Origin of the sequence: Photorhabdus thracensis, assembly GCF_001010285.1 — a bacterium.
Classification (GTDB): domain Bacteria; phylum Pseudomonadota; class Gammaproteobacteria; order Enterobacterales; family Enterobacteriaceae; genus Photorhabdus; species Photorhabdus temperata.
In genome coordinates, this window is sequence record NZ_CP011104.1 from 3,283,009 (window position 1) to 3,398,351 (window position 115,343).

Below are 115,343 nucleotides of genomic sequence, written 5' to 3' on the forward strand. Positions count from 1 at the left end.
TGCCAAACCGGCAGAGGAAAGCGGCATACATAACCTCATTGTTATTAGAATGAAATATATTTGTTATAAAGCAATGTGTGTGCCAACCAAGTAAAAAATGGCTAATAAATTTAAAAATAAAGATAGAATTGAAATTAATATATTGTTTTTAAATAAAAAATAACATTAAGCACATTGGTTAATCTTGCAGGAAAGCATCATTGATACAAAAATGTTCTTGTTTCATAATGAATCAATTTTGTTTCAAAAAACATAATTGAAACATTTTTGAAACATAGAATTGTTCTGGTGGGGAAAACAAAAACAGCACACAATATTAGGAGAATAGAATGGCAGAAACATCATCAGCAGGGCGTGATAACAGAGACAAACCGATCATTTGGACGGTATCCATTTCCCGCCTTTTTGATCTATTCCGTGACATCACGCCGGAGTTCGATCATCAGGCGAATATCACGCCTATCCAACTTGGCTTTGAAAATGCGGTTCAGCATATTCGTAAACGGCTGACAATCGAGCGTTGTGATGCAGTGATCTGTGCCGGCTCTAATGGTGCCTATCTGAAAAGCCGTTTATCAGTGCCTGTTATCATTGCAGAGGCCAGTGGATTTGATTTTATGCAGGCATTGGCCCGTGCACGACAAATCAGTTCCCGCATTGGTGTTATCGCCTATCAGAATACATTGCCTGCACTGGAAGAATTTCAGCAACGGTTCAACTTACGTATTGAGCAGCGTAGCTACATCACGGAAGAAGATGCTCGGGCTCAGATCAATGCATTAAAAGCCATCGGTATTAAAGTCATTGTTGGTGCTGGGTTGATTACCGATCTCGCCTATGAGGCTGAACTTGTCGGCGTCTTTGTCTATTCTGCGGATTCTATTCGCCGGGCATTCCATGATGCACTGGATATCGCCAGAATGACCAAGCTCAACCAAATTTCAATTTCTGCCTATCCAATACAGGAAACCTTGCGCACCCGCCACACCCTCAATGATATCCGGGGAAATTCAGCCGTGATGGAGCACGTGCGCAACACCATCATGTTATATGCCCGCTCACCTGCCACGGTTCTGATACAGGGGGAAAGCGGTACAGGGAAAGAGCTGGTGGCACAAGCCATTCACCATGAATATGCTCTCCGGTATGGTCCGGTTGCAGGTAAACATCAGCGCCCGTTTGTCGCCGTTAACTGTGGTGCCATTGCTGAATCCCTGCTGGAAGCTGAATTGTTTGGTTATGAGGAAGGGGCTTTCACCGGCTCACAGCGTGGAGGACGGGCAGGTCTTTTTGAAGTTGCCCATCGGGGCACACTATTTCTGGATGAAATTGGTGAAATGCCACTGCCTCTTCAGACGCGGTTATTGAGAGTACTGGAAGAAAAATCTGTCGTCAGAGTGGGAGGACATCGCCCCATTGCCGTTGATGTTCGGATCATTTGCGCCACACATTGCGATTTGGATACCTGGGTTCAGGAAAGGCATTTTCGGACCGATCTGTTCTATCGCCTGAGTGTATTGCGGATCAATATTCCCGCTCTCAGAGAAAGGGGCAACGATATTGGTACATTGGCGCTGGAATATCTGCGACGGGCGTTTGCCGCATTGAATTTGCCGGTATCGCAGTCAAGAGTACAAGAGCTTTCTGCTTGTCAGGAGGCATTGCAAACTTATCATTGGCCCGGTAATGTCCGGGAACTGCGTAATCTCATGGAGCGAATCGCGTTATACCTCAGCGCCCATACTGAGCATATATTGACACCTGAATTGATATTGGCTCTTTCACCGGAGCGCCAACCTGCACTCAAGCTGATAGAAAAAAGTACAAGGCCCTCTCTGGCGCTGCAATCTTCATTTGTTACCCCACCTTCAGCTCATGAAACCCTGAAACGATTTTCCGGCAATCGCCATGCGGCTGCGGAACATCTGGGGATCAGCCGTACTACGTTGTGGCGACGATTGAAACAGGAAATGGCAGAGAATGAAGGAACGGATGTTGACGAAAAAGTGATTTAAAGCGTTGTTTTGAAGTGCTTACGGTAATCCTGTGGAGTACTGCCGAACGTCCGGAAGAAACTGCGGCATATTCTGTTTTAAGGACAGACAATTCAGAAGCACGTAGATTCAGACTCGTTTTTTAGCAAAAACCGCCGTAAACCCTTGCCCAGTGCGAGGGTGTCGCAAAAGGTCATGTTATCCATTAAAATCTGCGCTCTTCCTTTAGGCGCAGCTCTTTTATGACCTTATTCATTCGAAAACGGGAACCGTCTGCTTACACCAAACGTCAGTTTGTCAAAGCTCAGCACTTACCTGTATTGGATGGCTCCCTTTCCCTTTCTGATTATCTCAGGCAAATGGGGGAGCGTTGCGCATTTATTGTTGCTGACATTCTTGATGAGCAAGATTGGGGCCCCTTTGAACGCCATTATGCTTCGACAGGGAGAGCCCCTTATTCTCCACGCTCCATGATGGGGATCCTGCTTTATGGGATCATGAAAGGACACTGCTCGCTCAGAGAACTTGAACGACTTGCGCGTTTAGATTTAGGCTGTATTTTTGTCAGCCAGGGAATTACGCCCGATCATGCCAGTCTTGGGCGTTTTATTTATCAGCACCAATCCGTCCTGACGGGACCATTTTTTAAGGCACTGACCTTATCCATTTTGCACCGCAGTCGTTCGGACGGCTCGTGCCTGGCCGGTGACGGGACAGTGATAGAGGCGGCCTGTTCTCATTACCACCTTTTAACTCAGGAAGCGATTTCACGTGAAAAAAATACTCTCACGGCTACCCCTGCCACAGCGCAGACAGAAAAACGCATAAAGCAATTGGAACAGGGAGCCAACGTATTACGGCGCCGACAAGAAAATCGCGAAAAAAAAGGAAGGATGCCAGCCAACTGCGTATCAATCCAACAGAACCCGACGCCGTCGTCCAGAAACTCAAGCGGGGAAGGGGATTTTCAACTTCCTATAAACCGTCTGTTGTTGACTAAAACAGACGTATTATCGTCGCTCAAACGGTCGATCCCTCCAGTGAAACCCAAGTGATGGCCGCGTTATTGGCGCAGAATCTCACTATCTCGGGAGGTCACCCGGAAAAGCTGTTATTGGATGCCGGTTATTTCCATGACGATGTGATTGCTGAGGCGCAGAAACATCAGATCTTGCTGTTTTGTGCAGAAAATTCAGACCGACAGCGTGCACGAAAAATCTATCCCAAATCATTATTTACTTATGATGCTGAGCAAAATTGCTATATTTGTCCTGCCCATCATCAATTGTCCCTGCAAAGTACAGTGAAAGCCGCTGAAAAAACGCGGACCTATCGGGTTTATAGCGCTGACAATTGTGCCGGATGCCCGAAGAAAGCGGGCTGCACAAAGGCTAAAGGAGGAAGAAAAATAAAACGTTATCCGGAAGATGAAGGGCGGGAGACACTTCGTTTGCATATGGCCCGACCGGAGTCAAAACAGATATTGAGTCAACGGAAGAGCCTGGTAGAACCGGTATTTTCGGCATTACAAATAACAGGCTGCCCAAAGTCAGTGATTGAATTTAACTTGATGCTTGAAAAAGTGACCTCAACCCTTTTGCGACACCCTCTTTAGGAAGGGGAGGATGTCAAATAGATAACCAAAAGTAGCAAAATCGGTCACTATCCTGGCAAAACCTATCTGACTGTCACCTTCATACAATCTGTGCTCAATGGAACAACGCACCGTATCAATATCAATACCTCCTGCCCAACTGGAACGTGTCAGGAACTGGTGAATCGCAGTAATATCAAGTAACCGATTATCAGTAGAAATCCGATACGATTGTTTTTCCCAAATCAGTGGTTTCTGCATATTTTACTCCTCGAAGAAAATAAAACGTTAACTTGTTTGCGTTTGTTTCACAATGACATTCTGACAGGAAAAAGACTAAATAAATCCTACTTCAATTACAGCAATCATTAAATAAATCAGCTACAGCATGTCCAGTTTATTTGCCGTGGTATTCAGGGAATAGCCTGCTACTGAATTACCTATTATTGATGGAATTCGGTTAAGTCATTCAGCAATGAAATATTGTGAAAAACCTGATTTTTTTAAACTAAAAATCTGGTATATTTCTGCACTTATTAGTCGAATCCGCCCTTTGTGAATAACGATACATTTGGAATGATATTATGAAAAGATATTTAAGAGCATCCATTTGTTTAACAGATACTGAACAAAATGTTCTTTTTGTGTGCGAAAATGATGATGACTACTGGATCTTACCTGGTGGCGGAGTGGAAGATGGTGAGTCATATATTGAAGCTGCATCCAGGGAGTTAAAAGAAGAGCTTGGGCTTGATATGAAAACAGAACAGCTTGAATTTCATCAGGTAATAGAAAATTTTTATGAAAATAAAGGTGTCCCTATTCATGAAATAAACTTCATATTTAAAACTAATGTTGAAAAAGATATTTCATTTTATTTAGAGCACGGAATAAGAAGAAAATTAATTTGGATACCAATAACAGAACTTCATACGTTGAAAATAATGCCAAATATAGTTATTGACGCAATATTGGGAAAAACAACTACATTGTGTCTTTTAACTAACAATTGCTAAAGGAATACGAAATGATTTTATATTACGGCCTGACATTTCTAATAAACAGAATTAAAAAAATCAAGCCTGTCATTTGTATCGTCCCAACGACAATAGTATTTATTTCAACTTTCTAAATTATAAGAATAAATCATAGACTTCACTCTTTGTAAAAAATCACTGCTATACTTTTCTCGAATGTAGTTTAAGGCTATCGCCTTACTCAGTCTCTTAATCAAAAAATATGATTAAGAGACTGTACTGAGCGAAAGTTTATGGCAGATTTTATTAACAGATAAGTAGCTGATGTGCTAATAATATTAATTAACTATTTCTCTGAATATGATTTTACAGCAGATTTCAACGCCTCAATATCTGAAGAACAGAGATATGCTTTTAAAGCATTAAATTTCTCTTCTGACCAATCATATATTTTTAACCCAAGCAGCTCATTTATAATATGTGGTTCAAATCGATATTTAACTAATTTTGCAGGCGTTCCAGCCACAATACTGTATGGCGCAATATCTTTAGTGACGACGCTATTAGCAGCGATTATAGCACCTTCACCAATGGTGACACCTGGCATAATCATTGAACGCATGCCAAGCCACACACCATCATGAATATGTGTGTCACCTTTGCCTACATAGGCCTCTTCAATGAATTCCATAAATGGATATAAACAGAACCAATCTGCTCTGTGTGTATTGTTTCCACCCATAAGAATGATAGTTTCAGCGGCTATGCAAACATAATCGCCAATATACAATTTATCAATTGGCCACTTAGACTCCCATTGAAGACTGACCTTATCGCCATATAAATAGCGAACGACAGATTCTTCAAAACCACCACTCCAGCAATCACTATAGTAGCTATGGGTTCCTTTGATGAGGATATTTTGATTGGTGACAACTTCATGTAAAAATTGAGTTTTTGACCAATGTTTTTCTTTCATGGTAAACAGTCTCTATTGATTATTTCCTTAACCATCTTTACCTCCAAGTCGTGAACGATTAATTTTGTATTTTTGCATTGAAGTTAGCCTAAGGCACAGTAAAATAGAGAATAAACCGACTACACACTGAATGATAATGCTAATACTGAAAGCCTACAAGTTCAGACTAGAGCCAACTGAAGAACAGTCGCCGCGTTCGCGGCAGTTATGCGGGTATGCTCGTTTTGTCTGGGATCACGGACTTGAGGTAACAAAACACATTCTGGATTCTGGCGGAAAACTTCCCTCCGCGTTTGAACTAAACCGCATGCTCACGGGGTGGAAAAAAACACCGGAATACGCCTTATTACAGGAAGCTTACACCGATAACCTTCAACAAAAACTTAAAGACTTACATGGGGCATGGCGGCGTTGCTTCGATAAAACACTGGCAGCGAAAGCGCCTGTATGGAAACGAAAAAATGACGGCAGGGATTCAATCCGGTTCGTCAATTTTGAAAAATATTATCTCCTTGAAAATCGCAGAGTTAGGCTGCCTTCCGGGCTCGGATGGATAAAGTTCCGGCAATCGCAGGAGGTGAACGGCAAAATCAAAAATGCCACGCTCAGCCAGTCAGTAGGTAAGTGGTATGTGTCGTTTCAAGTCGAGATAGAAGCCTCTGAGCCCCACCACGAATCAACAACAATGGTGGGTCTGGATGCGGGGATATCGAAACTGGCGACGCTCTCAGACGGGACGATATACGAACCGGTCAACAGTTTTAAAACCCGCCAGCGCAAGCTGGCGAAGCGCCAGAGACAGTTAAGCCGCAAAGTGAAGTTCAGCGCCAACTGGCAGAAACAGAAGCGAAAAATTCAGCGTCTGCACGCGCATATTGCCAATATTCGCCGCGACTACCTTCATAAGACCACCACGAAAATAAGCAAAAACCACGCGATGATCGTGATTGAAAATTTGAAGGTCAGTAACCTGTCGAAGTCAGCGAAAGGCACGGCAGAACAGCCCGGAAGGAACGTTCGGGCTAAAACAGGCTTAAATCGCGCGATACTGGAGCAGGGCTGGTATGAAATGCGCCGTCAGCTAGAATATAAGCAGCTCTGGCGCGGCGGTCAGGTACTGGCAGTCCCGCCGGCATACACCAGCCAGCGGTGCGCATGTTGCGGTCATACAGCAAAAGAAAACCGCTTGTCGCAGAGTAAATTTGTGTGCCAGGTATGTGGATATACCGCGAACGCAGATGTAAACGGCGCTCGTAACATGTTAGCGGCAGGGCATGCCGTGCTTGCCTGTGGAGGAACGGAGCAGTCAGGCCGCCCGTTGAAGCAGGAACCAGACGCAGAACGATCAGCCGTCGCCCACTAACAACGGGAATCCCCCTCTTGAGTCACGAAGTGCGAAAGTGGGGGAGGATGTCAAAGAATGCTTTCTATGGTGATGTATCCGCATTCAAAAATATATCACTTCTAACTGATTCGAGGTTGATTTAATAATGGGATTTTTTTCATATTAGACAATATGTTAGTAATTAATTTAGAGCGATTATCATTCGCAAATTCTTTTAATCTTGTTCACATCAATAGATATATTTTCAATGCGAACTATTTGTGTGAATTTTTAGAAAACAGGAAAACTGGAGCGGGCGAAGGGAATCGAACCCTCGTATAGAGCTTGGGAAGCTCTCGTTCTGCCATTGAACTACGCCCGCATTTGGATGTAATACATTCTATTATAGCGACTCCATAGAGACCAGCAAGCAGTTATCTGTTTAAATTGCCTATATTTCAGGCAGTTGAAAATAAAAACTCCCTTGGCGGTTATGCCATAGGGAGTTGCAATTTGAAGCTGAATTCTGGCTGTTATTTCTGTGGCCGCATTGCCGGGAACAGAATAACGTCACGAATGGTATGGCTGTCAGTAAACAGCATTATCATACGGTCAATACCAATACCCAAACCTGCGGTTGGTGGCATGCCGTGTTCCAGAGCCGTGACATAATCTTCATCATAGAACATGGCTTCATCATCACCTTCGTCTTTCTGACGAACCTGTTCAGCAAAACGTTCTGCTTGATCTTCAGCGTCGTTCAATTCTGAGAAGCCGTTGCCAATTTCACGTCCGCCAATAAAGAATTCAAAACGGTCGGTGATAAACGGGTTTTCATCATTACGGCGAGCCAGCGGAGAAATTTCTGCCGGATATTCAGTGATGAATGTCGGTTGAATCAGGTGGCTTTCAGCAGTTTCTTCGAAGATTTCACACTGAACGCGACCAAGGCCCCAACCTTTTTCCACTTCAATACCAAGTGATTCAGCGATAGCCACCGCTTTATCCATATCATTCAGATCAGCCATATTGGTTTCAGGACGATATTTGCAAATAGCTTCTTTCATACTCATTTTGGCAAATGGTTTACCGAAATCAAATTCCTGCTCACCATATTTAACCAACGTATTGCCCAAAATATTTTGAGCCAAAGTACGGAACAGCTCTTCGATCAAAACAATCAGATCTTGGTAATCCGCGTAAGCCATATAGAGTTCCATCATGGTGAACTCAGGGTTATGACGCGGAGAGACGCCTTCGTTACGGAAGTTACGGTTAATTTCAAACACACGTTCAAAACCACCGACAACCAGACGTTTCAGGTAAAGTTCCGGCGCAATACGCAGATACATGTCAATATCCAGCGCATTGTGGTGAGTGATAAACGGACGGGCCGACGCACCACCCGGGATCACCTGCATCATTGGTGTTTCCACTTCCATAAAGCGTTTACTGACCATAAAGTTACGCAATTCAGATAAAACCTGAGAGCGAATCTGGAAGGTCTTGCGTGATTCTTCGTTAGCGATCAGATCCAAGTAGCGCTGGCGGTAACGGGTTTCCTGATCAGCCAGTCCGTGGAATTTATCCGGCAATGGGCGCAGTGCTTTTGTCAGCAGACGCAGTTCAGTACAGTGAATGGAAAGTTCACCAGTTTTGGTTTTAAATAGTTTGCCGCGAGCGCCCAGAATGTCTCCCAGGTCCCATTTTTTAAACTGTTCGTTATAAATACCTTCAGGCAGATCGTCACGGGCAACGTATAACTGAATACGACCGCCCATATCTTGTAGCGTTACGAAAGAAGCCTTCCCCATGATGCGACGGGTCATCATACGACCACCAACCGTCACTTCAATATTCAGTGCTTCCAGCTCTTCCTGAGTTTTGTCGTCGTATTGCGCGTGCAAATCTCCTGAAATGTTTTCACGACGAAAATCACTCGGGAAAGCAACACCCTTTTCCCGTAAAGCCGCCAGTTTTTCGCGACGGGTTTGCAGTTCATTATTTAAATCGGGAGCCTGTTCTGCGCCCTGTTGTTGTTGTGACATATTAGTTCCTCATAAGCCAGCTTTAAGGCTTGCTTCAATGAATTTGTCCAGATCGCCATCCAACACAGATTGTGTATTGCGGGTTTCAACGCCTGTGCGCAAGTCTTTGATCCGTGAGTCATCCAGAACATAAGAGCGGATTTGGCTGCCCCAGCCGATATCCGATTTATTCTCTTCCATAACCTGTTTATCAGCATTTTTCTTCTGCATTTCCAGCTCATACAACTTCGCTTTCAACTGCTTCATGGCCTGGTCTTTGTTTTTATGCTGAGAACGATCATTCTGACACTGAGTCACAATGTTGGTTGGAATATGGGTAATACGCACCGCAGATTCGGTTTTGTTAACGTGCTGACCACCCGCACCTGATGCGCGATACACGTCGATACGTAAGTCTGCCGGGTTGATTTCAATATCAATATCATCATCCACTTCGGGATAGATGAATGCAGAACTGAATGAAGTGTGGCGACGACCACCGGAATCAAATGGGCTTTTACGTACTAAGCGGTGAACACCGGTTTCAGTACGCAACCAACCATAAGCATAATCACCTATGATCTTGATGGTCGCTGATTTGAGGCCGGCAACTTCACCATCGGATTCTTCGATGATCTCAGTTTTAAAACCTTTAGATTCAGCCCAGCGCAGGTACATACGCATCAGCATACTTGCCCAGTCCTGCGCTTCGGTGCCACCAGAGCCTGCCTGTAAATCAAGGTAGCAGTTAGCACTGTCATACTCACCAGAGAACATACGGCGGAATTCTAACTGACCAAGTTTGCCTTCAAGCTGTTCCAGTTCTGCTATGGTTTCATTAAGCGTCTCTTCATCGTCAGCTTCTACCGCCAATTCCAACAAGCCTTGTACATCTTCCAGCCCCTGTTCAAGCTGATCGATAGTCTCAACAATCTCTTCCAGTGAGGAGCGTTCCTTACCTAAAGCCTGTGCCCGTTCCGGTTCATTCCAGACATCAGGCTGTTCCAGTTCGGCGTTAACTTCTTCTAAGCGTTCTTTCTTGGCATCATAGTCAAAGATACCCCCTCAGAACCGTTGTCCGTTCAGACAGGTCCTGAATATGGTTTTTTACCGGATTAATTTCAAACATATTTTAGTGTCTTACGTTGTGTAGTCGTAGATAAATGGGATATTTTTCGAACCGCGCATTGTAACGGATTTGGCAAAGGGTTTATAGCACTTCAATAGATTTGTCACCATGCTTTTCGCGGGAAGCCCCTTCCTTTCAGGTAGGCGAGGATGTCAAGTACTCTCATTTGAATACGTGACTATTTTTTAATAAGGCCAAAGATATTGGATCAAAAGTTGCACATTACGGTTGCCCCGGAACTCATTAATGTCCAGTTTATAGGCGAGTTCCACTTCACGGACGCTGTTATCCGGCCAGCGGGCAAGATCGATATTGAATGCGATACCATCCAGCATCGGCCCACCATTTAATGGTTCTATCATCACTTTTAAATGACGCTCTCCCACAATGCGTTGTTGCAGCAACCTGAATTTACCGTCAAAAACAGGCTCCGGGAAAGTTTGCCCCCAAGGGCCGCCATCACGCAGCATTTCAGCAACTTCCAATGACAGTTCATTAATAGCCAACTCGCCATCACTCCAGATAACACCTTCAAGTTGCGAAATATCCAGCCAGTCCGACATTAACGTGGAAAAATGATGCTGGAATTGTTCAAATTTATCCTGTTCAAGTGACAATCCGGCAGCCATTGCATGACCACCAAATTTAAGTATCAGCCCCGGATTTAAAGTATCAAGTCGTTCAAGGGCATCACGCATATGTAGCCCCTGAACCGAACGGCCAGAACCTTTTAAAATACCATCACCCGCCGGTGCAAAAGCGATAACAGGCCGGTGAAAACGCTCTTTAATTCGGGAAGCCAAAATTCCCACCACCCCTTGATGCCATTCTGGATGATAGAGCGCCAGACCATAAGGCAATTCAGTGCGGGTACGTTCAAGTTTGTCGCAGATTTGCAGCGCTTCCTGCTGCATTCCCTGTTCTATTTCACGACGAGTATGATTAAGGCTGTCCAGTTCGCAAGCTATCTGACGAGCCTTTGCCATATCGTCAGTGAGCAATAAAGCAACGCCAATGGACATGTCATCCAAACGACCGGCGGCATTCAGCCTTGGTCCAAGAAAGAAGCCCAAATCGCTGGCAGCCAGCTTATAAGCATCACGTTTAGAAACTTCCAATAATGCGCGGATCCCGGCACAGCAGCGCCCTGCGCGGATGCGGTTTAATCCCTGATAAACCAGAATCCGGTTATTGGTATCCAAAGGGACAACATCAGCAACAGTGCCCAACGCAACCAGATCCAGCATTTCTGCCAGATTTGGCAGTGCAATTCCCTGTTTTTCAAACCATTGTTCTTTTCTCAGCGCAGCCCTTAGCGCAGACATCAGATAAAATGTGACGCCAACCCCTGCCAATGATTTAGATGGGAATAAACAATCGGACAGATTGGGGTTAATAATGGCATCAGCGGCGGGTAGAATTTCTCCCGGCAAGTGATGGTCAGTCACAATCACTTTCATATGATGCTGATGTGCAACTACAACGCCTTCATGGGAAGAGATACCGTTATCCACAGTAATAATCAGGTCAGCGCCTTTTTTGACAACCTCTTCTACCACCTGTGGGCTTAAACCGTAACCATCTTCAAAACGATTTGGCACCAGATAATCAAGATTACGGTAGCCCATCGCCCGTAGCGAGCGGATCGCCAGTGCAGTACTGGTTGCACCGTCAGCGTCAAAGTCACCGACAATAACGATACGCCAGTGTTCATAAAGTGCGGTCAACAATAGCGTTACCGCCGGTTCCACACCACTTAAATGCTGGTAATTCAGTAATCCCTGAACACTGCGTTCCAATTCATTAGCTTGCTGGATGCCACGAATAGCATATAAACGGCGCAATAATGGATGAATCTGTTGAGGAAGATGACTATCATCCACCGCCGGGCGGCGGCGGAGTTGTGTTTCAATATTCACTAAACTTATTTACCACGCTGATCTAATGCATTTGCCAGCGCTTCCGGCGGCATATATCCACCTAACAAGCTGCCATCTTTAAGAATAATTGCCGGTGTTCCCTGTACACCAAACTGGACTCCCAATTTATAATGGTTAGCGATATCCACTTTACAATCCTTGATTGGCGAAACGCCCTCATTTTTGAACGCAGCATCCAGTGATTTTTGTGGTGTTGCACTGCACCAGATAGATTGCATATCTTTAGCGGACTGATGCTGCATCCCCTGACGCGGGAATGCCAAATAGCGAATAGTAATGCCAAGTTTATTGTACTCTTTCATCTCTTCATGCAATTTATGGCAGTAACCACATGTAATATCAGTGAAAACAGTAACAACATGCTTCTCTTTCGGCGCTTTGTAAACAATCATTTGGTCTTTCATTGCTTCCAGCTTTTTCATCAATAATTGATTACTGACATTTACCGGAGTACTGCCACTGACATCGTAAATTGGCCCTTGCAATAAATACTTGCCGTCATCAGACAGATAAATGATACCTTGCTCGGTCACTATCGTATTCAAGCCAACAATCGGTGATGGCTGGATATTTTCTGCCTTGATCCCCAGCTTTTGCATCGTTCCATGAACCGCGCCATTATCAGCAAGCGCATTTCCGCTAAATAAGGCCAGCAAAAGAGGAAAACATAACACGCTTTTTTTCATTTTCAGTTCCTTTAAATCCATGCTCACCCACGCGGATGATGTTGTTGATGTAACAATCTAAGCCGCTCAGTTGCGACATGAGTATATATTTGTGTTGTGGATAGATCGCTATGCCCCAGCAACATCTGCACAACCCGTAAATCAGCACCATGATTAAGCAAATGCGTTGCAAATGCATGGCGCAAAACATGAGGAGATAACCGTTCAGTATCAATACCAGCCAATACGGCATAATGTTTAATGCGATGCCAGAAAGTCTGTCGGGTCATTTGCCGCCCCCGGTTGCTGGGAAAAAGCACATCCAGCGTGGCACCATTCAGCAACCCGGCTCTCCCATACTCCAGGTAATTCTCCAGCCAGTAAACGGCCTCTTCTCCTAAAGGTACCAATCGTTCTTTATTCCCTTTACCAATGACTCTCACCACGCCTTGGCGCAAACTGACATCAGACAGTGTTAACCCCACCAGCTCAGATACCCGCAAGCCACAGGCATAAAGCACTTCAAGCATCGCCTTATCCCTTAGTTCTACAGGCTGATCTGTGCAAGGTGCATTAAGCAAATCTTCTACTTGCTTTTCACTTAAATCTTTCGGCAACCGCTTTGGTAATTTCGGTGCAGATAAAAGCGCTGTCGGATCATCTTCCCGCATTTTTTCCCGGTAAAAATAGAGAAATAACTGACGCATGGCGCTCAATAAACGCGCCGAGCTACTGGCTTTATACCCTCCATCCACCCGTTCTGCCAGAAAAGACTGCAAATCAATCGCCTGGACAGATAATAAATCATGACCATGATGTATCAACCAATTATCCAGCGCCTGTAAATCTAACCGGTAAGAAACAAGAGTATTTTCCGCAAGATCATGCTCCAGCCAAATAGCATCAAGAAATTGTTCTATCAGTGGATTTGTCAACTGAGTTTGTTGTTTTGACACGAAACTCTTTTCCTTAAATCTGCATATCTCTGCTGGCTATTATGCCTGAAAAAGCAATTATTCTGTTACAATGCCACTCCAGATATTCAAAAACTATAATGATTAATGATGAAGATTGGTCTTTTTTACGGCTCCAGCACTTGCTACACCGAAATGGTAGCAGAGAAAATCCGCGATATCCTCGGCGAAGATTTGGTTGATCTCCACGATATTAAAGAGACAACCCCTGAATTAATGGAAGAGTATTCGGTACTGATTCTTGGTATCCCAACATGGGATTTTGGCGAATTGCAGGAAGATTGGCTGGTTATCTGGGATCAACTTCCTTCCCTTAATTTACAGGGAAAAATCGTTGCCATGTACGGTATGGGTGATCAAATTGATTACGGTGAATGGTTCCTTGATGCTCTCGGTATGCTATATCACCATTTACTCCCTTCTGGTGTGCATTTCATTGGCTTCTGGCCGACAGAAGGTTATGAATTTACCAGCCCGAAGCCATTAACTGATAATGGTTCACAATTTGTCGGGCTGGCTTTGGATGACGTAAACCAATTTGAGCAAACTGATGATCGTTTATCACAATGGTGTATGCAAATCCTGCAAGAAATGGAACCTTTACTTTAATCAGGGCAATTTCAGCTCAATCAGGTATCAGGATATTGCAATAACAGTTGGTTGATATTCCTCCACTCATCCTGTGGCATACTATCAGATGCTATCCATAAACGGATTTTTTTCCGGTTATAAAAAGATTGCGCTGTGATCAGCACACCATAGCGGCACATCCACGGCTGGCGGATAATTTGCCACTCATGTTTTTTCCATTGCAACTTATTGTTATTGAGTAGAACCAAAGGCCCTTGTAATTTACGGATATTTTTCTGACTACGCCCCCAACTGGCAATAACCAACAGTACCAAAGGAAGCCAGAAAATAGAGTCATCCGCCGGCCACGGAGCCAACAATACGATAAACGCTATCGCACCATGAACGCAGGTGGAAATAAGCTGGGTATTCCAGGATACCCTGAGATCACATTTCCACAGGACCACGAGCTTTATTTCTATTCTGAATAAGTTTAATCATGCGGAATAGCGCCTCATCTTCCGGACGTCCATGATTCATCAACCAGTTGAACAGATCAGGATCAGCACATTCAAGTAAGCGAATAAAAAGTTGTTTATCATCATCACTCAGTGAGTCATATTCATGCTTAAAAAACGGCATAATTGAAATATCCAACTCACGCATTCCACGCCGACATGCCCAATGTATACGTGCTTTATTATTAATATCCATGTTCAAAAAATCCCCTTTTTAATTCTCATTGTTTATCTTAAAACCATCAGCCATTAAATCGCCCGGCAAACTCATGCATCATGCCAGCTAATAACAATAATAACTACTTGCATTGTGCTTCAGCTCTTTTACCATTATGCATCATTGGCTCAAATATCTGACTGGCAGGATGTGTCATGGCTTATAAAACTCCGTTTTCTTCACAATCTCCATTGTCTTCATCAACCCTTCCCCTGACTTTAATCTCTCTGGATGACTGGGGTCTGGTAACAGCAACCGGACCGGATGCAGAAAAATATTTGCAAGGTCAGGTGACAGCAGATATTGCTGTTCTTGCAGAGAATCAACATGTTCTCAGTGCGCATTGTGATGCAAAAGGCAAAATGTGGAGCAATCTGCGTCTCTTTCATCGTGGTGAAAGCCTTGCTTATATTGAACGCCGCAGTGTGCTGGAAAACCAGCTTAAGGAGCTGAAAAAATATGCAGTATTCTCTAAACTTATGCTAGTTCAGGATGAAAATACGGTACTGCTAGGTGTCGCAGGTAAAGGCTGCCGTGAAGCACTAAGCAATATCTTCCCTGTACTGCCGGATGCAGATAATGCTGTCGTTCAACATGAAGCCACTACTTTGCTCCATTTTGCCTTGCCGTCTGAGCGGTTCCTTCTGGTTACAGACACTGTCACTGTTGAACAGCTAACAGAAAAACTTCAAGCTCAACTTAATAACAGCGAACAGTGGTTGGCTCTGGATATTGAAGCAGGTTTCCCGGTTATTGATGCTGTAAACAGCGCGCAGTTTATTCCACAGGCAACTAACCTCCAGGCATTAGCCGGCGGTATCTGTTTTAAAAAAGGTTGTTATACCGGCCAGGAAATGGTGGCTCGTGCTAAATATCGCGGCGCAAATAAACGCGCAATGTACTGGCTGGCGGGTAGTGCTTCCAAAATGCCTGCTGCCGGTGATGATCTGGAATGGCAATTGGGAGATAAATGGCGGAGAACGGGTACCGTTTTAGCTGCCGTTAAATTGAATGACAATAGTATTTGGGTACAGGTTGTCATGAATAATGATATGGAAAGTCATAGCGTGTTCCGGATCCGTAACGATGAAGAACATTCACTGACCATTCAGCCTCTGCCTTATTCCCTTGTTGAAGAAAAATAATTTATGAGGTTTGTATGTCGTTAGCAGTATCCGTCGTTGATTTTGGCCCTTTTACGGATGTAATCGGTTTTTTGATGGAGCTGGATAAACTGAAAAAAGTTCAGCGGCGCACTAAGTTATTGGATAACCATCGTCAGGAAAATTCAGCAGAGCATAGCTGGCATTTTGCTATCGCTGCGATGAGTTTTGCGCCGTATGTAAAAGAAGTCGATATTCAGCGGGTTATTCAGATGGCATTAATTCACGATATCGTTGAAATCGATGCCGGTGATGTGATGGTTTATGATTTAGCTGCCCGTGAAGCCATTCATGATCAGGAAGTGAAAGCCGCTAACCGTCTTTTTGGCTTACTGCCTGAAACTCAAAAAAATCACTTTATGTCACTTTGGCAGGAATACGAAGCAGGGGAAAGCCAGGATGCCCGTTTTGCTATTACGCTAGATAGATTAATGCCGATTCTGATGAATCTGCATAATAAGGGACAAAGCTGGGTGGAAAACGGTATTCGTCTTGAGCAGGTAATGAGTCGCAATCAATTTATTGCCGATGTCTATCCCGAATTCTGGCAATATTTGCTGCCACAATTAGAATCTGCTCAAAAGAAAGGCTGGTTGAAGTAACTTTTCCCAACTATTTCATGCTACAAATTCAGTGCGCCATATAAAGAATATGGCGCACGCAATGAGACTTATCTCATTCCTGCAACACTCAGGATTCACTGTGGCTGGCCGTTGATAAATATCTGACCAGATAGACCTTCAGCTCCTGGTTCTCCATCAGAACCATCTTGACCAGATATTCCTTGTAGGCCATTGTTCTTGAATCCTCTATTACCTACTCCACCTTCTCCGCAGCTCCCACCTATTCCGCCACTACCGCCTTTCCCGCCATTACCCCCATCACCTCTATATGACAGAGCATTAATTATTGGCTGACCTTCAGAGAATTTAATATAGATGTTACCACTGTCTCCACCTTGACCCCCATTCCCCCCATCCCCGCCATTTCCGCCAGCTCCCCCGTTTCCTCCAGACCCAGGACCACACTTGCTTGTTGTGTTGCCAACATTCCCTCCATTTCCGCCATTCCCGCCATTCCCGCCATTTCCACCACGACCACCGCTACCACCACGACCACCCAGTGATAGCGTATTGACTAACCCTGTAACGGATTGAACCGTAACAGTTACGTCATTTGCATCCCCAGCTCGTCCGCCATTCCCCCCTGATGCTCCCGCAGAACCGCTGGTTGCATCTGTACCTGGTGTAGATTGAATTTTGCAGCTGTTTTTACCCTCTGTACCTGCATTACCATTGCTGCCATTAACCCCATTATTTCCTGGCGCGCCCTCTGAATTATTGATTCCATCAGTACCTCTATTGACAATACCCTGCTTTCTATCGGTTCCATGCCCGATAACACTGTTCGCTTCGATGCTACCGTTAGTGTGGTAAATAATTTGACCACCTTGTTCAAAGATTATCTGGTCATACACCAAAGCAACCGGCTCACCATAGCCATCGTTATCTTCGACAATCACTGGATTATCTGCGGTAATAGTAATACTTTCGCCACTGTATAGCGCAACCTTCATCGGGAAGCGTTTAGCATTAAGAATTTCTTCATAATCTTTGACCAAAGCAGAATCACTATAGATATAGGCCCTAAAAGCTTTGCACAAATCAATATGATTACCCGTGACATTTGCCAGTCGTTCAGCAGAAAACGGTTCAGGCAATGGATGGTGGGGTTCCATTCTGCCAGGGCCATACTCACTGTCAGGTATACCTCCGAGTTCCTTCAGCTCTTGTATGGTTTGTACCGTAAAAAATGCAGGGGGCACAGTCGCCGTCTTCGGATCATTAGAAAATACTACCTTGCCGTCAAAATCCGAGGTCTTCAGTTGCTTTGGCTGCCGTTCTACACCAACCAAATGATGATACTGATGTAATACTGCTAAAGTTTCTGCAACAGTTCTTATTTTATCCACGGGAATTCTCCTAAGTTTGAATATAAGTTTGTACGTTTAAGATAACGATGGGTGATCAGCGTAAAAGAAAACGCTGATCATACCTCAGACACTTTAATTTCTGTCTTAAACCAAGCTCAGGTTAAATATATTCTCAACCCGCCATTGACTTAATTTGCAGTCGATACGTAATCAACGAGGCAAGTTCTGACAGCGGCTTATCGCTTAACAACAACTCCAGCGGGATATCCAAACGCAATTGCTTGTTGATCTTTTGTACCACCATTAAACCATTCAAAGAGTCAATACCGTTGTCGGCCAGCGGTAGATCGGGATGGAAAACTTCGGCTTGCACTCCGATAACCTCACCACAGAAAGCCTGTAGCAGACTGACGACATCATCCGGATTATTTACCTCAAGCTCTGTGTCTGCGGGTAAAACCTGAACCAAACTTTCTTGCTGAATATCACGCAATAGTGCCAGATGGCGCATCGGCCCAGAGAGTAAACTCGACCAATCAGTCAAGAACGGCACCAGTTGTGGCTCAATGCGGGCAAACAAGCGATCTAGCGTGGCTAATCCCTCTTCTGGACTGAATGGCTGTAATCCGCTGTTTTCCAGCACCAGGAGCGTACGGCTATCCCGTAGAGCAATCCCCGCTTTCCACGGACCCCAGTTAAGGCTTAACGCAGGTAAACCTTGCTGACGCCGCAGATAGGCCAAGCTATCCAGCATGGCGTTAGCCGCTGCATAAGATGCCATACCAGGCAAAGCCAATAATGCACCCAACGAGGAAAACATAACGAAATGCTCTAAAGGTGCATCAGTCAATACCTGATGTAATGTCCAGGCGGCTGATGCTTTAGCTGCAAATACCCTATCGAATGCTTGGGTACTCAGTTCACGATACCCCTGATCTTCAACATGTGCGGCACAATGGATCACGCCACGCATCGGCTGGCTAGTCTGTTGCCGATACTGGCCAAGACAAATTTTAGTCATTTCCATATCACCGAGATCAATCGGCAGATAATCAGCCTCGACCCCTTGTTGGTGCAGCGTTTCCAGTAACATTCGCTCATTTGTTTCAAGCGTATAACGACGCCCAACCAACAGTAGATGACGAGCGCCATGTTGCACCATCCAGGGAATCAACTGACGGCCCATATCACCAAAGGCGCCAGTCAGCAGATAGCAACCATCCGGACGAAAACGCACTGGCGGCAACACGGGTATTTCCGGCAATGGCACAAGGCGCAGCACATAACGCTGATGATGGCGCAGAGCCAATTGATCTTCGCCATCATCTGTCAATAGCACATCCCACCACCGGATTGGTGCCGTGGTACTGTCGATATCCAATAACCCTCCCCACAGTGCAGGCGCTTCTTGTTGACCAATAACCCGCATCATTCCCCATAATGCCGCAGCAAATGGATCAGGCAGATCCTGTTCTGTTATTTGATGAGCACATTGAGTAATGATCCACAAACGTGGTTTCACTGATCGCTCTGCCAGTGCCGTACACAAATGGATCAAAGAATGATAAGCCATTCGTGGAGCCTGTAATGACCAAAGGATCAATATCCTTTCAGTTTCAGCGGGAAGAGTATTAACCAGCGCCTGAGTTTTCTGATAACTGTCAGGCAAGTCAGAGTGTAATGAGGCATACCCACCGCGTCGTTGCAATTCACCAGCTAATTCTTCCGCCAGCGCAGTTTCACCCCCCAGAATAGCCCATTGTGCTAAAGGCTCGGTTGATGGTTGAGAGGGGACTTTGCGCCACAGCGGTTGACCTGCCACCAGATTGTGAAGCCTGGGCTGTAAGCTACTTTTTTTGTTGCTGACAAGCTGAACACAAAATCCACTAACCTGGCAAATCAGTCTGCCGCTGTCAGTGTACACATCGATATCACCAAGCCACTGTTGTTGTGTTTGCTTAGTGATCCGAGCATGTGCACGAACCCGGCCCGACAATTTGCCATTAATGCGCAGATGCTGAATACTCACCGGGATACGGAAATCGCCGGCAGAGATCGGAGCCTTAATATCAGCAGACTGAATCACCAGCAGCGACTGGAAAATACCATCCAAAGCCGCAGGATGGAAACCCATTCCCTCTGGTGCAGATGGCAACTCAATCTCACAGATTGTCTCTCCTTCACCGATAAGTGCATGGCACAGAGGACGGAACACCCCACTGTAGCTGAAATGCAGATGCTGGAATGCCTGATATAATACCGCCTGGTTCTGCATGTCAGGATAACGGTCATTTGCAATCAACTGAGGAGGGGTACAGGCGGTGCCGCCTGGAACAACGATATTCACCTGTGCACTGGCGGCAAGTTGGTATTGTGCACCCTTGTCCAGATGACGGGTAATATATACCTGTACTTCCATCCGTTGACGATCCAACTGGGTTTTTAGCCTGAATTCCATGCCTGATTCCAGCAGTAAAGCCGACTGCAATACAACATTATCAAGAGCCAATCCAACATCAGGAAAACAGAGACGAGCCGCCGCCAGCATAACTTCGATATAACCCGCAGCCGGAAACATCGCATTCCCCATGACGACATGATCGAGTAACCAAGGCACTTGTTCCACAGCCAGTTCAGCCAACCAACTCTCGTTACCCGGCTGGGCTTCGCCTAATAGCACACCACTCAATGTACGCAACCGACGGCGACGGCTGATCTCTGGCTCATGCCAATAAGATTGCTGATGCCAAGGGTAGGTTGGCAGATCGATTGGACGAGCTGTTGGCATAAGAGCCCGCCAGTCAGGCTCAACACCGGCTTCAAATAATTGGCCCAGTAGCTGTGGCCAGCTCTGCCCCGAGCGACAGGCAAACACTTGTCCGCGATAAGGTTTACTCCAATCCTGCAATCCACCACTCAGCAGGGATTGAGGTGAAATTTCAAGAAAATGGTGGAAACCCGCTTTGAGCATATTTTCTACAGCATCGTCAAAACGGAATGGGCTGACCACATTGTCAGCCCAATGCTCAGGGCTCAACTTATCATTAATCAACTCACCGGTGACGGATGAAAACACCGGCAACAAGGGTTTTGCCGCAGGAACCGTTGCCGCATCCGCAGCCAACCCTGCCCTGATTGACTCCAAATAGGGGGAATGAGAAGCAATTCTATAATTGAGCCGACTACTAGCGATCCTCTGATGTTTTAAGCGTTCAGAAATAGCGGCTAATTCGCTTACAGGCCCAGACAACAAGCAACGATCGGGGCTATTACGTCCAGCTATCATCACCGTCGGTTTAGCATCCGGGGCAGACAAATGAGGAAGTATCTGCTCCACCGTAGCAGCTACGATCAATAATCCCCCACCTTTATTCAGCACACGTTGCAGATAATGGTAACGCTGGTGTAAAAGTGTCAGCGCCTGCGTCAGATCATAAATTCCCGCCAGATAACAAGCCGCCGTTTCACCGGAACTATGACCAAGTAATGCCGCTGGCCTAAACCCCCATTTCTGCAACTGCGCTGCCATTGATACCTGGACTGCAAACTGCATTGGCGGCTCTATCAACTCATCGGCAGAGATCAATGCAGCATATAAGGAAGGGGCAGAAAACCCCGTCCAAATTGCTTCACAACGCTTAAACTGCTCAGTAAACTCAGGAAATTGCTGGAACCAGGCTACAGAATCTTTCCAAACTTCACTGCCAATGCCAGCAAATATCCAAGCCAAACGATCCACTTTTTTACTGTTACGCTGCGACGGTACATTCAGATTAGTTAATTGTTGTTGCAATTGTTTTCGGTTACTGAATGCAACCCCCTTACGCAACGGAAAGCAGTGACGAGTCGTCGCTAAGCTATAACACAGATCATCAAGGGCAATATCTGGCTTTTGTTGCAGTAAATCGGCAATGTTTTGTGCCTGCTGCTTCAGGGAAAATTCAGACTGGGCAGACAATGGCAACATGAAAGCCTGCTCTTCCCTCGCCTGAAGTTGTCCGGAAGGCGCTGTATTATTGCTCAATACTACATGGACATTCGTCCCGCCAAAACCAAAGGAATTCACCCCTGCAATAACCCTGCCTTCAGGCAACGGCGTTAACTGCCGGGGGACTTGTAAGCCTAATTCGGCAAAATGGATATAGGGATTAGGTGGATCTGCATGTAGATTGGCCGGCACTTGTCCCCGTTGTAAACACAATACTGCTTTAATCAATCCAGCAATACCCGCGGCGGCTTCCGTATGACCAATCACGGATTTACAGGCGCCGATCAGCAATGGGCGATCTGTCGGTTCTGGACGGCATACCCGCCCCAGAGCTTCTGCTTCTATCGGATCACCTACCGCCGTTCCAGTACCATGAGCCTCAATATAATCAATCTTTTCTGGAGAAATCCCCGCCTGAATACAAGCTGCACGGATCACCTGTTGCTGTGCTGTACTGCTCGGTTGAGTGATGGTAGAAGTCCGGCCATCCTGATTTGCCGCTGAACCGTGGATCACGGCTAATATAGGATCACCATCCTGTAAAGCCACGCTCAAGGGTTTCAACAAAACAGCGCCAATCCCTTCACTACGCACATAACCATCAGCGTTAGCTGAAAAACTGTGGCAACGGTTGGTAAAAGATAAAAATCCGGTACGGCTTTCTACTACCGAAAAATCAGGCATCAGCATCAACTGGCTCCCACCCGCCAACGCCAGTTGTGATTCTCCACGACGCAAACTGTCGCAAGCCAGATGGACTGCCAACAAGGACGATGAACAGGCACTGTCGATGGTTAAGGACGGACCCTGAAAATCAAACGCATGGGAGATACGGTTTGACAGCATGGTTCCCATTGCACCCGTTGAAGTATAACCCGTTGCCTGGCGTAAATCGGTAAATTGCAAGTGCATATAATCATGAGTGAAAGCACCGATATACACACCAACCGCCTGACCTGCCAACGATTTTGGCGGTATCCTTGCACGTTCCAGTGTTTCCCATGTCACCTGCAACATCAAACGATGTTGTGGATCGATAAAAGGCGCTTCTGTATTACTGATATTAAACACTGCCGCATCAAAGCCGGCCACATCAGCGATAAATCCTCCCTCGCGTGCTACCATTCGTCCTGGCAAATTACGATCTCGAGAACTATAAGCTTGAGTTGACCAACGCTCAGGTGGCACTGGGGTAATGGCATCACTTGAACCGCACAACAGATGCCAAAATTCCTCTGGGGAGCTCACTTCCCCCGGAAAACGGCAACCCATGCCGATAATAGCAATCGGCATATTGTTACTTTTCATCATATTGATATCCATAGTGATATTTTTTACTCCGATGGATGATTTACCAGATTATTGTGTTTACCTATCAACACCAAGTTGTCGGATGGGGAATCCACTTCGGCGAATGAAGTGGTAATCCCGGTGTCATCAATGATTGATAACTGATACCCGTATTGAGTCATTAATAATGTAAGCCACTTGAACATAAGCAAAACGAAGGTCTGAACCCATTTCGCCTCATTTAGTCGTTCAGACCAGTCTGATTGCTACACCACCAGGAATTAGATTTCCGTTCATGACCATTGATATATATCTTGCCACAGATGCCGTCATCACCAAGTTCTCCGTTAACACCATCTACACCATAGTTTCCTTGTCGACCATTTTTACCATTGCGTCCTTGCTTATCTACACAATCTGCTAGTAGTCCACCAGGCTTTCCAGGAAACCCGCCCATTCTGCCAAACCCGCCTTTCCCGCCTTCCCCACCAAGACCACCAAATGACGCAACATCAAGTATTGGATTACCATCAGAGAAACTAATATATATGTTACCACTGTCCCCACCTTTACCCCCATTACCTCCATTACCTCCATTTCCTCCTTGCCCACCACTTCCTCCACACCCAGGAATACACCACTGATAATCCCCGGATGTTCTCACTGTCCCCCCATTACCTCCATGACCTCCACGGCCTCCCGCACCACCACGTCCACCGTTACCACCGTTACCACCTATTGCTGCTACCCGTACTAACCCAATAAGAGATTGAGCATTCATAGTCAGGTCATTTACATTTCCACCCGGTGAGCCATCCCCTCCTGATGCTCCGAGAGAACCACTGGTTCCATCAGTACCTGGTGTGCCGTCAAAGTAGCAGCCGTTTTTATGACCTACTCCCTCACTACCATCACTGCCATCAGCCCCATTATTTCCTGATGCTCCCTCAAGACCATCGACACCTTTATTGCCTTTATTGATAATGCTCTCCTTTCCATCGCTTCCATTCCCTATAACACTGTTTGCATTGATACTACTATTAGTGTGGCAAATAATCTGACCTCCCGGTTCAATGATTATCTGGTCATACACCAAGGCAACCGGCTCACCATAACCATCTTTATCTTCAACAATCAATGGATTATCTGCGGTAACAGTAATACTTTCGCCACTGTATAGTGCAACCTTCATCGGGAAGCGTTTAGCATTAAGAATTTCTTCATAATCTTTAACCAAAGCAGAATCACCATAGATATAGGCCCTAAAAGCTTTGCACAAATCAATATGATTACCCGTGACATTTGCCAGTCGTGCAGCAGAAAACGGTTCCGGTAACGGATGGTGGGGTTCCATTTTGCCAGGGCCATACTCACTGTCAGGCACACCGCCGAGCTTCTTCAGCTCTTGTATAGTTTGTACCGTAAAAAATGCAGGGGGCACAGTCGCTGTTTTCGGATCATTAGAAAAGATTACCTTGCCGTCAAAATCCAAGGTTTTCAGTTGCTTTGGCTGCCGTTCTATGCCAACCAGATGATGATACTGATGTAATATTGCTAAAGTTTCTGCAACAGTTCTTATTTTATCCACGGGAATTCTCCTGAGTCTAAGTTTATACATTTAAGATAACTTCATATATCAGTTGTCCATTTGGTCAAGTTCCAAAGTATCTACTGCTATCACTGCGATTGTGACACTAAATAACTCATAGCTAGAATCTTGCCCTTGGCTAATAACCAAATTAGCCATAGCGGAAGCATCGATTTTTTCTGGCAAAGAATTCTGATACTTCAACAGCAGGTATCCCAGAAAAATAATTCCTATGAGAATTAATTAGGTAATTATTTATTCACCTTACAGAAAGCGATTGGATACAACAATTAAATTACATAATTTGAAATATTAATGTAACTTACCACTTTTTTCATTAATTAAAGAGAATATCTCTGTGATACATCACTACCTTTTAATATGTGATAATTGGAAGCTTCAATTTTATATTTATCTCATTAGGTATTATTAGGAAATACAAATAAAAATAGTAAGTATGATTTTATTCTTCAAAAATAACGACAAGACAGAAACCTATAGATATTATTGAATAATGAAATTATGAATGTGATTTAAATTAATGCGGTTAATTCCCCCCTCTCGCGCCACCATTCGCCCTGGCAGATTGCGATCTCGATAACGATAAGCCTGAGTTGACCAGCGTTCAGGTGGCACTGGAGTATGATATCCATAGTGATATTCTTTACTCCAGTTAGCCGTTTACCAGATTATTGTGCTTACTCATTAACACCATTCGGTCGGGCTGGGAATGCATTTCGGCGGATGAGGCGGCAATCCTGGCGTCATCAATGACTGATAGCTGATACCACTATTCAGTAACTGATAACGCAAACCACTTGGACAAGTGGTGGCATCATTCATCGCCTGAGTGATATCGATCGTTACCCCAAAAGCGATATTGACCGGCTGTAATGTATTATCAGCCGCAGTACGGATAACACGTAATGGCGATCCACCGCAGATTTGCAGGTGGTTATTGCCGATTTCGCTTACCCGAATCACAATAAAGTTACAGTACCCCCGATAACTCAAATCGGTATCCGGCGGCTGATTGGATATGACCCAATACTGATCATTTTGTTTATCAATGATTTTGGCGCCAGACAGCAGATTATAGCCATTATCGGTAAATACTTGACGCAATTCCTTTGAGATCACGCCACTATCTAATGAGCTCGCCAGCTTAAGAGCGGCACTGAATAAGGGAACACCTGTCAACTTCTTGCCTGCTTCCTCAAATGATAAAGCCACCGCGCCATTAGTCAGATTAGCGCCGGTCAATTTGGCTTCAGTAAAGATAGTGCCTTGAATTGAGGCAAAGGCTAGAGATGCCGGTTTAAGACCTTGGGTTGGTTCCAACATCGCCTTGCTAAAGTTAGTTCCCACCAGATTGGCATAGGATAAATTCGCCCCATATAACCGCGCCTGAGTGAAATTCATGGTAGCTAAGTTCGCATTCGACAAGTTGACCTGTTCCAGATTGGCGTTGTCGGCTTTGGCGTTACTGCCGTACCAATGAGCGCCGGACATATCAACCGCATAGAGATTAGCGCCAGTCAGGATAGCATTGGGCATAAACGTGTTGGCAAGAATTGCCACATCGCCACCATTGTCTTGAGTAACGTCTAATTGCCCATTCTGATAGTGAATAAATAACGGTTTACCATCATGTTCAACTAACCAGTTCTGGCCTGGCTGACGAACCAACACCTCTGCCTGGCCGTTAATCAGCACGTTACCCTGATACAACAGATTGCGTAATTGTTCGGGCAGTTGCTGATTATCCAGCGACTGAGCATCGGCGTCATCCAAACATGCCACTGTGGATAAAGCACCAAACTGAGCGCCGGTCAAATTAACATTCTCCAGGCTAGCATTGGACAAATTCGCCCCTACTAAGGAGACATTACCCAAGATAGTGGCACCGGCCAGATTAGCGCCTACCAGAACGGCGCTATTGAGTGACGTATTATCCAGATTCACCTTCTTCATCGACGCCATCAGGAATATGACTTGATCCAACTTCTGCCCGCTCAGATTAACGCCATCCATCTGTGCCTGAGTAAAATCGGTTTTAGCAGTAATAGTAGCATCAACCAAATCCATCCCTGTCAGTACCGTAGCCAATAAGGTACTGTCGCTGAGGTTTAGTTGGCTATAACCCGTGGTTAACGATAGACGGGCATTGGTCAGATTAGCGCCACTGAAATTAACATTATTGATATTCGCCCCGGTAAAATCAGTACCGGCTAATGTGGCCTGACTAAAATTAGTCGCTTGCAAGGTGGTATTTTGCAAATTCACCAATGTCATGATTGCCTTGGTAAAGTTGCAGGAAGCCAGACTGGCGTCGCTTAGATCAACATTAACCAGATTCGCCTGAGATAAATCGGCATTTTCCATTATCACTGAAGATAATAACGCTCCAGAGAAATCCGCACCGGGTGCTTTTAGACGATTAAATATAGGCTGACCACCGCTGTTCTCACAGCCACGAAAAATGGCATTGGGTAGTTCAGCGTCAGGCATATTGGTATCACCACCCACGATACACTTTTCAAAAAGCGTATTTTTACCATGAATATTCGTTAGATCAGTTTTGCTTAAATCACAACCACTAAAATTGCAACCATCAGCTTTGACATTAGTTAAATCAGTGTCAAGCAATGTCGAACCACGCAGGTCAGCATTGGACAAATCGACGGCCATCATCACCATATTATTCAAATTTTCTTCGGCGAGATAAGCCAAGCGCAGATCTGAGCCCATCGCTCCCCAATCTTTTAGAAATTCCAAATCTTTTGTCACTATAGTACGAGTAAATTGGGCTGTCTGGGGCGGATTGTCACTGACCGCTTGCCAGACCAACCCAGATTGTTGCGCCACCAAATAGTTGTTGCCACTGCTACTGATACGGCACAGGCGAAATCCAGATCCCATCTTTTCCAACCGGATCTCGGCAACCGCGCCATTGCGCGATTGATTAGCTTGAGGAGTATTACCGCTCGCGGCCAAGTATTGACCATTGCCCGCCTGTAACCAAAAACTACTAATGCCATAAGCATTAATCATTTGATTTATCGCCCCTGATTGCTTGGCTGAAAGGCTGAGCGTACCATCCGTCTGAACAGTAATCAGTTGGCCGGAAGTCGCTGCAAATTGCCATTTACCGGCAAAAGATCTGGATTCACTCATGTCATTATCCTCTTGATTGAATTACAGAAACCTTTCCGGCTCTCCCGGCCTGACCACCACTGGCGCTAATACCGCCAATGCCATATCCCCCATCGAGTGCATGTGAACCATCACCATTTACACCCCCGCGCCCAGCAATCCCCCCAGCGCCACCCGGCTGTCCGACGCCGCCATCCCCGCCATCAGAAGTGGCAGCTACCGGTTTCGGTAAGCTAGTCTGGACATATCTGACCCAAACATTACCGCCATCGCTGCCATCGCCGCCATTGCCTCCATTTCCACCATTGCCGCCGTTACCGCCGGTACCACCCGACATCCCTGACGATGATGAACTACCACGGCCACCATTACCGCCATCACCACCATTGCCGCCATAACCCGCCGTACCACCATTACCGCCACTACCGCCACTATTGCTAATACGCACCACACTCTGTACGTCAAAACGATTACAACGCAGGGCAAACCACCAGCTAGAACCTGATTGACCATCCAAGCCATTCTGACCGGATTGACCATCGCCACCAGGGCCGCCGGCAGTGGGTGGCTTGCGGCGAGAACCATTCTGGCCATCAACTCCCCGTTGACCATCAGCGCCATTGGCTCCATCGGCACCATTCACGCCATTAGTACCCAAAATTTGAATATCTGCGTCCATAACTCCTCCTTGCCGTTATTGTTTTTTGCCGTTGACATAAACTGAGCCTACGGTACCTGCTTTTCCGGCAGTTCCTGTGCTCCCCGATGTACCATTTTTACCTGAGCTACCATTGGAATAACCACTACCGCCGCCGCCGCCGACACCACCAGAACCACCATTGCCACCATTACCACCATTGCCGGCAATTGCCCTGGCCTTAAAGGATGCGCTCCCCCCTTCGTCGTAAGTAAAATAGATGTTACCGCCGTTACCCGCGTTACCACCATTACCGCTGGCGCCGCCATTGCCGCCATTGCCGCCATTGCCGCCGTTTCCAGCCCTACATTCGCTGGTAGAGCCACCGCCATTGCCACCATTCCCGCCATTGCCACCATTCCCGCCACTACCGCCATTCCCACCATTACCGCCTTGTGTCAGCATATTCACAAAGCCTGTAATGGTACCGATTTTAAAATTGACATCCTCTGCATCCCCTCCTTTCTCGCCGTCACTTCCTCTGGCGCCATCAGTACCACCGCCACCCGCAGTACCTGACGTAGCCTGCGTTGCACAGGAGTTTTTATTATCTTTACCAGGGTTACCATTACTGCCGTCTTTTCCATTGGAGCCATTGTTTCCGTTCCCGCCATTGCCTCCGTTCCCCCCAATATTTTCAATGTTCGGGCCATCATTATCCGTACCTAAGGTACTAACGATGATCACTTCGTTCGCCTGAACCGTGCCATTGGTGAGATAAATCACTTTACCGCCAGGTTGAATCGTTATCTTATTAAAACTCAAGTTAACAGGTTCTCCGTGACTCTCTTTACTTCCAACAATCAATGGATTACTGGCAGTGACAACGATATCTTCACCACTGTATAACGCGACTTTCATCGGGAAACGTTTAGCGTTCAGAATATCTTCATAATCTTTGACCAAAGGAGAATAACCATAGATATAAGCGCGGAAAGCTTTACATATATCAGCATGATTACCGGTGACATTCGCCAACCGTTCAGCAGAATAGGGTTCAGGTAACGGATGGTGTGGTTCCATTCCGCCTAGTCCATACTCACTATCAGGTACTCCCCCAAGCTCCTTCATCTCTTGTATGGTTTGTACGATAAAAAACGCGGGTGGCACAGTGGCTATTTTCGGATCGTTAGAAAATATCACCGGCCCGTCAAAGTCCGAAGTGTTCAATTGCTTTGGCTGCCGCTCGGTACCGGTCAAATGATAATGTTCACGCAATTCAGCCAAAGTTTCGTTAACCGTTTTCATTTTATTCATGGGAATTCTCCTGAGTTTTGGTATAAGTTTGTACGTTTAGAATCACAGCGGCGTCACATATCAGTTGCCCACCTTGCTTAAGCGCCAAAGTGTCAACCACCACCACTATCGGTCTTGAAGTCGGATTGCTAATGTTCAGAACCCCATCATCAGCAATCTCCAGTTCAGCAATCGCAAAAACATCAACGGTTGCCGGAAAGGATATCGGCGCTTCAACAGGGGGGATGCCAGAAAGGGTCAACAGCTCCGATGCTGACGACACTTCTGCCGTATAAGAAGGAGCCAGCGACTGTGGGTCGTCGGGCCGTAAAGAGCCTTGCGACGAAGATGCAACAACGACTTTCTCCGTTACATCGCTCTCTGGGATACCTAATAATTGCAAGACCTCTTTAAATCCTGAGCTATAATTTTTTAATGGCATAGTTGTCTCCGAGAAACTGTAAACAGAAATAATCTGCTGATTATCGCCATCCACGGTGCAAATAACTGGGTAACGGGTACTAACATCAGTAATGATGAAATAACCATTTTCATTGATAGTTTCGATAGTTGCCTTGTTACTAAGAGGGTGTTTGTTGTCAGCAAAAACTGCCCGGATTTTATCCATATCGTGTTGCTGGAATATCGGTAATTGATCGATACTCAGATCGAATATCGGCGTGGTTGGCGTCCACTGGCTGATCTGTGGTTGGGTACGTTGATTTTCACCCAAGAACTTGCCGTAATTCATCGCCACCAGGGTACGGAATGAATCTATTGCCAGATGTGCAGCAACAATATGCTGGCGTTTAGTCGGATCAGGGACTAACGTCGAATCAGGAACAGTCACCAGGAAAGTACCGTCAGGATTATAGATATCAAGGATATAATCCGTTGGCTCCCGTCCTGCGTTACGGTATGACAAGACATAAATATATCCCTTAGACTCAACCGCAACATCCAGATAAGTCATTCCGGTTGGCTTATTTAGTGGCATATAGGACAGATAATCCGCTACCGTAATCTGAGCAGGATTCGTTGCATTAAGGGTTAACAGCCAGGATCGAGCGCTGCTAAGATCATCAATTTGCCATTTGACACCTTGACCGATAGCGATAACCCGTACATTACTCAAATCGTTATATACAGATACCGTTTGTCCCTTGGCTGTCAGCGTGTAAGTCGCGGGTTTTTGCGGATCATATACCGACCAGCTCTGCCCTTGCTGTATTACGTTAACAATGGTACTGCCGACTGGGTCAATGTTACCGTCCGCCGTCTGGTTATAACTCAGGTAGATCCCATCTTCCGCAAAGGCGGCAATAATCTGCTCGTCTAGTACTCCAGCATTCAGCGAACGTATAAAGTTTGGATCACTGTTACTGAACAGGAATGTCAACCCCTGCTCACGAAATGCTTGCTGTAATGCCGGGGAAAACTCCTGAGCATCCAGTGTTGCCCGATAATCAGCGGTAGCAAGTTGAAACAGTGCTGCACCAGCAAAACTCGGGAATGGGTTCCCTTTAGTATCAAACGCCTGAATACGGGTATTGATTGTCTCCAATAGTAGTATGCGGCCATCTGGCGTTACGGTCAGGGCAATTGGCCCATGGGTTAACCCTTGCCGAATCCCTTCTCCAGAGACAATCTGTGCCGCTGGAGCCTGATCATCCGGATAACCCTGATCACCCAACGCCAGAATCTGCATCTTGCTATATTGCCAACTGACAGCAATGACATAGCCGCTTGGATGAACCACCATCGCATCAAGATGCGGAATGGTGAAAGTCCCCCACGAAAGCGGATTATCCGTCAAACTAAAATTATGGCTGCCATCACGTAAGTCCAACCGACGTAAGTGATATTCACCAAACCGTGAATCAATAATAAAGTTATAAGGCGTGATGGTTTTTTCGTCCGGTCCAGCGCCGAAGCTGTTATAACTGATCAGGGGTTGTACTTTGAAACCCACCTCAGATAATTTCAGACGTTCATTCAATGTGTCGTTGCTCAGAGTGGAAATGTTTTGCAACACATACATCTGGCCGCTATTTGGTGGACTTAATGGATCTTCTAGTGGAATATCCTGACCGGAAGCTTGATAGCAATAACCAACCTGATAATCCGAATTCAATATTGTCATATTGACCAGCTTACAGATGTTCTTGCCCACATTGCTGCAATTGAGTGAAGACTGGGTTTCCAACGGCACGCTGCCTTCAATCCACTGGTATTCTTTTTTACCGCTATCGTAAGACAACTGTTCCCAATATTCGTATTGAGTCACCTGAGTCAGAGGTACCAACATCTCTTTTATATTGCCACTAACGCGCATGATGCCTTCATTAGGGTCGTCTGGCTGCGCATTCAGCAGATCACTGGTGTAGCTGCCCGCTAACCAGCCAGTGGCTGAATAGACATTAGCCTTGATTTTGAGTGTTCCACCCCAGCCAACCGAATTGAAATTAAAAGATAGCGGCGTACTGGAACCCGTCGCGGGTAATGGAATAGTCTGGGTATAGTAGGTACCGTTGGTATATTCAACCGTCACCTGGCACTGTACTGCCACCGGCGGCCAGATTGCGGTTTCCGGACGGCCCACTTCACCATGAGCAGGATCAGGATGCAGAGTAAAAGCAAGCGTCATCTGACGCTTGATATCCACTTCCAATGTGGCGGGCGAGGAAAGTAATTCACCTGTGGTTACAGTGATCTGTGCCACATCCAGCGCAATCGCAGCTAACCGGAACGCCCAACCAACCACCGGAACCGCCTGCGCGGCCGCACTGGCTGCTACCTGGGCTGTAACATAAGTCGCTAACGCTTCCATCCCTTTTTTAGCCAGAATACCAATGGCAATACTGGCTAAACTGGTTAGCACCTTTTTAGTATTGAATAACGCTGAACCAACAGCGGCGCCACCGCCAATCAATGGGAAAGCAATACCGGCCAGTATGGCAACGTTATCCTTATTAGAAATAAAATCTTTATACCACTGGCTGTTAGTTACCATGGCCCCAGCTAACATCATCAGAGCCGGAATACCGTATTGGAACATACCGGTCAAAATCACACCCGGCCAAACAATCGGGTTCTCCCAACGGGAGGTTCCCAGGCCGCCAAACAAGAATTTAGCTGCCTGGGCTTCAGCCGGCCAGGGCAAGCCAAATTTAGTGGGATCAGTGGGCATCGGGATCCCCATGATCGTATTGACATTAGCCAATACGCCCAGGGCCTTTTGTGATGGCGTTTCGAATAACGCGGCCAGCTCTTGAGGGAAATAAAATGGCCAATCACCGTCAACCTTTGGATTATCGATCGGCTGTTCCATCTTCGTGTCTTTAAAGAACTGAATATAGACACCTAGCTGACGTAAGTAGTTGTTTTTAAAGTCAATGGAAAAATGGCTTTGGCTGCTATCGTAACGGATGCTGTTGGCATACACATCCATACCGTGATTAGGAGTACGGTTGGTGGCAGTCCAGATTTGGCTGGTGTCCCGCTTAAGAGCCAATGCTGCTGCCTGATCTTTGAATTCGGCAACGTCCAGAGACGCACTTTGGCTGACACTCCAATTATGATTTTGCAAACGACCATCATCACGCGAAGTTCTCAACGCATTGGACGCGGGTGAACCTGACCCTCCCTCTGTTTCATCCGATAAATTATATTGCATCACCGGATCACCGGCGGGAAAAATCACCTGTCCATCTTGACCGACCCAATCAAACTCGTAGAACATTTCTCTGCCATCAGGGGCAACCAATTGCCCATAAGTGGCAAACCCCCCGGTTTCCGTCGCTGGCCCTTGACGCGATATCGATATAGCCAGTTCATAAACCCGGTTATATTGCAACGGGTCTATTGCCTCCGGTGGGGCAATATGTGCATTCATGACAATTGATGCCGAATAGGCCTGACTGTTAGCCAATTCCGGATGGGAAAACACAATAGAGCAGGCAACATCCCACGGCGTTTTCATTTCATTAGCTGCAACCAACAGATCACTGCAATGAATAGAATTTAGCGCCAAATGTTGACTATTAACACCAAAAGCACTGAGTTTGCCAGGTAAAGCCATACCCACATTATTTACTGCGAGTTTTTCTATATTACGTTTAGCATAACGACGTAAATGAGCATTAGGGACATGGTAAGAAATATGGTAAAGAACCGGCAATGAAGAACGATAAGGTCCAGATTTATCACCAACCACTTTAATCAGAGTAACGTGATGAGGTAAAAAATAGTGTTCAGGTACCTCAGCAAAATGGCTAATATTGTGTGATCCGTAACGCAAAACCATATCCAGAGCTGAATTCCCGGCAGCTGACTTGGCTAAACTTGATTCATCATGTTCTTGCAACGGTATATTATGTTCACCAACCCAAAGGCTTAACTGGCTGGATTGGCTACGCAAATGGCCTTGAGCTAAATCAAAATGTAGAATATGTGTTTTCATTTGGATTTTATCTCTCTAAATGATTATTTTCGTTATCACAATAAATACTCAATAACCGTATAAATAATTCGGCGGAAAACTTTGAACAAATAATTCTCATGAGAATTAATATATCCCCTTAAAAACTTAATTTTTAACCAAAAATACCTAGAGTTGAGTAGAAAAATATTTATCTACTTTACGGAAAGTAATTGGATATGGCATTTGAATTCCACAATTAATAATATTAATGTGATTTTCAGTTTTTTCCATTAACTAAAGAAGATATTTGTGTGACACATAGCTAATTTTTAATGTTAGCCAATTAGGATTTTTAATTTCAGAATTCTATTATTAGCAAATAAAAACAAAAGAACAGCAATAAGACATAATGATATTTTCCAATAATTACAATAAGATAAAAAACACAGGTGTTGTTTAATAATGAAATTATAAACATGAGTTAAATCAATATAGTAAAATAATTATACAAAATTATAAAAACTAAATTTCAACAATAAAACCCAACTCTTAAATAAATTAATCTCATAAATAAATTTTTAAATGACATACCAGAATATCATTCTATTACTAATCATAATCCACTCTGTTTACAATATTTTCTAATTGATCATTACCCGCCTGCAACCACAGGCGAGCAATACCCCTAACTCTTCTATAAAAGTATCTCGTGTTATTACTGCTTTTTATCGTTAATATAGACAGAACCCATGGCACCGGTTGCTCCGACAATTCCATCTTTACCCGATATCCCCATCAGACAATAATGTTCACGCAATTCAGCCAACGTTTCAGCAACAATATTTACTTTATTCATAAGAAATCTCCTGAGTATAAATGTGTAGTTTTAGAATCATCTTTCCGTTATATAACTTCCCACGATATTTTACTCTCACAAAATCCCTTTAAATCCAGAACATTAATCATTCAATGATATATTTATCTCCGTTTAGAGAAAAGGCGTATGGGAAAAGATAATTTATTGCCTATCGTTGTTCACAATGTGTATTTTCACTCTCATCTTATCTTCTTGCGTAATTATTTTATTAATTATTTCAATTTAAACTCTATACAATTAAATATTGCCAGCACATGAAAATAAGATAATCAATTATTTATAATAATATTTTTAATTAAATTATAACCAAATGAAAATATAATAAAACAAATAACAGTAAAGAATCTAAAGAAAGTTCCTAAATTTAGGTTTGTTATCAATTTATAATTATTAAAAATAGTATAGGGTGGGAGGTTATTTTCAGAATACTTTATATTTAATAATCTCGGACAGTCACTCCAGAAAGCAATACCAAATATAATCAGCATAACGCGGTGCAGCCATTACCAACGGCTGCACATAAAACTATCAATACTCAAGCACTTGTTGTTTCTGTGGCGCTTTCAGTAAACGCCAGGCGATCAATACCACGACGCCGGTCAATACCGCTGTCATCCAGCTCATCATATGAATAGCGTTGGTGAAGGATTCCGCTGCCGCAGTCATCAGTTGTTGCCCTTCCGCCTCAGCTAATGAGTTCGCTACAACGTAAGCACCAGCCAGAGTTTCTAATGCCAACCCTGTCTGTTCGTGAGAGATCCCATCCGGCAATTGCAGAGTGACACGATAAAAAGCGGTCACCAATCCACCGATAATGGTCGTGCCAAGTACAACACCCACTTCATAAGCAGTTTCGCTTATTGCCGATGCCGCCCCGGCTTTAGATGACGGCACTGACGAAAGCACCAGATCGTTAGACACCGACGCAATCGCACCTACACCAACATTTAATAATGCGAACGCAATCACTAGGGTGGTTAAATTGCTACCAAAACTGGCTACCAGGAGAAATGCAATGCCCGCAAAAGCAAGCAGCATCGGTACAAGGTAATAAGCCGGCACCCGTTGTGCAACAGGCACTATCGCCATGCCAATCACAATTGCCATTATTTGTCCGGGGACCAGCGCTAAACTGGCCGTAATTGGCTTCATACCCAGTACAATTTGCAAGACCTGAGTGGCAAAAAAGACAAAGCCAACCAGCAAGGCCAGACTCAATAAGTTGACCATAATCGAACCGGTGAACATACCATTACGGAACAGTGAAAGATCCATCAACGGTACAGACAGACGCCGCTGCCGGCGAACAAATAACACGCCGGCAACCAAACCAACAGACAGTTCCAGTATTACACTTATTTCAAACCCGTCACTGGCAAGATGTTTAATCGCGTAAACAATACCAACCATGGCGATGATCGATAACACAACGCTATACCCATCAATAATACCCGTCTGTTTTTTATCGGACTCCGGCAATAACATCGGTCCGAAGATCAACAATGGCACCAATACCGGTACTGCCAATAGGAAAATGGAATTCCAGTCAAAGAATTGCAACAGAACACCACCAATGACAGGCCCCAATGCCGAACCGACAGTTAATGTTGTCGCCCAGATAGCAACAGCTAACCGACGCTGTTCACGATCCTCAAAAAGAGTGCTGATTAAAGCCAAAGTTGAAGGCATCAGCATCGCACCAAAAAACCCAAGTACGGCTCGCCCTCCAATTAATTGTCCGGGTGAAGTTGACAGCGCGGTTAACACCGAAATAACGGTGAATCCCAAAGATCCAAATAACAGCAATGAACGATGGCCGACACGATCACCAATACTCCCCATTGATACCAGTAAACCCGCTAATACCAGTGAATAAGCATCAATTACCCATAATTGCTGACTGGCGCTGGGTCCCAGCGCTTCAGCAATTTTCGGTAACGCAAAGCTTAAGATCGTATTGTCCACAGTCACCAACAATACTGGCAACATCAATATCAGTAATCCCAGCCAATTTCGGAGTCCTGCCCGCCCGTTAGCCTCAGCAACTCTATTTAATGACATCCCCTCAACTCCTTTCCTATTATCATTCAAGCGTTGAAAAAATATGCTGGCAATCAGCAGCACTCATATTGAGCTGTTCCCCCAGTTGTTGTGCAATGTGTCTGAGGTTATTGCCAAATTCAGTTTGATCGCCAGCCTGCACTATTGAATCTAACTGTTGTATGGCATGCAGTAACTCCTGACGCGGTTCGGCAGCCATAGGGTTTTCATATTGAACGTCCCAGTACACTTCCATTGGATTGAGTAAAACCCTTGATAATAACGCCAGCATGGTACGCATTGGCGGTGGTGCAACAGTCGCCAGAGCACCAATATCCAACGGGCTTTTCGCCAGAACCAGGCCAAAAATCAATATCGCGGCATGGGGTAAAGCCTGACAAAACGCCATCACCCGATCATGTTCCTCCGGCGTCATTCTACTGATGCGCATACCCGCCTGCGTTAATACCCGCTCAATCCAATGTTCGTTAACATGACAGTTATCAAGAATGACTGCAACTGGCCTTTTTTGCTCCGACAAGGATGGCGAGAACATCGGGTTAACACCGATGAAAGGCTGCCCAGGGGCGGCAGCTCTTAAAGCGGAATGGAAAGGCGCCTGAACCGAACAGGTTGACACTATCTGTACATCATCACCAACCGCCGATAGCACCCAAGGCAGAGCCTGTATTGCAACCGCTTCCGGTAAGGCAAAGACGACCGCTTTCGCCTCAGTAAAAATCGCCTCAGAATCAGCCGCAGGATTTAAGATATCAAGCTGGCAGCAGAGAGAATGCTCTCCCTGCGCCCGTTGGTCAACACGGTATACTGTGCAACCACTTTGAGTAAAAAGGCGCGCCAATAAAGAACCAATAGCCCCTTGCCCACCAAGCATGACGACTTTATGGTTACTCACACTTCCTCCGCTATATGACTAAAACTGAAATAGGGCACACTGGCCTTGACCAATGTTTCTTCAAATTCACCATAAGGATCGGAGTGAGCGACAATGGCACCGCCAATGCCGAACTCGGCACATTCTTGATGTAAAACCGCCGTTCGGATAACAATGCTTAACTCTGCTTCACCACTGAAAGATAACCATCCAAGTGCACCAGAGTAGACACCGCGTGCCGATGACTCCAAAGAGTCAATGATCTCCATTGTGCGTTTCTTCGGCGCGCCAGTCATTGATCCTCCCGGGAAACAGGCCCGGATGGCTTCCATTGATGAAGTGCCTTCACGTAATTCCCCGCGTATTGTTGAAACCAATTGATGCACAGAAGAAAAGCTCTCAACTTTAAATAATTCAGGGACATGAACACTGCCGGGACGACACACCTGATTAAGATCGTGGCGCACTAAATCCACTATCATCAGGTTTTCAGCTCTATCCTTGGCTGACTGACTCAATTCCACCTGAAAATGCTGATCATCAGCTTCCGTTCTTCCTCGTGGCCGGGTTCCCTTAATCGGTCTGGATTCAATACCTCCGGCCTCATCAATGCGTAAAAACGTTTCCGGCGATGCACTGAGTACGGAAAAATCCCCACATGCCAGATATGCGCCATAAGGCACGGGGCTGGCATGACGCATTCGTCGGTAAGCGTCCAATGGCAGTCCTGAATAAGCCATCTTCGCTCTATTCGTCAGACAGATTTCATAAGACTCGCCATCTGTGATGTATTGAAGTGATTTATGGATCTCATCCATATACTTCTGAGCCCCATATTCCAGACGAATTTTACTCTGATCGACAGCGCCAGGAATAAAATCAGGTATCACCCCACCGGTATTTTTTGCAATGGCCACTACAGGTTCCGACGGCCAATTTTGTGGCTGATCTACTGGCGTGATAAGACACTCATAAAGCTTATTCTGCTGGTGATCGAAGACAAAAAAATGCAGGGTAAAGATTAAACTGGCATCAGGATGTTCTGAATAATATTTACTGCTGCCAATTGTCAATGCCTTTAATTCATATCCCAAGTAACCAACAAAGCCACCTTTAAAGACAAATGGCATCTGTTTTGGTGTGGAAATTTTCACTCGATCGAGCAGTTCAGACATCAATGAGAAAAAATCACCCTGAACAATCCTTTCACCATCAGGACCAGTCAAGCGCAAACTCTCTGTCTGTACACGGTATTCAAGCCTGACAGCACCCGGTTCATTACCACTTCCCATGATTGAAAAGCGGGCATTGGGCCTGTCCGACTTTTCGCTGTCCAGCCAGAAAGAGTGAGTATCATTGCCATAATATTGAATGAACAGAGATTCAGGATCGATAATGCCCTGACATTCACGATAATTCAGGTTGAGATGCTGCTTTCCGCCCACCGCCAGATAAGCTTCATGGGCAGAAATACACTTATTCTGAGCGGTAATTTCCTGCCCGTTATTCTCTTTATACGTCTTTGTTATACGAACAAAATTACTCAGTAATTCACGCCCATATTCAGAATCAATCGACTCAGGATGAAACTGAACACCCCAAATCGGTCTTTGGGTGTGCTCAATTGCCATAATTAAGCCATCATCAGTCCAGGCGGTGCATTTAAGATTGTCAGGCAACCGGGTACAGACCAGCGAGTGATACCTGACCACTTCAAATTGCTCAGGCAAACCGAGAAATAATCCCTCCCCGGTATTCCTGATGCGACTGCGATAACCATGTACCGGATTAGGTGCATGTTCTACAAAACCACCAAATGCCAGGCTAATACCCTGATGACCAAGGCAAATACCCAATAGTGGAATTTTGGCACGGGCAATGACTTCCGCACAGACGCCAAAATCGCTGTTTTCAGCCGGATGCCCTGGCCCTGGAGAAAGCACGACAGCATCATAATTGTCTATCGCCAGCGCTTCATAAGTCAGAGAATTGGTGACGACAGATGGCACACTCCCGGTAACTTCATACAGATATTGAGCAATGTTTTGCGTAAAAGAATCATAATTATCAATGAGCAGTATTTTCATTATTCTTTGCTTTCTCGTGTAGCAACTGATCAATCAGCTCTTCTTCTCGACGGCAGGTTTCTTCAATAACCAGTTGAAATATTGATTCAGTGTATTCAGGCCGTAACCCAAAATCCGTTGACTTATCCCGCAACATATCCAATAACGAGGTAATACGTTGTGGCTGCATCATCGGAATATCCTGTTCCGCCTTTATCTCAGCGATTTTCATACAGATCTTCATACGTTCAGAAAGAAGCGCCAATATCTGCATATTAATAACATCCAGAGATTCCCTGTGAGGTTGCAATATGTCCTGCTTATCTATTATTGATTGCGTCATATATTTGGTCTTCATCACTGGTTTATTTCAATCATTTTCATCAATAAATTTATGTCACTTATACCTGTGGAGCGATAGCTTGTGGCTCAGACCAATTCAGCCCTTTTTCCCGTATTTTGAGTAAGGTATTTGCTAAATGCCTGATTTCACTCTCCTTATGCTCACTGGAGAAGGCAAAACGCAACATGGCATTGCCATCCTGGACCAGTGGATAAAATACCGGAAACAATAAGATGCCGTTATCGCGCAGCAGACGTGCAGCTTCAAGCCCTTCAGCTTCATTTTCAAATAAAGCACCACGAACAGGAGATTGCACACTGGCATTCATCAGGCTATTACCCGTCAGGGAATCAAACAGATTGACGTTCTTCCATAGCTGTTCCTGCCGTATTTCTATTTCAAGGCTAAGATGAAGTTTTGCTGCGGCAACGTTAGCGGCCAACATCGGCACCATAATCGAATGACCAAAAACCAGAGGATTAGCCAAAGTACTAATCACTTCAACATCATCGGTACCCGCAACAACCACAAAACCGCCCGCACCACCAAATGCTTTGGATAGCGAACCTGCCAATATGAGGTTGGGTGGTAAAATATGGTCAAGTGCAGCAAAAGCATAACCTGCACCATGACGCCCTACAATGGAAATACCATGAGCATCATCGACATAGACATAGCCTCCGGCAGCAGCCAATTTTCGGGTTAATTCTGCAACCGGAATCAAACCATTCATTGAGCCAATACCATCAATCAGCAGAATAGGGGTACGCTGATTATCTCCACAGTTCTGCAAAGCTTGCTGCACCGACTGTCCATCAGTACTATCGACCCGCGATACTGGCCCGAACTGCTCGAGAATACCGCGTAATATCTGCATAGATGCATGAGCAGTTTTATCCACCAACCAATGTACTGGCCGGGTAAGTGGATAGTTAGGTAAAGAACCACTGCCTAATAACGGCAATACACCCAGGTGAACGTTACTGGTGGAAGTGAAAACAGCAACGGAGCCACCTTGATAAATTTCTTCCAGCAACTCTTCCAGTTGCCTCAAATATTGTGGGCGCATCGCACCACGGGACGATGACAAATGTATCCCTGTCCGGGCCATTGCCTGATTTGCTGCTTCAATTAATGCAGGATGATGTTCTAATCCCAAATAAGAGCAGGAAACAAATTCCGTAAAAACTTTGCCTTCTTCTGTCGTAATTTGCTTACCTTGACGTTCTACTACCGTGAAATTGGTCAGCCCTTCATCAATAGCTTGCGCTAAAGCGCCGGTGGTCCGTGACCTGCGAATCGTCATCCAGTCCTGCTTCTGTTTTACATCCATTATCTAGACTCCTACTGTCTGAGTTCAAATGAGCTGACAACCTACAGTGATTACCGAACTGCCTGTTGTGTCAGAAATATCTTTATCAATAATTGTCCGGACTAAAGAAAAACCAGCGTCTGAAAATAGTGTTCTGACGCTCTCCTCCTGACTTTCACCATGTTCGATAACCAACCAGCCATTTGATTGCAATAGCTGTTTAGCTTGTTTGATAATCAACCGTGTTAAATCGAGCCCATCATCCCCGGAATACACTGAAACATAAGGATGATGTTCCTCCCACTCCGGTAATATTGTCTGCTGCTCTGGAACGTAAGGCGGATTAGCGACAATTAACGCTACCGACCCGTTAAATTGAGAAAATGCCTGCCAATCCCATAAATCGGCTTTTAATGCCTCCGCTTTAACCGCCCAGCCAGCCAACCGGGAGATATTGCGTGTCAGGTATTGAAAAGCGATGTCGTCATATTCAACACAAGTGACCTTTAAATCCGGGCGACGTTTAGCAATGGCTAAACCGATAGCACCACTCCCCGAACATAAATCCAGAACCCCAGATCCCTGAGGGACTTCATGTTCATTCTCGAGCCATTTATGGATAATCTGACTATGAGGACGCGGAATAAATACCCCCGTACCGACCACCAAAGGCAGTTCATCAAAATCCGCAATGCCGACAATATGCCCAAGAGGGATCCGGTTACAGCGCTCATGAACCGCAAGCATAAATTCATTGCGGGCGCGATCCTTACAGCGCCTCTCCAGATAACGGTCAATCAGGCAATCAAGATCGGTTTCCACATCCCAAACGCCAGCTTCTGCCAATAATTCCCTGGCCTTATCAATAGCAGCTTGATCTTTCAGCGAAGCATTCATGACCATGCCTCGTAGTAACTACGTAACCGTTCACGCATAGATTCATAAATATAAGAGAAAGCAACCAGTTCTGGCGGTGGTGTGAACTGAGGATGAAGCGATTCAATCAAATCCTGATAATTGCGTGTCATGCCTTCATTCAGCAGTGGCAACCAATAAGGTTTGATATCCCAGCGATATTCGTAACCTGTGGCAAGCATTTGCTGGACGGTTTCTTTAGCCATCACTTCACGGGAGAAACCCACTAATGGAGGACGAACCGGGTTGAAGGAATCCAGGTTGATTTGCGTATTTTCTATTCCAGTCAACGCATTAGCAACATAATCTGCCAGTAACGGTGACTGATGTAAGCCATCACGGTAAGTCCCGGTAGCCAGCCAAAGGCCATTCACACCACATTCACCAATCAGTGGGAACCCATCAGCCGGGATTGGCCTGTTACCGACCTGGATTGAAAGGATCTCAGCATCATGTAAGTTAATATCCAACTGATCTAACGCACAATCCAGCAGGAACTGCACATCAGAAATCAGCGCCTGACTGCGTGGTTTTTCAGCCAGAATATTCGTCGCACCCAGATAGAGAACACCATCACCGCGGGGTACACAATGCAGCCCACAAGCAAATGCTCGATTAGGAGTACGAATGACCGATGTCGGCAATTCTCTGCCTTTTGGCATCTTGACCAGAATGGATACCCCATAGCCGGCAAATATCGGCGGGATCTGCCGAACAACAGAAGGGATATTTGATAACAGATCCAACGAGTGCGCACCGGCGGCGACCACCACCTTATCCGCCATTAAATGCTCACCACTCAGCAATTCGACACCAATGGCTAAACCGTCTTCAATCAGCACACTCTTGACATTCTCGTCTTTGAGAACGCCACCTTCAGCAACCAATGCCGCATCCAGCTTTTCCAGCAATAAATGCGAATCCAGGGCATGTTCATCAGGGATATATAAAGCCCGAAGCGGACGCACCAGATCATTAGGCTTTAACCATTCAATTTCACGCGGATCAACGGTTTCATAAGGGGCCGCATATTCGTTCAGGGTTTGTTCAATAGCGTCATAATTGATACTATCAATCTCTTCCATCCCGGCGGTATTCAGTATCACATGAGTCCCTTTAGCGGTGAACAGAGATCGCGTATCACCAGAAGAATCAGCTAATCGCTGCGCCCAGTCAGGCCAAAGCTCTTTGGAAATACAATCCATATTCAATTTCAACTTACCGTGTTCACTCGCTAATAAGCCACTGGTAATTTCGCCAAAACAACCATTCATCGCACCTGCTGCTTTGGAGGCGGCATTGGTTCGATCAGTACTGCCAACCCTACAAACTGAAAGATTTCTGCTTGCCAGCTCATAGGCGATTGAACCTGCAATTGCCCCTGAACCAACGACAATAAAGTCGTATTTCACTTATTTACTCCTTTATGGCCTATGGCCAATTTATTTTAAATATTTTGTCAACAACGACGGATAAATAATTATTACCCTCTTGCAGTGAGGATATTTTTACTGTTTTACAACAATTGTAAAGAAATAGCCTTGTGTTCATCAGTAATTAAAATGACGAATCACACTCAGATTTATGCTAAATCTAAAAACAAACATGCGATAACAAATCATCACATTAGAAATAGTTTCAAATCATTATCAGATAAATATAATCACCCATAAAAACCAATTTAACAAACGTTGCAATTTAAAAAATAAAGTAAAAACAATAAATTAAATTATTTATCAAAGATACTATTTCTATTTAAAATAAATAATAACAAATGATATTATTAGGTTTGAAATAACATTTACAAATCAGGAGAGAACAATAGTCATCAAATACAAAACTGTCAAATAAATTTAATCTTATATTATAAATAAAAAAATCATATAAATGCTTTCAGTGTAAAATAAAAACAATTTATATTTTAATTGTTACGGGGAACAATATTCTAAATGTCTTTTATTCTTCAATAAAAAAACAAAAATTCTCAAGAAAGGTGTTTTTTTAAATTTATATTCGACATTAATTTTCACCAAAATATATAAGATAGAGACAAATGTTATTATACCGAAATTGACTATTATGGGTAGTTATCGAATAGTTGAGATAATCGCCAATTTTTCAGATTATCCTGTGACTGGTTTTTCTTTTATTTTTCCACATTGAAGATATTGTTCTCTAGTCTCAAAGCCCTTTGGGCTTTTCGCCTGATATCCCCGCCCGCACTGAGGGTGTCGCAAAAGGTCATGTTATCCATTAAAATCTGCGCTCTTCCTTTAGGCGCAGCTCTTTTATGACCTTATTCATTCGAAAACGGGAACCGTCTGCTTACACCAAACGTCAGTTTGTCAAAGCTCAGCACTTACCTGTATTGGATGGCTCCCTTTCCCTTTCTGATTATCTCAGGCAAATGGGGGAGCGTTGCGCATTTATTGTTGCTGACATTCTTGATGAGCAAGATTGGGGCCCCTTTGAACGCCATTATGCTTCGACAGGGAGAGCCCCTTATTCTCCACGCTCCATGATGGGGATCCTGCTTTATGGGATCATGAAAGGACACTGCTCGCTCAGAGAACTTGAACGACTTGCGCGTTTAGATTTAGGCTGTATTTTTGTCAGCCAGGGAATTACGCCCGATCATGCCAGTCTTGGGCGTTTTATTTATCAGCACCAATCCGTCCTGACGGGACCATTTTTTAAGGCACTGACCTTATCCATTTTGCACCGCAGTCGTTCGGACGGCTCGTGCCTGGCCGGTGACGGGACAGTGATAGAGGCGGCCTGTTCTCATTACCACCTTTTAACTCAGGAAGCGATTTCACGTGAAAAAAATACTCTCACGGCTACCCCTGCCACAGCGCAGACAGAAAAACGCATAAAGCAATTGGAACAGGGAGCCAACGTATTACGGCGCCGACAAGAAAATCGCGAAAAAAAAGGAAGGATGCCAGCCAACTGCGTATCAATCCAACAGAACCCGACGCCGTCGTCCAGAAACTCAAGCGGGGAAGGGGATTTTCAACTTCCTATAAACCGTCTGTTTTAGTCAACAACAGACGAATTATCGTCGCTCAAACGGTCGACCCCTCCAGTGAAACCCAAGTGATGGCCGCGTTATTGGCGCAGAATCTCACTATCTCGGGAGGTCACCCGGAAAAGCTGTTATTGGATGCCGGTTATTTCCATGACGATGTGATTGCTGAGGCGAAGAAACATCAGATCTGGCTGTTTTGTGCAGAAAATTCAGAGCGACAGCGTACCCGAAAAATCTATCCTAAATCCTTATTTACTTATGATGCTGAGCAAGATTGCTATATTTGTCCTGCTCATCACCAATTGTCCCTGCAAAGTACAGTGAAAGCCACTGAAAAAACGCGGACCTATCGGGTTTATCGCGCTGACAATTGTGCCGGATGCCCGCAGAAAGCGGGCTGCACAAAGGCTAAAGGAGGAAGAAAAATAAAACGTTATCCGGAAGATGAAGGGCGGGAGACACTTCGTTTGCATATGGCCCGACCGGAGTCAAAACAGATATTGAGTCAACGGAAGAGCCTGGTAGAACCGGTATTTTCGGCATTACGGGGAATTCAGAGACTGGAACGCTTTCGGCGTAAGGGATTGTCAGCGGTAAAGCTGGAGTTTTCCCTGCATGCAATGGCCTATAACTTATCAAGAGCGGTGGCTCTGATATTAGGGATTATTTTTAGCCTGTTATCCATACAAATAACAGGCTGCCCAAAGTCAGTGATTGAATTTAACTTGATGCTTGAAAAAGTGACCTCAACCCTTTTGCGACACCCTCTTTACGGCGGGGAGCAGTCACAAGGGCGTACAAGTGGCTGATCTGTCCAATATCTTAATGAAATTTATTCTCCATATTATATTGAATCAGATCTAATGGTACATATAATAACGCAGGCTTTTCTTAGCCGAATTTTGACCAAAAAATAATTGTCACTGGTGGGTTTCTTCTCCGACCAGTGAAAAAAACATCGCAATTTAATCATCTTGCGTTACTATTTTTTGACCATCTAATAATAGTTATCATCAATCTTTGGTTTACTTCTCAGATATCATCTTTTAACTTATTAAAAACAACAGGGCATATATGATTTGGGGTTTACTTGCCACATCGCTGGCATTATTAGCTATACACCGCACGACTGCGCTTATCGTTCTACTGGCCGCCGTTGTTACCGGATTTATAACGCAAGTTATAATTTATCCAGCAATTGCCACTATCGCAATTATTTTCGTGTTAGGTGCACTACGTATCTATTTTCAGCAAAATAACATCATCAAAATAACAACTGAGCTGCTATTGCTCGCTTTTGGTATCGCGTTATTCCTGCATCTGATCCCAGGCTTTCATAACCTGAAATATCTCGATAAAGTTCAAGTTGGTCCTCATAGTGCGTCATTCTCAATGTATTTCAACTTCGATAAGGCAATTATCCCTTTCCTTCTGCTATGTTGCATGCCTGGATTATTTACCACAAAACCACTGGCAAAGGTTCGCCCTTATGCGTGGATAATCTTGACTGTTGCCATTCCTGCACTACTCGGTATAGCAACAGCCTTGGGAGGACTTGCGATTGAACTGCATATGCCACAATGGTTGCCGATGTTTATTTTGACAAATATTTTCTTTGTTTCTCTGGCAGAAGAAGCGCTATTTCGTGGCTATATCCAACAAAGGTTGAGTCAGTGGATTAATCCCTATTTTGCCCTGATCATCACTGCCTTGATTTTTGGTGGCGCACACTTCGCTGGAGGTCTATTACTGGTGATTTTCGCTACACTCGCAGGATTAATATATGGTCTGGCATGGATGTGGAGTGGCCGGCTGTGGGTCGCTGTCGGGTTCCATTTTGTCCTTAATTTGGTTCATTTGCTGTTCTTTACTTATCCCATTAAGTTAGTAACAGCACTATAACGTGTCAAACTTGCCCGGTATCTATTCAGTAATCTGCAAAAAATTAAGGTTTTCAGGCAAATAACGTTATGGAACCAGACTATTGATTGCCGTTCTGGTGTATAGGGCAATATAATGCGTGCAGTTATCATTACGTTTGGTTTTTTAAGGAGTTTAAGCTATGGCTGTAACTAAACTGGTTCTGGTAAGACATGGTGAAAGCGAGTGGAACAAAGAAAACCGTTTCACTGGCTGGACTGACGTCGCTCTCTCTGAAAAAGGTCGCGCCGAAGCTCAACAAGCAGGCCAGCTACTGAAAGAAGAAGGCTTTGTTTTTGATTTCGCATACACCTCTGTTCTGAAACGTGCTATTCACACGCTGTGGAACATTCTGGATCAGGTTGATCAACAATGGTTACCTGTTGAGAAAAGCTGGAAACTGAATGAACGCCATTATGGTGCTCTGCAAGGTCTGGACAAATCAGAAACCGCAGCTAAATACGGTGATGATCAAGTTAAACTGTGGCGTCGTGGATTTGCTATCACCCCACCAGATTTAACTCAAGATGATGAGCGTTTTCCAGGTCATGATCCACGTTACGCAAATCTGAAACCAGAAGAGCTACCAGTGACTGAAAGCTTGGCAACAACTATTGAGCGCGTGATCCCTTACTGGGAAGACGTTATCAAACCTCGTGTTGCCAAAGGGGAAAAAGTGATTATCGCTGCTCACGGTAACTCTTTACGCGCTCTGGTTAAATATCTGGACAACATGAGCGAAGAAGCCATCCTTGAACTGAATATTCCAACAGCAGTACCTTTGGTTTATGAATTCGACGAAAATATGAAACCAATTAAGCATTACTATCTGGGTAACGCTGATGAAATCGCAGCAAAAGCCGCCGCTGTAGCAAACCAAGGTAAAGCGAAATAATTCATTACCGATAAAATTGCTGATATTGTACTTTTTCAGCAAATATAAAAATCTATGGTCACCCCCGTTTTTGCAACACAAATTTTGATGTATGGTGGGCTTGCGTAAATCTATTCGGCGTCTGGTGAGCAGTCATGCCCGCGCCACGATGAGTTCCGTGCCTGCCGAACCTTAAAAACCGGTCGGCTTCAGAGAGCCATTTTTTATATCAGGTTCATCAGCAGGCCGATATGCCGTTCATGTCATCAATTATCTGTCGTCGCAAAACCAGATGGTAACTGCTTAACTTTCTGAGCTAACGCCGTTTTTCGTTGGCTCTTTTATTTAATGAACACCGTCTGATGTGCCGTAACGGCCCAGGCTATTCGTGCCAGTTTATTCGCCAGCGCGCACGCCACAACGTTCGAGTGATGGCGGGCAAGCTGCCTGTTCACCCACTCTGCCAGACGCCCTGGATTATGCTCCAGCCGCTGCATAAAGACCCTGGCACACTGTACCAGCAGCCGCCTCAGATTTTTATCACCCCGCTTGCTGATGCCCATCAGTGTCGTTTTTCCACCCGTGCTGTACTGGCGGGGAACCAGCCCTGTTGAAGCCGCAAAGTCACGGCTGCTGGCATAGTTTTTACCGTCCCCCAGCCGCATGGCTAACAGACTCGCCGTTACCGGCCCAACGCCAGGAATGGTCAGCAGGCGTTGCGCGGTTTCATCTTCCGCCAGATGCGTTTTCAGTTCCTTATCGACTTCCTCAATTTCTCCGCTGAGGTAAACATAATGACTGTGGAGTCTGCTCAGAACCCTTGCCAGATAAGGCGGAAAGTCATTTTCTTCCAGCACAGCGGCCAGACGTCGTATCACGGCAATACCGCGCGGCAGACTGACGCCGAACTCCAGCAAAAAAGCGTGCATCTGATTGGGGGTTTTAACGCGTTGCCGTATCAGTGAGTCTCTGACGCGATGGAGGGCGGCCATCGCCTGTTGGTCTTCTGTGCGGGGGGGCACAAAGCGCATGGAGGGCCGGGAAGCTGCCTCGCAGATAGCTTCAGCATCGACAAAATCGTTCTTGTTACTCTTAACAAAAGGACGGACGAACTGCGGAGAAATCAGCTTTGCCTCATGGCCTAAATCAGCGATCCGGCGAGCCATAAAGTGCGCCCCACCGCAGGACTCCATCACTACGGTTGCAGCCTTGCAGGAACCGAGAAAATTAATAAGCTGAGTGCGGGAAAACTTCTTACGCAGCAGGGCGTTACCCTGCCTGTCCTGACAGTGGACATGGAAGGAATGTTTACCGAGATCGATACCAATAAGCGTAACGTTTTGCATGATGGTTCCCTCTAAAATAAAATACCCTGCTAGCGTACCTCTCACAGGGTGGGGGTGACCATCTCATTAACCGGAATCATGAATTCCGGTTTTTTACATCCGAAAAATGTTATCAGCCACGACGTGCTTTCACCGCCAACGATAATTGACGTAACAAGATTTCAGTGTCAGCCCAACCAATGCAAGCATCGGTAATACTTTTACCATATACCAATGGTTGATCACTCTCCGGGTCCTGGTTCCCTTCTTCCAAATGACTTTCCACCATAACACCAATAATCACCTTCTCTCCGGCCGCAATTTGCCCACTGACATCTGAGCACACATCCATCTGTTTTTTAAATTGCTTGGAACTATTGGCATGACTGAAATCAATCATAATTCTTGCCGGCAAACTTGCTTTTTCCAAGCTTTGCTTCACGGCAATAACATGTTCAGAGCTATAGTTTGGTTCTCTACCACCACGCAGGATAATATGGCAATCAGAATTTCCACTGGTATTCACAATCGCGGAATGTCCCCACTTAGTAACAGAAAGGAAACTGTGCTGTGATCCTGCGGCATTAATAGCATCAATGGCAACTTTGATCCCACCATCAGTGCCATTTTTAAAGCCAACCGGACAAGAGAGGCCAGAAGCCAGCTCACGATGGACCTGCGATTCCGTGGTACGAGCGCCGATTGCTCCCCAACTCATCAAATCCGCCAAATACTGTGGAGAAATCATATCCAGATATTCACCCGCAGCTGGTAGCCCCATGTCATTAATATCCCGCAACAATTCACGCGCCAGACGTAAACCATCATTAATATCAAAGCTGTGATTCATATGAGGGTCATTAATTAGCCCTTTCCAACCAATAGTTGTACGCGGTTTTTCAAAATAAACCCGCATGACAATTTCCAAATCGTCTTTGAGTTCTTCACGCAACTTATTCAACCGTTCAGCATATTCCATTGCTGCTTTAGGATCGTGAATAGAACAGGGACCAATCACAACCAACAGGCGATCATCTTCACCAGTCAGAATCTGATGAATAGTTTTGCGAGCCTTACGTACTGTAAATGCAGCCTTTTCAGTTGCTGGAAATTTTTCAAGTAGTGCTACAGGAGGTAATAATTCTTTTATCTCTTTAATTCTTATATCGTCATTCTGATAATTCATAACCCTCTCTCATCCACATCTTTGTATATTTGTTTAAAACAATCTTGTGATTTTAATCTAACTGTTAGAAGACAAACTGTAAATATTCTTTGTAGATAATAAATAAATCAGTGTTTAACTAAAGACATAGAAAAATATAGTCAAACGTGATCTGAGCTGTTTTTTATAATTGAAATATCTTTAGAAATGAGAATTATCAGAGTAAATCCCTAAAAATATGCCAGAGATCGACAAATCAATTCTCTGGCATCATTAAAAAATTATTCGATGCGGGATAATGGCTGCGAATGATTTTTCTGAGCTACCTGAATCCACAAACGAGAACCATTAAGTGCAATGCCAAACAGAATCACATACTGCAATGACATCGCCAAAACGCCTTGATGGAAATAGATAACAACGCTTATCACATTGATAACCATCCATACCAGCCAGTTTTCAACATATTTGCGAGTCATCAGAATCATTGCCACAATAGATAGCACCGTCATTGTCGAATCCCAGAATGGGAATGCATCAGGCACCAATACCGGCATTTGAACATTAAAATCAAACTCTTGCATAATCGTAACGGCAATCTGAGTCAAAGAGCCAAAGATCCGATCGATATTAAAAGTCATAATAACAATCAATAGCACAGAAATCAGACTAATTATTAACGCCTTATTCAAACTTAACCAGCGTATTTTAAGTTCAATCTGCTGCTGATCATTAACCCTGCTCCAGGCATACCAGCCATAAATATTTGCAGCAAAAAAGAATAATTGCAGCAATAAACTGGCATAAAGTTGAATTTGGAAGAAAATCACAGCAAATAATGTGACATTAATCAGTCCAAACAAATAGTTAATTATTTTCTCCTGACTTGCAAACCAAATACATAGCAAACCAGCAATCGTACCTACTGCTTCAATCCACGATAAATCATAACCGCCTTTTCCCAGTGGGATATTTACTAATATATTGTTAATACTGAAAAAATCCATCTGTTATATCCTATTATTATCTACAACAAAGAATTACACCCATTATTTGTTTTCTCATTTTAACCGAGTTGCAAAATCAAGCATCCTGTTTAAAGGAATAAGCGCCTTTTCACGTAACTCTTCTTTAACAAATATTTCATGCTGAACCCCGCCCCGCTCCAATCCCTGAACGATAGCTTGTAAGCCATTCATTGCCATCCACGGACAGTGGGCACAACTACGGCAACTCGCACCTTCTCCAGCCGTAGGCGCTTCAAATAACTGCTTCCCTGGGCATACTTGCAGCATTTTATAAAAGATGCCTTTATCTGTTGCCACGATCAGCTTCTGATGCGACAAAGACTGCGCTGCTTTGATTAACTGACTGGTTGAGCCAACAGCATCAGCCAGATCAATAACTGCTTGTGGTGATTCAGGATGAACCAATACCGCAGCATCAGGATGCAGACCTTGCATTCTAACCAAAGCCTGAGTTTTAAATTCATCATGGACAATACAAGCACCTTGCCAACAAAGAATATCGGCTCCGGTCTGTTTACGGACATAATTTCCCAAATGGCGATCCGGCGCCCAAATTATCTTTTGCCCCTGGCTATCCAGATGATCGATCAGCTCAACAGCAATACTTGAAGTCACAACCCAATCAGCCCGAGCTTTAACCGCTGCTGATGTATTTGCATAAACCACTACTGTACGATCCGGATTATTATCACAAAACTCAGTAAATTCTTTTTCAGGGCAACCCAGATCCAGCGAACACTCAGCTTCCAACGTTGGCATTAAAACACGCTTTTCCGGATTGAGAATTTTGGCGGTTTCTCCCATAAATCGCACTCCGGCCACTAATAGAGTAGAAGCTGGATGATTGCTGCCAAAACGCGCCATTTCCAGTGAATCTGCCACACACCCTCCGGTCTCCTCAGCCAAAGCCTGGATCTCTGGATCGGTGTAATAATGTGCAACCATAACGGCATCCTGCTGTTTCAGGAGGCGCTTGATCTTTTCACGGCAATGTTTCTTTTCATCCTTACTGAGAAAAGCAGGTTTCGGTGGGAATGGGTAAATGGTTGAATTAAAATCAATATACTCGCTCATTACTCTGATTCTCTGTTTAGTATATAGTTTAAAAAAGCGATAAAACTGGCTGATTATCAAAAAATTCACGCAATTTTGTTTTATATACTAAACAAAATAACTAATTTATATCAATTTGTCGCGCAGTATTTTACCTGTTATAAGTTATTACATTACCTGCTAATTTATAAGATTAAGCTTATTCATCAATCATCACTAAAGTTAAATAGGAACTTCATATAATGGAAGACCCGGTAATCCTTCTGGAAAAAATTCTTACTTTTGCCCGTAACGATCCCCGCATTGATACCGTTATCCAAACAGGTTCCCGAGCCAGAAACACACGTGTAGATAAATTCTCAGATCTGGATATAGAGCTGATTGGTTCGGGAACAGATGAATTAATAGGCAACAATTTATGGCTTAACCCGTTGGGTGAAGTTATGGTTGCATTGCATCTGGCTAATGAAAAAGAGGGTGAACCAGATTGGCCAACTTGTTTGGTAGTTTTTAGCGGTGGTCGTAAGGTGGATTTCACACTGGCAAGTGTTGAACGCCTGAAAGATATGAAACAGAGAGGTTTGGATAAACTCTATCAACGGGGCTATAAGATCCTCCTTGATAAGGCGGGCCTTACAAACGGGCTTCCTGAAATCACTCACCAATTAACTAAATCGCATATTCCATCATCAGCAGAATTTAATGAAAACCTGCACGAGTTTTGGTTCGAGGCAACACAAGTGCCTGTTTATATCGCTCGTGGTGATTTATGGCCTGCAAGAATGAGGGATAATGAGATGAAAGAATCATTGCTGGCAATGATGGAGTGGTACGTCTCGATAAAAAGTGATGGAAAAACGGATGTCTGGTACAACGGCCATCATTTGCATGAGTGGTTACCTGAGAAGTTCAGCAAGCGTATTCAAGGGATTTTTGGCAGTTATGGCAAAGAAGAAGCGATACGAGCATTGCAGGAAACCACAGAGCTTTATACGGAGATTTCTGCTGAAGTGGCGGAAATGAAGGGGTTTGAGTTCGATAGTGAGCTACCCGGCAAAGTCAGGAAGCATATTATGCAAGTTATTGGGAGGTAAGCTTTAAGTTAGTAAAGAATATAAAACTACCGAACGCGTTGTTGTCTCGCTTTGCTCGGCTCGAACCTGCGACCAATTGATTAAAAGTCAACTGCTCTACCGACTGAGCTAACAATACATCTAGGGAATTTGTTTTTGAATGAAGCTCTAAGATGGTGGGTCGTGCAGGATTCGAACCTGCGACCAATTGATTAAAAGTCAACTGCTCTACCGACTGAGCTAACGACCCATCTAAGGAATTCGTTTTTGAGTGAAGCTTCAAGATGGTGGGTCGTGCAGGATTCGAACCTGCGACCAATTGATTAAAAGTCAACTGCTCTACCGACTGAGCTAACGACCCATCTTGTGACTTCTCTCGGCAACGGCGGCATATAATACTGATTTTTCCGCGCAGCGCAATGATTATTTTTCCAAATTACGTTTAAATGCTTATTAAACACTCAAAAAACCCCGAAAACATATTAATACTGCCTTCCGGGGCCGATAATTACAACGCAGAAAGCTTTTTCTCAGCCAATTTAGCCGCATTCGAACCAGGATACTGTTTCATAACCTGCTGGTAAACAGATTTAGCTTTATCCTTCTGGCCCTTGTCCTGCATGATCAAACCAACTTTATACAACGACTCACCACTCTTCTGAGACTTAGGATAATCTTTCACCACCGTAGCAAAGTAGTAAGCAGCTTCGTCCTTCTTACCCTTGTTGTAATGAAGTTGACCTAACCAGTAATTCGCATTAGGCATATAACTCGACTTTGGATAAGACTTCGCAAAGCTCTGAAAGGCAGTAATCGCTTTATCATATTCTTTGGTATTCACCGCCAAAGAAACGGCAGCATCATAATCACCCTTCTCGCTACCCGTCCTTGTCGCTGAAGACGCTTGATTACCACGATTACTTGCTGCTGAAGATGCTGTATTTGCAGCAGATTGACTATCCGCAGAACGGGTAGCGCCTTCCAGTTGCTGATAAATATCCTTCTGCCGCTCTATAACCTGATTAAGCTGATACTGATTCTCTTGAATCTGCCCACGGAGCATGTCGATATCACGTTGAGAATCGGCGAGTTGTTGCTGGAGCTGGGTTAACAGCTGACTGTGAGCGTTGGAAATACGCTCTAATTGGGTAAGACGCTCGTCGGGAGAACCCGAGCCGACATTACTGATTGGCGCTTGGGCAATAGCGGCCCAGGGAGCCGCTACGCCAACCAATAACGACAGACCCAAAAAATGACGTCTGAAGTTACTGTTCATGAATTACTCTTAGTATGCCAATACTGCGCGACGGTTTTTAGCATATGCTGCTTCGTCGTGGCCCAGTACAGCGGGTTTTTCTTTACCGTAAGAGACGATAGAGATCTGCTCACCGGAAACACCTTTACCTTGCAGGTACATTTTCACTGCGTTAGCACGGCGTTCACCTAATGCGATGTTGTACTCAGGAGTACCACGTTCGTCAGCATGACCTTCTACAACAACTTTATAAGATGGGTTGCTACGCAGGAATGCTGCATGAGCGTCTAACAGCTGAGAAAAATCTGAGCTGATATCGAATTTATCGAAACCAAAATATACGATGTTGTTGTTTTGCAGCTCTTGCATTTGCTGACGAGCTAATTCTTCCGCTGACAGACCCGCATTAGTTTCGTTAACAGTGCCTACACCAGACTGATCGTTATCAGCATTTTTATTAGAACTACACGCTGCTACAGCCATAACTGGTAAAGCTAACATCAGCCCTTTTAGCACTTTGTTCAGTTGCATCTCTTTGATCCTTTTAAAATTTGCCATACATATTATTATGCATCACAGATACGGCGACCAGGCAGGGAATTTTACCTGTCCATCGGTCGCCGGAAGACGCGCTTTGAAACGCCCATCAGTCGAAACTAGCTGCAATATAGTCCCCAACCCTTGAGTGGAGCTATAAATCACCATAGTGCCGTTAGGTGCGATACTTGGCGTTTCATCCAGGAACGTATCCGTCAAAGTTTGAACGGCTCCCGTTGCCAGATCTTGTTTAGCTATGTGCTGCTTACCACTCTCTGAGCTGACCATCACCACAAAATTACCATCTGCGCTAACATCAGCATCCTGGTTTTGTGTGCCTTCCCAAGTGAGGCGTTGCGGAGCACCGCCATTAATATTGATTTTGTATAACTGCGGACGACCACCCTGATCGGAGGTATAGACCAAAGTCTGGTTATCCGGCATCCAACTTGGCTCAGTATTGTTACTGCGGCCATCTGTAACCTGACGGATCTGAGCTGAACCCAAGTCCATCACGTAAAGATTCAAACTACCCGATTTGGACAGGGCAAACGCCAGCTTACTGCCATCAGGAGAAAATGCAGGTGCTCCGTTATGACGCGGAAAAGAAGCAACCTGACGTACTTCACCGCTGGCCAAGGTCTGAATAACCAAGGCAGAACGGCCACTCTCAAAAGTCACATAAGCCAGTTTAGCGCCATCAGGAGACCACGCCGGTGACATCAATGGTTCTGGCGAACGGTGAACAGTGAACTGGTTGTAACCATCGTAATCGGATACACGCAGCTCATATGGATATTTGCCACCATTCGTTTTTACAACATAAGCCAGGCGAGTGCGGAATGCGCCTTTAATGCCAGTCAGCTTTTCAAACGCTTCATCACTGACCGTATGCGCCGCATAACGCAACCACTGCTTAGTCACTTTAAGCTGATTCTGGGCAAGAACGGTTCCCGGAGCGCCAGCAGTATCAACCAACTGATAAGAAATCAGGAAACTACCATCCGCACTGGGTTGAATCTGCCCGACAATAACCGCATCAATCCCCAGCGCCGACCAAACAGCAGGCGTCACCTCAGATGCAGTCGTCGGTTGCTGCGGCATACGGCTAGCGTCAATAGGATTAAATTTACCGCTGTTGCGAAGATCCGCCCCAACGATCGCACCTATCTCTTCAGGAGCACCACCCGCCCCAGTCCATTTAAATGGCACAACACCAATAGGACGTGCAGAATCAACACCCTGTGTGATTTCAATACGAACTTCTGCGTGAGCAACAGCAGCCCACAACATCAAAATGCCTAGCACTACTTTAAAAGCCTGCTTCATCATCTCTCCCTTATCGCAGATGGAATGCCGCAATAATTCGCAGAATATTAACAAACGTCAACAAACAAAACCAGATAGCTTAATAACATTGAATGGTTTTGTTTGTTATTAATAATCTCTATAAATAACAATCTTATTGAGGTTTGAAATCAATCGGAGCATTCTTAAACACTTCGTAAACCTCTTTACTTGGTGGTTTAGGAATTTTCGCTTGTTTAGCTGCGGCTACCGCTGCCTGACACAGTGCCTGATCCCCCCCTTCTGGTTTTATATCTATTAGCAAACCATCAGGAGCAAGCTTAATCCGTAATGTACACATACGCCCACGATACATACTTGGATCATAAAACTTATTCTGTATTGCTATCTGAATCTGCCCAAGATAGTTATTAATATCAGAATTTGAAGCACCGCTTTTCTTACCGCCACCTTTACCCGCAGCAGAAGCCCCCCCCTGCTTTGGCGCATTAGAAGTTAAACCACCCAGTAAATCATCAACTTCACTTGCCTGTTTGGCGGCTTGTGCCGCCGCTTTTTTCTTGGCGTCAGCTTCAGCTTTTGCATCTGCCTCAGCTTTGACTTTAGCATCCGCTTCAGCCTTGGCTTTTGCTTTAGCCTCAGCTTCTGCTTTGGCTTTCGCTTCTTGCGCGGCTTTTTGTTTAACAGCAGCGGCTTCTGCTTTTTTCTGCGCCTCAGCCTGCTCTTTAATCAGTTTTTCTTTTTCAGCTTTAGCCTTTGCCGCAGCTTCTTCTGCCTGTTTTTGCTCTTCACGGGCTTTTGCTGCTGCTTCTACAGCTTGCTTTTTCTGTTCTTCCGCAACCTGTTGCGCTTTAATCCGTTCTTCTTCTACCGCTTTCAGGCGTTCCTGCTCCTCAGCCTGTTTTTCTCTCAATTCGGCTGCTTGCTGCTCCGCTTTCTTCTTACGTGACTGTTCTGCACGTTTAGCGTCAGCTTGCTGTTGCTGGTGTTGATTGTACTGTTGTACTACCGCATTCGGATCGACCATAACAGCGTCAATAACAGAACCATCCTGTCCGCCGCCACCCATTTCAGTTTTTTGCGTCAGGGAACCCCAAATAAGTACCCCTATTAAAATAATATGCAACACAACCGAAACGATAACGGCGCGATTTAGCTTATTGTTTTGCCCGTTTGTCTTTCCCACGCTCGATATCCAAAATCTTTAAATAACAGCAACTGCCGGCCAGACTCAGATAGGCTGAGTCATTAAACCAACGGATTTCACACCGGCCTGATGTAACATGTTCAGTGCTTTAATAATCTCATCATAAGGCACTTCTTTCGAACCACCGATCAAGAAAACGGTTTTCGGATTCTCTTTTATTCGGGCCTGCGCTTCAGCAATAATCTGCGGCTCAGGTAATAACTCCAGCCGTTCATGGTTAATTACCATGGTGTATTGACCAACACCAGAAACTTCTACGATTATCGGCGGGTTATCGGAACTGGAAACCGTTTTAGAATCTACTGCATCCGGCAAATCAACTTCTACACTCTGAGTGATAATCGGTGCTGTTGCCATAAAAATAAGCAACAAAACCAGCAACACGTCCAGTAAGGGAACGATATTGATTTCGGATTTCAGCTCACGCTTGTGACTACGAGTGCGTGCCATAGCCTCTCCCCTTACTATTTGTTTTCCGCTTTATTTTCAGCAGAGAAAGCCTGACGATGCAAAATAGCCAAAAACTCTTCCATAAAGTTATCGTAATTTTGCTCCAGCTTATTAACTCGCTGATTCAGGCGGTTGTATGCCATAACAGCCGGAATAGCAGCAAACAGACCAATCGCCGTTGCAATCAACGCTTCTGCAATACCCGGCGCTACCATCTGAAGAGTTGCCTGTTTTACCGCCCCTAATGCAATAAATGCATGCATGATCCCCCAAACTGTACCAAACAGGCCGATATACGGGCTGATTGAACCCACAGTACCCAAAAATGGAATATGGCTTTCCAGTGTTTCCAATTCACGGTTCATCGATATGCGCATTGCACGTGAAGCACCTGTTACTACCGCCTCAGGTGCATGGTTATTTGCATGGTGCAAACGGGCAAATTCTTTGAACCCAGAATAAAAAATTTGTTCCGTTCCACCCAAGGAATCACGGCGAGACTGACTTTCCTTATACAAGCGTGATAATTCAATACCTGACCAGAATTTGTCCTCAAACGCTTCCGCTTCACGGGTTGCCGCATTGAGAATTTTGGTCCTTTGAATAATGATTGCCCATGAAGCAATGGAAAAGCAGATCAAAATAAGCATGATCAGCTGCACCAAAAGGCCCGCCTTCAGGAATAAATCAAGAATGTTCATGTCAGTCACTGCTTAAACTCCGCGACAATAGACTTAGGAAGCGCAATCGGCTTCATTTGAAATGTATTCACGCAGGCGATTAGAACTTCTGCGCTGTTAAGAATTGTTCCGTTAACATCAACAATGCGTTGAATAAATGTCAAAGATGCTCCACGAATATCCGTAATTTCGCTCTCTATCTGCAACATATCATCAAGCCGGGCTGGGACTCGGTAATCAACCACAATACGCCGAACAACAAATGCAATTTGTTCGTCAAGTAAACGCTGCTGATGAATGCCATGCTGACGTAACATCTCTGTACGGGCTCTTTCATAAAAGGCGACATAACGGGCGTTATAAACTACCCCACCAGCATCTGTATCTTCGTAATAAACACGGACGGGCCAACGGAACAACGTATTACTCACTTTCAATCCTAAATAAGGCGAATTAACGCTGCCACTATACTCAAGACCATGCAGCTTTGGAATAATGTGCAAATAAAAAATTTATTGGTTAAAAATCCCGTAACATACAGAATTAATTAATGGAAGAAGTGGTACAAGCCCCAAATCAAAATTAAGAACGCAGGCAGAGGAAAGAAAAAGATCCGCCAGACGATATTTCTTGGGTGAAAACCCGTTCCGAAAGTCACACCTGTGCATACAGCCCATCTTTACCTCCAAAGGGTATTCCCGCCGACATCAGGCGGGAGGGGAATTTGGACGGGCTTGAAAAGCCCGTAGAATCATCAGCCACGCTGATGTTGAATGTATTGTTTCACCATTTCCAGCGGTGCTCCACCGCATGAACCCGCAAAGTAGGAGCGAGACCAGAGAACGGCCTTTCCGTATGCTTCGCGTAAGTCCAGAAACTCATTACGTAAGCGACGGGAGGTTACCGCTTTCAGCGAGTTAACCAATACCGATAGCTGAACGGTCGGGGGATACTCAATCAGTACATGAACATGATCTAAATCGCCGTGACTCTCTTTAAGTTCTGCGCCGAAGTCACGGCAGATTTCACCTGCATACTGATGAAAGGCTGAATAGTGTCGCTCGCCAAGAATCTTTCTACGGTATTTTGTCACAAACACAAGATGTACATGCAAAAGAAAGGCGGCATGTCGTGAACGATTAATTTTGTATTTTTGCATTGAAGTTAGCCGAAGGCACAGTAAAATAGAGAGTAAACCTACTACACACTGAATGATAATGCTAATACTGAAAGCCTACAAGTTCAGACTAGAGCCAACTGAAGAACAGTTGCCGCGTTTGCGGCAGTTATGCGGGTGTGCTCGTTTTGTCTGGGATCACGGACTTCAGGTAACAAAACACATTCTGGATTCCGGCGGAAAACTTCCCTCCGCGTTTGAACTCAACCGAATGCTCACGGGGTGGAAAAAAACACCGGAATACGCCTTCTTACAGGAAGCTTACACCGATAACCTTCAACAAAAACTTAAAGACTTACAGGGGGCATGGAGGCGTAGCTTCGATAAAACACTGGCAGCGAAAGCGCCTGTATGGAAACGAAAAAATGACGGCAGGGATTCAATCCGGTTCGTCAATTTTGAAAAATATTGTCTCCTTGAAAATCGCAGAGTCAGGCTGCCTTCTGGGCTCGGATGGATAAAGTTCCGGCAATCGCAGGAGGTGAACGGCAAAATCAAAAATGCCACGATCAGCCAGTCAGTGGGTAAATGGTATGTGTCGTTTCAAGTCGAGATAGAAGCCTCTGAGCCCCACCACGAATCAACAACAATGGTGGGTCTGGATGCCGGGATATCGAAACTGGCGACGCTCTCAGACGGGACGATATACGAACCGGTCAACAGTTTTAAAACCCGCCAGCGCAAGCTGGCGAAGCGCTAGAGACAGTTAAGCCGCAAAGTGAAGTTCAGCGCCAACTGGCAGAAACAGAAGCGAAAAATTCAGCGTCTGCACGCGCATATTGCCAATATTCGCCGCGACTACCTTTATAAGACCACCACGAAAATAAGCAAAAACCACGCGATGATCGTGATTGAAGATTTGAAGGTCAGTAACATGTCGAAGTCAGCGAAAGGCACGGCAGAACAGCCCGGAAGGAACGTTCGGGCTAAATCAGGCTTAAATCGCGCGATACTGGATCAGGGCTGGTATGAAATGCGCCGTCAGCTAGAATATAAGCAGCTCTGGCGCGGCGGTCAGGTACTGGCAGTCCCTCCGGCATACACCAGCCAGCGGTGCGCATGTTGCGGTCATACAGCGAAAGAAAACCGCATATCACAAAGTCAATTCGAGTGCCTTGAATGCGGATATACGGAAAATGCCGATATCAACGGAGCTCGTAACATTTTAGCGGCAGGACATGCCGTGCTTGCCTGTGGAGGGAGGGTGCAGTCAGGCCGCCCGTCGAAGCAGGAACCAGACGCAGAGCGATCAGCCGTCGCCCACTAACGGGAATCCCCTCTTGAGTCACGAAGTGCGAAAGTGGGGGAGGATGTCAAATGAGTAAAATGCCTTGCCATAGGTGCAATGCACTGGTGTTGGCCGCAAAACGGGCGGGATCCCAGAAGACACAAGAAGCAAGCACCAACGCCATAATAAGGATAAGGCCCTTACAGGACCTTTATCCATCAGCCGATAGCATTTATCTATCAACATTATTTCTCACTATTTTCAGCGGTTTTTTCCGCTTCATTATGCTCAAGTGCTAAAGCAGCGATGATAGCGAAACTACAAGCCAAAAGCGTTCCGAGAATCCAAGCAAAATACCACATGCTCTGTGCTCCTTAGTACAGTGAATGTTTGTTATTTTCAATAAAGCTTTTGTCCAAACGTCCAAACATTTTGTAGTAACACCAAATGGTGTACCCCAGAACAATTGGGACAAAAATCAATGCAACTACAAACATGACACGCAGTGTCAACAGACTTGAAGTCGCATCCCACATTGTCAGGCTGACATTTGGATTAGTGATTGATGGCATAACAAATGGGAACATCGTCACACCACAGGTCAAAATAATGCAAACAATGGTCAGTGAAGAGCACAGAAATGCCCATCCTGCTTTATTCATACGCGTCATCAATATCGTCAGCAGAGGAGAAACAACACCCAGTGCCGGTGACGCCCACAACCACGGATAGTGATTAAAGTTGGTCATCCAGGCGCCAGCCTGATGAGCTACTTCTTTATGTAATGGGTTAGACTGAGCCATAGTCTCCAAGCCGCCAGTCACAATATAACCATCAATACCATAAATCAGCCATACACCTGCCAGCAGGAAAGCAACCATTGTCACCAGCGCACAAATATAAGTTGCGGCACGGGAACGCAGACGCAATTCACCGGTAGTACGCATTTGCAGATAAGTTGCCCCCTGAGTCACAATCATCATCAGGCTGATCACCCCCGCAAGCAAACCGTATGGATTTAGCAATCCGAAGAACGAACCGCTATAGAACAGGCGTAGTTGGGAATCAACGTTGAACGGCACCCCTTGCAACAGATTACCGAATGCCACACCGATAACTAATGGCGGAACAAAACTACCGACAAATATCCCCCAATCCCACATGTTGCGCCACTTACGGCTTTCCAGCTTGGAACGGTAATCAAAACCAACCGGACGGAAAAACAGCGCGGATAACACCAGGATCATAGCGACATAGAAACCAGAGAATGCGGCGGCATAAACCATTGGCCATGCTGCAAACAATGCCCCACCAGCGGTGATCAGCCAAACCTGGTTACCATCCCAGTGTGGCGCCACTGAGTTAATCATGATGCGGCGTTCAGTATCGTTTTTACCAATGATGCGCAACAGGACACCCACGCCCATGTCAAAACCATCAGTTACCGCGAAACCGATTAGCAACACACCAATCAGCAGCCACCATATAAACCGTAGTACTTCATAATCAAACATAAGTGGACTCCCGTTTATTACTGAGCATCGTGCGCTGAAGTTGTTTTCTGTTCAAAGTGGTAGCGGCCAGTATTCAGACTGCTTGGACCACGACGGGCGAATTTGAACATCAAAAACATTTCTGCGATCAGGAACAAGGTGTAAAGACCGCAAATCAGCGCCATCGAGAACAGGATATCGCTGGCTGCCAAATTGGAACTCGCCACCGCCGTTGGCAAAACTTCACCAATCGCCCACGGCTGACGACCATATTCAGCGACAAACCAGCCTGATTCTATGGCAATCCACGGCAATGGGATGCTGTACAATGCTGCGCGCAGTAACCATTTTTGCTCACCAATACGGCCACGGATAACGCTCCAAAACGCCAGACCAATCAACAATAACATCAGGAAGCCGGCTGCAACCATGATACGGAATGCAAAATAGAGCGGAGCAACGCGAGGAATGGAATCTTTCGCGGCGGCTTTTATCTGCTCTTCGCTGGCATCAGTCACTTTGCTGGTATAACGTTTCAGCAACATGCCATAGCCAAGATCTTGCTTACTTTCATTGAATGCAGTACGAACCGTCGGATCCGTGTTACCTGCCCGCAACTCTTCCAACAGTTGATAAGCCTTCATACCATTACGGATACGCAGCTCATGCTGGTCCATCAGATCACGCAGACCAATAACCGGAGTATCGACAGAACGGGTTGCAATCAGGCCCATGAGATAAGGGATCTGAATGGCATATTTGTTTTCCATTTTATCCTGATCCGGGATACTTATCAGTGTAAAGGCTGCCGGAGGTGGCTGAGTTTCCCATTCAGCTTCAATTGCAGCCAGTTTAGTCTTCTGTACGTCACCCATTTCGTAACCGGATTCGTCACCCAGAACAATAACGGATAGCACAGCGGCGATACCAAAACTTGAAGCAATCGCAAATGAACGTTTAGCAAATGGAATATCACGGCCTTTAAGCAGGTAGTAAGAGCTGATGCCAAGAACGAAAATCGCCCCTGTCACATAACCCGCCGCAACGGTATGAACAAATTTCACCTGAGCAACCGGGTTCAGTACTAATTCAGCAAAACTCACCATTTCCATCCGCATGGTTTCAAAGTTGAAGTCAGACGCAATCGGGTTTTGCATCCAACCATTAGCAACCAGAATCCAAAGTGCGGAGAAGTTAGAACCTAACGCAACCAGCCAGGTTACCGCCAAGTGCTGTTTTTTACTGAGACGATCCCAACCGAAGAAGAACAAACCGACGAATGTAGACTCCAGGAAGAACGCCATCAGACCTTCGATCGCCAGAGGCGCGCCGAAAATGTCACCGACGTAGTGAGAGAAGTATGACCAGTTAGTCCCGAACTGGAACTCCATGGTCAACCCTGTTGCGACACCCAGAGCAAAGTTAATACCAAATAACTTGCCCCAGAATTTTGTCATATCTTTGTAAATTTGTTTACCGGAGAGCACATATACTGTTTCCATAATCGCCAGCAAAAACGCCATACCGAGCGTTAGCGGAACGAACAGGAAATGATACATTGCCGTTAAGGCAAACTGTAATCGTGACAGTTCGACAATATCAAACATCTTGACTCCTTGCTCCTAGCAGGAAAGCACCGGCTTGCGGCAACCTGACTTCGTATAAGAACCTATTCAGGGCACTAAAACGAAAACCTTATAACTACCAGCAATAAGTGCCTCTAAAATAACAACGCATTACCAAGTGAATTAAAAACCTAATTAGACTAATAGTATAGTACGCTTATATTCCCATACAATAAATACGTTTTACGTGATTTAGATTAGAATTCTGAATATAAGTCAATAATTGCAGTTATTGTTTAATGGAAACTCATTGATCAGGATCAATTTAAGCAAATTATAAAAATAATGCCATAGTAATAACTTGATTTTAATAATTTTTTTCTAGTTAGTGTTAACTATTCTGTCTATTATTTCATTTTGGTTGGCATATTGTTAATTATTTGTTTATTTAGATAATTATTGATTTCTATATTGCTGTGAAATGACTTTTAAAATTAACTTTTTATTTTCATCCTTAAGAAAATATTATTATTAATGTCGTCTTTATTAAATTTAATTTAAATAAAGAGCACTAATGAAATTCAGTTTAAATTAATTGGAGAATACCAAACTGAAAATAAAAATTTAATCGCAGACAATACTGCCCACACAAAATAGAAAGGCCACTTATCAGTGGCCTCATATATAAATATTTTTTATCAGAAGTTACTTACCAGCAAGTAACTCTTTCACTGCATCACCGATGTCTGCCAGACTGCGGACCGTCTTCACGCCAGCCGCTTCCAGAGCAGCAAATTTTTCGTCCGCTGTTCCTTTACCACCCGCGATAATGGCGCCGGCATGGCCCATACGCTTACCTTTTGGTGCAGTCACACCGGCGATGTAGCCAACAACAGGCTTAGTTACGTGCTGTTTAATATAAGCCGCCGCTTCTTCTTCCGCATTACCACCAATTTCACCAATCATTACGATGGCTTCTGTTTGCGGATCTTCCTGGAACAATTTCAGGATATCAATGAAGTTAGAACCTGGAATTGGGTCGCCACCGATCCCAACACAGGTAGATTGTCCTAAACCTGCATCAGTGGTCTGTTTTACTGCTTCATAAGTCAGCGTACCTGAACGGGAAACGATACCGACTTTACCTGACTGATGAATGTGACCCGGCATAATGCCAATCTTACATTCACCCGGCGTGATAACGCCTGGGCAGTTAGGGCCGATCATACGAACACCCGCTTCATCCAATTTCACTTTAACAGCCAGCATATCCAGAGTCGGGATACCTTCAGTAATCGTGATGATCAGTTTGATGCCAGCGTCGATAGCTTCCAGAATGGAATCTTTACAGAATGGAGCCGGAACATAGATAACGGAGGCCGTTGCCCCGGTTGCCTCTACCGCTTCACGAACAGTATTGAAAACAGGCAATCCCAGGTGCTCAGTACCGCCTTTACCTGGCGTAACACCACCCACTATTTGGGTGCCGTAGGCAATCGCTTGTTCTGAATGAAAAGTACCCTGACTACCGGTAAAACCCTGACAGATAACTTTAGTGTTTTTATCGATTAAAATAGACATTATTTGGCCTCCACTGCGGCTACTGCTTGCTTCGCTGCGTCTGTCAGGCTGGTTGCAGCAATGATATTCAAACCACTGTCAGCCAGTTTTTTCGCTCCCAACTCAGCATTGTTTCCTTCCAAACGAACAACAACCGGTACGTGAACACCCACTTCTTCCACCGCACCAATAATACCATCAGCAATCAGGTCACAACGGACAATACCACCAAAGATGTTAACCAATACTGCTTTCACATTTTCATCTGACAGGATGATTTTAAACGCTTCTGTAACACGTTCTTTGGTTGCACCACCACCCACATCAAGGAAGTTCGCTGGTGCGCCACCATGCAATTTAACGATATCCATCGTACCCATTGCCAAACCTGCGCCATTTACCATGCAACCAATGTTGCCATCCAGCGCGACATAGTTCAGTTCCCACTGTGCCGCCTGCGCCTCACGCGGATCTTCCTGAGATGGGTCATGCATTTCACGCAGTTCAGCCTGACGGAACAGTGCGTTACCATCAGCGCCCAGTTTGCCATCCAGACAAATCAGATCACCCTGAGTCGTGATAACCAGCGGATTAATTTCAACCAGAGCCAGATCGCGCTCCAGGAACAGATTTGCCAATCCTAAGAAAATTTTAGTGAACTGGCTGATTTGTTTACCGGTTAATCCCAGTTTAAATGCCAGTTCACGCCCCTGATAAGACATAGGGCCAACCAGTGGGTCGATAATCGCTTTATGAATCAGTTCCGGCGTTTCTTCCGCAACTTTTTCAATTTCAACACCCCCTTCAGTAGAGGCCATGAACACTACACGACGCGTACCACGATCAACCACAGCACCGAGATACAACTCCTTCGCAATATCAGTTGCCCCTTCGACCAAAATCTGGTGAACAGGCTGCCCGTGCGCATCTGTTTGGTAAGTGACCAGACGTTTGCCCAGCCATTGTTCAGCGAAAGCGCGAATTTCTTCTTTACTGTTAACCAATTTCACGCCACCCGCTTTACCGCGGCCGCCAGCGTGAACCTGGCACTTAACCACCCAAGGGCCAGCACCAATTTTAGATGCTGCTTCTTCTGCTTCACGCGGTGTAGTGCAGGCATAACCAGCCGGAGCGGGTAAACCATACCGTGCAAAAAGCTGTTTTGCCTGATACTCGTGTAAATTCATGATGTTCTATCCATAATCTAATCTGAGAAGAGCAATTGTCTTCTTATTTTTTTGTTGCTTTGGATATAGCCAGTCCAAAGACTGGCTGTGCATGTACATTTGTTTACTTCAGACCGGGCAGATATTAGCGCGTATCTGCCCTTAATTATGTTGCTATACGTCCAGCAGCAAACGTGCAGGATCTTCCAGCATTTCTTTGATGGTCACTAGGAAGCCTACAGACTCGCGTCCATCGATCAGACGGTGGTCATAAGACAGTGCCAGATACATCATCGGAAGGATCTCTACCTGACCATTAACCGCCATCGGACGATCTTTAATGGCATGCATACCAAGAATCGCACTCTGTGGCGGGTTAATAATTGGAGTAGACATTAAGGAGCCGAATATACCACCATTAGTAATCGTGAAATTACCGCCAGTCAGCTCTTCGACGGTCAATTTACCGTCCCGGCCTTTGATAGCCAGCTCTTTAATACGTTTTTCGAGTTCAGCCATGCTCAGTGCATCTGCATCACGCAGTACCGGCGTTACCAGACCACGCGGTGTAGATACCGCAATACTGATATCGAAATAGTTGTGGTAAACCACATCAGTACCATCAATAGAAGCATTCACTTCCGGATAGCGTTTCAGTGCTTCAACCACCGCTTTCACATAGAAAGACATAAAGCCCAGACGCACACCGTGGCGTTTTTCAAACGCTTCGCCGTACAGCTTACGCATTTCCTGAATCGGCTTCATGTTAACTTCGTTAAACGTTGTCAACATCGCAGTGTTGTTTTTCGCTTCCAGCAGACGTTCAGCCACGCGCTTACGCAGGCGAGTCATTGGAACACGTTTTTCGCTGCGGTGCGGCAACAAAGAATCCTGGGCAGAAGCAGAGATTTCTGCTGATTTATTACCCGCTTTTTCGTTATCAGCCATATGTTTTTCCACGTCTTCGCGGACAATACGCCCACCAACACCACTGCCTTTAATCGCTTTAGCATCAAGATCATGTTCTGCAATCAGACGGCGAACCGCCGGGCTGAGTGCGTCGTTGCTCTCTTCTTCCAAACCCGCAGTCTGGCGTTTAGCCAAAGTTGCTTCCGTTTTTTCTTTTACTTCTGTCGGCTTACCAGTGCTATCGCCCAAACGGATACGACCAAGAAGCTGACTGGACAGAACGGTTGCATCTTTCACTTCCAAAATAGCTTCTAAAACACCGGCTTCACTGGCAGGCACTTCCAGCACCACTTTATCCGTTTCGATTTCAACCAGCACTTCATCACGTTCAACACGGTCACCCTCTTTTTTGTGCCAGACTGCAACAGTGGCATCAGCAACAGACTCGGGCAAAACAGGAACCAGAATATCTACGCTACTCATTTTCTATCCTTATTTATTCAACGTTCAGTGCGTCATTAACCAGCTCTTGCTGCTGCTGCTGGTGAACTGACGTATATCCAACTGCCGGGGAAGCAGACGCAGGACGACCTGCATAACGTAAAGAAGCCCCGAACGGGATCACTTCACGGAAGTTATGCTGACTGCAATACCAGGCCCCTTGGTTTAACGGCTCTTCCTGGCACCAGACAAAATCGTGTACATGAGCATACTGCTCCAATGCTGATTGAACATCCTGATGAGGGAACGGATACAGTTGTTCAACACGCACGATAGCGACATCAGTTTGTTCGTTCTTACGGCGTTGCTCCAACAGGTCGTAGTAAACTTTACCTGAACAGAGTACAACCCGTTTAACACCTTTAGGATCCAGCGCATCAGCTTCACCGATAACTGTCTGGAATTTACCGTTAGCCAGTTCATCCAGGCTGGAAATCGCTAATGGATGACGCAACAGTGACTTCGGTGACATAACAATCAATGGACGGCGCATACCACGCAGAGCCTGACGGCGAAGCATGTGGTAAACCTGAGCCGGCGTTGACGGTACGCAAACCTGCATGTTCTGTTCTGCACACAGTTGCAGATAGCGTTCCAAGCGGGCTGAAGAGTGCTCAGGCCCCTGACCTTCATAACCATGCGGCAACAACATAACCAGACCGCACATACGGCCCCATTTCTGCTCACCGGAGCTGATGAACTGGTCAATAACAACCTGTGCCCCGTTAGCGAAATCACCAAACTGTGCTTCCCAGATGGTCAGAGCACGGGGTTCCGTTGTCGCATAGCCATACTCAAACGCCAGAACCGCTTCTTCAGACAGAACAGAATCCCATACATCGAATGCGCCCTGACCGTTATGAACGTTCGACAAAGGCACATAAACAGAACCATTAGCCTGATTATGAATAACAGCATGACGATGGAAGAAAGTACCACGGCCCGCGTCTTCACCAGATAAACGCACCGGAATACCTTCATCAACTAAAGTCGCGTAGGCTAAATTTTCTGCCCCACCCCAATCGAACAATTTATCGCCGTTCGCCATCTCTGCGCGGTCATTATAAATTTTCGCTACGCGGGAGTGCATTTCCACTTCTTCCGGGACAGAGCTGATACGTCGGCCCAGATCCTGCAAACGCTTAATATCGACTTTATGTGGATATTCTTCATCCCAATCGTGATTAAGATAAGGCTCCCATGTAAATGAGTGCAACCCCATTGAACGCCACTCTTCAACGACACAGTCACCACGGTCAAGGGCGTCACGATACAGGTTAACAATCTCAGTCACATCATCGACTGATATCAACTGCTCAGCAACCAGCTTATCAGCGTAGATTTTACGTGGCGTTGGGTGTTTCTTAATTTTCTGATACATCATTGGCTGAGTCGCGCTTGGTTCATCAGCTTCGTTATGACCATGACGGCGGTAACACACCAGATCGATCATCACGTCACGTTTAAAGGCATTACGGAAATCCAGAGCCAGACGGGTAACAAACGCTACTGCTTCCGGATCGTCTGCGTTAACGTGGAAAATCGGTGCCTGCACCATTTTGATGATATCGGTACAGTATTGTGTTGAACGGGCATCTTTCGGGTTCGACGTTGTGAAACCAATCTGGTTGTTGATAACAATACGAATCGTACCACCCACTTCATAACCACGGGCCTGAGACATGTTCAGGGTTTCCTGCACAACGCCCTGACCGGTAACGGCGGCATCACCGTGGATAGTGATTGGTAATACCATATTACTGCGGCCTTCATCCAGACGATCACGGCGAGCGCGTACTGAACCAATAACCACAGGGCTGACAATCTCAAGGTGAGATGGGTTAAATGCCAATGCCAAATGAACCTTAGCGCCCTCAGTGGCAAAATCAGACGAGAAACCCTGATGGTATTTCACATCGCCGGTACCAAGGTGCTCTTTATGCTTACCGGCAAATTCATCGAACAGATCCGCCGGTTTTTTACCTAAGATATTAACCAGAACGTTGAGGCGACCACGATGAGCCATTCCCATCACAACTTCCCGCGTATCGTGCTTACCCGCATGACGGATAAGATCTTTCAACATAGGGATCAGTGCGTCACCACCTTCAAGAGAGAAACGTTTCGCTCCCGGAAACTTCGCGCCCAGATAACGTTCCAAACCTTCAGCTGCCGTCAGTTCCGCCAGAAAACGCCGTTTTTCCTCTGCGCTGAACTGAGAGCTGACGGTAACAGATTCCAGACGCTGCTGAATCCAACGTTTTTCTTCCGTATTCGTGATGTGCATGTATTCAGCACCAATAGAACCGCAATAAGTGCGTTTCAGTGCTTCATACAAATCAGCCAATTTCATCGTTTCTTTGCCGAGAGCAAAAGAACCTACATTAAATGTCTCAGCAAAATCAGCTTCCGTCAGATTATGGAAAGCGGGATCTAAATCAGGAACACTATCCTGTTTCCATAATCCCAACGGATCAAGATTCGCATTTTGATGGCCGCGGAAACGGAATGCGTTGATGAGCTGCAAAACTTTAACTTGTTTTGCATCCATTGCCGGATCGCTGACAGAGGAGTGATAACGCGTAGTATCTTTCGCAAGGCGGCGGAAGTAATCACGCGTCTGCGAGTGGAGTTGTTCACCGCTTAATCCCGCATCCGGCAATTGTTGGAAAATTTCTTTCCAACTTGCATCAACGGAGTTTGGATCGGTTATATAGTCTTCATAGACTTGCTCTATGTAAGACTGGTTTGAGCCAGCCAGGAAGCTTGAATCCAGCCAGTCCTTCATTGCGCCGTTCTGCATTGTGATCCCTTAAGCTTTAAAAGCTTTAGTTTTCGCCGTGGTTAACTATCACCGCTTAAATGCGGTGTCGATAAAAGGTTCATTTGGACGTGCTTTATGCATGTTCTCTTTTGGGTTTCGGAACCCTTCAAGGAACCTTTAAAAACCGTTAAATGGTTTTTAAAGGTTCCTTGCCTCAAAGCTTTTGTCATCATCAGCAGTTGGCAACTCATCATTCTCAATTCTTTGTGCCCTCCGCAGATAAAACTGCGCGGAGGGCAGGCCAATTACGCGCTATGTTTTAACAGCATAGACTTAATATGACCAATGGCTTTTGTTGGATTCAACCCTTTAGGGCACACACTGACACAATTCATGATGCTATGGCAGCGGAAAACACTGAAAGCATCATTCAGCTTATCTAACCGTGAATCGGTTTCAGTATCTCGACTGTCGATCAGGAAGCGATATGCTGCCAGCAAACCCGCAGGTCCGATAAATTTGTCTGGATTCCACCAGAATGACGGACAAGAAGTTGAACAACATGCACACAGAATACATTCGTACAGGCCATCCAGTTTTTCCCTTTGTGCAGGTGACTGTAAATGCTCACGCGCCGGTGGGTTTTTACCGTCATTCAGCAAGTATGGGCGAATCTTCTCATATTGCGCATAGAATTGCCCCATATCCACAACCAGGTCACGGATAACCGGCAAACCCGGCAGCGGACGGATCACAATCTTCTTGCTGCCACGCCGTAAAGCCGAAACCGGTGTAATACAGGCCAGACCATTTTTACCATTCATGTTGAGGCCGTCAGAACCACAAACCCCTTCACGGCAAGAACGACGGAAAGAGAGTGTTGGATCCTGCTCTTTAAGCTGGATTAACGCATCCAGCAACATCATGTCACGCCCATCTTTTGCTTCCAGCGTGTAATCCTGCATACGAGGCGCGCTGTCAACATCCGGGTTGTAACGATAAATCGAAAATTCAAGTTTCATAATCTATTCCTTCGCAACTGGATCATCAGCAACTCATTAGTAAGTACGCGCTTTCGGCGGAAATGCTTCACGCAGTTTTGGCTGCATGTTGACATCACGACGCGTCATGGTCTCAGTTTGCGGCAGATAGAGGGTATGGCATAACCAATTCGCATCATCACGATCAGGATAGTCGAAACGGCTATGAGCACCACGGCTCTCAGTACGGAAGTTAGCGGCAACAGCCGTAGAAAACGCCGTTTCCATCAGGTTATCAAGCTCCAGACACTCAATTCTCTGGGTGTTGAACTCTGAGGAAGTATCATCCAAACGCGCACTTTTCAGCCGTTCGCGAATAACTTTCAGCTCTTCCAGACCCTTCGCCATTGCATCACCTTCACGGAATACCGAGAAGTTATTCTGCATACACGCCTGCAAATCTTTACGAATTTCCACCGGATCTTCGCCAGTACGGGTGCTGTTCCAACGGTTCAGGCGTTGCAATGATTGCTCAATATCAGATTCACTGGCTTCGCGGCTGGTACCCTGCTCCATCAGTGACTCTTTCAGATGTAAACCGGCAGAACGGCCAAACACCACCAAATCAAGCAGAGAGTTACCCCCCAGACGGTTTGCGCCGTGAACCGATACGCAGGCAATTTCACCAACAGCGAACAGGCCCGGAATAACCACATCTTCACCTTTCTCGTTCACAGCCAGCGCCTGACCAGTCACTTTCGTCGGGATACCGCCCATCATATAGTGGCAGGTTGGAATAACCGGAATTGGCTCTTTTACTGGATCAACGTGGGCAAAAGTACGGGACAGCTCAAGAATGCCCGGCAGACGGGATTCCAGCACCTCTTTGCCCAAATGATCCAATTTCAGTTTAGCATGAGGCCCCCAGGGACCATCACAACCACGGCCTTCACGGATTTCAATCATGATGGAACGGGCCACCACATCACGGCCAGCCAGGTCTTTAGCATTTGGCGCGTAACGCTCCATAAAGCGCTCGCCATTTTTATTCAGCAAATAACCGCCTTCACCACGGCAACCTTCAGTTACCAGAACCCCAGCTCCTGCGATACCGGTGGGATGGAATTGCCACATTTCCATATCCTGCACAGGTACACCGGCACGCAGTGCCATACCGACGCCGTCACCGGTATTAATGTGAGCGTTGGTTGTCGATTGATAAATACGGCCTGCGCCACCGGTTGCCAGAATTGTCGCCTTCGCTTTGAAATAAACAACTTCACCGGTTTCAATCGAGATAGCGGTACAACCCACAATGCTGCCATCCTGATTTTTAACCAGATCCAACGAATACCATTCAGAAAAAATAGTGGTGTGATTCTTTAAGTTCTGCTGATACAGAGTGTGCAACAATGCATGACCGGTACGGTCTGCCGCTGCCGCTGTACGTGCGGCCTGTTCACCACCAAAGTTTTTTGACTGGCCACCGAATGGACGCTGATAAACACGGCCGTCATCCAAACGAGAAAATGGCAATCCCATGTGTTCCAACTCCAGAATAGCTTCCGGGCCAGTCTTACACATATACTCAATCGCATCCTGGTCACCGATATAGTCGGAACCTTTTACCGTGTCATACATGTGCCACTCCCAGTTATCTTCATGGGAGTTGCCCAGCGCAACGGTGATACCACCCTGCGCGGATACAGTATGAGAACGGGTTGGGAATACTTTGGAAATCAAAGCACAGGATAATCCCATTTGTGAAATTTGCAGCGCGGCGCGCATACCCGCACCACCCGCGCCAATAACGACCGCGTCAAACTCTCTTACCGGCAGTTTCATCTATACACCCCACACCACAATTGTTCCGTAAATCAAGTAAGCCATCAGTGCAACGATAACCGCCAATTGCAACACCAAGCGCAGCGCCAGTGGCTTTATATAGTCAGTCAGTACTTGCCACATACCAATCCAGGCGTGAGCCAGGATGGAAAACAGTGCCAGCACGGTAAAGACTTTAGTGATGGATGAGGAGAAGAAACCACTCCAGACTTCATAAGTGATCTCCGACGTTGTCGCGACGAAGCCCAACATATAGAGAACATATAAAACAATAATGATTGCGGACGCGCGCAATAATAACCAATCATGGATACCCGTGCGACCTAATGCAGAAGCGTTACTTACCATACCAATACTCCAGCCAGAATCGACAGAATCACAGCAATCCCGATTGCCACTTTGGCAGAGAGACTACCGACTACTAAGTTTTCTTCCAAGTAGCCGAAATCCATCAGCATATGACGGATACCACCACAGATATGGTAAGCCAGTGCGGTCAGAATGCCCCACACGATAAACTTAGCGAAAAATCCCGTCATAATATCGGCGGCTTGCTGAAACCCTTCTTGCGAGGAGAGAGACATCCCTAACAACCAGAGGAGAATTCCTACTGCTATGAAAGTAATGACGCCAGAGACACGGTGCAAGATCGAGGCTATTGCAGAGACTGGAAAGTGTATCGTCTGCAAATCAAGGTTGACAGGTCTTTGTTTTTTCACAATTTTGCCCACACAGCTCTTTTATTATTTTCCTTCCTCCGGACCTGGGCGGAAATCAGACAGCGATAAGGGGATACAAAGACACAACATTTAATCAAGATGAGAGATCCTTCATGTTAAAAAATGTCGTGGTTTAGTTACGCTGGGTGCTCCTACAGCAGGGTAATCCGGAGACCTGGCGGCAGTATATGTGCTTCACATTATTATTACAATTCCAACACAATATGATTAGCTACATTTCCACTGAACAGTGATTAAGATCACGATTCAAACATATTGCACAAAATTAATTATCTTGTTTGACAAACTTTAAACATTTATCTTACATATATGGTTGAAAATACTTTTGAGATTGATTTCCGATAAAAGGAAAGACTTCACTAAAAGCTAAAGTTATGTAACTGTGTAGTCCACACAAATCATAATTTTTTTTGTAGTCATGCATAAAACATAACACTCAAAAACTCGCTAACAATCTGAAAACCATTGTCGTCCGGGGTGAGATTTCAGCCTTAAATGTGATATTGGCCTGATTTCAAATTTTTTCCGGTGGTACAGTGCCAGGGAGCACAGTATAAGAACCTATTCCGTTGGGCATATTAGCGTAGGCCATTCTTGTCAATAAATTGAGGGCACAGATCGCGCGCAGAAACCGGAAAACCGGAATATGCACGCAGTCTGTAAAAAGCGATTCACTCACAAATCGCTCACCAACGCGGGCCATACCAAAGTGCGTTCAAAAGTTATCGCTTTTGTCAGAGCACTCTCCAGGCCCGTTTATGACCAAAAAGAATGGTCAATAAAATAGCCTGATGAGATAGACCCTATACTGTATCTTTCTGCCGTGGTTGTTAAGAGTTATAAAAATGAAAGCGCTAAGGAGACTGTAATGGCAGATAACAAAGCAACTCTAACCCCCCCAAATGGTGCAGTTGCTATTGAATTGGGCGTGCTAACACCGACCCTTGGGTCTCAAGTCATCGACGTTCGTACTCTTGGCTCCAAAGGTTTTTATACCTACGACCCTGGTTTTACTTCCACAGCATCTTGCGAATCCAAGATCACCTACATTGATGGTAATGAAGGCGTATTGCTTCACCGTGGTTTCCCTATCAATCAGCTGGCGACAAAATCCACTTATCTGGAAGTTTGCTACATCCTGCTTTATGGCGAAACACCAACACAAGAACAGTTTGATAAATTCAAAAAAACTGTTACTCGCCATACCATGATCCACGAACAGATCCATCGTCTGTTCAACGGCTTCCGCCGTGATTCTCATCCAATGGCAGTACTGTGTGGTGTCACTGGTGCTCTGGCGGCTTTCTATCACGATGCCCTTGATGTGAACAACCCGCTTCATCGTGACATTACCGCATACCGTCTGCTGTCCAAAATGCCGACAGTGGCTGCAATGTGCTACAAATATTCTATTGGTCAACCGTTCGTTTATCCACGCAATGACCTCTCCTATGCCGGCAATTTCCTGCATATGATGTTCTCCACACCATGCGAAGAATATAAAGTGAACCCAGTGCTGGAACGTGCCATGGATCGCATCTTGATCCTACATGCCGACCACGAACAGAACGCCTCTACCTCAACAGTACGTACCGCAGGTTCTTCCGGTGCTAACCCGTTTGCCTGTATCGCCGCAGGTATCGCTTCCCTTTGGGGGCCTGCGCATGGCGGTGCAAACGAAGCTTGTCTGCGTATGCTGGAAGAAATTCAGTCAGTTGAACATATTCCTGAATTTATTGAACGCGCCAAAGATAAGAACGACGCTTTCCGCCTGATGGGATTTGGTCATCGTGTTTACAAAAACTATGATCCGCGCGCAACAGTCATGCGTGAAACCTGCCATGAAGTACTGGATGAACTCGGCCTGAATGACAGCCTGCTGGAAGTTGCGATGGAGCTTGAACGTATCGCTCTGCACGATCCGTACTTTATTGAGAAAAAATTGTATCCAAACGTGGATTTCTATTCAGGTATTATCCTGAAAGCCATGGGTATTCCATCCACCATGTTCACTGTTATTTTTGCCATTGCCCGCACCATCGGCTGGATAGCCCACTGGAACGAAATGCATGATGACGGTGTGAAAATCGCCCGCCCTCGCCAACTCTACACCGGCTACACTCAACGTGATTTCCAAAGCCAGTTGAAAAAATAATAACAAAATCCGATTACGATTAAGGGCAAAGCTCTAACTTGATAGTTAGGGCTTTTATTTAATTGAGGAAATGACCTTACTATGAATTGATGTTACACCAGCACGACTGAAATCACCGTAAAAATTGATCTCGCCATCTTCCTTGTGTATGCTCGCTTTTCAAGAGCAGATACACACCATCCTGCTCCCTAAATTATCAAACGTAGCCACCGCTTGCGTGTGTAGCCGGATCACCAGGATCAAAATTCACAATTCTATAAAGCGGACAAAACAACGTTAATTATGAAAATATGAAAAGTTTGTCAAAAGCTTTGAAGCCCACTCTGGTGGGCTTCGTTTATTATCGTATTAGAAAAACTTGATCAAACCGGATTGGGAATATCAATATAAGTCACATCCAGCCCATAGTTATCAGCCAACCACTCCCCCAACGCCTTAACACCATAACGCTCAGTGGCATGATGACCCGCCGCATAAAAATGCAGCCCCATTTCACGGGCGATATGAACAGTCTGCTCTGAAACTTCACCGGTAATAAACGCATCAACACCAAATTCAGCCGCCTGTTGAATAAAGCCCTGTCCACCGCCGGTACACCAGGCAAGAGTGCAAATCTCTGCGGGTGCATTATCACCCACATACAATGCCTTGCGACCCAGCGCCTGTTCAATGCGTGAAGCTAACTCAATCGGCGTTATTGGCTGCTCAAACTCCCCATACGGCACGAATGGCTCAATCAGCCCGACAACTTTCGCCTCCATCTTCTGGGCCAGTTGCGCATTATTTCCCAGTGATGGATGGGCATCCAGCGGCAAATGGTAGCCATATAAATTAATGTCATTGCAGAGCAACGTCTTCAGACGACGATGTTTCATGCCACGAATCACCGCCGGTTCATTTTTCCAAAAATAGCCATGATGAACGATAATTGCATCAGCCTGATGGCGAACCGCTTCATCCAATAACGCCTGACAAGCTGTAACACCGGTAACGACCCGCTGAATATGAGTACGCCCTTCAACTTGTAAACCATTGGGCGCATAATCCTGAAACTCGCCAACATTCAGCTCTTGGTTAATCACATTTTCCAGCTCAATATTATGCATCATATTCGTCCTGTATTTGGTTGTGTGGGAGTAACATACCCATCTGCACCAGCCATAGCAATTGAGCTTTGTGATTTTTTCGATTCCGGATAAAGCAAAACGCCTTGCCAGAATAAACAGGCAAGGCGTTTAACTATTTAACCCGAATTCTGTTTAAGCCGTCACTGAAAAATCGTCTTCCGAATAGAAAACTTTCAGTGATGGCTCCTTCCATTTAAGGCAATAAGCAATCAAACCGCCTAAAACGGTCAACATAAATCCTTTTATACTTCGATGGCGAGAATGCTCTATTTGAGAAACGGTTTTTAATTGCCCATTAATCGGTTCGATGATGAAACGCCTTGATAACATTATCTTATCCCACTCAGCCAGCCGCTGTGCTTTCATATTTTTTTGGCGCTTTTGGGTGACGAAAGTGACACCGGTTTTGCCTAAATCGTCTGCCAGTTCCTGACTGAGATAACCTTTATCGCCGTAAAGCGAACCGGTTAATTCTGTTGTTAATTCGCGAACAGGTTCCCGCTCATCCACATTACCGGCAGTGATTTTAAGCGCCAGAATTTCCCCCTGGTGATTGACAACCAGGTGTAATTTGAAACCATAAAACCATATATGGACGCCCCGATTATGCAAGCACTAAATTGATACGGTTTACGACCATATATCCGGCGTCATAAAGGGCTTATTTGCTCGCGCCATGATGTCATCCGCACCCTAGGGCAAGAGCATGAAAGCTTATTTATTATCCATTGCTTAAATTGGCTGCTTTTACAATCAAATGAAGTTTAAGAATCACTCAAGCCAAGATGTTGTTTTGAACAAAACAATGAGTATTTTATCAACATTGTTTGATTATGATTCTATTTGAATGAAATTTAGGCTTTCGTGCTCTTGCCCTGATCCGCACCCTGTTTCCTTATCATCCGTCATCGGTATGTAACGACCTCGGTTTTACTCAGGTTATCGCAGGGCCGATAGCCGTTTTTTCATCAGTGTTTACAAACTCGGTTAAAACGTCTATTTCGATTCACTCAATTCAATTAATTGATAGCAAAAGCCTTCTTCATATTATAATCAACCTTATCCGTCAGAACACGCCAGATAATTCGGGTCAGCTTGTTGGCTAAAGCAACCACGGCTTTCATGGCCCCACATCGGGTAATCAGGGTTCTTAGCCACTCGCCTAAAGGGTCATCCCGTTTTTGTACGCCGCGCATCATGGCGCGGGCACCATGAATAATTAACGTTCGGAGATGACGATTACCCTGTTTGCTCAGGGAAGAGAGACGATTTTTCCCGCCTGAACTGTGTTGCCGGGGGACTAAACAGTTGTCGGCCATTGGCAAATTGAGATGCGCTGACGTCACTCACGAAAGCAGCCGCAATAAGGGGACCGACACAGGGAATAGTGAGCAGAGGGTCATAACCCGGTTGCTGGCGAGACAGTGCCACAATTTCTTTATCCATATCATGGATACGCAGGTTCAGGGCACATAAATCTTCCCGCGAGGTATAAAGTAAACGTCGCAGGGCAGAAGACAAGGCATTGTTCTCATCTTCCAGAACATCAGGTAAATGGTGTTGAAGTGACTGAATGCCAACGGGAATAATCACGCCCTGCTCAGCGAGGAACGCCCGGAGTTGATTGGCAAGCGCGGTGCGTTGCTCCACCATGAGCTGTCGGGCGCTACGCAGTGCTTTAATATCCTGCTGTTCCACTGTTTTAACCGAGACAAAATGGATACCCGGACGACAGGCAGTCTCGCAGATAGCCAACGCATCATTGGCATCGTTCTTTTGATGATGGCTAAAGGCTTTGACGTGCTGGGTGGGGACGAGCCTGACGGTATAGCCCATCGCCTGTAACGTTCTCCCCCAATAATGAGAAGTGGCACAGGCTTCCATGGCAATGACGGTTGATGGCGGGAAAGTCCGCACAACATCAAGGAGTTTTTGCCGTGAAATCTTTCGGTTAGAGGCAACGGAACCGTCCGCCATCCAGACGCAGACCTGAAAAACATTTTTGGCAAGGTCAATGCCAACCACTTTGATCGTATTCATGAGCTGTTCTCCTGAAATTCAGTGCATCGAAAAAAAAGATGGCACTGTTTACCGCTGAAAAAGGGGACGTCCATCACATCATCCCATTGAATTTTTTCCGCGCTTTGCTATCCCGGCAAAGACCTGATGCCGAGGAATGCGAATGTTATGGCAGACACTCAAACTCGTGGAATCAATAAAAGCAATGCCTGTGGGTTTTCCTTTTAATTGAGTCAGATAGCTGCATAGTGGCGCCAAAACGGAAGGGGCCACACTGACAAAACGGGAATAGCTGAGCAAGGTGGGAAAATCGTGGTGGTGATATTTCCAAATGTGTTCCAGATAAAAATGTTTAAAATCCCGGTAATGTAACAGATGAAAAAGGACCAAAATGGTCATGATTTCACTGGGATACATGTGACCTTGTCGGCGGCGTAAACGATGCCCGCTATCAAGACAAAATGGTTCCCATTGAGGGATGAAAAAACGGCAAAAATCATCGACATCACAGAAAATTTCAACTAAGTTGTTCATAGCCTGTTCCTTCCCAGAGCTGTTTCGGCCTGCACCAAAACACTGCTCCTGGAACAGGCTTCATGTTAATTTCTTATCCAGAATTCGGGTTAATTATGTTGCACTTACTATGCGCAATCGCAAAATAATAGCAACACCAGTAATTATACCGGTGTTGCCACATTATTTAGTGATTATTGATAATCGCTGACAGGTGCGCAGGAACAATGCAGATTACGATCACCGTAAACATCATCCAGGCGTTTAACTGCAGGCCAATATTTATTGGCTTCAGATTATTGACAAAGTGCTGGTTTTTTATCCGGCATTTTGTTTTAATTAAGTTCCGTTCACTCAACGGAGCTTGCCACCATGTTAAGACCCCCCCCTCTCCAGACTTTCCCGCCAGAAACGCTCTCGCTTGACGAGCTGGTCCCTAAAAATCATTTGGTCCGTCAAGTCGATGCTGCCATTGATTTCGAATTTATCCGCGAATTAGTCGCCCCGTTGTATTGCCACAATAATGGCCGTCCTGCTATCGATCCGGTCATGCTGATTAAAATGATGTGACTCGGCTACTTGTTTGGCGTCCCCAGTGAACGCCGTCTGGTACAGGAAATTCAGGTTAATGTGGCTTACCGCTGGTTTCTGCGCCTCGGACTGACAGAAAAGGTCCCTGATGCCTCAACCCTGAGCCAGAACCGCCGCCGCCGTTTCAATCATACCGCGGTCTTCCAACAGATTTTTGACCACATTGTTGAACAGGCGATAGCCAAAGGATTTGTGGGCGGACACGTACTCTATACCGACAGCACCCACCTGAAAGCCAGTGCCAATCCGCATAAATCGGAGAATGTCATGCGGTCGGTTCCCCCCGGCGCCTATGTTGACGCACTGGATAAAGCCGTCACTCAAGACCGGGCGGCAGCTGGAAAAAAAGCCTGAAGCCAGCCCTAAAGGAACGGCAGAGAAAGACGAAGGTCAGTACCGTCGATCCGGAAAGCGGGTTTATGCACCGGACCAACAAACCCAGGGGGTTCTTTTACCTTGACCACCGTACCGTGGATGGGCAAGTCGGTATTATCACCGATACCTACGCCACACCGGGTAATGTCCACGACAGCCAGCCTTTTATCAAGCGTTTGACGCGTCAGTTAGAGCGTTTTGCTCTCAATCCCCTCGCGGTTGGGTTGGATGCGGGCTATTTTACGGCCCCGGTTTGTTATCTGACGGAACAGTTAGGCATTATCCCCATCATAGGTTATCGCCGGCCGAATAAGGGACCAAATACCTTTCAGAAGAAACATTTCACCTATGACCAGCTACAGGATTGTTATGTCTGCCCGCAGGGAGAAAAACTGATTTATACCACAACCGACCGTCAGGGATACCGGCATTATCAGGCCCCGGCGGCTATCTGCCAGTGTTGCCCGCAGCGTGATGCCTGCACGCACGCGAAAGGCGGAAAAACGATAACCCGTCATATCTGGGAGGCCAGTAAAGAGCAGGCCAGAGAAAACCGGCTAACGGAATGGGGTAAAAAAGTTTACAAGCGACGAAAGGAAACAATAGAGCGCAGTTTTGCGGATGCGAAGCAACATCACGGGCACCGTTATGCCCATTTTCGCGGGTTGCAGAAGGTGCAAATACAGTGTCTTTTGGCGGCAACTGCCCAAAATATCAAGAAGATAGCCTTGCTGGTCGCGATGCTTTGTTGTTTTTATCTCTGGAGGGCGAGCCAGTCAATGCCCGCGAAGCGAAAATAACGCCCTGACGGGCGATTGAATCGGGTCAATGAGGAAAATGAGTTGTATTATGATTCGTAATGAAAGGAACAAACCCCATTATTTTCAATGGGGTTTGTCAGCGGTCTGCAACACCGGTAATTATACCGGTGTTGCCACATTATTTAGTGATTATTGATAATCGCTGACAGGTGCGCAGGAACAATGCAGATTACGATCACCGTAAACATCATCCAGGCGTTTAACCGCAGGCCAATATTTATTGGCTTTGGTTTCTGCGGTTGGGAAAACAGCAATTTCACGGCTGTAATTATGATTCCAATCAGAAGCCAGCTCAGTTTGTACATGAGGCGCATTGACCAATGGGTTATCTTCCAATGACCATTCACCTTGTGCAACTTTGTTAATTTCAGCACGGATTGACAGCATTGCATCGATAAAACGATCGATTTCCACTTTGCTTTCTGATTCTGTTGGTTCCACCATCAGTGTGCCGGCAACCGGAAATGACATCGTGGGCGCATGGAAACCGTAGTCAACCAAACGCTTGGCAATATCCATTTCACTGATACCAAACTCTTCTTTCAGTGGCCGAATATCCAGAATACATTCATGCGCTACATGGCCGTTATGACCGGTATACAGCACGTCATAATCATTTTTCAGGCGGGCAGCAATATAGTTGGCATTCAAAATCGCTACCTGACTTGCCTGTTTCAGCCCTTGCGAGCCCATCATACGGATATACATCCAGCTAATAGGCAGAATGGATGCGCTGCCAAACGGAGCGGCAGAGACGGCTCTCTGTTCAGTAAGACCATCCATTTGAACCACTGAATGCCCCGGCAAGAACGGCGCTAAATGCGCTTTTACGCCAATCGGCCCCATACCTGGACCGCCACCGCCATGTGGGATACAAAATGTTTTGTGCAGGTTGAGGTGTGAAACATCAGCGCCGATAAAACCGGGCGCGGTGATTCCAACCTGTGCGTTCATATTTGCACCATCAAGGTAAACTTGACCACCATATTGATGAATGATTTCACACACCTGACGGATAGTTTCTTCATATACGCCGTGTGTTGATGGGTAGGTCACCATGATGCAGGAAAGCTCATCACCGGATTTTTCCGCTTTTTCGCGCAGGTCCGCCAGATCAATGTTGCCCTCTTTATCACAACTCACCACCACAACGGTCATACCCGACATATGAGCCGAAGCTGGGTTGGTGCCATGAGCAGAACTTGGGATCAAACAGATATGACGATCCTCTTCTCCACGGCTTTCGTGGTAACGGCGAATAGCAAGCAGACCCGCATATTCGCCCTGCGCACCAGAGTTTGGCTGCATACAAACAGCATCATAACCTGTTAATTGAACCAACCAGTGGGATAACTGGCTTATCATCTGCTGATAACCCTGCGCCTGCTCTGGCGGACAGAATGGATGCAGCTGATTAAATTCAGGCCAGGAGATCGGTAACATTTCTGCCGCAGCATTGAGTTTCATGGTGCAAGAACCCAGTGGGATCATGGCCTGATTCAGTGCCAGATCTTTGCGCTCAAGACGGTGCATATAGCGCATCATATCTGTTTCGCTGTGATAGCGGTTGAAATTCGGATGCTGGAGGATGTCATCATTACGCAGCATTGATGCAGGAATGGAATGGTTTTCCGCTATCACATTCTCATCCAGTGCCTCAACATCCAGCTTGCTATCTGTGCCTGTCAGTACAGAGAATAATTTGACCAAATCATCTCGGTTGGTGGTTTCACTCAATGTGATACCCACTGCGCCGTGAATATCGCTACGCAAGTTGATTTCCGCTTTGTCTGCCCGAGCCAGTACCGCAGCTTTATCGGCAACTTCAACGGTCAAGGTGTCAAACCAGGTTTTGTAGCGCAGAGTAAATCCGGCTTGCTGTAACCCGGCTGCCAGAATGTCAGTCAGACGATGAATGCGGCCGGCAATGCGTTTCAGTCCTTTCGAGCCATGATAGACCGCATACATACCCGCGATGTTTGCCAACAACACTTGCGAGGTACAGATGTTGGAGTTCGCTTTCTCACGGCGAATATGCTGCTCACGGGTCTGCATTGCCATGCGCAGTGCGGTATTTCCCGCCGCATCACGGGAAACGCCGATAATACGTCCCGGCATAGAACGTTTGAATTCATCACGGCAGGCAAAAAATGCCGCATGGGGGCCGCCATAACCCATCGGTACACCAAAACGTTGAGCAGAACCAAACACCACATCCGCCCCTTGTTTGCCCGGTGCGGTCAGCAGTACCAGCGCCATCAAATCAGCGGCAACGCTGATAATGATTTTGCGTTGTTTCAGTTGCGCGATCAGGTCGGTGTAATCATGAATTTCACCTTTTGTCCCCACCTGTTGCAACAACACACCAAATACACCTTCCAGCTCCAGGACTTTTTCCGCTTTATCCACAATCACATCAAAACCAAAGGTTTCAGCGCGGGTACGGACAACATCCAATGTTTGAGGGTGTATGTCATCAGCAACAAAGAAACGATCAGCGTTTTTCAGTTTGCTGGCACGTTTTGCCATTGCCATTGCTTCAGCCGCCGCGGTGGCTTCATCCAGCAAAGAAGCAGAGGCAAGATCCAAACCCGTCAGATCGATTGTTACTTGCTGGAAATTCAGCAGTGATTCAAGACGCCCTTGAGAAACCTCCGGCTGATAAGGTGTATAAGCGGTATACCAGCCAGGGTTTTCTAATAAATTGCGTAAAATAACCGATGGCAGGACAGAAGGCACATAACCCATACCAATATAGGATTGGTAACGCTTATTCTGGCTGGCAATGGCTTTCAGTTCAGCCAGTGCTTGCTGTTCAGTCGCACCACCGCCCACATCGGGCGGCTCTGGTAACGCGATATCGCGGGGAACAATTTTCTGTGTTAATTCATTGAGGGAACTTGCCCCCACTGTCGCCAGCATCTCTTTCTGCTGTTCGGTGGAAGAGCCAATATGACGGCGGATAAACTCGCCCCGGTTCTCGAGTTGGCTTAATGTTTGGGTCATTTGTTACTGATTCCTGAAGCAGGCCAGAAATGGCATACAAATAAAAACGCCCTGCTCACGATGTGAAGCAGGGCGACGGTGGGCTATTATTCTTCTTCGTCCAGAAGCGCCTGATATCCTGCGGCATCCAGCAGATTAGCAAATTCACTCTCATCAGAGGCTTTAATACGGAACAGCCAACCTTCATTATAAGGCTCGCCATTAACCAATTCAGGCGCTTCACCCAGCGCTTCATTAACGGCAATCACTTCACCACTCAGTGGCGCGTAAATATCAGAAGCGGCTTTTACTGATTCAACAACGGCACATTCATCACCAAAATTAAATTCATCGCCTACTTCTGGCAAATCAACAAAAACCATGTCGCCTAGCAGTTCCTGCGCATGTTCGGTAATACCTACAGTGTATTCACCATTGCCTTCTGCGCGAACCCACTCGTGTGATTCAGCATATTTTAACTCTGCGGGTACATTACTCATCACCATTGTCTCCTTCAATCTTAGAACTTATCTCACCTCATTAGGCTATTTTGTTTTCCTGCACCAATCATGCCTAATGGATAGGGTACTATTTAATCATCAAGTTATTAGACTATACGAGAGGTTTACCCGCCCGTACAAAATTGGGTTTGACTACCTGAACCGGCATCTCACGATTGCGGATTTGTACAATTGCCTGTTCACCAATCCCTTGTGGTACACGGGCAAGGGCAATACTGAATCCTAATGTTGGGGAGAATGTACCGCTGGTAATAACGCCAGCGTGTAAGGCGCCCGCTTCATCAGTAAAACTGACCGTTAAACCACCACGTAATACACCTTTTTCTCTCATCACCAGGCCAACCAACTGTTCAGTGCCATCTTCACGCTGTTTTTCCAGCGCTTCACGGCCGATAAACTGACGATCTTCTGGTTTCCAGGCGATTGTCCAGCCCATATTGGCTGCCAGTGGAGAAATGGTTTCATCCATTTCCTGTCCATAGAGGTTCATACCCGCTTCAAGCCGCAAAGTATCACGGGCGCCTAGCCCTGCGGGCTTAACGCCGACACTAAGCAATTTTTGCCAGAAATCTGCTGATTGCTCTTTTGGCATCGCCACTTCATAGCCCGCCTCGCCGGTATAACCCGTTGTTGCGATAAACAGATCACCAGCCTGAACACCAAAGAAGGGTTTCATTCCGGCAATAGCCTGTTTTTGTTGATCGTTCAGCAGAGACTCTACTTTTGCCTGAGCTTCAGGCCCCTGAACAGCAATCAATGCCAGATCATCACGCACCTGAATATCAACCGGGTAATTGGCAGCATGTTCATTGATCCAAGCCAGATCTTTTTCACGGGTTGCAGAATTGACCACCATCCGATAAAAATCATGGCTAAAGTAATAAACAATCAGATCATCAATGACACCGCCGGAAGCATTAAGCATCCCGGTGTATAAGGCTTTGCCCTTTTCTGTCAGTTTAGCAATGTCATTTGCCAGCAGATAACGCAGGAAATCACGGCAGCCAGTACCATGCAGATCCACAATCGTCATGTGGGAAACATCAAACATACCGGCATCAGTGCGGACAGTATGATGCTCATCCATTTGTGAACCGTAATGCAAAGGCATCATCCAGCCATGAAAATCTACCATACGTGCACCGCAGGCCAGATGCTGGTCATACAATGGAGTGTGTTTTGCCATTATTTCCCTCTTTTCATTTCCTACATGAAAACATACCGCGTATTAACCGACAGCTACTGTGAATCATGAACAAAAAGCGGCTAAAAAACGCGACGCAAACGATGTCTTAACGTAAAAGTTATCACTGAAAACAAAAATGAACCATAAGTAAAAATAGGGCCCAATTTAGTAACAACAAAAAAACATGCTGTGAGTATGCAGAATTTTTAACTATTAAAATGAGCCATAATACTCAAAATTAACAATTAACTTTAGAAAACACACATTTTCCATTAAGAGCTGACTGAAATATGAATAAAATCACCTATCCATATTTCAGTGATGCATGAGAAAAAATAATCGATAAGAAGAAGCTAAATTAGATTTTTTCAGCTGAACAGGATGGCGAAGAGAGCCAGCCCGGTAAGTCATTCAACCCCATTGCCTGACGAAGTAATGGAGGTTTAATTCCGGGTAAATTGTCTGCCAGTGATAACCCGACATCCCGCAAAAGTTTTTTCACTGGATTATTGCCGTCGAACAACTGACGAAACCCCTGCATTCCAGCCAACATGACAGCGGCACTGTGTTTACGGCGGCGTTCATATCGACGTAAATAGAAGTGCTGACCAATATCTTTTCCCTGGCAATGCAGACGACGCAATTCACCTATGAGTTCAGCCACATCCATAAAGCCCAGATTCACACCCTGTCCTGCCAATGGATGAATGGTATGAGCAGAGTCTCCCACTAAGGCCAGACGATGAGCGGCAAAGTTACGGGCATAACGGCCGGTCAGTGGAATTGTTTGGCGTTCACTGATCAGCTCACACTGACCAAGACGCATATCAAAATCCACCGCTAGTTGCCGGTTGAAAAGCGTGTTATCAAGCTGTTTGTACTGATCTGCCGCTTCACCCGGCAGTGACCAGACGATAGAACACAAATGTGGATCAGCAAGAGGCAGAAACGCCAGAATACCATCACCATAAAAGACCTGACGGGCAACGCTGCCATGAGGCTCTTCAGTGCGAATAGCCGCCACTAACGCATGATGTTCATAATCCCAGAATGTCAGGGGGATATCCGCATGCTGACGCAACCATGAATGAGCACCATCAGCGCCAACCACTAAACGGGCGGTTAGCATGCGACCATCGGATAATGTCATGAAAGCTTCATTTTCCCCCCAGGCAATCTGTTGTAAAGCCGTAGGCGTCAGCATGGTCACGTCCGACAGGCTTTCCGCTTTTTTCCATAACATCTCACGGATAACCCGGTTTTCAATGATATGACCAAGATATTTCAGGCCATATTCAGCCGCGTTGAATCGAATGCGGCCAAAGCTATCCCGGTCCCAAACTTCTATTCCCTGATAAGGGCTGGTACGCATATCCAGAATCTGTTGCCACACGCCAAGATGTTGTAACAGGCGCTCACTGGCAGCATTAATTGCAGAAACCCGCAAAGCATATTCTTCTCCGGCATAAACCGATTGAGCAGGCGGATAGCTTTCTACCACAGCCACCCGTAAACCACTGCCCTGTAAGCCACAGGCAAGTGCCAGACCCACCATACCGCCACCAGCGATAACCACATCAAATGATTGCATAATATAACGTCCTCTTATTTTGTCTGCTTATCTGCGGTTATCTTTGGACGACCCAGCCCAGAGTCTGACGGGCCAGCATATCCCGCACAGGAGAGAATTTTTCCATCGCCATCAAGCCAAGATTGCGCCCAACTCTTAATGGAAAATAGTGATTGGCAAATATCCGTATCAATCCATCAGTAATACCAATGGTATTTTCCCGATCTAAAACCCGTTGCTGTTGATAATTAGCCAAAACCGGGTAAGCACCAATATCCTGACTAGTCGCAAAAGCCTCAGAAACAATCTGAGCCAGTGTCATCACATCCCGCATACCAAGATTAAAACCCTGGCCGGCAATCGGGTGTAATGTTTGTGCAGCATTACCCACCAGCGCCAATCGATGGCTGACTTGTTGGTTTGCAGTGGATAGTGTGAGTGGATAACTGTGGCGCCAGCCGGTTTCCAACATTTTGCCCAGTCGCCAGCCAAATGCACGCTGTAACTGCTTCAGAAACTGCTCATTATCCCAGCCAGCTATTTCCCTTCGCCGATCCAACTGATGGCACCATACCAATGAGCTCCGCCTCCCAGACATCGGCAGCAAAGCCAGTGGGCCATATTCCGTGAAACGCTCAAATGCCCTGCCCTGTGGATGCTCTGACGTCAGCACATTAGTAATCACGGCAATCTGTCCATAAGGGTGCTGATGCCACTGAATATTACAGGCTTGACCAATCGCAGAATGGCTGCCATCTGCGGCGACCAGCAATTCACCTTGCAGTTGATCGCCATTGTCCAGGGTAACGGTCACTGATGATATCGTTCTTTCAACGGTCAGAACTTTGGATGGACAATATAATGTCACGCCGGGAGCATTTTTCAGTAAACCGAACAAGCACTTGCCAGCATCATGCAGTTCGACAACATTACCTAAAGCCGGAATGTGATATTCTTTCGCATAAAGGTTCACGAACCCTGCATGACCACGGTCACTAACATGAACGTGAGTTATTGGTATCACATAATCTTCCAGAGCAGACCAAACCCCGATCTGTTGTAGACGCTGACAAGTACCGTAAGCCAGCGCTATCGCTCTGGCATCAAAGCCGGGGTGCTTCTGCTTCGGCTCTGCTGCTTCAATCAGGGAAACATGAATCTGCCCCTTGCTCAGGGAAGATATTGCCAGCGCAAGTGTCGCGCCGGTCATGCCCCCTCCAACGATAATCACGTTCATATCTTAACTTAACCCTGTTTTGCTTTCGCCATCAGAGCTTCAATCTCATCAGCTTCTTTAATCACACTGGCTGTCAGGTTTTCGTTACCGGTTTCAGTGATCAAAATGTCATCTTCAATTCGGATACCGATACCACGATATTCCAGCGCCACATCGGCATCCGGTGCAATATAAAGCCCGGGTTCAACCGTTAATACCATTCCTGGCGCCAGAATACGGTCACGTTCTGCGCCATAGTGCCCAACATCATGCACATCCAGACCCAGCCAATGGCTGAGGCCATGCATAAAGAACTGGCGATAGGCTTTAGTTTCGATTAAATGTTCAACCTCACCGTGCATAATGCCCAGTTTCACCAGCTCTTCCACCATAATCCGCACAACATGTTCTGTTACTTTGTTGATGCTGGTGCCCGGTTTATACAATTCTAATGAAACCTTGAGTGTTTTCAGTACGATATCGTAAATTTCACGCTGGGCGCGGGTGAACTTGCCATTCACCGGGAAAGTACGGGTGATATCTCCGGCATAACCTAGATATTCACAGCCTGCATCAATCAACACAAGGTCACCCTCTTTCATCCTGCTTTCGTTCTCGGTGTAGTGCAGAATACAGCCGTTTTCACCACTCCCGACAATCGTATTGTAAGAAGGATAACGTGCACCCTGATGCGTAAATTCGTGATGAATTTCAGCTTCCAGTTGATATTCAAACATGCCTGGGCGGCAAGTCTTCATCGCACGCGTATGTGCCTGTGCGCTGATTTCACCTGCTCGGCGCATAATTTCAATTTCTGCCTTGGATTTGAATAACCGCATTTCATGTACCCAAGGACGCCAGTCAGTTATCGTTAAAGGGGCTGAAAGATTACGGCGACCGCCTTTTCTCAGTGTATCCAGCGCCTGGAAGACAATGTCATCCGCATAGGCAAATTCACCCTGTGCGTGATAAACCACATCCAGACCATTTAACAGCTGATAAAGCTCTTCCTGGATATCATCAAAAGGCAAGGCCCGGTTAATGCCCAGTTTTTCTGGCGCCGTTTCTTGCCCAAGACGACGGCCAAACCAAATTTCCGCCGTCAAATCACGTGTTCGATTAAAAAGAACACTATGATTATGCTTATCATCACTTTTAATTAATATCAGCACAGCTTCCGGTTCATTGAATCCAGTCAAATAAAGGAAATCGCTGTGCTGGCGATAGGGATATTCATTATCCGAATTTCGGGGCGCAGGCGGGGCAGAAAAAATAATCGCTGCGCTGGCCGGAGCCATTTTTGCCAGTAAAGCCTGACGGCGGGATAAATATTCTTGTTTGATCATACCCTCTCCTGCGACTTAGTTAATTATTTTGAGTTCAATAAACAGCAATTAATGCAATGTTGGCTTATCATTTTTTGCCATTGAAACAGCTTTAGGCTGAGTAAAAGCGATATAGCAAAGCTGCGCGGCAACCCGCACATACTCAAGAACCTCTTCCAGCGCCTGAGCCAGCTCTTCTTGATCATCACCTTCTTCATAGCCAAGCAGACCGATATTACGCAAATCACCCACAATCTCATCGACCTCTTTTTTATCGGTGAGTTTTGGTTGCGCAACACCCAACCCCAACAAGAAATGGTTCACCCAGCCAGCCAGGGCATCCGCCCGTTCAAACACATTATCTTCCTCATCGGGCAACAATAAATGGAATGCAAAATGACTGTCATCCAATGATTCAAATGTAATTTCACGTAATTCACGCAATTGTTGAGCTAATGGATAGGAAAAAGCCAGTCCATCATTGGCTAAATCATGAACTAAAGCTTGCCAACTACTATCACGGTTGCCACCGCACAGTAAGCCACTAATCAACCCATGCATCTCAGCCGCTGTCAGCGCCACTGACTGCTGATGTAATATTTCGTCAAAAGATTGATAATCTGGTAATGAATTCTGTATAGACATGTGTATTGGTCATCGTTGACGGTGTAAGTTCATGCTATGCTACCACCAAGGGGAGTCGCTATACCAGACAGCAGCCATAGCTAATCGTGAGTTGTCTGTCGGTATCGCACTGTAATGATTGGCGTCTTGCTTTATCCTATCATCAGGAATGAAAGCCAGAGCGCAGTAATAAGTCAGGAAGGGGTCATGTCTGCACAACCAGTAGATATCCAGATTTTTGGGCGGTCATTACGTGTCAATTGTCCATCAGAGCAAAAAGAAGCATTGCTGGCTGCCGCGGTGGAACTTGAACAACGTTTAGAAGATTTAAAAGAACGCACCAGAGTAACCAATACTGAACAACTGGTTTTTATTGTGGCATTGAATATCTGTCATGAGCTGGCACAAGAAAAAGTGAAAACCCGTGACTATGCCTACAATATGGAACAAAAAATAAAGATGCTTCAACAGACTATAGAACAAGCATTAGTGGAGCAAGGTCGCATCACTGAGCGCACTATTGCGTCAAATGAATGAATTCTATTGATAAATCATACATTAGTGAGTGAATCATTCTATAATTTAGTTGCTTTCTGTATTTAGTTTCATACAATAGGTTATATAAAGTTGCTTAGTAAGCGTAAGCGCTGAATAAATTTCTCTGAGATGTTCGTGAACGGGGAAAGTCCCCTGAGCCGATATTTCATACATGATAGAATGTAGTGCTCCGCAGCCGGTGTGCATGCTCGGTCCGTCCGAGAAGCCTTAAGGATGCGATGCTGCGTTCACCTTGAACCAAGGGTTCAAGGGTTACTACCTGTAACGGCATCTTGGAGAACCCTAAATTTAATCACTACTCGCATTAACAGGCAGGTTCCATGCTATCAGATCCCCTGTTATCACTCAGACAAAACATCAGAAAGAAAATACGCCGGCAACGCCGTGAACTCCCCCCTGAACAACAAGCCCTTTTTGCAAACCAAGCCGCGGAAAAAGTTGTCAACCACCCCAGAATTCACCAAGCCAATAAAATTGCACTATTTCTTTCATTTGATGGTGAACTTGACACCCGACCGCTAATCAAGCAACTCTGGCAACAAAACAAACAGATCTATTTGCCTGTATTGCACCTTTTCAGTCGCTACCATCTGTTGTTTTTAAGCTATCAGCCAAATACACAACTTGTCAGAAATCGTTTCAATATAGAAGAGCCGCCACTGGATGTTCAGCAGCTTTTACCATTATCTGAGCTGGATATCATGATGATCCCGCTGGTTGCTTTCGACCGCACAGGACAGCGACTTGGAATGGGAGGTGGCTTTTACGATCGTACATTGAGACAATGGCAACAAAAAAATTTCTATCCGATTGGTCTGGCTCATAACTGCCAATTAGTCGATACATTACCTTCAGCCGAGTGGGATATCCCATTACCAGAAATCATCACTCCTGAAAAAATCTGGCAATGGCAGTAAAAAAATGGGCACCTTACACAAAGCGCCCATTTGCGGCATAGCAAAATAATCAGTAAAGCAGGCGAGAACGGATAGTACCCGGCAACGCTTTCAGTTCCTGAAATACCATTTCAGCCTGAGCAGGGTTCTCAGTCACAATATCAATCACCACATATCCCATATCCCCACTGGTACGCAGGTACTGAGCGGCGATATTAATATCCTGTGCAGCAAACACTTGGTTAATGCTATTCAATATACCTGGACGATTTTCATGAATATGTAAAAACCGGTTGGTATCATCAGCATGAGCAGGAAGAGAAACTTCCGGGAAGTTGACTGCTGATAAAGTAGAACCATTATCAGAGTATTTCGCTAACTTTCCTGCTACTTCATAACCAATATTTTCCTGCGCTTCCTGTGTAGAACCACCGATATGCGGAGTCAGCAATACGTTATCAAATTTAAGCAAAGGCGACTCAAACGGATCATTATTGGTTGCGGGTTCAACCGGGAATACATCTACAGCTGCCCCTGACAGGTGTTCACTTTCCAGTGCTTCACACAACGCCGGAATATCCACCACTGTTCCGCGTGAAGCATTGATCAGGATAGAACCCGGTTTCATCAATGCCAGTTCCTGCGTACCCATCATATTCTTCGTTGATGGCGTTTCTGGTACGTGTAAACTGACCACATCACTCATATTCAGTAATTCTGATAAATGACGAATCTGATGGGCATTACCTAATGGCAGTTTGTTCTCAATATCGTAGAAGTAGACATCCATACCAATACTTTCAGCCAAAATACCAAGCTGAGTACCAATATGACCGTAACCGATAATACCCAGTTTTTTACCGCGCACTTCATAACAGCCCTTAGCCTGTTTATCCCATACGCCACGATGCGCTTTAGCATTTGCTAAAGGAATACGGCGCAGTAGTAACAACAGCTCACCAAGTACCATCTCAGCAACAGAACGGGTATTAGAAAATGGTGCGTTAAAGACGGGGATACCCCGTTTGGCCGCTGCTTTAAGATCAACCTGGTTGGTGCCGATACAGAAGCAACCCACAGCCACCAATTTTTCGGCTGCCTGGAAAATATCTTCTGTCAATTGTGTGCGAGAACGGATCCCAACAAAATGGGCATCACGAATTGCCTCTTTTAACGCCTGAGAATCTAACGCCCCTTTATAATATTCGATATTGCTATAGCCCGCTCCCCGCAGGTTTTCTACCGTGCTCTGATGTACACCTTCCAATAGCAAAAATTTGATCTTGTCTTTTTCCAGAGATACCTTAACCATTTACCCTGCCTATTGTTACGTCAATTTTCATTACATTTAAGTTTCATTCTCTCAACATAACAAAAAAACAGACACGGCAATACAAACGATTGCTATTCCTACCAAATAAGTCTTAATAAGATAGTTATTGTGCGGAATAAAATGATATGGAGAAGAATAAAGTCAGGATTTAGATTATCTAATAATCAGATATATGAGATATATCACTAAATTTCCACTTATTATTAAAAGTAAAAAATTTTTAAGGGCGAAAGGTTTCGCCCTCTATGAGCAATATTATTGAGTAATGGTTTTCACTCCATCTAATGTTCCCATCAATACAACATCCGCACCCCGATTAGCAAACAGACCGACAGTGACTACACCGGCGATACGATTAATTTTATTCTCTAACTCAACAGGATCGATAATTGCTAAATTATGCACATCCAGGATCACATTGCCGTTATCAGTCACAACGTTCAGGCGATATTCTGGTAAACCACCCAATTTAACCAATTCACGGGCAACATATGAACGGGCCATGGGGATCACTTCAACTGGTAAAGGGAATTTACCCAATACATCAACTTTCTTAGAAGAATCAACGATACAAATGAATTTCTTCGCTATTGCAGAAATAATTTTTTCGCGAGTCAATGCGGCACCACCGCCTTTAATCATCTGCATATTGCCATTGATTTCATCCGCGCCATCAACATAAATATCAAGAGAATCCACTTCATTACAGTCGAATACAGGAATTCCCAGGCTTTTTAACTTTTCGGTAGAAGCCTCAGAGCTGGATACAGCCCCCTCAATTTGGTCTTTAATTGAGCCAAGGGCATCAATAAAATGCGAAGCCGTTGAACCCGTCCCCACACCGACAATCGTTCCGGGAGTGACAAATTCGAGCGCTGCCCAACCTACTGCTTTTTTCAGTTCGTCCTGAGTCATATCAATTCACAACCTATATCAGTTACAAGGAAAGCCTGTCAGCTAGTATAAACAATAATTTGCCTCATCTACCGGAAAAATATGGCATAGTGCTATGCAGAACAATCAATGGAGAATCTTTCTGTAATGAAACGCCCTGATTACCGAACACTGCAAGCCTTGGATGCTGTGATCCGTGAGCGCGGTTTCGAACGCGCAGCCCAGAAACTCTGTATCACCCAGTCCGCAGTTTCTCAACGTATCAAGCAGTTGGAAAATTTGTTCGGTCAGCCTCTGTTAGTGCGCACCGTTCCTCCACGCCCCACCGAACAAGGGCAAAAGCTGCTGGCGCTACTGCATCAAGTAGAATTATTGGAAGAACAATGGCTAGGTGATGAATCTGGTACAGATACTCCACTGCTGCTTTCACTGGCAGTTAACGCCGATAGCCTGGCAACCTGGCTGTTACCGGCACTGCACCCAGTGCTCGGTGATTTACCGATTCGGCTGAATATTCAGGTTGAAGATGAAACCCGTACTCAAGAACAATTAAGAAGGGGCGAAGTTGTTGGGGCAGTCAGTATTCAACCGCAACCATTACCTGGTTGTCTGGTGGATAAACTAGGAGCATTGGATTACCTGTTTGTTGCGTCACCAGAATTTGCTACCCGATATTTTCCAAATGGGGTTACCCGTTCAGCATTATTGAAGGCACCCGCGGTAGCGTTCGATCACCTGGATGATATGCATCAGGCATTTTTACAACAGAACTTCGATTTATCGCCGGGCAGTGTTCCATGCCATATCGTCAACTCATCTGAAGCTTTTGTGCAACTGGCAGAACAGGGTTCTACCTGTTGTATGATCCCTCATTTACAAATTGATCAGGAACTGAAAGAGGGCAAATTACTCGACCTGACACCAGGTTTATGTCAGCGTCGGATGCTCTATTGGCATCGTTTCGCACCGGAAAGCAGAACAATGAAAAAAGTGACTGACGCCCTGTTGAAAATTGGGCGTCAGATGTTAAGACAAGATGACACGGATTAAGGTTTTAGCTCAAACACAACATCAACCTGATCGCTAAAACTGATGGTGTCCTGTTGGTAAGTTTCATTCACACCAGCAGCTCCTGACGCCAGCACGACATCATTATTGCGGTATTTCATGTAGGAAATATCTGGTGCTCGATAATTGATGCTGTATATCGGGCCAAGTTTACTGTTAAAGCCTTTCGCTAATACATCAGCCTGCTCAATCGCATTCTGAATGGCTTTTTGTCGGGCTTCATCACGATATTTTTGTGGATCGTCCACACCAAACTGAACGGATGAGATCTCATTCAAGCCAGCTTTTAATGCACCATCAAGCAGAATATTAAGATGATCCAACTTACGGACCTTCACTTCCACCGAACGGATTGCACGATAACCTTTTAGCACAGACTTGTCGGATTCTCTGTCATACTCATAGTCAGGTTGAGTACGCAGATTCGCCGCATTAATATCTTTCTTTTCAATACCATTCTCTTTTAGAAAATCAAAATACTTAGCAACAAGCTCATCAACCTGTTTTTTAGCGCCAGAAGCATCTTTGGCAGAAATATCGACGTTAATTATCAATGTTGCCATATCCGGTTCTGCTTTAATTACCGCATTACCAGAAGTCACAATATGAGGGACCACGGGTAAATCAGCTGCCTGCGCAGAGAGCGGTACGCCTCCTGCACTTAACATTGCAGCTAACCCTAATGATTTTAATTTCACCACAACCTCCGTAGAAAATCTGTCACAAAAAGAGTCTATCCCCGGAAAAACCGAAACATGCATGGGATAAATAAAACACTAACACACCCACTGTATGCAAAAAAGTGTTCAGGTTAACCAGAAATTATCAATCCCTGTTTAGCAAGTTGCCAGGCTATATACCACATGACAATACAGATAAATCCATTAATAATTCGTTGAGAATGTGGCTTATTCAGTACAGGGGAAAACCAGGCAGCGAGGAATGCTAGAGCAAAAAACCAGCTAATGGAAGCGCTTGCAGCACCAAAAGTAAACCAGGGCCTGAGTTCTGAAGATAATTGACCACCAATACTTCCCAGTATAACCAGGGTATCCAGATAGACATGTGGATTTAACCAAGTGACAGCAAAGATAATCGCAATTACCCGCCAGCGACTCCTCGCTATATTGTCAGCCTGTGTGAGTTCCGCATTCGCAAGCAAAGCCGTACGAAAAGCTCTCCAACCATACCACAATAAAAAAGCAACCCCTCCCCAAGTGACAAATTGCAGTAGTAAAGTTGACTGACCAAGCAATGCACTCCCTCCAAATACGCCGGCACCAATCAGAAAACCATCGCTGATAGCACACAAAGTTGCACTCATCAGATGGAATCGTCTTCGGCACCCTTGCTGCATAACAAAGGCATTTTGTGGACCAAGAGGTAAAATCATTGCAGCACTGAGAAGAAAACCCTGCAAAAATGTCGATAACATAAAAAAATTCCTCAATAATTATTCACTTTGCTCTTCCAATGTTCAGAATATTAAGAAGAATAGCTCATTAGAGGAAATAAATGCTTCTAATCGATCATAAGAAATTTTAATGGTCAGCTAAAAAACCGGCTGTTACGGGAAAAACATTTAGTTAATTCAAAGGAAATTAGGTAAATACACACTTAAAACATTAATTAATCGATTAATTCTGTAAGAATAAGAGGAAGGGGTTATTTTGAAAAAAATTACTGGTTTCATGTTGTTAGCAGTCATTATTATTACTGCACTTACTATCAGAAGCTACTATTTAATTCGGAATGATGTTGAAGAAATATTAAACCAATCTGAAATAATTGAATACTATATTGGTACAGCAAATATTACCGATGTAGAGCTCAGTAATTATCAACCTTTCTTATGTAAAAAAGGCTGTGAGCGCTTTGTCCTTAGAGTACAAGGTGAAAAAGGCTATGGGTCCGTCGCTGCCGATATTAATTTACATGATTCAAGTGTTTTAGCTGCTGTACTTTGCTTGCCCGACAACAAGAAAATAACGCTGACAGAAGATATCAACGATGATTTTGTTAAAAACAATTTTGATACTCTATACCCGCTTAACTTGAAGATGCAGTATTCATAACCTGGAAGTTGTCATTAATACGGCACGACAGGTTCCCGGCCAGTTCCGGTAATATTTCCGTAAAAAAGCGATGTATTGCCTGCTTGAACAAGGTCGTCGAGGCGAAATAATGGTTATTCCTGACTTGTTCATTCATCACCTTCCACAGCCTTTCTATCGGGTTCAGATTCGGGCTGTACGGTGGCAGGTAATGAAGCTCAATATTCATCACATAAGCCCAGTCTTTCACCAGCCTGCTTCGGTGGTAACCAGCTCCGTCAAGGATAATATGAACCTTCTGACTGACCGGATAGGTTTCACGCAGAGCAATGAAAAACTCTGCGATGTGATAACTGTCGATACGGTCATACTCGCGTACTACCGTTTTACTAATATCAGCCAGATTAAGGGCCCCCATCAGGTTCAGACGGGTACGGCTTCCCGTGGTTTTCACCGCGGTTTTCTGGCCTTTTCGCATCCAGCCATAAGCCAGTTTCGTCCCCTGCGTGGGATGGACGCCATCAATGAACAGGATGGGCTCATGGTCTCCGGCTTCCTGCTTGAGTTTCCCGTAGGTTTCTATAAAGGCCCGCTGCTGTTCCGCGTTGAACTTGTGTGGCACGCCGGTCGGCTTTTTATAACTGAATCCCTGGTGGTGCAGCCATTTATTCATGCCGGGAACGGTGTAACGGATATCCCACGCTTCTTTGACAAGGCGGATAACCGCCTGTGTGGTGGGCAGAAGATTTGCGGTCAGATAGGCGATAAGTTCCTGAGTCTGTGTTTCGCTGAGATGGCTCTGAGAGCCGCCATTTTCGGGCTTGATTTTACGGTGATTAAGGTAATCGCTGATATGACGATGAACGGTCGTTTCATGAAGACGCAGGGCCTGAGCGATCATGACAGAACTCCAGCCCTCAGAGGCCAGGAGGACCGCTTTGATGCGATCACACTCTCTCTTATCACGGCAGGTGTGATGGAGATGTTCAAGTTCGGCTTTTTGTTCATCGGTAATGAATATTTTCATGACAGATACCATGAACCTCATTTGGGCGAAAATCAAGCAGTTTCAATGATTACGGGTATATGTCAATAAAATAAACCTGCTGGAATAAGCTGGATAGTCCGCGCCATTCAGAGGGTGTCGCAAAAGGCCAGCATTGACAATAAACCCACAGAGATTTATTGCCTGTTATTGGAACTGACAACCCAGACAAGCTAAAAATAGCCCATGATATCAGGGCAACGGCCCTTGATAAGTTATACGCTATGACGTTTAGTGTAAGCAGACGGCTCCCGTTTTCGAGTGAATAAGGTCATAAAAGAGCTGGGCCTAAAGGAAGAGCGCAGATTTTAATGGATAACATGAGCTTTTGCGACACCCTCTTCACGGCGCGGCACCTAATTTACAGACAAAAGCTTATAGCCTCTTCACATAATCGGATTATCATCATCAAACCCATCGCTTGACTAACCGCTCATTTTATTCTGCACCGCAACCTGATTCTGATGCAAATAAACATCCATTTGTGGATAGGGAATACCAATATTGTGTTTATCCAATGTACGTTTAAAGTTTTCCATCAAATCCCAATAAACGTCCCAAGCATCACCATTGGTCGTCCATACACGCACAACAAAATTCAGCGAAGAAGGCGCCATTTCATGCAAACGGATTGTCACACCGCTATCATGCTGAATACGACTGTCTGCCGCAATAATATCACCCAGTACTTTTTTGACTTCATCAATATCCGCATTATAGGCAACACCGACCATTATTTGCGTCCGACGGTTCGGTTCACGGCTGGTATTAATAACATTATCTGCAATAATTTTCCCATTCGGGATAACAATAATTTTGTCATCGGCTGTACGCAATGTTGTAGAGAAAATCTGCACCTGAACCACAGTGCCCTCAACTGCGCCCAAGATAACATATTCACCGGCCCGTATTGGCCGGAAGGCAACCAACAATACACCGGCAGCAAAGTTGGACAAAGAACCCTGTAAAGCCAAACCAACGGCTAAACCTGCGGCACCGATAACCGCAATCACCGACGCTGTCTGAACCCCTAATTTGCCCAAAACAGCGATAATCGTGAACGCAATTACCGAATAACGGACAATCGCAGCCAGGAAATCTGACACAGTTACATCAATGTCACGCAACGACATAACTCTTTTCACACCCTTGCTGATCAATTTTGCCGCCATCAACCCCAAAACAAGGATTAGAACAGCAGCAACCATATTGACCAGATACTGAATGATTAAATCCTGATGATTAATAAACCAGCTTGTAGCCTCATTAATACCACCAGACAGACTGATATCTTCCATTAAAACCACCTTGATTATTTAGCTATTAAACTATAATTAACAAAATTACCTAATTGCTACTCTTCATAGCAAGTATCGACAGCAAGAAAAAACCTATCGCACCAGAAAATTATTCTGGTTTATATACAAATACTTACCAGTAGTCTTTTCGCAAAATAAAATCCCGATAATCGGACAACATATCAATAAAATCCTTAGTACCACAGAAAGCCAGACTCTCATTATCGTAATAACTCATGCCCTCTTCCATCTCATCAGTTTCAAACTCAAGCTGATTAGCACGAACCATAACTTCTTCGTCATCCATTAGCAGCGTATATTCATGACCCACAAGTTGCCATTGGCGTTCACTGCCCTTGATTTCAGCCAGCGCTGTGGTGATCTTATCCAGCACAGTCAAGTCACCTTTGACTTCTTCATTCAGCCACTGACCAATAGCTTCGTGATCCATTGAGAATCGGCTAGTCACCTGCCCAGTGACACCCAGCAAAAATTCGTAGTCCATCATTATCTCCGGTGCGTTCTTCTTCATTATTTTAATATTTCCCCAGCAATTCCGCCCCAAATCAGCCCACAAACTGGCTAGAACAGGAGATTGCTATTACTGACACAACAGTGTGGTTCTGCACTTGGATGACCGAAATGTGTATCCCCAAGGTATTATGTCTAACTTTCATTGGAAGAGAATTCAGCCTCAAAGCCTTGTATGTTTATGGCAGTTAGTACGAAGTAGGAAAATGGTACTTACCATTAATAATATCTCAGGGAAACAAAAACAGCAAAATCGAACGTTTTGCCTCTGATTGATGAGATACATTCAAGAATATTGCAATACAGCCACTTATTTTTTATCTTGTCTGGAAAAAGAAGATGCTTTCAGGAGTCATTATGATACGACATATCTTTTCGTTAAAGAAAGCGTTTGCATTGCAGAAACTCATCAGTGACCAACATGACGAATATTACCGGTGTGCCTCAAAATACTTAAGCGCGTCGGTTATCGGTTGTAAGCTCTGAATCGCAGGTCAAAAAATTATCACAGTTAGACGGGTTAAAGCAGTGTAAAGAAAGTTTAATCTGGCGTATTTAAGGTATTGCGATTTTTTATAATCGGTTGTTTAATTAGTTTATGAAAAACTTTATTCCTTGTTGAAAACGTTATTAAAAAAGTTTTAACAGTTTTTTACTACTTTTGATATCTGCTTTTTATTAAGTTTAATCATCATGGTATATCGTGTTTTAAGTTCAACGAATGTTAATCATACATGTTTTATCTTTGTTGATGCTGTCTTACTGGCAATCCTGAGAGGTTTTCATAAATCATTACCCTTTATTTTCCCTTCATAAGTCAACCAGTAAATAGCCTGGTGATATAAAGATGACCCTTTATGTTTTTTCGAATAATTCTCTTTTCTTTCAGGGGTTAAACCCTGCCAAATTAACCATTTTATCTCTTTTTTATTACGTTATTTTTATGGTTTTCTCGTTTGCTGTATTTGATTTTTCAGATTTAAAACCCGTTTTCTCTGATGTTTTCTCTTCCGATGTCAGTATAGTATCAAATTTTTTACCCGACTTTAAAAACCCTTAATCACTTATTTTTACCTTTAATGATTAAAGTTTTTACCTGTTTTTTCATGATACGCTTGCCATTTTTTCCAGATTTTAAAACCATGCTGACAGACAAAAACAGCTTTTCTTAAAAATTATTTTTGAAATGGGAGGTTTTTACCTCCCATTCGTTCGTATTGCAATATATCGGAATTACACCGTGGTTTGGAAAATCACATCATCCGCTTTTTCAGTGTATTGATTCAGTTGATCAAAATTGAGATAACGGTAAGTATCTTCCGCAGTCTCATCAACTTTATCCATAAATTGCTGATATTCTTCCGGTGTAGGCAGACGTCCTAACAGAGAAGCCACCGCCGCTAATTCAGCCGATGCCAGATAGACGTTCGCTCCCGTTCCTAAACGGTTCGGGAAGTTACGGGTTGAAGTAGAAACCACCGTTACACCGTCAGCAACGCGCGCTTGGTTACCCATACACAGGGAACAACCAGGTATTTCAACCCGTGCCCCACTCTTACCAAAGATGCTGTAATAACCCTCTTCAGTGAGTTGAGCCGCATCCATCTTGGTTGGTGGAGCAACCCACAAGCGAGTTGGCAATTGGCCTTTATGCTGATCCAGTAATTTACCGGCAGCACGGAAGTGACCAATGTTAGTCATACAAGAACCGATAAAGACTTCATCAATTTTGCTGTTAGCTACATCAGACAGTAAACGCGCATCATCCGGATCATTCGGTGCACACAGAATTGGTTCTTTGATTTCAGCCAGATCGATTTCGATAACAGTGGCATATTCCGCATCAGCATCGGCTTCCAGCAGTTGAGGATCTTTCAGCCAGTTTTCCATACCTGTTACACGACGTTCCAGTGTACGGCGGTCACCATAACCTTCAGCAATCATCCATTTCAGCAATACAATATTGGATTGCAGGTATTCGATAATCGGCGCTTTATCCAGTTTAATCGTACAACCTGCCGCAGAACGTTCCGCGGAAGCGTCTGCCAGTTCAAATGCTTGTTCAACTTTCAGATCTGGTAAACCTTCAATTTCAAGAATACGGCCAGAGAAGATATTTTTCTTACCTTTCTTTTCAACGGTTAGAAGACCTTGCTGAATCGCATAGTAAGGAATCGCATGCACCAAATCACGTAAAGTGATGCCCGGTTGCATCTGCCCTTTAAAACGAACCAGCACAGATTCAGGCATGTCCAGAGGCATTACACCCGTTGCAGCCGCGAATGCCACCAAACCAGAACCTGCCGGGAAGGAAATACCTATCGGAAAACGGGTATGAGAATCACCACCCGTACCTACGGTATCAGGCAACAACATACGGTTTAGCCATGAGTGAATGATGCCGTCACCCGGACGCAGGGAAACACCACCACGGTTCATGATGAAATCCGGCAGAGTATGGTGGGTAGTGACGTCAACCGGCTTAGGATAAGCAGCCGTATGGCAGAATGATTGCATCACCAAATCCGCAGAGAAACCCAGACATGCCAGGTCTTTCAGCTCATCACGGGTCATTGGACCGGTAGTATCCTGAGAACCAACGGAGGTCATTTTAGGTTCACAATATTCACCTGGGCGAATACCCACAGTACCACATGCCCGGCCAACCATTTTCTGAGCTAAGGAGAAACCACGGTTACTTTTCTCAACCGCTTTCGCCTGACGGAATACATCACTTTGCGGTAAGCCAAGCGACTCACGCGCTTTACTGGTTAAACCACGCCCAATAATCAGTGGAATACGACCACCCGCGCGAACTTCATCCAGCAACACATCGGTTTTCAGTTCAAATTCAGCCAGCAGCTCGTTGGTTTCGTGATTGCGTACTTCGCCTTTATAGGGATAGATATCAATCACATCACCCATATTCAGCTTGGTCACATCTATTTCGATTGGCAATGCTCCCGCATCTTCCATCGTATTGAAGAAGATTGGCGCGATTTTACCGCCCAAAACAACGCCACTACCGCGTTTATTTGGTACAAATGGGATATCTTCGCCCATAAACCACAGCACTGAGTTAGTGGCTGATTTACGGGAAGAACCTGTACCGACAACATCGCCGACATAAGCCAATGGGTGGCCTTTTTTGTTCAGCTCTTCAATCTGTTTGATTGGGCCAACGGTGCCAGCTTGATCTGGTTCTATACCTTCACGGGCGTTTTTCAACATAGCCAGAGCATGCAGTGGAATATCAGGACGTGACCATGCATCCTGCGCAGGAGATAAGTCATCTGTGTTTGTTTCACCCGTCACTTTAAATACAGTTACTGTGATTTTTTCTGCCAGTTCAGGACGTTCCAGATACCACTGCGCATCTGCCCAAGAGTGCATAATTTGTTTAGCTTGTGGATTACCGGCTTTCGCTTTTTCTTCTACATCATAGAAGTTGTCAAACATCAACAAAGTATGAGAGAGCGCTTTAGCTGCAATGGGAGCCAGTTTTTCATTATCCAGAGCATCAATCAGGGGGTGAATGTTATAACCACCCTGCATAGTTCCAAGCAGCTCAACCGCTTTTTCTGGCGTGATTAGCGGTGACGTGGTTTCACCTTTTGCAATGGCGGCAAGAAAACCGGCTTTTACATATGCCGCTTCATCAACACCGGGGGGAATACGGTTAATCAGTAGATCTAACAGGAAATCTTCTTCACCTTTTGGTGGGCTCTTCAGTAACTCAACCAGCGCCGCCGCTTGCGCTGCGTCCAATGGCTTAGGGACGACGCCTTGGGCTGCACGCTCGGCTACGTGCTTGCGGTATTCTTCTAGCACGACTTTCTCCTCGCTCTCATTGTCATTTTATCTACCCGGCTGTCTGCACCCGCCTTAGAACCTGTATCATCAGGCTATTGTGTTTTCGCAACAATAACGCAACGCCCACTGGGACAGGCTGTTAGTTATGGTTCTGGGTGCCAGGTCAGAGGATTGCCGGCATAACCTAATCAGTTCAAGTTATGCCGAGCTTCGGGCACCCAGCATATCAAAATTTGAATGCGATGTTAATTCGTTCACATAAAAGTAACATTAACTGATAGTAATATTCTGAATTAGCAGTAGATAACGCTATTAAAGCAGATTATTCCGCTGATTTTTGCCAGTAGCGCCCACAAAAACCACACTTTTTATATCCTATTTTTTTTAACAGGTCATACCAGGTATCGAGTAGGAAGCGGGATCACTCCCGCTGTCCTCTCACACCACCGTACATACGGTTCCGTATACGGCGGTTCATGTTAACGCTGGAACTGCTGTTGCTGTTCCAACGTTGATTAATCACTGAAAAAAATCAGCTTGCGATTGTTAAAAAACTCATCTCATAAATGGTTTTCATTGAGCAATTTTTATAAAGCTAATGATTTTATATTTTCTGCTCCGTATTTAAATTTTTCCATCATCATTATTATCCCAGAATAGATTATTTGTATTATATTTTAGGCTTTTATTGAGTGCGCAGTAAAAAAAGACAACAATAACTGGCCAAATAAATACAAGAATCGAAACCCATAATGGCCAATTCCATACATCTACAGCCAGAATCAGGCTGAATGTAAAAATAACAAGAATAAACGGTAAAAACCTAGAAATTATAGCAAAAATGTAAATAGATACAATAACAGTAGACACTTTGGCTGGAATAGTCCACCACGCCAAATAAACACTAAAAATATAATCATTAAGCGTCAATACTTGCATCATGACAGTAAAAAGAGAGGAAAATACAATAATCGCTATAATAATATTGCAAAACTTTATCATCTCAAACCAACCCTATAATCATTAGTTTAAATCTAAATCACGTTAATCTGGTGGAGGAGATTTATTGTCTCTAACCACCGGGTGCTCATTATTTCCAATCAAGGGAGTGTAAATTAATAGGTGACATTACTTTATTTTCCAGTAATCAATGGAATCTCTGTTTAAATCAACTCTGCCATCAGGGTATTCAACTCTTGAAGGTTCTTTACCCGGTGGGATAATAATTTTCGGCATCTTGGTTTCATCCAGCTTAGGTTTATAGATGATTTTCCATTCTGCGCCAGGTGTTAACCTAAATCTAAAATGACGCATACCAGATTCACCCTGTAAGAATATACTTTTCGGGAATCTATCAGATATTTCCAAAACAGGGTAAATAGCTGGATGGTAATCTAGAATATTCAATTATTCATTTTCGCTAATATTAGTCTGAATTGCATCATTGATGAATGCAGTTAAACCTGTTCCCCCTCCTCCCTCATATATAACAGCATCTTTCACCAGATGACTGACATCAGTATAACTTACTGATACAAAGGCTCGGTTAATTTTCCATTTGCACCGACCACCACCATTAAAAGGTAATTTCGCCTGAAAGTAACCCGTTTGTGGATCGGCCTTTACTTTCAGACGAAGACCATTATAGGTTGGCACTTTAAAAGGCGACATGTTGGAATCCAGACGATATTCAAGGCAATCTTTTGAAATATATTCTGCGGATACATACGGCTCCGTGTATTTCGGAGCAACCCCTTCTACAGTGATCCACTGATTCTCTTTGGGAGGGGAAAGAGGTGCATCTGGGTCTGCACAACCTGATATTAATATAACCAACAAGATCAATAAGAATTTCTTGATATTTATCATAGTAAATCTTCCTCGATCCCTATAGCGTTATCTGCATAGTGTATTAAAGCCAATGGACCTTGTTTATCCTGTTGAGTACAAATCAAAGCTTGTTTCAACTGATGATCCATCTGTAAAAATAGTGCATCGCGTTGCCGAATATCTGAAACAATATCAGTTCGTTCATTCAATGTTTTTTCAAATAATTGCTCCTGATCTCGGAAAAAATGGTATTTATCCGGTGCAATCAATTCTGCAAGTCGTGCACCAATAATGTCTCTACTTTATAAGGCAACTTCGAGACATCCACCATTTGCCGGTTAAAAAAGTGGGTCACAGATCCTTCAACATCAACATCACCATCGGCATAAGCCAGTACACTCATCAAACACTGGTTATACGCATTAACCAAGGAATACTCTTTTTGATGATGCAACAACAAAACCCAAGCCCGAAACGGACAGACTTCCAGTACATACCGGCAGTTTAGTGGGTGGGAATAAAACCCTTTTGGTTCTGGGTTTGGGAAATGATAAGGTGGTGGAATATCTTCAGGATCCCATCCCTCAATCACCGGCGATCCATCACTGATCTGCCCGATAGTCACATAGCGGTATTGATGGCCTTCCGCTTCTGCTTTGGGCTTCACCACCGACGCCGCTTCACCGCGTATTTCCCGCAACGGACGTTGTTCCATTTCATCCGCCAATGATTGGGCGTGGATATACAAGGTCATCGGATAAGCTGTCAGGTCTTCTTCCCTGAGTACCCCGAAACCATCGGTTACCCCCTGACGCACATAACCTGGAGTTCCGTGACTGATCAGACTATAAGGCAGGTTGACCAGCGGCTTCCCCTGTTCATCCACGAACTGAAATTCTACCCAGTGTCTCAAATACTTCTTACAATCTAAACCTAAACGCGGATCTGATATACCCATTGGTTTGGCTTCCTTCTTTTAACCTTACATATAGGCACGCAGCCCAAACATCCTGTGCTGAAAATCTCACAAGGTTTGTTCCGTCCGGTGATACATAACCTTCATCACCAGAAAAGCGCCCATGCTTAGGGATTAAAATAATTTATTTCTTTACCCAAGAAATAAACCCGTAAAAATCCCACTATCACAGATAAACATCACAGCTTATGCAGTGAGTAATAGTAAGTTGAACGACAGGAATACAAAAATGAATCCCAATCAATTAATCCCCGTGAATAAGGGGAACAGGATATGAACTTTCTTTCATACAGGTCATATGATGTAACCTGTTTAATAATCATTAAACAATCACAAAATGGCAAGAAAAATTTTCATTTTTTTGAAATTTACAAAAATATAAATTTGTAACAAAGTATTACAAATTGTAAAAAAGCATTAAAACCTGAATGCGAATTCAATTATCTTCAATCTAATTAAAGTATAAAACGGAAAGCAATACTCTATCTTATCAGAAAAATAAACCCATGATAGATAAACAACCTCGAATTCATTTACATTCCATATAACCACCACTAAAAAACACATAACACATTAATTTTTAATTAAAAGATATATTTATTACAACCTATCATGATAACTAATAACGCCATCTATTTAGTCGTTTCATTAATAACTCATCCTTCATTAAATATCGGGAATAATGATATTACTATTTTGCCCAATCGATTATACTCCGCTATTGACGGGTTTCCCGTTGGAATAAAAATGTCTTTTGGATTCAATTAAGCCTGCTTATATTGTAAAAACAATGCCAACTTTCAAGAATTCGCCAATTATTTACTTATGTTTCTGGTAGGAATATGGCAAACATTGATGATCGTGAACTGGCTGGATTCAGGGAGCTGGCGAAACATTACGCTGGCCTTTCAGATGAAAAGATTACAGCTATGATTAAGAACAAAGAATTGGTGGAGATTTGTCATGACCGCAAAAAGTAAATTTAAAAGTCCTGCGTTTGAAGCTATCCATAGCGCTGCTTCTGGATTATTTAGCGTTGGTGCAATTCCACAAGAAACTATGCGTAGCTTTGATAAAGCTTGTATCGATAGTGTTAATGATCTTAAACCTCTTGAGACCAAAGAATTACGCGAGAAACTGAATGTAAGCCAGCCAGTTTTCGCTCGTTATCTCAATACCAGTGTTTCAACGGTTCAGAAATGGGAGACCGGGGTAAAGCGTCCTAGTGGGTTGTCGCTGAAATTATTATCTGTGGTTCAGAAGCATGGGTTGAAAGTGTTGATGTGATATAAAAAATGGCCCGCTATTCTGTGGGCCATTTTGACTTTTATTACTGAGAGTTAATTAGCTTATGAAGAATTAATCAGGCAAATCTCTTCCTGCCAATCATGGTATCTGCCCACGCCGTCGTAATAGCCGCTTTCGCCTTACTATCCAGATTCTCAATAAAACCATTATCCCCCGCTGTATTGAACCACAAGTAATGAGAAACAAAAAGAAATAGAGAGAAAACATCTTGGTTGTCATTGATATCTAAGATAATTTATATAAATCTTTCGGGCATGTTCTTACCTAATAGGAGTTTATTAATGAAAACAAAACGCAATAAACAAAAAATTAAATTCAGAGGAATTCTGAGTTTATGTGTCTATAAGTTTTTTTAAGTAATTCTTTGATTAATTAGGTGAATGAATTGAACGAAATAATATAGAGCATAAATTTAAAAGCAACATTCATAAATAAAAAGTCATTTTACTCCCCTGCATATTGCCTAATAACCAATATTATCGCTATTAATATGAATAAGTTAATAAAATCAACTATGACTTTTTTTTATTCTAATTGCTCCAGTTTCTGCGCTATTGTCATCAGTACCTCCTCATACCTCGGGGACTGTTCTACCAGTCGCCGGATAAAACCCTCTGGATCGGTAGTATCTCCCGCTTGTAATAAGTAGAGTAGCGCGGGATTTCATCATCCGGGTGCGACGTGAAGTCGCTTAAGTAATTGTTCCAATAGCAATTTATGGGGAACCTGATGTTCCGTCATCAGTAGCCTGACGGGTAACGGTTTTGTGTGAAGCTGCCGGGACAACGTAGCCGGGTCGCAAGACCATACTGAAACCGCGAGGTTAAACATTGGCTATCTATCAAGATCCCAATGTTTATTAGAGGGTGGCCTTTGATCTACCTGTTACCACCCCCAAAGTTAAATTATCTAAATCGCCTCTTCGTCCTGTTCACCGGTACGAATACGCACAACACGGGCAACATCAAATACAAAGATTTTACCATCACCGATTTTTCCGGTTTGCGCGGTCTGCATAATGGTTTCAACACAGGTATCGACAATATCATCTGCCACAACAATTTCGATTTTTACTTTTGGCAGAAAATCCACCATATACTCTGCACCGCGATACAGTTCTGTATGCCCTTTCTGACGTCCAAAACCTTTCACTTCTGTCACAGTCATACCGGTGATACCCACTTCTGCCAGAGCTTCACGTACATCATCCAGCTTGAAGGGTTTGATAATCGCATCAATCTTTTTCATGAAGTTTTCCTGTTGTTACCAATTCTTATGACCGAAACCAGAGGTAATCGGGTAGCGTCTGCCTTTACCAAAATTGCGTAGGGTAATACGCGGGCCAACCGGCGCCTGACGACGTTTATATTCGTTGATATCAACCAGACGAATCACTTTGCGTACAACCTGTTCATCAAAACCCGCTGCCACCAGCTCCTCAACTGATTGATCCTGTTCCACATAACCCTCCAGAATATCATCCAGAATGTCATATGGCGGTAAACTGTCCTGATCAAGCTGTCCCGGCGCCAATTCTGCCGATGGCGGACGATCAATCACTCTTTGAGGTATCGCCGGAGAAACGGTATTACGGTATTTTGCCAATTCAAATACCAATGTTTTCGGTACATCTTTCAACGCATTAAAACCACCCGCCATATCACCGTATAATGTGGAATATCCTACAGCCGATTCACTCTTATTGCTGGTCGTCAGCACCAGACGATGGCGTTTATTGGACATCGCCATCAAAATAACGGCACGGCAACGCGCCTGTAAGTTCTCTTCGGTGGTATCTTTGGCAGTACCGGCAAACAGAGGTTCAAATTGCGTCATAAACGCATCAAATACCGGTTCGATCGATACCACATTAAACTCAACACCCAACATATCGGCCTGTTCTTTGGCATCTTCTATACTCATTTCAGAGGTATAGAGGAACGGCATCATCACCGCCTGAACATGATCTTTACCCAATGCATCAACTGCAATTGCCAACGTCAGGCCAGAATCAATACCACCAGATAAGCCTAACAGAACACCTTTGAAGCCGTTCTTACGGACATAATCATGTACTGAAAGCACTAATGCTTGATATATCTGCTGCAATGGCGGTAATTGAGGTGCTGGATTAACCATAGGTTCGATATTTAATTCATTAAAACGGCACTGCTGGATTTGTTCATTAAATGCGGCCAACCGGTGAGTTATTTCACCACTGGCATTAAAGACTTTGGAACAACCGTCGAAAATCAATTCGTCCTGACCACCAATCTGATTAAGGTAAATCATTGGTAAATCTGTACGCTGGCAATGTTCTTTAATTAATTCATAACGGATATAAGGCTTTTCACGGTTATATGGAGAAGCATTGATAGAAAGAATTAAATCCGCATCGGCCTGTTTCAAGGCGTCAACTGGTTCGTTAAACCATAAATCTTCGCAAATCAGCAAACCAAGGTTATATCCCTTGAATGGCACCACACAACTTTGATCACCCGCTTTGAAATAGCGTTTTTCATCAAAAACACCATAATTCGGTAACCGTTGTTTAAAATAACGGGCCAAGATTTCCCCTTGCCAGAATAAGGAAAGCGCGTTGTAAATTTCCCCATCCTGTTCCCAAGGATGACCAACCAAAATAGCGGTTTGGCAACTGGCAACCTGTAAACGTGTAAGCTGCTCGCGACAACGCTGATGAAAATCAGCACGGAATAATAGATCTTCTGGAGAATAACCGGATAGCGCCAGTTCAGAAAACATCACCAAATCAGCGTCTTGTTGCTGTTGTTCCTGCACTGTTTGCAACATACGTTCGCAGTTGCCTTCAATGTCGCCAACCACCCAATTAAGCTGTGCGAGGGTAATATTAAGAGTACGGCTCATACAATTTGGCTCTCCCGGGCCATTAATCTATCTATATCAGTTTTCAGTGTAAAAACTTCCTGAGCAGCAGAAAAGTTATTCTTTAAAATCATTCGCATCTAATTCATGACGCGCCAGTAATTTGTAGAATTCAGTCCGGTTACGCCCCGCCATACGCGCGGCATGAGTCACATTACCTTTGGTCATTTGCAGCAACTTACGCAGGTAATTCAGCTCAAACTGATTTCTGGCTTCGGCAAAAGTAGGTAATGCCGTGTTTTCCCCTTCCAGCGCCTGTGTAACCAGCGCTTCACTAATAACCGGTGCGGTAGTCAACGCGACGCATTGTTCGATGACATTCACAAGCTGGCGCACATTTCCCGGCCAACTTGCCGCCATCAAACATTTCATCGCATCGGCAGAGAAACTACGGACAAAAGGTTTATGGCGCTTCGCTGATTCACGCAACAGATGATTCGCCAGTAAAGGAATATCTTCAACCCTGCCATTCAAAGCAGGAATTTTCAAGTTAACGACATTCAGGCGGTAATAAAGATCTTCACGGAATTCATTTTTTGCCATTGCTTTCGGCAAATCACGGTGAGTCGCTGAGATAATCCGCACATCAATATCCAGATCACGGTTACTTCCTAACGGGCGTATTTTACGCTCCTGCAATACCCGCAATAATTTAACCTGCAAAGCCAGCGGCATATCACCAATTTCATCAAGAAACAGCGTTCCCCCCTGTGCAGCAAGGAACAACCCTTCACGACTGCTGACCGCACCGGTAAACGCCCCTTTGGCATGACCAAACAGTTCTGACTCAAGCAATTGTTCCGGCAACGCGCCACAGTTAATCGCAATAAATGGCTTTTTCGCCCGTGGACTGGCGCGGTGAATGGCCTGGGCTAACACTTCCTTCCCCGTACCACTCTGGCCGTTTATCAGCACGCTCACATTGGATTGCGCGATCATTCGTGCTTGTTCCAACAAGCGCAGCATAACGGGACTGCGGGTAACTATCTGCTCTCGCCATTGTTCATCACCAGCGGGGGTGGATAACGCCAATGCGCCATCAATTGCTTTATACAACGCATCCCGATCAACAGGTTTGGTCAGAAAACTAAAGACGCCTTGCTGAGTTGCCGCTACTGCATCTGGAATGGAGCCATGAGCCGTCAGAATAATGACCGGCATACCGGGTTGCTGCTTCTGGATTTCAGCAAACAACGCCATACCATCCATTTCATCCATACGCAAATCGCTGATCACCAAATCGATCTTTTCTTTCGCTAACAGTTTCAGCGCTTCACAGCCACTTTCTGCGGTTGTGACACGAAAACCTTCACTGGTAAGACGCATTCCCAGTAATTTCAACAAACCCGGATCGTCATCAACCAGAAGAAGATGGGCTGGCTTACGCGCTGTCATTGTGCTGCTCCTTTATCTGATTCAGAGGTATTACCTGGCTCGCTGTTTTCGCTGGGTGATGCTGCTGCCGGCGTCTCAGTATGTTCATTTGAGCTGCCTGAGCCAGTACTACCCTGATTTTGCTTACGGGAAGAGAGCTGACGCTCAATATCCGTCAGGTTTTCCAATTTACGGGACGTTTCCTGTAGTTCAAATTCCAGCTGTGCACGGCTTTCGCGCAGGCTATCAATTTTATTATCCGTATCCGCCTGTAATTTTTGGAATTTTGCCCGCTCTTCCGCAACTGCAATTTGCTGAATCTGCTGTTCGCGCCACAATTTTAATAATGGTCGCAATGGTTCTGGGAATCTCAGCCGGTATTTATTAAGATTTTCAACCATTTTCCGGCGTTCAGCCAACGTTGGCCCAGCACTGTTAAGTAAAATACTTTGCCTGAAAGCCAGATCCCAAGTAGCCGGAACGATGTATTTCGCTATATTACGGGCTCTGGCTGACGTCAGGAGATCTGAACAGTCTATCAGTCGCAGCCAGTAAAGCGCGTTCTCAACCGACTGCGGCGTCTCTATATCCCATATCACATCGCAATCTGCGACACGATAATCTGTCACCCGCTGTTCTGGGATTACCATCTGGGCAACTGTAGTTAAATCGTGATTAACCGGAGCCTTGACACAACCCGTCAATAAAAAGGGGGCAAAGATCAGCGGAATTATTCTGAAACCCCAAACTGAAACTCGCGGTAACAAGA

At 45.0% G+C, this 115,343-nt stretch carries 90 protein-coding genes, 4 tRNA genes, 1 other RNA gene and 11 pseudogenes (2 of these 106 only partly in view); 24 read left to right on the forward strand and 82 right to left on the reverse strand.

Translation table 11 applies throughout. The features are described 5' to 3' along the window. On the reverse strand, window positions 1-27 hold the beginning of the coding sequence (gene prpB, locus VY86_RS14130) for a methylisocitrate lyase (RefSeq protein ID WP_046975411.1). 864 nt of this gene lie to the left of the window's left edge; 27 of the gene's 891 nt are visible here — the first part of the coding sequence; the start codon lies at window positions 25-27; the stop codon falls past the left edge of the window. A gap of 302 nt (window positions 28-329) precedes the next feature. On the opposite strand from prpB, the gene prpR reads away from it, so the two are divergent. The 3 genes from prpR to VY86_RS14145 all read left to right on the forward strand — a co-directional run bounded on the left by prpR (window position 330) and on the right by VY86_RS14145 (window position 3,609). Continuing rightward, window positions 330-2,015: a propionate catabolism operon regulatory protein PrpR gene (prpR, locus tag VY86_RS14135; protein WP_046975412.1), complete on the forward strand. Its 1,686-nt coding sequence runs from the start codon at window positions 330-332 to the stop codon at window positions 2,013-2,015. A gap of 221 nt (window positions 2,016-2,236) precedes the next feature. Further along, entirely contained in the window at window positions 2,237-3,049 is an 813-nt protein-coding gene (locus tag VY86_RS25935) for a transposase (RefSeq protein WP_238591478.1), read from the forward strand. Continuing rightward, a complete protein-coding gene (locus VY86_RS14145) occupies window positions 3,049-3,609 on the forward strand; it encodes a transposase (protein WP_046975413.1) in 561 nt (186 codons plus the stop codon). Before VY86_RS25935 ends, VY86_RS14145 begins: the two co-directional genes overlap by 1 nt. Here VY86_RS14145 and VY86_RS14150 read toward each other — a convergent pair. Further along, window positions 3,583-3,849 (reverse strand): hypothetical protein, encoded by a 267-nt coding sequence (locus VY86_RS14150; protein WP_046976894.1) that lies wholly within the window; start codon window positions 3,847-3,849, stop codon window positions 3,583-3,585. The two genes, VY86_RS14145 and VY86_RS14150, sit on opposite strands and share 27 nt — an antisense overlap. A gap of 323 nt (window positions 3,850-4,172) precedes the next feature. Between VY86_RS14150 and VY86_RS22635 the strand changes: the two genes are divergently transcribed. After that, complete coding sequence (locus VY86_RS22635) at window positions 4,173-4,604, forward strand: NUDIX domain-containing protein (protein ID WP_052760848.1); 432 nt, start codon at window positions 4,173-4,175, stop codon at window positions 4,602-4,604. 307 nt (window positions 4,605-4,911) lie between these two features. On the opposite strand, the gene VY86_RS14160 is transcribed toward VY86_RS22635, so the two are convergent. Further along, window positions 4,912-5,544 carry a CatB-related O-acetyltransferase gene (locus VY86_RS14160; protein WP_046975414.1) on the reverse strand — a complete coding sequence of 211 codons (633 nt, stop codon included), beginning with the start codon at window positions 5,542-5,544 and terminating at the stop codon, window positions 4,912-4,914. A gap of 136 nt (window positions 5,545-5,680) precedes the next feature. On the opposite strand from VY86_RS14160, the gene VY86_RS14165 reads away from it, so the two are divergent. Then, on the forward strand, window positions 5,681-6,907 hold the full coding sequence (locus VY86_RS14165; protein WP_046975415.1) for an RNA-guided endonuclease InsQ/TnpB family protein: 1,227 nt from the start codon (window positions 5,681-5,683) through the stop codon (window positions 6,905-6,907). A 269-nt stretch (window positions 6,908-7,176) separates the two neighbouring features. Here VY86_RS14165 and VY86_RS14170 read toward each other — a convergent pair. The 6 genes from VY86_RS14170 to xerD all read right to left on the reverse strand — a co-directional run bounded on the left by VY86_RS14170 (window position 7,177) and on the right by xerD (window position 13,585). Next, window positions 7,177-7,250 (reverse strand) — tRNA-Gly (locus VY86_RS14170). A gap of 151 nt (window positions 7,251-7,401) precedes the next feature. Continuing rightward, entirely contained in the window at window positions 7,402-8,916 is a 1,515-nt protein-coding gene (lysS, locus tag VY86_RS14175) for a lysine--tRNA ligase (RefSeq protein ID WP_046975416.1), read from the reverse strand. Between the two features lie 9 nt (window positions 8,917-8,925). Then, window positions 8,926-10,024 (reverse strand): peptide chain release factor 2 gene (gene prfB / locus VY86_RS14180; RefSeq protein WP_158019967.1). Its coding sequence is split into 2 segments (ribosomal slippage): window positions 8,926-9,948 and window positions 9,950-10,024, totalling 1,098 coding nucleotides; the frame shifts between segments, so codons are not numbered across the junction. Window positions 10,025-10,209: 185 nt separating this feature from the next. Beyond that, the gene (gene recJ / locus VY86_RS14185; RefSeq protein ID WP_046975418.1) at window positions 10,210-11,943 is read right to left on the reverse strand and encodes a single-stranded-DNA-specific exonuclease RecJ; all 1,734 of its coding nucleotides are present in this window, start codon (window positions 11,941-11,943) and stop codon (window positions 10,210-10,212) included. A gap of 5 nt (window positions 11,944-11,948) precedes the next feature. Next, the gene (dsbC, locus tag VY86_RS14190; RefSeq protein ID WP_046975419.1) at window positions 11,949-12,650 is read right to left on the reverse strand and encodes a bifunctional protein-disulfide isomerase/oxidoreductase DsbC; all 702 of its coding nucleotides are present in this window, start codon (window positions 12,648-12,650) and stop codon (window positions 11,949-11,951) included. 23 nt (window positions 12,651-12,673) lie between these two features. Next, the gene (xerD, locus tag VY86_RS14195; RefSeq protein WP_021326193.1) at window positions 12,674-13,585 is read right to left on the reverse strand and encodes a site-specific tyrosine recombinase XerD; all 912 of its coding nucleotides are present in this window, start codon (window positions 13,583-13,585) and stop codon (window positions 12,674-12,676) included. 108 nt (window positions 13,586-13,693) lie between these two features. On the opposite strand from xerD, the gene fldB reads away from it, so the two are divergent. Further along, window positions 13,694-14,212 (forward strand): flavodoxin FldB, encoded by a 519-nt coding sequence (fldB, locus tag VY86_RS14200; protein WP_021326192.1) that lies wholly within the window; start codon window positions 13,694-13,696, stop codon window positions 14,210-14,212. Window positions 14,213-14,232: 20 nt separating this feature from the next. Here the strand turns inward: fldB and VY86_RS14205 are convergent, their stop codons facing one another. Together VY86_RS14205 and sdhE are read right to left on the reverse strand one after the other, a co-directional pair. Next, complete coding sequence (locus tag VY86_RS14205) at window positions 14,233-14,640, reverse strand: protein YgfX (RefSeq protein WP_046975420.1); 408 nt, start codon at window positions 14,638-14,640, stop codon at window positions 14,233-14,235. After that, window positions 14,621-14,887 carry an FAD assembly factor SdhE gene (gene sdhE, locus VY86_RS14210; protein ID WP_046975421.1) on the reverse strand — a complete coding sequence of 89 codons (267 nt, stop codon included), beginning with the start codon at window positions 14,885-14,887 and terminating at the stop codon, window positions 14,621-14,623. The genes VY86_RS14205 and sdhE overlap by 20 nt, the downstream gene beginning before the upstream one ends. A 176-nt stretch (window positions 14,888-15,063) precedes the next feature. On the opposite strand from sdhE, the gene ygfZ reads away from it, so the two are divergent. Beyond that, the gene (gene ygfZ, locus VY86_RS14215; protein ID WP_046975422.1) at window positions 15,064-16,053 is read left to right on the forward strand and encodes a tRNA-modifying protein YgfZ; all 990 of its coding nucleotides are present in this window, start codon (window positions 15,064-15,066) and stop codon (window positions 16,051-16,053) included. A 14-nt stretch (window positions 16,054-16,067) separates the two neighbouring features. After that, complete coding sequence (locus VY86_RS14220) at window positions 16,068-16,673, forward strand: HD domain-containing protein (RefSeq protein ID WP_046975423.1); 606 nt, start codon at window positions 16,068-16,070, stop codon at window positions 16,671-16,673. Between the two features lie 95 nt (window positions 16,674-16,768). On the opposite strand, the gene VY86_RS22640 is transcribed toward VY86_RS14220, so the two are convergent. From VY86_RS22640 to VY86_RS14295, 15 genes are all read right to left on the reverse strand, one after another. Next, window positions 16,769-18,043: a hypothetical protein gene (locus VY86_RS22640; protein ID WP_052760849.1), complete on the reverse strand. Its 1,275-nt coding sequence runs from the start codon at window positions 18,041-18,043 to the stop codon at window positions 16,769-16,771. Window positions 18,044-18,176: 133 nt separating this feature from the next. After that, the gene (locus VY86_RS14235) at window positions 18,177-23,303 is read right to left on the reverse strand and encodes a type I polyketide synthase (RefSeq protein WP_162200376.1); all 5,127 of its coding nucleotides are present in this window, start codon (window positions 23,301-23,303) and stop codon (window positions 18,177-18,179) included. A gap of 220 nt (window positions 23,304-23,523) precedes the next feature. Next, window positions 23,524-24,870 (reverse strand): collagen-like protein, encoded by a 1,347-nt coding sequence (locus tag VY86_RS14240; protein ID WP_046975426.1) that lies wholly within the window; start codon window positions 24,868-24,870, stop codon window positions 23,524-23,526. A gap of 705 nt (window positions 24,871-25,575) precedes the next feature. Then, on the reverse strand, window positions 25,576-28,047 hold the full coding sequence (locus tag VY86_RS14245; RefSeq protein WP_046975427.1) for a pentapeptide repeat-containing protein: 2,472 nt from the start codon (window positions 28,045-28,047) through the stop codon (window positions 25,576-25,578). A 4-nt stretch (window positions 28,048-28,051) separates the two neighbouring features. Further along, window positions 28,052-28,705 (reverse strand): hypothetical protein, encoded by a 654-nt coding sequence (locus VY86_RS14250; RefSeq protein WP_052760850.1) that lies wholly within the window; start codon window positions 28,703-28,705, stop codon window positions 28,052-28,054. 15 nt (window positions 28,706-28,720) lie between these two features. Then, complete coding sequence (locus VY86_RS14255; protein ID WP_046975428.1) at window positions 28,721-29,980, reverse strand: hypothetical protein; 1,260 nt, start codon at window positions 29,978-29,980, stop codon at window positions 28,721-28,723. Beyond that, on the reverse strand, window positions 29,973-34,421 hold the full coding sequence (locus VY86_RS14260; protein WP_046975429.1) for a C-type lectin-like domain-containing protein: 4,449 nt from the start codon (window positions 34,419-34,421) through the stop codon (window positions 29,973-29,975). Before VY86_RS14260 ends, VY86_RS14255 begins: the two co-directional genes overlap by 8 nt. 676 nt (window positions 34,422-35,097) lie before the next feature. Then, window positions 35,098-35,238, reverse strand: a complete 141-nt coding sequence (locus tag VY86_RS24855; RefSeq protein ID WP_158019968.1) for a hypothetical protein — start codon at window positions 35,236-35,238, stop codon at window positions 35,098-35,100. A 549-nt stretch (window positions 35,239-35,787) separates the two neighbouring features. Then, window positions 35,788-37,320: an MFS transporter gene (locus VY86_RS14265; protein ID WP_046975430.1), complete on the reverse strand. Its 1,533-nt coding sequence runs from the start codon at window positions 37,318-37,320 to the stop codon at window positions 35,788-35,790. Between the two features lie 22 nt (window positions 37,321-37,342). Further along, complete coding sequence (locus VY86_RS14270; protein ID WP_046975431.1) at window positions 37,343-38,215, reverse strand: prephenate dehydrogenase dimerization domain-containing protein; 873 nt, start codon at window positions 38,213-38,215, stop codon at window positions 37,343-37,345. After that, complete coding sequence (gene pabB / locus VY86_RS14275; protein ID WP_046975432.1) at window positions 38,212-40,281, reverse strand: aminodeoxychorismate synthase component I; 2,070 nt, start codon at window positions 40,279-40,281, stop codon at window positions 38,212-38,214. The genes VY86_RS14270 and pabB overlap by 4 nt, the downstream gene beginning before the upstream one ends. Continuing rightward, a complete protein-coding gene (locus VY86_RS14280) occupies window positions 40,262-40,603 on the reverse strand; it encodes a chorismate mutase (protein WP_228940366.1) in 342 nt (113 codons plus the stop codon). The genes pabB and VY86_RS14280 overlap by 20 nt, the downstream gene beginning before the upstream one ends. Window positions 40,604-40,661: 58 nt before the next feature. Continuing rightward, a complete protein-coding gene (locus VY86_RS14285) occupies window positions 40,662-41,936 on the reverse strand; it encodes an aminotransferase class I/II-fold pyridoxal phosphate-dependent enzyme (protein WP_046975434.1) in 1,275 nt (424 codons plus the stop codon). Window positions 41,937-41,960: 24 nt separating this feature from the next. After that, window positions 41,961-42,812, reverse strand: a complete 852-nt coding sequence (locus VY86_RS14290) for a HemK/PrmC family methyltransferase (protein WP_046975435.1) — start codon at window positions 42,810-42,812, stop codon at window positions 41,961-41,963. Next, the gene (locus VY86_RS14295; protein ID WP_046975436.1) at window positions 42,809-44,242 is read right to left on the reverse strand and encodes an NAD(P)/FAD-dependent oxidoreductase; all 1,434 of its coding nucleotides are present in this window, start codon (window positions 44,240-44,242) and stop codon (window positions 42,809-42,811) included. Before VY86_RS14295 ends, VY86_RS14290 begins: the two co-directional genes overlap by 4 nt. Window positions 44,243-45,120: 878 nt before the next feature. Between VY86_RS14295 and VY86_RS25940 the strand changes: the two genes are divergently transcribed. The 4 genes from VY86_RS25940 to gpmA all read left to right on the forward strand — a co-directional run bounded on the left by VY86_RS25940 (window position 45,121) and on the right by gpmA (window position 48,676). Beyond that, complete coding sequence (locus tag VY86_RS25940; RefSeq protein WP_238591471.1) at window positions 45,121-45,873, forward strand: transposase; 753 nt, start codon at window positions 45,121-45,123, stop codon at window positions 45,871-45,873. Then, window positions 45,789-46,670, forward strand: coding sequence for a transposase (locus tag VY86_RS14305; RefSeq protein ID WP_238591675.1), 882 nt, complete (start codon window positions 45,789-45,791; stop codon window positions 46,668-46,670). Before VY86_RS25940 ends, VY86_RS14305 begins: the two co-directional genes overlap by 85 nt. 265 nt (window positions 46,671-46,935) lie before the next feature. Then, on the forward strand, window positions 46,936-47,763 hold the full coding sequence (locus VY86_RS14310; RefSeq protein ID WP_046975438.1) for a CPBP family intramembrane glutamic endopeptidase: 828 nt from the start codon (window positions 46,936-46,938) through the stop codon (window positions 47,761-47,763). Between the two features lie 160 nt (window positions 47,764-47,923). Continuing rightward, window positions 47,924-48,676, forward strand: coding sequence for a 2,3-diphosphoglycerate-dependent phosphoglycerate mutase (gene gpmA, locus VY86_RS14315; RefSeq protein ID WP_021325676.1), 753 nt, complete (start codon window positions 47,924-47,926; stop codon window positions 48,674-48,676). Window positions 48,677-48,996: 320 nt separating this feature from the next. Here the strand turns inward: gpmA and VY86_RS14320 are convergent, their stop codons facing one another. From VY86_RS14320 to nadA, 4 genes are all read right to left on the reverse strand, one after another. After that, window positions 48,997-50,001: an IS110 family RNA-guided transposase gene (locus tag VY86_RS14320; RefSeq protein WP_046975439.1), complete on the reverse strand. Its 1,005-nt coding sequence runs from the start codon at window positions 49,999-50,001 to the stop codon at window positions 48,997-48,999. Window positions 50,002-50,113: 112 nt separating this feature from the next. Next, window positions 50,114-51,166, reverse strand: a complete 1,053-nt coding sequence (aroG, locus tag VY86_RS14325) for a 3-deoxy-7-phosphoheptulonate synthase AroG (RefSeq protein ID WP_046975440.1) — start codon at window positions 51,164-51,166, stop codon at window positions 50,114-50,116. 260 nt (window positions 51,167-51,426) lie between these two features. After that, the gene (gene pnuC, locus VY86_RS14330) at window positions 51,427-52,152 is read right to left on the reverse strand and encodes a nicotinamide riboside transporter PnuC (RefSeq protein ID WP_046975441.1); all 726 of its coding nucleotides are present in this window, start codon (window positions 52,150-52,152) and stop codon (window positions 51,427-51,429) included. 54 nt (window positions 52,153-52,206) lie between these two features. Next, window positions 52,207-53,247: a quinolinate synthase NadA gene (gene nadA / locus VY86_RS14335; protein ID WP_046975442.1), complete on the reverse strand. Its 1,041-nt coding sequence runs from the start codon at window positions 53,245-53,247 to the stop codon at window positions 52,207-52,209. 221 nt (window positions 53,248-53,468) lie between these two features. Between nadA and VY86_RS14340 the strand changes: the two genes are divergently transcribed. After that, window positions 53,469-54,320: an aminoglycoside 6-adenylyltransferase gene (locus VY86_RS14340; RefSeq protein WP_046975443.1), complete on the forward strand. Its 852-nt coding sequence runs from the start codon at window positions 53,469-53,471 to the stop codon at window positions 54,318-54,320. Window positions 54,321-54,372: 52 nt separating this feature from the next. Here the strand turns inward: VY86_RS14340 and VY86_RS14345 are convergent. The 12 genes from VY86_RS14345 to tnpA all read right to left on the reverse strand — a co-directional run bounded on the left by VY86_RS14345 (window position 54,373) and on the right by tnpA (window position 60,895). Continuing rightward, window positions 54,373-54,430, reverse strand: a tRNA-Lys gene (locus VY86_RS14345). A gap of 43 nt (window positions 54,431-54,473) precedes the next feature. Then, window positions 54,474-54,549: transfer RNA gene (locus VY86_RS14350), tRNA-Lys, on the reverse strand. Between the two features lie 35 nt (window positions 54,550-54,584). Beyond that, window positions 54,585-54,660 (reverse strand) — tRNA-Lys (locus VY86_RS14355). Window positions 54,661-54,807: 147 nt separating this feature from the next. After that, window positions 54,808-55,575: a cell division protein CpoB gene (gene cpoB, locus VY86_RS14360; protein WP_046975444.1), complete on the reverse strand. Its 768-nt coding sequence runs from the start codon at window positions 55,573-55,575 to the stop codon at window positions 54,808-54,810. 9 nt (window positions 55,576-55,584) lie between these two features. Further along, window positions 55,585-56,085 carry a peptidoglycan-associated lipoprotein Pal gene (pal, locus tag VY86_RS14365; RefSeq protein WP_046975445.1) on the reverse strand — a complete coding sequence of 167 codons (501 nt, stop codon included), beginning with the start codon at window positions 56,083-56,085 and terminating at the stop codon, window positions 55,585-55,587. Between the two features lie 42 nt (window positions 56,086-56,127). Beyond that, a complete protein-coding gene (tolB, locus tag VY86_RS14370; protein WP_046975446.1) occupies window positions 56,128-57,420 on the reverse strand; it encodes a Tol-Pal system beta propeller repeat protein TolB in 1,293 nt (430 codons plus the stop codon). Between the two features lie 133 nt (window positions 57,421-57,553). Continuing rightward, window positions 57,554-58,585, reverse strand: a complete 1,032-nt coding sequence (tolA, locus tag VY86_RS14375; RefSeq protein ID WP_046975447.1) for a cell envelope integrity protein TolA — start codon at window positions 58,583-58,585, stop codon at window positions 57,554-57,556. Window positions 58,586-58,630: 45 nt separating this feature from the next. After that, window positions 58,631-59,056: a colicin uptake protein TolR gene (tolR, locus tag VY86_RS14380; RefSeq protein ID WP_046975448.1), complete on the reverse strand. Its 426-nt coding sequence runs from the start codon at window positions 59,054-59,056 to the stop codon at window positions 58,631-58,633. Between the two features lie 14 nt (window positions 59,057-59,070). Next, window positions 59,071-59,766 carry a Tol-Pal system protein TolQ gene (tolQ, locus tag VY86_RS14385; protein ID WP_046975449.1) on the reverse strand — a complete coding sequence of 232 codons (696 nt, stop codon included), beginning with the start codon at window positions 59,764-59,766 and terminating at the stop codon, window positions 59,071-59,073. Then, complete coding sequence (gene ybgC / locus VY86_RS14390) at window positions 59,763-60,167, reverse strand: tol-pal system-associated acyl-CoA thioesterase (protein WP_046975450.1); 405 nt, start codon at window positions 60,165-60,167, stop codon at window positions 59,763-59,765. The genes tolQ and ybgC overlap by 4 nt, the downstream gene beginning before the upstream one ends. Before the next feature lie 116 nt (window positions 60,168-60,283). Further along, complete coding sequence (locus tag VY86_RS24185) at window positions 60,284-60,394, reverse strand: cyd operon YbgE family protein (protein WP_082111244.1); 111 nt, start codon at window positions 60,392-60,394, stop codon at window positions 60,284-60,286. Window positions 60,395-60,490: 96 nt separating this feature from the next. Further along, window positions 60,491-60,895: an IS200/IS605 family transposase gene (gene tnpA, locus VY86_RS14395; RefSeq protein ID WP_046975451.1), complete on the reverse strand. Its 405-nt coding sequence runs from the start codon at window positions 60,893-60,895 to the stop codon at window positions 60,491-60,493. A gap of 58 nt (window positions 60,896-60,953) precedes the next feature. Between tnpA and VY86_RS14400 the strand changes: the two are divergent. Continuing rightward, a pseudogene (locus VY86_RS14400) lies at window positions 60,954-62,180 on the forward strand (RNA-guided endonuclease InsQ/TnpB family protein). A 49-nt stretch (window positions 62,181-62,229) separates the two neighbouring features. Here the strand turns inward: VY86_RS14400 and VY86_RS23550 are convergent. The 12 genes and pseudogenes from VY86_RS23550 to sdhC form a co-directional block, all read right to left on the reverse strand. Further along, a pseudogene (locus VY86_RS23550) lies at window positions 62,230-62,387 on the reverse strand (cyd operon YbgE family protein); the annotation flags it as partial. Then, window positions 62,387-62,503: a cytochrome bd-I oxidase subunit CydX gene (cydX, locus tag VY86_RS23555; RefSeq protein WP_021325053.1), complete on the reverse strand. Its 117-nt coding sequence runs from the start codon at window positions 62,501-62,503 to the stop codon at window positions 62,387-62,389. The pseudogene VY86_RS23550 and the gene cydX, both read right to left, overlap by 1 nt. A gap of 12 nt (window positions 62,504-62,515) precedes the next feature. After that, window positions 62,516-63,655, reverse strand: coding sequence for a cytochrome d ubiquinol oxidase subunit II (gene cydB / locus VY86_RS14405; RefSeq protein ID WP_046975452.1), 1,140 nt, complete (start codon window positions 63,653-63,655; stop codon window positions 62,516-62,518). Window positions 63,656-63,672: 17 nt separating this feature from the next. Then, a complete protein-coding gene (gene cydA, locus VY86_RS14410) occupies window positions 63,673-65,241 on the reverse strand; it encodes a cytochrome ubiquinol oxidase subunit I (protein WP_021325055.1) in 1,569 nt (522 codons plus the stop codon). 663 nt (window positions 65,242-65,904) lie between these two features. Then, window positions 65,905-66,780, reverse strand: coding sequence for a succinate--CoA ligase subunit alpha (gene sucD / locus VY86_RS14415; protein WP_046975453.1), 876 nt, complete (start codon window positions 66,778-66,780; stop codon window positions 65,905-65,907). Next, window positions 66,780-67,946, reverse strand: a complete 1,167-nt coding sequence (gene sucC / locus VY86_RS14420; protein ID WP_046975454.1) for an ADP-forming succinate--CoA ligase subunit beta — start codon at window positions 67,944-67,946, stop codon at window positions 66,780-66,782. Before sucC ends, sucD begins: the two co-directional genes overlap by 1 nt. Window positions 67,947-68,099: 153 nt before the next feature. Beyond that, window positions 68,100-69,317 carry a 2-oxoglutarate dehydrogenase complex dihydrolipoyllysine-residue succinyltransferase gene (gene odhB / locus VY86_RS14425; RefSeq protein ID WP_046975455.1) on the reverse strand — a complete coding sequence of 406 codons (1,218 nt, stop codon included), beginning with the start codon at window positions 69,315-69,317 and terminating at the stop codon, window positions 68,100-68,102. Window positions 69,318-69,330: 13 nt separating this feature from the next. Next, window positions 69,331-72,138 carry a 2-oxoglutarate dehydrogenase E1 component gene (gene sucA, locus VY86_RS14430; protein WP_046975456.1) on the reverse strand — a complete coding sequence of 936 codons (2,808 nt, stop codon included), beginning with the start codon at window positions 72,136-72,138 and terminating at the stop codon, window positions 69,331-69,333. Window positions 72,139-72,404: 266 nt separating this feature from the next. Next, window positions 72,405-73,121: a succinate dehydrogenase iron-sulfur subunit gene (locus tag VY86_RS14435; RefSeq protein WP_036838575.1), complete on the reverse strand. Its 717-nt coding sequence runs from the start codon at window positions 73,119-73,121 to the stop codon at window positions 72,405-72,407. A 36-nt stretch (window positions 73,122-73,157) separates the two neighbouring features. Next, entirely contained in the window at window positions 73,158-74,924 is a 1,767-nt protein-coding gene (gene sdhA / locus VY86_RS14440; protein ID WP_046975457.1) for a succinate dehydrogenase flavoprotein subunit, read from the reverse strand. Next, a complete protein-coding gene (gene sdhD / locus VY86_RS14445) occupies window positions 74,925-75,272 on the reverse strand; it encodes a succinate dehydrogenase membrane anchor subunit (RefSeq protein ID WP_046975458.1) in 348 nt (115 codons plus the stop codon). Next, window positions 75,266-75,655 carry a succinate dehydrogenase cytochrome b556 subunit gene (gene sdhC, locus VY86_RS14450; RefSeq protein ID WP_021325060.1) on the reverse strand — a complete coding sequence of 130 codons (390 nt, stop codon included), beginning with the start codon at window positions 75,653-75,655 and terminating at the stop codon, window positions 75,266-75,268. Before sdhC ends, sdhD begins: the two co-directional genes overlap by 7 nt. An 877-nt stretch (window positions 75,656-76,532) precedes the next feature. Between sdhC and VY86_RS14455 the strand changes: the two genes are divergently transcribed. After that, a complete protein-coding gene (locus tag VY86_RS14455) occupies window positions 76,533-77,819 on the forward strand; it encodes a citrate synthase (protein WP_046975459.1) in 1,287 nt (428 codons plus the stop codon). A gap of 362 nt (window positions 77,820-78,181) precedes the next feature. Here VY86_RS14455 and VY86_RS14460 read toward each other — a convergent pair whose 3' ends face one another. The 5 genes and pseudogenes from VY86_RS14460 to VY86_RS26545 form a co-directional block, all read right to left on the reverse strand. Beyond that, on the reverse strand, window positions 78,182-78,925 hold the full coding sequence (locus tag VY86_RS14460) for a type 2 GTP cyclohydrolase I (RefSeq protein ID WP_046975460.1): 744 nt from the start codon (window positions 78,923-78,925) through the stop codon (window positions 78,182-78,184). 153 nt (window positions 78,926-79,078) lie between these two features. Beyond that, window positions 79,079-79,534: pseudogene (locus VY86_RS14465) on the reverse strand (IS982 family transposase); the annotation flags it as partial. Window positions 79,535-79,965: 431 nt separating this feature from the next. Further along, a pseudogene (locus VY86_RS14470) lies at window positions 79,966-80,986 on the reverse strand (IS110 family RNA-guided transposase). A gap of 81 nt (window positions 80,987-81,067) precedes the next feature. Further along, window positions 81,068-81,499: pseudogene (locus VY86_RS14475) on the reverse strand (transposase); the annotation flags it as partial. Between the two features lie 173 nt (window positions 81,500-81,672). Further along, window positions 81,673-81,768 (reverse strand): annotated as a pseudogene (locus VY86_RS26545) (hypothetical protein); the annotation flags it as partial. Between the two features lie 82 nt (window positions 81,769-81,850). Here VY86_RS26545 and VY86_RS23560 point away from each other — a divergent pair. Then, window positions 81,851-83,244, forward strand: a pseudogene (locus VY86_RS23560) (IS5-like element ISPlu14 family transposase). A 150-nt stretch (window positions 83,245-83,394) separates the two neighbouring features. On the opposite strand, the gene gcvP reads toward VY86_RS23560, so the two are convergent. The 7 genes from gcvP to VY86_RS14520 all read right to left on the reverse strand — a co-directional run bounded on the left by gcvP (window position 83,395) and on the right by VY86_RS14520 (window position 92,713). Next, the gene (gcvP, locus tag VY86_RS14490; RefSeq protein ID WP_046975462.1) at window positions 83,395-86,271 is read right to left on the reverse strand and encodes an aminomethyl-transferring glycine dehydrogenase; all 2,877 of its coding nucleotides are present in this window, start codon (window positions 86,269-86,271) and stop codon (window positions 83,395-83,397) included. Between the two features lie 86 nt (window positions 86,272-86,357). Continuing rightward, entirely contained in the window at window positions 86,358-86,750 is a 393-nt protein-coding gene (gcvH, locus tag VY86_RS14495; RefSeq protein WP_046975463.1) for a glycine cleavage system protein GcvH, read from the reverse strand. Window positions 86,751-86,862: 112 nt separating this feature from the next. Next, window positions 86,863-87,957, reverse strand: coding sequence for a glycine cleavage system aminomethyltransferase GcvT (gcvT, locus tag VY86_RS14500; protein ID WP_046975464.1), 1,095 nt, complete (start codon window positions 87,955-87,957; stop codon window positions 86,863-86,865). A gap of 358 nt (window positions 87,958-88,315) precedes the next feature. Then, window positions 88,316-89,548, reverse strand: coding sequence for an FAD-dependent 2-octaprenylphenol hydroxylase (gene ubiI, locus VY86_RS14505; protein ID WP_046975465.1), 1,233 nt, complete (start codon window positions 89,546-89,548; stop codon window positions 88,316-88,318). A gap of 37 nt (window positions 89,549-89,585) precedes the next feature. Then, window positions 89,586-90,764: a 2-octaprenyl-6-methoxyphenyl hydroxylase gene (gene ubiH / locus VY86_RS14510; protein ID WP_046975466.1), complete on the reverse strand. Its 1,179-nt coding sequence runs from the start codon at window positions 90,762-90,764 to the stop codon at window positions 89,586-89,588. 8 nt (window positions 90,765-90,772) lie between these two features. After that, the gene (gene pepP / locus VY86_RS14515; protein WP_046975467.1) at window positions 90,773-92,089 is read right to left on the reverse strand and encodes a Xaa-Pro aminopeptidase; all 1,317 of its coding nucleotides are present in this window, start codon (window positions 92,087-92,089) and stop codon (window positions 90,773-90,775) included. Window positions 92,090-92,137: 48 nt separating this feature from the next. Continuing rightward, window positions 92,138-92,713 (reverse strand): YecA/YgfB family protein, encoded by a 576-nt coding sequence (locus tag VY86_RS14520; protein ID WP_046975468.1) that lies wholly within the window; start codon window positions 92,711-92,713, stop codon window positions 92,138-92,140. Window positions 92,714-92,899: 186 nt separating this feature from the next. On the opposite strand from VY86_RS14520, the gene zapA reads away from it, so the two are divergent. The 3 genes from zapA to VY86_RS14530 all read left to right on the forward strand — a co-directional run bounded on the left by zapA (window position 92,900) and on the right by VY86_RS14530 (window position 94,167). Continuing rightward, window positions 92,900-93,229 carry a cell division protein ZapA gene (gene zapA / locus VY86_RS14525; RefSeq protein WP_046975469.1) on the forward strand — a complete coding sequence of 110 codons (330 nt, stop codon included), beginning with the start codon at window positions 92,900-92,902 and terminating at the stop codon, window positions 93,227-93,229. 118 nt (window positions 93,230-93,347) lie between these two features. Further along, window positions 93,348-93,533: non-coding RNA, 6S RNA (ssrS, locus tag VY86_RS23565), on the forward strand. A 37-nt stretch (window positions 93,534-93,570) separates the two neighbouring features. Next, window positions 93,571-94,167, forward strand: coding sequence for a 5-formyltetrahydrofolate cyclo-ligase (locus VY86_RS14530; protein ID WP_046975470.1), 597 nt, complete (start codon window positions 93,571-93,573; stop codon window positions 94,165-94,167). A 49-nt stretch (window positions 94,168-94,216) separates the two neighbouring features. Here VY86_RS14530 and serA read toward each other — a convergent pair whose 3' ends face one another. Together serA and rpiA are read right to left on the reverse strand one after the other, a co-directional pair. After that, on the reverse strand, window positions 94,217-95,458 hold the full coding sequence (gene serA / locus VY86_RS14535; protein WP_046975471.1) for a phosphoglycerate dehydrogenase: 1,242 nt from the start codon (window positions 95,456-95,458) through the stop codon (window positions 94,217-94,219). Between the two features lie 276 nt (window positions 95,459-95,734). After that, the gene (rpiA, locus tag VY86_RS14540) at window positions 95,735-96,394 is read right to left on the reverse strand and encodes a ribose-5-phosphate isomerase RpiA (RefSeq protein WP_046975472.1); all 660 of its coding nucleotides are present in this window, start codon (window positions 96,392-96,394) and stop codon (window positions 95,735-95,737) included. A 126-nt stretch (window positions 96,395-96,520) separates the two neighbouring features. Between rpiA and VY86_RS14545 the strand changes: the two genes are divergently transcribed. Beyond that, window positions 96,521-97,423 (forward strand): LysR family transcriptional regulator ArgP, encoded by a 903-nt coding sequence (locus tag VY86_RS14545; RefSeq protein WP_046975473.1) that lies wholly within the window; start codon window positions 96,521-96,523, stop codon window positions 97,421-97,423. On the opposite strand, the gene VY86_RS14550 is transcribed toward VY86_RS14545, so the two are convergent. Then, the gene (locus VY86_RS14550; RefSeq protein WP_046975474.1) at window positions 97,420-98,139 is read right to left on the reverse strand and encodes an oxidative stress defense protein; all 720 of its coding nucleotides are present in this window, start codon (window positions 98,137-98,139) and stop codon (window positions 97,420-97,422) included. The genes VY86_RS14545 and VY86_RS14550 overlap by 4 nt on opposite strands. Window positions 98,140-98,252: 113 nt before the next feature. Beyond that, window positions 98,253-98,876: an arginine exporter ArgO gene (argO, locus tag VY86_RS14555; protein WP_046975475.1), complete on the reverse strand. Its 624-nt coding sequence runs from the start codon at window positions 98,874-98,876 to the stop codon at window positions 98,253-98,255. A gap of 235 nt (window positions 98,877-99,111) precedes the next feature. On the opposite strand from argO, the gene VY86_RS14560 reads away from it, so the two are divergent. Further along, complete coding sequence (locus tag VY86_RS14560; protein WP_046975476.1) at window positions 99,112-99,516, forward strand: hypothetical protein; 405 nt, start codon at window positions 99,112-99,114, stop codon at window positions 99,514-99,516. Here the strand turns inward: VY86_RS14560 and VY86_RS14565 are convergent. The 3 genes from VY86_RS14565 to VY86_RS14575 form a co-directional block, all read right to left on the reverse strand. Continuing rightward, on the reverse strand, window positions 99,491-100,522 hold the full coding sequence (locus VY86_RS14565; protein WP_046976622.1) for an IS630 family transposase: 1,032 nt from the start codon (window positions 100,520-100,522) through the stop codon (window positions 99,491-99,493). The two genes, VY86_RS14560 and VY86_RS14565, sit on opposite strands and share 26 nt — an antisense overlap. Window positions 100,523-100,965: 443 nt before the next feature. Beyond that, on the reverse strand, window positions 100,966-101,838 hold the full coding sequence (gene mscS / locus VY86_RS14570; protein ID WP_046975477.1) for a small-conductance mechanosensitive channel MscS: 873 nt from the start codon (window positions 101,836-101,838) through the stop codon (window positions 100,966-100,968). 133 nt (window positions 101,839-101,971) lie between these two features. After that, window positions 101,972-102,343, reverse strand: a complete 372-nt coding sequence (locus VY86_RS14575; protein WP_036839032.1) for a YacL family protein — start codon at window positions 102,341-102,343, stop codon at window positions 101,972-101,974. A 383-nt stretch (window positions 102,344-102,726) separates the two neighbouring features. Between VY86_RS14575 and VY86_RS26240 the strand changes: the two genes are divergently transcribed. Further along, the gene (locus VY86_RS26240; RefSeq protein WP_274521079.1) at window positions 102,727-102,855 is read left to right on the forward strand and encodes a hypothetical protein; all 129 of its coding nucleotides are present in this window, start codon (window positions 102,727-102,729) and stop codon (window positions 102,853-102,855) included. A gap of 747 nt (window positions 102,856-103,602) precedes the next feature. Here the strand turns inward: VY86_RS26240 and acnB are convergent. The 4 genes and pseudogenes from acnB to VY86_RS14605 all read right to left on the reverse strand — a co-directional run. Then, entirely contained in the window at window positions 103,603-106,200 is a 2,598-nt protein-coding gene (gene acnB, locus VY86_RS14580; protein ID WP_046975478.1) for a bifunctional aconitate hydratase 2/2-methylisocitrate dehydratase, read from the reverse strand. 1,110 nt (window positions 106,201-107,310) lie between these two features. After that, window positions 107,311-108,051 (reverse strand): annotated as a pseudogene (locus VY86_RS24195) (hypothetical protein). Next, on the reverse strand, window positions 108,048-108,281 hold the full coding sequence (locus VY86_RS25950) for a hypothetical protein (RefSeq protein ID WP_046975482.1): 234 nt from the start codon (window positions 108,279-108,281) through the stop codon (window positions 108,048-108,050). The pseudogene VY86_RS24195 and the gene VY86_RS25950 overlap by 4 nt, the downstream one beginning before the upstream one ends. 20 nt (window positions 108,282-108,301) lie before the next feature. After that, window positions 108,302-108,970, reverse strand: a pseudogene (locus VY86_RS14605) (lipase family protein); the annotation flags it as partial. An 854-nt stretch (window positions 108,971-109,824) separates the two neighbouring features. On the opposite strand from VY86_RS14605, the pseudogene VY86_RS23570 reads away from it, so the two are divergent. Together VY86_RS23570 and VY86_RS14610 are read left to right on the forward strand one after the other, a co-directional pair. Beyond that, a pseudogene (locus tag VY86_RS23570) lies at window positions 109,825-109,968 on the forward strand (type II toxin-antitoxin system RelE/ParE family toxin); the annotation flags it as partial. Next, the gene (locus tag VY86_RS14610) at window positions 109,952-110,275 is read left to right on the forward strand and encodes a helix-turn-helix domain-containing protein (protein ID WP_046975483.1); all 324 of its coding nucleotides are present in this window, start codon (window positions 109,952-109,954) and stop codon (window positions 110,273-110,275) included. The pseudogene VY86_RS23570 and the gene VY86_RS14610, both read left to right, overlap by 17 nt. Before the next feature lie 558 nt (window positions 110,276-110,833). Here VY86_RS14610 and VY86_RS25175 read toward each other — a convergent pair. The 5 genes and pseudogenes from VY86_RS25175 to qseG form a co-directional block, all read right to left on the reverse strand. Further along, window positions 110,834-110,950, reverse strand: a pseudogene (locus VY86_RS25175) (ISNCY family transposase); the annotation flags it as partial. A 255-nt stretch (window positions 110,951-111,205) separates the two neighbouring features. After that, window positions 111,206-111,544: a nitrogen regulatory protein P-II gene (gene glnB / locus VY86_RS14615; protein WP_004847623.1), complete on the reverse strand. Its 339-nt coding sequence runs from the start codon at window positions 111,542-111,544 to the stop codon at window positions 111,206-111,208. Between the two features lie 15 nt (window positions 111,545-111,559). Continuing rightward, on the reverse strand, window positions 111,560-113,182 hold the full coding sequence (locus tag VY86_RS14620) for an NAD+ synthase (protein ID WP_046975484.1): 1,623 nt from the start codon (window positions 113,180-113,182) through the stop codon (window positions 111,560-111,562). A 75-nt stretch (window positions 113,183-113,257) separates the two neighbouring features. After that, complete coding sequence (gene glrR / locus VY86_RS14625) at window positions 113,258-114,595, reverse strand: two-component system response regulator GlrR (RefSeq protein ID WP_046975485.1); 1,338 nt, start codon at window positions 114,593-114,595, stop codon at window positions 113,258-113,260. After that, a protein-coding gene (qseG, locus tag VY86_RS14630) for a two-component system QseEF-associated lipoprotein QseG (protein WP_046975486.1) crosses the window boundary here: on the reverse strand, window positions 114,592-115,343 show its 3' portion. 91 nt of this gene lie beyond the right edge of the window; only the last 752 of its 843 coding nucleotides appear in the window; its start codon lies beyond the right edge, outside the window — the gene reads right to left on this strand; its stop codon occupies window positions 114,592-114,594. Before qseG ends, glrR begins: the two co-directional genes overlap by 4 nt.

What these genes read in the sequence shown, in the direction of transcription:
- prpR (WP_046975412.1), top strand. Translation starts at nt 330, where the DNA reads ATGGCAGAAACATCATCAGCAGGGCGTGATAACAGAGACAAACCGATC.
- VY86_RS25935 (WP_238591478.1), top strand. Translation starts at nt 2,237, where the DNA reads ATGACCTTATTCATTCGAAAACGGGAACCGTCTGCTTACACCAAACGT.
- VY86_RS14145 (WP_046975413.1), top strand. Translation starts at nt 3,049, where the DNA reads ATGGCCGCGTTATTGGCGCAGAATCTCACTATCTCGGGAGGTCACCCG.
- VY86_RS14150 (WP_046976894.1), bottom strand. Translation starts at nt 3,849, where the DNA reads ATGCAGAAACCACTGATTTGGGAAAAACAATCGTATCGGATTTCTACT.
- VY86_RS22635 (WP_052760848.1), top strand. Translation starts at nt 4,173, where the DNA reads ATGAAAAGATATTTAAGAGCATCCATTTGTTTAACAGATACTGAACAA.
- VY86_RS14160 (WP_046975414.1), bottom strand. Translation starts at nt 5,544, where the DNA reads ATGAAAGAAAAACATTGGTCAAAAACTCAATTTTTACATGAAGTTGTC.
- VY86_RS14165 (WP_046975415.1), top strand. Translation starts at nt 5,681, where the DNA reads ATGCTAATACTGAAAGCCTACAAGTTCAGACTAGAGCCAACTGAAGAA.
- lysS (WP_046975416.1), bottom strand. Translation starts at nt 8,916, where the DNA reads ATGTCACAACAACAACAGGGCGCAGAACAGGCTCCCGATTTAAATAAT.
- dsbC (WP_046975419.1), bottom strand. Translation starts at nt 12,650, where the DNA reads ATGAAAAAAAGCGTGTTATGTTTTCCTCTTTTGCTGGCCTTATTTAGC.
- fldB (WP_021326192.1), top strand. Translation starts at nt 13,694, where the DNA reads ATGAAGATTGGTCTTTTTTACGGCTCCAGCACTTGCTACACCGAAATG.
- sdhE (WP_046975421.1), bottom strand. Translation starts at nt 14,887, where the DNA reads ATGGATATTAATAATAAAGCACGTATACATTGGGCATGTCGGCGTGGA.
- ygfZ (WP_046975422.1), top strand. Translation starts at nt 15,064, where the DNA reads ATGGCTTATAAAACTCCGTTTTCTTCACAATCTCCATTGTCTTCATCA.
- VY86_RS14220 (WP_046975423.1), top strand. Translation starts at nt 16,068, where the DNA reads ATGTCGTTAGCAGTATCCGTCGTTGATTTTGGCCCTTTTACGGATGTA.
- VY86_RS14235 (WP_162200376.1), bottom strand. Translation starts at nt 23,303, where the DNA reads ATGATGAAAAGTAACAATATGCCGATTGCTATTATCGGCATGGGTTGC.
- VY86_RS14245 (WP_046975427.1), bottom strand. Translation starts at nt 28,047, where the DNA reads ATGAGTGAATCCAGATCTTTTGCCGGTAAATGGCAATTTGCAGCGACT.
- VY86_RS14250 (WP_052760850.1), bottom strand. Translation starts at nt 28,705, where the DNA reads ATGGACGCAGATATTCAAATTTTGGGTACTAATGGCGTGAATGGTGCC.
- VY86_RS14255 (WP_046975428.1), bottom strand. Translation starts at nt 29,980, where the DNA reads ATGAATAAAATGAAAACGGTTAACGAAACTTTGGCTGAATTGCGTGAA.
- VY86_RS14260 (WP_046975429.1), bottom strand. Translation starts at nt 34,421, where the DNA reads ATGAAAACACATATTCTACATTTTGATTTAGCTCAAGGCCATTTGCGT.
- VY86_RS24855 (WP_158019968.1), bottom strand. Translation starts at nt 35,238, where the DNA reads ATGAATAAAGTAAATATTGTTGCTGAAACGTTGGCTGAATTGCGTGAA.
- VY86_RS14265 (WP_046975430.1), bottom strand. Translation starts at nt 37,320, where the DNA reads ATGTCATTAAATAGAGTTGCTGAGGCTAACGGGCGGGCAGGACTCCGA.
- pabB (WP_046975432.1), bottom strand. Translation starts at nt 40,281, where the DNA reads ATGAAAATACTGCTCATTGATAATTATGATTCTTTTACGCAAAACATT.
- VY86_RS14280 (WP_228940366.1), bottom strand. Translation starts at nt 40,603, where the DNA reads ATGACGCAATCAATAATAGATAAGCAGGACATATTGCAACCTCACAGG.
- VY86_RS14285 (WP_046975434.1), bottom strand. Translation starts at nt 41,936, where the DNA reads ATGGATGTAAAACAGAAGCAGGACTGGATGACGATTCGCAGGTCACGG.
- VY86_RS14290 (WP_046975435.1), bottom strand. Translation starts at nt 42,812, where the DNA reads ATGAATGCTTCGCTGAAAGATCAAGCTGCTATTGATAAGGCCAGGGAA.
- VY86_RS25940 (WP_238591471.1), top strand. Translation starts at nt 45,121, where the DNA reads ATGACCTTATTCATTCGAAAACGGGAACCGTCTGCTTACACCAAACGT.
- VY86_RS14310 (WP_046975438.1), top strand. Translation starts at nt 46,936, where the DNA reads ATGATTTGGGGTTTACTTGCCACATCGCTGGCATTATTAGCTATACAC.
- gpmA (WP_021325676.1), top strand. Translation starts at nt 47,924, where the DNA reads ATGGCTGTAACTAAACTGGTTCTGGTAAGACATGGTGAAAGCGAGTGG.
- VY86_RS14320 (WP_046975439.1), bottom strand. Translation starts at nt 50,001, where the DNA reads ATGCAAAACGTTACGCTTATTGGTATCGATCTCGGTAAACATTCCTTC.
- aroG (WP_046975440.1), bottom strand. Translation starts at nt 51,166, where the DNA reads ATGAATTATCAGAATGACGATATAAGAATTAAAGAGATAAAAGAATTA.
- pnuC (WP_046975441.1), bottom strand. Translation starts at nt 52,152, where the DNA reads ATGGATTTTTTCAGTATTAACAATATATTAGTAAATATCCCACTGGGA.
- nadA (WP_046975442.1), bottom strand. Translation starts at nt 53,247, where the DNA reads ATGAGCGAGTATATTGATTTTAATTCAACCATTTACCCATTCCCACCG.
- VY86_RS14340 (WP_046975443.1), top strand. Translation starts at nt 53,469, where the DNA reads ATGGAAGACCCGGTAATCCTTCTGGAAAAAATTCTTACTTTTGCCCGT.
- cpoB (WP_046975444.1), bottom strand. Translation starts at nt 55,575, where the DNA reads ATGAACAGTAACTTCAGACGTCATTTTTTGGGTCTGTCGTTATTGGTT.
- pal (WP_046975445.1), bottom strand. Translation starts at nt 56,085, where the DNA reads ATGCAACTGAACAAAGTGCTAAAAGGGCTGATGTTAGCTTTACCAGTT.
- tolB (WP_046975446.1), bottom strand. Translation starts at nt 57,420, where the DNA reads ATGAAGCAGGCTTTTAAAGTAGTGCTAGGCATTTTGATGTTGTGGGCT.
- tolR (WP_046975448.1), bottom strand. Translation starts at nt 59,056, where the DNA reads ATGGCACGCACTCGTAGTCACAAGCGTGAGCTGAAATCCGAAATCAAT.
- tnpA (WP_046975451.1), bottom strand. Translation starts at nt 60,895, where the DNA reads ATGCAAAAATACAAAATTAATCGTTCACGACATGCCGCCTTTCTTTTG.
- cydX (WP_021325053.1), bottom strand. Translation starts at nt 62,503, where the DNA reads ATGTGGTATTTTGCTTGGATTCTCGGAACGCTTTTGGCTTGTAGTTTC.
- cydB (WP_046975452.1), bottom strand. Translation starts at nt 63,655, where the DNA reads ATGTTTGATTATGAAGTACTACGGTTTATATGGTGGCTGCTGATTGGT.
- cydA (WP_021325055.1), bottom strand. Translation starts at nt 65,241, where the DNA reads ATGTTTGATATTGTCGAACTGTCACGATTACAGTTTGCCTTAACGGCA.
- sucD (WP_046975453.1), bottom strand. Translation starts at nt 66,780, where the DNA reads ATGTCTATTTTAATCGATAAAAACACTAAAGTTATCTGTCAGGGTTTT.
- sucC (WP_046975454.1), bottom strand. Translation starts at nt 67,946, where the DNA reads ATGAATTTACACGAGTATCAGGCAAAACAGCTTTTTGCACGGTATGGT.
- odhB (WP_046975455.1), bottom strand. Translation starts at nt 69,317, where the DNA reads ATGAGTAGCGTAGATATTCTGGTTCCTGTTTTGCCCGAGTCTGTTGCT.
- sucA (WP_046975456.1), bottom strand. Translation starts at nt 72,138, where the DNA reads ATGCAGAACGGCGCAATGAAGGACTGGCTGGATTCAAGCTTCCTGGCT.
- VY86_RS14435 (WP_036838575.1), bottom strand. Translation starts at nt 73,121, where the DNA reads ATGAAACTTGAATTTTCGATTTATCGTTACAACCCGGATGTTGACAGC.
- sdhA (WP_046975457.1), bottom strand. Translation starts at nt 74,924, where the DNA reads ATGAAACTGCCGGTAAGAGAGTTTGACGCGGTCGTTATTGGCGCGGGT.
- sdhD (WP_046975458.1), bottom strand. Translation starts at nt 75,272, where the DNA reads ATGGTAAGTAACGCTTCTGCATTAGGTCGCACGGGTATCCATGATTGG.
- VY86_RS14455 (WP_046975459.1), top strand. Translation starts at nt 76,533, where the DNA reads ATGGCAGATAACAAAGCAACTCTAACCCCCCCAAATGGTGCAGTTGCT.
- VY86_RS14460 (WP_046975460.1), bottom strand. Translation starts at nt 78,925, where the DNA reads ATGCATAATATTGAGCTGGAAAATGTGATTAACCAAGAGCTGAATGTT.
- gcvP (WP_046975462.1), bottom strand. Translation starts at nt 86,271, where the DNA reads ATGACCCAAACATTAAGCCAACTCGAGAACCGGGGCGAGTTTATCCGC.
- gcvH (WP_046975463.1), bottom strand. Translation starts at nt 86,750, where the DNA reads ATGAGTAATGTACCCGCAGAGTTAAAATATGCTGAATCACACGAGTGG.
- gcvT (WP_046975464.1), bottom strand. Translation starts at nt 87,957, where the DNA reads ATGGCAAAACACACTCCATTGTATGACCAGCATCTGGCCTGCGGTGCA.
- ubiI (WP_046975465.1), bottom strand. Translation starts at nt 89,548, where the DNA reads ATGCAATCATTTGATGTGGTTATCGCTGGTGGCGGTATGGTGGGTCTG.
- ubiH (WP_046975466.1), bottom strand. Translation starts at nt 90,764, where the DNA reads ATGAACGTGATTATCGTTGGAGGGGGCATGACCGGCGCGACACTTGCG.
- pepP (WP_046975467.1), bottom strand. Translation starts at nt 92,089, where the DNA reads ATGATCAAACAAGAATATTTATCCCGCCGTCAGGCTTTACTGGCAAAA.
- VY86_RS14520 (WP_046975468.1), bottom strand. Translation starts at nt 92,713, where the DNA reads ATGTCTATACAGAATTCATTACCAGATTATCAATCTTTTGACGAAATA.
- zapA (WP_046975469.1), top strand. Translation starts at nt 92,900, where the DNA reads ATGTCTGCACAACCAGTAGATATCCAGATTTTTGGGCGGTCATTACGT.
- VY86_RS14530 (WP_046975470.1), top strand. Translation starts at nt 93,571, where the DNA reads ATGCTATCAGATCCCCTGTTATCACTCAGACAAAACATCAGAAAGAAA.
- serA (WP_046975471.1), bottom strand. Translation starts at nt 95,458, where the DNA reads ATGGTTAAGGTATCTCTGGAAAAAGACAAGATCAAATTTTTGCTATTG.
- rpiA (WP_046975472.1), bottom strand. Translation starts at nt 96,394, where the DNA reads ATGACTCAGGACGAACTGAAAAAAGCAGTAGGTTGGGCAGCGCTCGAA.
- VY86_RS14545 (WP_046975473.1), top strand. Translation starts at nt 96,521, where the DNA reads ATGAAACGCCCTGATTACCGAACACTGCAAGCCTTGGATGCTGTGATC.
- argO (WP_046975475.1), bottom strand. Translation starts at nt 98,876, where the DNA reads ATGTTATCGACATTTTTGCAGGGTTTTCTTCTCAGTGCTGCAATGATT.
- VY86_RS14565 (WP_046976622.1), bottom strand. Translation starts at nt 100,522, where the DNA reads ATGAAAATATTCATTACCGATGAACAAAAAGCCGAACTTGAACATCTC.
- mscS (WP_046975477.1), bottom strand. Translation starts at nt 101,838, where the DNA reads ATGGAAGATATCAGTCTGTCTGGTGGTATTAATGAGGCTACAAGCTGG.
- VY86_RS14575 (WP_036839032.1), bottom strand. Translation starts at nt 102,343, where the DNA reads ATGGACTACGAATTTTTGCTGGGTGTCACTGGGCAGGTGACTAGCCGA.
- VY86_RS26240 (WP_274521079.1), top strand. Translation starts at nt 102,727, where the DNA reads ATGATACGACATATCTTTTCGTTAAAGAAAGCGTTTGCATTGCAGAAA.
- VY86_RS14610 (WP_046975483.1), top strand. Translation starts at nt 109,952, where the DNA reads ATGACCGCAAAAAGTAAATTTAAAAGTCCTGCGTTTGAAGCTATCCAT.
- glnB (WP_004847623.1), bottom strand. Translation starts at nt 111,544, where the DNA reads ATGAAAAAGATTGATGCGATTATCAAACCCTTCAAGCTGGATGATGTA.
- VY86_RS14620 (WP_046975484.1), bottom strand. Translation starts at nt 113,182, where the DNA reads ATGAGCCGTACTCTTAATATTACCCTCGCACAGCTTAATTGGGTGGTT.
- glrR (WP_046975485.1), bottom strand. Translation starts at nt 114,595, where the DNA reads ATGACAGCGCGTAAGCCAGCCCATCTTCTTCTGGTTGATGACGATCCG.